This window comes from Flavobacterium sp. W21_SRS_FM6, from assembly GCF_052119645.1.
GTDB lineage: Bacteria > Pseudomonadota > Gammaproteobacteria > Enterobacterales > Alteromonadaceae > Paraglaciecola.
Genome location: NZ_JBGQOM010000008.1, coordinates 115,344 through 225,354, shown reverse-complemented (window position 1 = coordinate 225,354; position 110,011 = coordinate 115,344). Strand labels below are relative to the sequence as shown.

Here is a 110,011-nt window from a genome sequence, read left to right as displayed (position 1 = left end):
ACCTAACAAAGTGCATATAATGAAAAGCCAGCAAAAAATGCTGGCTTAAAACCGTCAACTTATTTTAGGACGGGACATCTACACCCCATTTTCTGTTATCAAAATTTAAGAAATCGTTTTTTTGTAAATTTTACTTATGAATTATGTTTTTAAGCAATGTGGCTCAATTGACGCTGTTTTAGCGTGAAGTACTGCAAGTAAATAAATACACAAAAAGAAGCGTAGTGTATTGAAAAAAATTGATAATATTTAGGTGTTTAGCTAGCTGAAAACGATTTACATGTTAAGCTTTAGCTACGTTAGTAAAATTAAGCGAATTATTTGTGGCAACTGTAGGTATTAAAGATATTGCAGCCCTTGCAAAAGTCTCTCCCGCAACCGTTTCTAGGGTACTTAGCTCGCCAGAGCTCGTATCAAAAAAAACCTTGAATAAGGTTAAAAAGATAGTAGATGAAATGGGCTATCGACCTAATCGCATTGGTGCCAGCTTGCGAACCCGTAAAAGCGGCAATATTGTGGCAATTATTCCTGATATTACTAATCCTGTGAATGCTGGGATTATACGGGCTATCGAGCAGGGCGCACAAAGTGCTGGTTATTCTATTTTGCTCGGTGATACCCAAGGTTTGATCGAGCGTGAACGCCACTACGCTGACCTCGTGAGCTCTGGACAAGCCGACGGAATTTTGCTTTTTGGTTCTCGCATGCCATTTAAGATTGATCCAAATTTGCCTTTGCTTGAGCAGATTCCGCCTATGGTCAACGCTAACGAAAGCATGAATAACGATGAAATTGTGCAAGTTGCAGTCGATAACGTTGCGGCGGCTAGTGCAGCGGTTAATTACCTAATCTCGCAAGGTCATCAACGGATTGCGGCAATAACTGGCCCTATGGATGTACCAAGTTCAAATGAACGTTTAGAAGGTTATATCCTTGCATTACAAAACGCTGGAATTGAGGTGGATAGTAACTTGCAAATTCGGGGTGATTATACGGTTGTATCTGGGGTGAGTAGTGCGGAGCAATTATTGTTACTACGTCAACGTCCTACCGCGATCTTTTGCTTCAATGATGAGATGGCAATTGGGGTAATGAAGTTATTAAAAAAACAAGGCTTTATGATCCCAGAAGATATCTCAGTGATGGGCTTTGACGACATTCATTATGCTGAGTTTGTCACGCCGGCGCTGACCACGGTGCACCAACCATTAAAGGAAATAGGCACGACGTGTATCAATTTATTGTTAGAGCAATTGCGCGGTAATAAAGTCAAGCCGGGTAAACAGTTTTTGCCTTTTGAACTTAAGGTGAGAGCCAGTACAGGGCCCGCACCTCGTCCTTAATAGAGTCAGGCGTGATTGTGCCGGCGTTATCAAGCAAGTGATGTGAGTTCAGCGATAATGTGATGACGGTTGGGATACCGATTAAAATCAACTACATTGCCCTCGATAGCATGATCATCAATCGTCAGCTTTATATGGCCTTTACTCAGCCCTAGCGGATTACGCAGCTCAATTTGATAGTGTGCACCGCGAAACTCACGGCTTATCGATACGGTTTTCCATGTAGGTAATATGCACGGGTCAATCAATAATCCATCGTAATCGGGCCTGATGCCCAGAATATATTGTGTGGCGGCGTAGTAGTTCCACGCTGCAGTTCCGGTTAACCACGAGTTTTTTGCCTCACCAGGGTGTGCTGAATCTTTACCTGCAATCATTTGGCTGTATACATAAGGCTCAGTCTTGTGCAGGTTTTGCACGTCTTGCAAATAAGCGGGAGTTATTTTGCTGAAATATTCATAAGCCTTTTCACCTCGACCTAACATGGCCTCAGCAATCGTGATCCAAGGATTGTTATGGCAAAAAATACCGGCGTTTTCTTTATAACCGGGCGGATAAGAGCTGATTTCACCCAAATATTTGCTGTAACGACTAAACGCGGGTTGGTTTAGCATGATGCCATAATCGGTAACCAGATGTTGTTCGACTGCTTGCATAGCCTGAAGCGGTTTACCTTGCGCTAGGCCGATACCTGCCATGGCACAAAAGCCTTGTGACTCAATAAATATTTTGCCCTCAGTGCATTCGTGACTGCCAATTTTATTGCCCAGCGCATCATAGGCACGCAGATACCATTGACCATCCCAACCATATTGCTCAACGCTAAGACGCATTTTCTCAACATGGCCTAAGCACTTGGCTGCCAGTTCGTCTTTACCGATGCGCTGACACAAATTAACAAACTCTTGGCCATACAGCACAAATTGGCCAGCAATCATCACAGATTCTGCCACATCTGACGCGCCGCGCTGAGTGGTTTGGAAAGACTCATTAGGATCCTCGGAAAAACAATTGAGATTAAGGCAGTCATTCCAATCTGCACGACCGATAAGTGGTAATCCATGCGGGCCCAGATTGTTGATCACATGATTAAAAGCGCGTTCTAGATGGTCAAAATGGTTATGGGTGGCAAGGGCTTGGCCGTCATAAATTACTAATTCATCCAGAATACTAAAGTCGCCAGTTTCCTTAATATAATTAGCCGTAGATAGCACCATCCACATAGGATCATCGTTAAAGTTACCGCCGATATTGGCATTACCTTTTTTGGTTAAGGGTTGGTACTGGTGGTAGGCAGAGCCATCTGTTTTTTGCGTGGCAGATAAATCTAAAATACGTTCTTTGACCTTTTCAGGCACCATGTGTGCAAAGCCTATAGTGTCTTGATTTGAATCCCTAAAGCCCATGCCTCGACCAATGCCAGACTCATAAAAAGACGCGCTGCGTGACAAGTTAAAAGTCACCATGTTTTGGTACTGGTTCCAAATATTTAACGAGCGATTAAAGCGTTCATCTGGTGAATTGACCGTCATTTTATTGAGTAGTGTGTGCCAATAATCGGCCAGTTTTTTTAATTCACTGGCGACTTTTTCAGCACTATCAAATTGACTTTGTAGTAACAAAGCGGGTGCTTTATTAATGACATTTGGCGCTTGCCATTTATGCGCCGACTCGACCTCACAATAGCCTAAAACAAAAATCAGCGTTTTACTTTCCCCTGCCGCAAGTTCACACTTTATATGGTGTGAGGCAATGGGTGACCAACCTCTTGCGAGGGAGTTTTGCATCTTGGCCTTTTCGACCGCTATTGGGCGTTCAAAGCCGCGATAGGGCCCTAAAAACGTTTCTCGATCAGTCTCATAGCCTGCAATCGGCTGATTGACCGAATAAAAGGCATAATGATCTCTGCGTTCACGGTATTCAGTTTTGTGATAAATCGTACTGCCTTCCACTTCCACTTCACCGGTTGACAGATTACGTTGAAAATTAGTTCCGTCGTCTTCGGCATTCCATAAACACCATTCGATAAAAGAAAACAAGTCGATATTTTTGCCGCTATCACTTTGATTCGTAAGGGTCAAACTGTGGACTTCAGCTTTGGTATTAAGGGGGATAAAAGTGGTCAACTCAGTAGCAATGTCATTTTTACGTGCGTAAAAACGGCTGTATCCCATGCCGTGATGACAGCGATATTCATCAAGCTCTGTATGCATAGGGCGGCCAGAGACCGACCATTGCTGTCCATCACAATTAATATAAAAATAACGTCCACCGTTGTCTATCGGCACACTGTTATAACGATAACGGGTTAGGCGACGAAACTTAGGGTCTCGATAAAAGCAGTAACCACCGGCAGTATTTGATATCAAGCCATAAAAACCATCATTGCCAAGGTAGTTGATCCAAGGTGTGGGGGTAAATGGACTGGTTATCACATATTCGAGATGTTGATCATCGAAGTAGCCAAAGTGTTGTTCGTTACTTTTATCTTGATTAAGCATTATTTGTAGTCTCTTGTGGAAGCTTGTCGTACCAATTGCGTTTTAATATCCAAGCACAAATGATGAATATGCTGAGTGTCCATAGGCTTGACCAGCCTTCTTTAATCACCGCAAAAATAGGTAAGGCAACCAAACACGTTTGTGCGACTACCCCTATGACGATATTGAACATGTCTCGCTTAAAATCCCCGTTTGCGGCAAAGTTAGGATCGTCTAACTTAACTGCTAGACGAATGGGCCCCCAAAATCCCCAAGGGTTTACGTTTTTATAAAAGCGTTTTAATAAGGCTTCATCCTCTGGCGGGGTCAGTAAACTGACCCCAATACAGACGGCGCCAGTTATCAGCAGGATCAGTGGGAAGGCATATAGCGCAACCATTTCTCGTGGGACACTAAAGGCAGAGTCGGGAATAAAAGCAATCACAATAAAGCACACTAAACCGGCCAGCATGCTAGTAAAATAGCCATAACCATTTAACCGCCACCAATGCCACTTCAGAACATTCGCAATAGCATAACCAGCCCAAAGACCAGACACTAAAAGTTGCAATATACTATTGATGCTTTCGATATACAGACCAATCACGGTGCTGAGTACCACTACTAGAATCGACACAAGGTAACTGGTATGGATCAACGTTTTGGTATTGGCTTTAGGGTTAATGTAACGCTTGTAAACATCGTTGACTAAATAAGCAGGTACCGCGTTAACAGTTGATGCAAAAGTAGACATAAAAGCGGCGATTAGGCCGGCTAAAACTAAGCCCATAATACCTACAGGGGCAAATTCTAAAATCGCACTCGGTAAAATGTTTTCGAAGTCTAATTGCCCACCTGACATTAAATCTAGTTTGTCGTAATAAACAACTGCCAGTACGGTAAAACCAGCAATCATAAAATATCGAATAGGCATTAAAATGATGGAGACAAAACCGCTCATGAGTGCGCCTTCTCGTGGAGACTTAGTGGCGAGAATCTTTTGCATATCGTAGTTAGGCATTGGACCTGCGGCACTTTTAAAAATACCGTTAAATAAGGTCATCATCACAAAAATACTAAAGAGCGAGAAACCGTCAGACAGAATTTTGTCATTAACTTCAGCGAAGATGCCTTGCCAATCTAAATTTAAGTTCCAAGCGAAGAAGGGATCCATCCAGCCTGCGGGTACGGCTGCTTGAAGGGTTTCTGGTGACACTTGTATCATGGCAACCACACCAATAAATAAGGCAGAGAAGGTCATGATGGAAAACTGCAAAACGTCGGCCCATACTATGCTCATCATGCCACCTAAAATGACGTATAGCGTGGCGATAGACGTAAAAACGATGCCATAGAAATGGGGTACATAGGCCGCTGAAATCGTAAAGGGGAGGTAGGGTGAGACGTTTTCCCACGGAATAAAAATTTCAATGAATTTACCAATACCGACGAAACCATAGGCTAGAAAGCCAAGTGCACCAATTACCGCAAAGGCGATCACCACCATGTGAGATAATTTGCCACTGCGGCCATCACCAAAGCGCGTTCGCATCCATTCCGCGCCAGTCAGCACGTTAGACCGACGTAACCACATCGAAAGATAGACGGCCAGAAATACTTGGTTAAAAACCGGCCATAACCAAGGGATCCATATACTCTTCATGCCGTACACAAAACACAAGGTCACCAACCACATTGTGCCTGAGATATCGAACATGCCTGAGGCATTAGACAAACCCAACAAGTACCACGGCAGCTTTTTACCGCCGACAAAATAGTCGTCCATACTTTGGGCTGCACGTTTTTTTAAATAAAAACCAATGCCTATAATTGCCGCTAAATAAGCCACAATAATAATAAGGTCAACTAAGGCTATCTTCATTTGCTCTTTCCAAGATTGTTAGATACGTCGTCATTACTCAAGGTGTGAATGCTGGCCAATTGCGCAAGCAATGCTTACTCCAGTTGCTCGCGCGCACTATCATAGTCGGTAATGACTTCATAACAACACTGACAAATTTTCTGCAGTAAAATAAAGTATTTTGAAAACGTTTTCAATTTTAATTGTAATTATTTTGTAAATTATCAGTAGTGAATGAGAAGTTTTAGTAAAGTATCAATGTTGTTAATCGAGCGCTATTTTCGTTGAGCATCCAATTAACTCTCTTTTGTCTCTTTAAGTTTCTGATTTATTTGGTTTAAATCTTTTCTTAATCTTTTTACAATAATAGGGCGAGTTGTTGATGTTCTTTATTATCAAAGAGAGAGGATTTACTCCCTAATAAGAATACAAACCAATAAATAGGAAACGTTTTCATTTTAGTGAGGCCTGAATAAGTGGGCTGTGAAGCGATAGTGGAACATCGGTTTTTGTCGTAGAAAGGTGAAGCACAACCTAAAGAAAAAAGGTCGCAGTAACACTGCGACCTTTAAGCTAAAAGTAACGAGGATAGTTAGAAGGTGTAACGTGCACCTAATTGATAACGGGCGCCTAAATCATATAAATCCCATACTTGACGTTCTGAACGGCCATGACTTCGACTGTTTTCTTCGCTTAAGTTCAGACCTTCAAATGACACCGAAAGCTGCTCATTAACTTGATAACTAATTGTAAAATCTAGCTGAGCGTAAGCCTCAACGTAACGGGGGTTTCTTGAGCCTCCACGAGAGGTTTCTGCCAAATATTCATCACGCCAGTTGTAAGCAAGGCGAGTTTGAATATTGTCATTTTCATACATCAGTACGATGTTAGCAGTGTCACTTAAGCCCGTTAAAGCAAATTGTGATACTGCTGGGCTGCCTGTATCGTCAAAACCGATATCACCGTTGACGGTAGTGTAGTTGGCTGCGATGCCAAAACCTGTGTCGGCAAAGAAGTGTTGAGCGGCTAACTCAAAACCGTAAATTTGTGCTTCTTTGTTGTTTACTGGCTTACTGGTTAAAAATACCATTTCTGGATCATCTGCATTGGGAACGACGTCGTAATCAGCAGCTATTTGCTCACCGAAGGTAATGCCTGGCTCATAGTCAGCAATTCCACCTGGAAAATCTTGCGGGTTATCGATGATCACGGTCATGACAAACAAGGAGGTTTCATCTACTGCATAACCTGCTGCTTCAAGTGCAGCCGCTGCTGCTTGGGCTCGAGGGCCTGCGGTTACATCTCTTAAACCAAAATGAGGCTCTTCAACTTGCTCGGTACCAATAAAGTTTTTAACCCGTTTTTCGTAAAAGCCCAGTGATACATAGCTGGTATCAGCAAAATAGTATTCAACTGATAAATCAAAGTTACTTGATTGCAAAGGCACGAGAGCAGGATTAGAAGCCGTAGCGACTGCAGAGCCACCGGTCGAGGCAGGCCCATTAGTGCTGATACCGGTTACGGCTGTTCTGAGCTGATCATAGTTAGCTCTTGCAATGGTTTGACTAAAAGAAGCTCTGGCTTTTAATTCATCAGTGATTGAAATATCAAAATCTAAACTCGGTAACAAATGATCGTAAGAAGTACCGCCTTTGATGGCTGTAATATTATCAGACAAGCGATAGAAATAATCGTTGTTGTCTAACCACTCTATTTGACTGACTTGTAATGAGAACGAGGTAGAGTCAACATCGGTTGTTTCATAGCGAACACCTGCTAAAAAGTGAGTTGGCATATCACCAAGTTCACCTTTTAAAGACACTTGCAAATAAAGGGCGGTAGTATCTTCTTTTACCCGATGGTTTTCACTAAAGTTAGGGTTATAGCTATAATCATGACCGTATTCCTGCGCGGCCCAATCAGCAAGCTCAACCACATTCGAGGTCCAGCCAAATTGGTTTGAACCCGATGTATCATAGTCATCAAATTCTGCCATGATGTTGTAGGGCTGCAATAAACCTTCAGGTACATCCATCGGGTTAGACACGCCCCAATCGCCTAAGGGCATATAGTTTTCTGAATACTTTTGATTGGTTTCCATGGTTCTGGTTTCGACACCAAAATCAAAGCGCCCATCATCAAACTCTAGACTACCGTCTAATTTAAATTGTTTGATATCAGTGGTTTGTGAGTTCCAAAAAGAGCGCATTATTTGACTCCCAATGTCACCCACATCATCTACACCATTGCCATTACCCTTGATACTGTCATTGTTTACTTGGGTTAAAATGGGTAAGTCGCCCTCAAAATTGTAGGTGTTGTACAAACCAATCGGCGTTGCTGTCGCAACGGTTAAGGTCCCCCCCCATTTGCCGCCATCAGGTAAACTTTCCATTGAAGAGTCATGTGCATCTAAGCTAAAAGACAGGTTATCTGTTGCTTGATATTCGAGATTAATACCCAACGACTTTAGCTCATTTGACTGTTTGTAAAGGGTCGCATCGCTGTTGTGATCTTTCGTGCCCCCTACTGCCTCTGATATTACCACCGCGGTCGCTACCGCTTGGTTTGTGTCGAAGGTGACATTGTCAGTGGTGCGGGTAAACCATGAATTTTTAGAGTGTTTTTCTTGGGTTATATCGTTTTTAGCATAGGTGTAATCTACCGTGGCTGTCATGTTGTCGCTAGGTGCCCATTGCAGGGTCAACTGAGCATTGTCGCGAGTACGCTGGGTGTCCCAAGTGTTATAAGAGACGTTATTGGGCATGCCAAACAATTGACCTTCAGCTGGTGCATTTGTCACTGTACCCGTATCACTCATGGCGATAGCACCTTCCTCTCCTAATGGGATCCAAGGGCTCACGCGCCAGTCGTTCATGAGTAAACCCGTTGAACCGCTATCACGTTGTTGGTGACTTACTGTCAAGCCCACACCCCAAGTGGATTCATCATTGGTGAAGCTGAATATACCGGATACCTCGGGCGTGACATCGTTGCCCGTGCGGTTAGTAGTATCAACAATCCCTTTGCCACCTACACTGGCTTGAAAGCCTTCTTTGTCTAGGGGTTTTGCCGTTAAAATATTGATGGTGGCGCCAATGCCGCCAGTGGCAATATTGGCTTTACTGGTTTTATACACTTCAACAGCGCGAACACTTTCTGAGGCTAAATTGGCAAAATCGAATGCACGGCCTGTTCCTTGAAAACCACCATCGCCATCACCGAAAGCACTCGCCGCTGGCATCATTCGGCCATTTAGGGTGATCATGTTTTTGTCTGCGCCGAAACCTCTGACAGTAACTTGTGATCCTTCACCATTGCTGCGGCTGATAGACACACCAGTAATACGTTGTAGAGATTCTGCAAGGTTTGTGTCAGGAAATTTACCAATGTCCTCGGCGGAAATGGCATCGACCACACCCGAAGACTCGCGTTTGGTAAACATTGATTCTTGCATACTTGAACGCATACCACGGACTTGGATTACTTCGGTATCTTCTGTGCTTACTTCTTGTGCCAAGGCAGGCATAACAGTCCCTGTGCCAAGTAATAATGCGATGCTTTGCGTAAGCAATGATTTGCTAAAACGGTTTGGTTTTTTCATATAAATGTGTCCCTGTTATTTTGTTTTACAGTTGATAAAACGAAGCAAATGGCATCTTAGAGCTGATGGGGGATGAAGCTATTTTTACCTTTCCCACTTCGTCAGCGAAAAAAACGGCCCATATAAAAGCTCACGATTTATTTGCGTCTACCTCAAGACGAATGACAGTTACATTTCCACAACATTAATTTCACATTTTCTAAGTTTATTTTTTAAGTGAGTCAGAAAGACGTTTTACGGGATGCTATTGAAAAGCAAGTGGGGGAGAGGGAATTTAAAAAGAATGCTAACTCGGGCTCAGCTTGCAGAAAAGCTTCCACGGAAGATGAATCAAATACAATCGATAAAGCTACTGATCGTTAATCTGCCATCGAGTAAATTAAGCGGCGGCTTAAAATCGCTAGGAATAGCACCAGAGTGTAAGGTGTTTCGACGATATACAACTATTCGATTATAGATTCCACGTTGTTGCTCAATGCACGTAAAAAGAGGGGTGTCACCATTAATATAACCGTCTTTCATTTTTGGCATGTTGGGGCCATCGTTCTCATTTTCTAAGGAGCTAAAATAGGCTGTTTTTCTGCTCTCATCGATGCTTTCAAAGCCTGTTTTACGATGACGATAAAAAGATGTACCGCCTTGCTCGCCATGAAATAAATAATGTACGGCGGCAAGACCGTGTTTATTCAGAGAATCAAAGTGAGGAATACGTTGTAACAACTTAAGTTGAGTGGGTGCAGTGGTAACAACCGAATAATGACAAACCGACAAACTAAGTATCTCACTGGGTAGTTGAAAAAAATCCACCAATGTGGGTGTCAAACAAGCAAGTAAGCACTGTTGATAGGCGAGGGGAGCTTCGGCTCTGTGGCCTGGATAATAGGGCGAGTTTTGGCTAAAGTCCCGAAAACCCGCCTCCTGAATCAAGACCTCAGGCTCAGCTATAAAATTGTCTACTACCAATAATGGTAAGGCCTCATCACCAATAGTATGTTTGGTGATGATCATATTGTCGCTCGGTGTAAGTTGTTGCATCACTTAGTTGCTCGCTTTGCAATAGCGTTCAATAAAGTCCTGATGCATAGGCAATGATTCAGCAACGCTTTTCATGCCGGTACGCATAGAGTTCAAAAATTGATTGAGCTCATTATCAGACATGGTTTTTACAATATGGTGATAAGAGTCAGGAATAAGTCCTTGGCCTAACATCACTTGAGTCCAAGAGTCGACTCTGAATAATTCGTTGGGTTCTTGGTAGGTGTAAGCATTACGCTTAAACAGCTCGATACGATGTTTAAGTGAGTCAGGTACTTCCATGTTTTTGCAATAACGCCAAAATGCACTGTCTTCTCGCTGAGTGACTTTGTAATGCAAAATAATAAAGTCGCGAATTTTCTCTAACTCTTCACTGGTTTCTCGATTGTATTCTTCCACTAGGACAGGGTTGATGCCTTCATATGGAAATAATTTCATCAAGCGTATGATGCCCATCATAACTAAATGAATTGAAGTAGACTCAAGAGGCTCGACAAATCCACTGGCAAGCCCTAAAGCAATACAGTTTTTGTTCCAATGTTTGCGGCGCTTTCCGGTTCTAAATTTTATTTGCAAAGGCTCTGTTAAGGTTTGTCCTTCAATATTGTCAAGTAGGCGCAGGCGTGCAGCATCATCAGATAGATACTTGCTACAATAAACAATGCCATTACCCACACGATGTTGCAGTGGTATACGCCATTGCCATCCACTGTCATGGGCGATGGCTCTGGTATAGGGCGGCGCGGGACTAACAGAAGCTGTTTGGACGGCCAACGCACTGTCGCACGGTAACCAGTGTGACCAATCTTCATAACCCGTGTTGAGGGTTTGTTCAATTAACAGGCCTCTAAAACCGCTGCAGTCAATAAATAGATCTCCTTCGATCAAGGCGCCACTATCTAATTGCAAGCCGGTGATAAATCCACTGCCGTTAGTCGCTTGATTGACTTGGACAATTTTACCTTCAACTCGTTTAACTTGGCGTGCTTCGCTAAATTCTCTTAAAAACGAGGCATAACGACTGGCCTCAAGATGGTAGGCAAAATTAATTTTTGATTTGTCGGAGGTCGCAAAACGGCCCATTTTAGCTGCTTGCAATTCAATACAATAATCACCGTACTCTGCATCGTGACCCTGTTGTTTACCATGCAGCCAAAAATGCACGAATTCAGCTAAATAACTGCTTTTGCCGGTTACCCCAAATGAATGGATATATTTCTGGTCGATATTCCCCCAGTTTTCAAATGAGATCCCTAATTTGAATGTCGAGGAGGTTGCGCGCATAAAGTCTTGTTCGTTAATACCTAATAACTTATGGAATGTGCGCATTGGCGGGATCGTGGCTTCGCCCACGCCTATCGTGCTAATTTGATCAGACTCAATCAAGGTAATGTCTACAGTGCCGGCAAGCTGTTTTGCCATAGCAGCAGCGGCAATCCAACCTGCGGTGCCGCCTCCTGCAATAATCACTCGTTTTTTTTGTGCTTGATTCAAGCTTAACTCCTGAAATATTTTGCTTATCGATTTAACTGGTTAAGCAGTTGTGCTCTTAAACGCCGGGCTGTTAATGGCTCAATCTTACCCAACACGCCTTGGGCAGCTTCGGGCAAATGACTGGCTGCATGATTGGCATCGGCAAAAATGTAATAATCAAAAATTGCTTTCCAAGCCTTTTTTTCATGGGCAGGGCAATCTCTAATACTCAGTAGTGCATGGGTAAGTGCATCGTTGGCTTGTCCGCGGTAAATGGGGCTGGTATTCCACCAATAATTAACGAGCACGTTAAAGGTGCTGAGTGCTTCGACTTGATGCCACCACATACTTGGTAGAAATAGGGCGTCGCCAGGTTCAAGCTCGGCAATTTGGCCCATTTCGATGGCCTCGGCAAACCGCGGGTATTTGTCAAAATCGGGCCGGTTAAAATCCACCATGCTGATCACTTGGCCACCGGGTGTGGGCTCAAGTGGGCCAGGGTACAAGTTATTAATTTGCTCTGGTGGAAATAAGGTGAAGCGGCGTTTTCCGGCCACGCAACACGCAATGTTACTTTGTGCATCAAAATGGCAGGAAACTAAGGTTTTATTACCAATCCAGATACTAGCGATTAAATCAGCGTCTTTTGCACTTAAAGATAAAAAGGCGTCTTCATGAAAGTCGAGGGTGTTTTCTGCTTTTAAGCTAGGAAAATGCCAATCAATGCGCTTAGAAGCCACGTATAATGAAGTGGGCTTATCTTGTGTTTTATTCATTAAAATGGCGTCTAACATCTCATCGAGTTGAGATTTCTTATTAGAAAAATTTAACTGAGTTACCGATTCATCATAGGCAAAGCGGCCGTTAATCTCTGGCTCGCCCACATAAACCCCCGTAGGTTTGCCATTGTAATGGGATTTCAAATACGCTATTACGGTCTCATCAGACTCAAGGCCTTTTTTCACTAAAGGCCAGTGTGTGACTAACCCTTTTAAAATAACAGGTTCAGTTCGACAGGTAAGTTCAGCCTTTATCTGGTTGAGATCGTGGGCATCAATAACTGGGGTCATTCGTGTGATAGTGTTCATTGGTCTCGATTACAAATAATAGCGTGCAAATCTTAAGGTTAAATTCATTTATTATTTTTGATGGCTATCAATTTTTTAACATTGTTAAGTGAGCTCGCAATAAAAAAAGCGGCCTTGAGATAGGAACTTTGGTTTAAAGCCTGCAATTGCTCGCCACTCAATGCAGCCAATTTTTCTGTGCTAATCGTATAATTACCATGCAGTTTATGCTGTTCACCGTTATTGAGGGTTATGTCTAGCTCAACAGGCTCAATCAAATCCATTTCAGTAAAGGCCGTAAGCATATTCTCAGTCTCTGTCATGCCATGGTAAATCGTCAGCAGTAAGGAATTAATGTGCTCTAGGTAAGGGCTGTTACCACCGTGCTCAAGAAATACCGGGATCCCCGCTTCTTTGTCAATTTTGGGGCTTTGCATATCAACGTGTACCACTGGTGCTTGATCTGAACCACCTCGATTAGATTGATCTTGAAAGCCAATCAAAAAGGGCCCCTTGGCCATTACCGCCGGGATAACTTCAGCCTGCCAAGTATGATTTGCTGAGTTCAAAAATAAATTTTCATCTTTATTAAACCCGAGCATGGCAACCAATTGAAAGCGATGAGTGGCCGGATCTTTTCTAAAAAATAAGGGATAAACTCGTTGCATGGCTTCTAATTCTGTCGAGAACGTCAGCGCAGTGTTCACATTATCGCCAAATTCTGCTTTAAATAATGGGCTGACTTTTAAGTCGTGATGGCTCACGTTATCAAGTAGTACATGTTGCGCCATGGTTGTTATCATTCCTTAACTATTTTTTGCTCGCTGTTATGCATTTTTAGCACTTCAAGCACAGAGAAGCTTAAATTAAAACGGATAAAAAAGCCGCTGACGTCAGCGGCTTCTACTATTTTTAACACATTGTTAAATTAGAGTTAAACACTAATTTTTAAAAGGTGTAACGGGCACCAACTTGATAACGCGCGCCTAAATCATACAAATCCCAGATTTGACGCTCTGAACGTGCATGGCTGCGGCTGTCTTCACCCGTTAAGTTCAAACCTTCGAATGATACCGTTAACTGCTCGCTTACTTCGTAGCTTACGTTGAAGTCAATTTGTGAATAGGCCTCAACAAAACGTGGGTTTCTTGAACTACCACGTGATGTTTCAGCGAGGTACTCATCACGCCAGTTATAAGCTAAACGTGCTTGGATACCATCTTTTTCATACATCAATACGACGTTGGCGGTATCACTTAAACCGGTTAACGCAAACTGTGACACACTTGGGCTACCAGTCACGTCAAAACCAATATCCCCATTTACGGTGGTGTAGTTAGCCGCTAAACCAAACCCTGTATCACCAAAGAAATGTTGGCCTGCAATTTCAAAACCATAAATATTTGCGTCTTTATTGTTCACCGGTTTGCTGGTTAAGAACAAGGTCTGTGGATCAGTAGAGTTAGGAATGACATCGTAATCAGCTGCGATTTGCTCACCAAAAGAAATGCCAGGTACATAGTCAGCTGCGCCACCCGGGAAAGCATCTGGGTTATCAATAATAACCGTCATAACAAAAAGAGATGTTTCGTCAACAGCGTAACCGCCTTCAACTAAAGCGTCTCTGGCTGCTAAGGCACGAGGACCATTAGTGACATCGCGTAAATCAAAGTGATTTTCGTCTACTTGCTCTGTGCCAATAAAGTTTTTAACTCGCTTATCGTAAAAACCTATAGATACGTAGCTAGTATCATCAAAGTAATACTCAGCCGAGAGGTCGAAGTTACTAGAGTGCAAAGGTACCAACAGCGGGTTAGAGGCATTACCTGTGGGAGAACCACCGGTTAACGTGGGTCCATTCGTACCAAGGCCTGTTACCGCTGTTCTAAGTTGGTCGTAGTTAGCGCGAGCAATAGTTTGGCTAAATGACGCACGGGCTTTTAATTCGTCAGTTAGCGTAATATCAAAATCTAAACTAGGAAGAAGATGATCATAACTGTTTTTCGCCGCTAAAGCTGTCGCTTCGTTAGAACGAGTGGTGTTAAAGTCGTTGTTATCCAACCAGTTAATTGCGGTTGGAACCAAAACAAACGAAGTGGATTTAGAATCAGTGGTTTCATAGCGAACACCGGCTAAAAAGTTCACAGGCATGCCACCGAGTTCAGATTGCAGCGCGATCTGTACATAAATGGCACTGGTGTCTTCTTCAACTTTGTGGTTCTCACTGAAATTAGGGTTGTAGCTGTAATCGTGACCGTATTCTTGTGCAGCCCAATCAGCTAAAGCATAGATATCGCCCGCTGTTTTTGCACGCCAGCCGAATTGATCAGAGCCAGAAGTGTCATAATCTTCGAACTCGGCCATGATATTAAATTCTTCGAGCAATCCGTCTGGTACATCACGCGGATTACTGACGCCCCAATCACCTAAGGCCATGTAGTTTTCTGACCAGTGCTGGTTCATCTCAGAGGAGCGAGTTTCGACACCAAAGTCAAAACGACCTTCATCAAACTCAATACTGCCGTCTAGTTTGATCTGGGTAATATCATTTGCTTGCGAGGAGTAATAGCTGCGCATAACTTGGCTACCCACATCGCCAACATCAGCAACACCGTTATTGTTTCCTTTTTCAGAGTCATTGATAATCAAATCAATGCCAGGCAATTTGGTGCTGAAATCGAGTGTTTGATAGAAACCAATTGGGGTTGCGGTCGCCATTTGTAAGCTACTACCACCGAAAGCCGCGTCAGGATTACTCTCCATAGACGAGTCGTGGGCATCCAATACTAATTTGAAGCTATCGTTAACATGATACTCAAGATTAATACCCAAAGATTTTAGGGTGTTGGTTTGCTCGTTGATTTGAGCATCGCTGTTGTTATCTTTCGTACCGATGCGCACTGGGTTGCCATTGGCGTCGAGTACTGGTTCACCGTTGGCATCAGTTTTGATACCACTGACATCTTCAGAAATTAGAATAGCCGTAGCAACCGACTGGTCAGTGTCAAAAACAACCTTGTCAGAGGTCCTGTTGAACCACATGTTTTTAGAATTGACAGTGTTTGCAATATTGTTTTTGGCGTAGGTGTAGTCAACAGTAGCAGTAAAGTCTTCGCTAGGCGCAAATTGCAGCGTCAGTTGAGCGTTGTCACGCACTCGTTGAGTATCAATAATGTTGTATGAAGCATTATTTGGCATCGCAAATAACTGACCTGCAGCAGGCGCGTTGGTTACCGTAGCGGTATCCGTCAATGCAATAGCGCCAGGCTGTCCAATAGGAATCCATTCACTCACACGCCAGTCGTTTTCTAAAAACGCGGTAGAGCCACTATCACGTTCTTGATGGCTAACCGTCAGGCCAACGCCCCACGTCGCATCGTCATTGGCATAACTGATGATACCAGATATTTCAGGGGTAATGTCTGAGCCAGTGCGGTTAGTAGTGTCACTGACTGCTTTTGCCCCAATACTTGCTTTAAAGCCTTCACCTTGAGAGAGGGGTTTGGCGGTAATGACGTTGATCGTTGCACCTATACCACCTGTGGCAATGTTAGCCTTACTGGTTTTGTATACTTCAACTGCGCGAATACTTTCAGAGGCTAAGTTGGCAAAATCAAAGGCCCTTGACGTCCCTTGGTTGCCAGCAAAAGCACTGGCCGCTGGCATTGTACGACCATTGAGGGTAATCATGTTTTTGTCAGCACCAAAACCGCGCACCGTAACTTGTGAGCCTTCGCCATTTTCACGGCTGATTGAAACACCCGTTATACGTTGTAAAGATTCTGCAAGGTTAGTATCAGGGAATTTACCGATATCTTCTGCTGAAATAGCATCAACTACCCCAGCTGATTCACGCTTAACGCTCATTGATTCTTGCATACTTGAGCGTAATCCACGTACTTGAATTACCTCTGTATCATCAGAGATGGGCGCTTCTTGTGCCAAAAGAGGCGTCATCACTGACGCACCGAGCATTAAACTGATGCTTTTGGCAAGTAGCGTTTTATTAAATTTATTATTTGAGTTCATAGTGTAGTGGCCTTTTGTGTTCCTGTTTATTGAATCAAAATAGAATCGCTTACAAAATAGTTCGTCAGTCCAATGAATATGTTTCTGTAAACGTTTTCATAAAATAAGGTTATGTTACGGAAGTGTCAATAGAAGTTTGTGCTTAAAATTAACAAAGTGTTAACGTTTTTTGTTTGAGAGGCTGTTTTCTGACTCATCATATTATTCTGCTGTGTCACTAGTAAAACAGTGAAATTAAGTAAATTGATGTGCTGACGTTAGCTGAAATTTGTTGGAATAACAGAGCATTAGAAAAAATCTGTTAACTAAAATTAAAAAACATAACTAAAAACGTTTTCATGGTTTAGCACACAGGAAAAATAAGTGCTTTTTACCTTGTTTAATGAACTAGGTTTATTGCCACTCGTAAAAATTGAATATAGGGCAGGAGTTTATTTAATTTACCTAATGTTCAGATATAAGTTGCTGGTAAGGTATTGGTTTGTAATACATAGTAGGGCGAAGGGTAAAGGTATTTATTAGGCTTTAGCCGTGAATACAACTATGGTTGAATTTGATTTTACAATGATACGAGGTGAATGAGTGGAAGATTCGTTTGAAGCCCTATTTAGAACTGACTATATGCCTCATGGCCACTGCTATTGGTGGTCTCCTGAAATTCTCTGGCTGAACGTCATTTCTGATGTATTTATTGCCCTAGCGTATTTTTCAATTCCTATCGCTATTTATTATTTTGTTAAAAAGCGTCCAGGTCTTGAATTTAAAGGAATTTTCATACTTTTTTCCTTATTTATTTTGTGTTGTGGAATTACCCATTTAATTAGTATCGTGGTGATATGGCACGGCACTTACGGCATTCACGGATTGGCAAAAGCCCTCACTGCAATTATTTCCTGTTTTACTGCGTATGCTGTCTATAAGTCGATACCAAAATTCCTGAAGATCCCCTCACCGAATGAATTGGTTGAAGCCCTTGAACAAGTTGGGAACGAAAAGCTCGCTCGTTTGCAACTCGAAAATCAAAAACAACAAGATGTGTTACTGCGCGAATCGACTGAAAATGCCCACATTGGTATTTTGGTAGTAGATAATAACGGTCTTATTTTGGTGGCAAACAGTGCGGTTTGCCAAATCTTTGAGTATGAAAAACAGGAGTTAGAAGGGCAAAACGTGAGTGTGTTGGTTGCGTCAGAAATGGCGCCAATTCACCCAAACCTGATTAAGAGCTTTTTTCAAAACCCTGAAATTAATAAAAACATGGCTTCTGGCCGGCGGGTTTATGGGGTAACTAAACTAGGGAAAAAAATTCCGATCGAAATCGTATTGCGCCATCGAGTACAGGATCGAGGACCAGTAGTGTATGCCAGTATTACCGATATTTCTGAGCGTTTAGCAGCGCAGGCAGCGCTGGAAAAAAGTGAAAAGATTACGCGGGATATTATCGATAGCTTACCCATTGGTTTACACATGTTTGAGCTGGAAAACGATGAATTTATCCTTAAAGGCTATAATCCTGCTGCTGACAAAATCTTGGGGATGGATAACAGTATTTTTATTGGAAAAACTTTAACTGAAGCGTTTCCTGATGTAGCCAATTCAGACATCGAAGCACGTTACCGAACCATACTCGAAACGGGAGAAGCCCAAGTCAATGATGTAATTAACTATGCTGATGATCAAGTAACAGGTACCTTTCTAAATCACACTTTCAAAAGCGGTCCCAATACCCTCATTGTGTTGTTTCAAGATGTCACCCAACAGAAAAAAGCCGAAAGGGATGTGATTGAAAAGGAGAATTTTATACGCCGAGCTTTTGATTCATCATTAACCGGGGTTTACGTTTTTGACCATCATAGTCACAGCACGACCTTTATCAATGAAAGTTATACCCGATTGACTGGCTTTACCTTAGATGAAATCAATGAGATGTCAGCTGAAGAATTTATGACACTTATTCATCCTTCTGATCATGAACAATTTATCGAATTTATGTGGCGTATTCCCAATAATATCGACGGTAATGATAGTTTGACCTTAGAGTATCGTTTTAAACACAAACAAGGGCATTGGGTCTGGTGTTTAGCGCAGAACACGGTATTTGAGCGAACTACTTCAGGCGAGGTTAGTCTTGTAATGGGCAGTTTTTTAGATATTAGCCCGATGAAGTTGATGCAACAAAATCTTATTGCACTTAAAGAGACCGCTGAAAAAGCCAACACCATTAAAAGTGAGTTTTTGGCAAATATGAGTCATGAAATTAGAACCCCAATGAATGCTATTTTGGGTTTGACATATTTGGTTATGGAGATGCCACTAGGAGAAAAACAGCATCAATATCTCTCAAAAGTAGTGACCTCCTCTAAATCCCTTCTCAACATTCTGAATGACATTCTTGACTATTCAAAAATGGAAGCAGGCAAGTTGATCATAGTGGATGACGTGTTTGATTTAACGGAGGTGGTGGATAACGTCGCTGGCTTATTTTCGTTATTAGCAGAAGAAAAGCATATTGAACTCTCTGTTGATATGTCTCCTACACAATCTCGTTATTTTATCGGTGATCAACTGCGTATTACCCAAATTTTAAACAACATAGTTGGTAATGCCGTTAAATTTACCGAAAAAGGGAAAGTTCACATTGCTATCTGGCAAGAGGCTACTGCGAGTGTTGACCAGCAACAAGAAACTTACAATCTTATATTTGAAGTGTCAGATACAGGGATTGGTATGTCGTCTGAACAGCTGACAAATCTGTTTGCGTCTTTCACCCAAGCTGATTCTTCGATAAGTCGAAACTATGGGGGAACAGGGCTCGGGTTGGCTATCAGCAAAGGGCTTGCGAAGGCGATGGGAGGAGAAATAGTCGTGCACAGTGAATTGGGCCGAGGCACAGTATTCACCTTCTCAATTACCCTACCTATAGCCGATAGCACATTAGCAGTTGATTCTAGTCATAAGCCCATGGACGCTGATTTTAATAAAACAACCAGTGAACTTAACTTAAAAGACAGGGATATTTTATTAGTTGAGGACAATGTCACCAATCAGTTGGTGGCGGTTGATATACTCACTGGTTTTGGCGCGCAGGTTTTTGTTGCTAACAATGGTAAACAAGCGCTTGAAATGACTCAGCAACAACAATTTGATTTAATTTTGATGGATTTACAGATGCCTGTAATGGACGGCTTTGCTGCCACACAAGCTATTCGACTACAGGATAAATTAACGCCCATATTGGCGATGTCGGCTGCCGTGATGAAAGCAGATATTACCCGAGTTGCCGAGTCTGGTATGAACGATCACATCGCCAAACCGATAGATGTAAATAGTCTTAAGATGACGATAAATAAGTGGTTAAAAAAATCAGCAGACCGCATTGAAATTAATGACAAAAATGTCGCTGATGCAAGGCAAGATAAGAGAGAGGCAGAGAACGATGCAAAAGAGTTGCGGCTCGTTTCTGCGCTTCAGGCGGCAGGTTTTGACACGCAACAAAGCCTGCATTTACTAGCGGGCAACAAGCGTTTGTATCTTAAATTTTTAAAAAGTTTCTATTTTGATCATCATCAAACTCCGCTGAAGCTCGAGCACTTAGAGGCGCAACAAGATCTTCGTCAAATTGGTTTGCTGTTGCATACCATTAAGGGCTTAGCGGCCAGTGCAGGTGCGCTGGAATTAATGCACGAGGCGAAAGAGTTAGAGCAAAGTCTGCAAGTACAACAAAGCATCGAATTGACGACATTGATTCAGCTTCTTAACCAAGTGTTAGACAATTTGAAACATACCATTGTTGATGAAGAATTTAGTGAAAAAGGGCGAGTCTTGACTCAGAGCGAGCAAGCTGAATTTACTTTAGGTTCTTTAAAAGCGTTGCTCAGTATAGGAAAAATTTTGTCGCAGGATACGCTGCAGGGTTTTAAATTTGTGCTGCGTAAACAGTTAACTACGGCCCAATTTAACACTTTGTTCAGCGCCATTGAGCAACTTAATTACAATGCGGCACTGGCGGTTTTGCATGAGCACGAACACAGTATGAACAATCAAACGTAACCAGTAGGCGTTAGCGCTACTGTCAGTAAGTCACACAATTAATAAAGCGTGTGTGACTTACCAATTTGTTTAAACGAGCTTAGTGCCTTGCCGCAAAGCTAAAGGCCATCAGCTAAGCCACGTTTTTAATTTTTCTGAGTCATCGATACTTAAGTACACGGTATCTAGCGGCGCAGGGCGAGTGATTAAGTTAAATTGAAGAAAACGTTTATCACGCAACAAAGACAAAGTACTGGGCTTTTGGGGCACTAAGCGGTCAATTAAGGTGCTTAAGTTGCTGCCGCTGACCTGCCACGAATCAACAGCAATAATCGTGTCACCCACTATTACGCCAGCCTCATATGCACTCGAGTGCTCTACAACTTGAGTAATTTCAACGCCAAGCTCTTTGATTTTATACGCCGCACCAAAGTCATGTTTGATGCCCTTTGTACTGGGCATTCCACCTTTATCGTTGTTATCGACTCGGGTACGGTAATGCAATCCGACGCCAAATTCAGCCAATAGTGATTCAACCGGAAGTTCATCAGTACCATAAACCGCCTTAGCTAAGAATTCACTGAGATTTAAGCCGAGTTGCTTGGCTAAAATATCATGGATGACGTGTTCTGGTGTGGGAGTTCCACAGCGACCAAATTGTTCCCATAATACGTGCATGACGTTGTCTAAAGAGTACTGATGTTTTGACTTTAGCCGTATCAGTAAGTCAAGGCACATGGCAAGCACGGCCCCTTTATTGTAATAGCTGACAATATGGTTAATGGCACTTTCATCTTGTTTATAAAACTTAGTCCATGCATCAAAGCTTGACGCGGCCACTGATTGTTTAAGTCGTCCTTTGTTACGTTGTAATCGAGTGAGGTTTTGCCCCACAACAAGTAGATAGTCTTCTACGGGTATGACCTTGCTACGCTGCAACAATAAATCATCGTAGTAACTTGTTATTCCCTCATAAATCCATAGTTGTTTGGAATAAACCTCAGTTGCAAGTCCGCCTTCGACTAGTTCACTAGGGCGGATCCGTTTGACATGCCATGTATGAAAAAACTCATGGCTACATAGGCTTAAAAAACTTCGATACGCTTCAGTGGGTACAGAAGGTTCAGTCTCGTCAGCAAGATCGTTACGTGCAAACATCAAGGCTGTTGATGCTCGGTGCTCTAAACCGCCAAAAGCCGCATCGGTTAGCAGGGTAATAAATAAATATTGTTGAATCGGGGCAGGTTTCCCAAACAAGGTGAGGTGTTGTTGGCATATATGGCTCAAATCAGCGGTAATTCGTGCCATATCGCTTTGATGACCGCCAGCAAAAACCAATGAAAAATCAACCCCATCAACAGAATATAACTGACTGTCAAACTTACCAATTAATACTGGATGGTCGATAAGCTCTGCATAGTCGTCAGCGTAATAACTTGATTTTTCAAGGCCGTTACTATTGCGTTTAGCGATTTCATTCGAGGTCAGCAGGCGCAAGGTGGTGGCGATGTTGGTGCTATCCAGTTCAGGATAATCGCAATGTTCAAGAGTGACTGAGCATGCTTGGGAAGTGTGCCCCTCGATTTGCAAAAATACATTAGAACCATTAAAAAAAGCGTATTGGTCATTGATGTAGGCGCCTCTAACAGATAAATCGTAAGCGTAAATTTGATAACTTACAATAATCGCCCCATCACTTGGAGGGAGTTGCCAAGTTTGCTTATCAATTTTATTTACCGCTACTTTTTCGCCATTTGCAGTGTGGGCAACAAGTGTGATTATGTGCTTGGCAAAATCCCTGATCATGTAACTTCCCGGGATCCACGCGGGTAGAGTTAATTTGTGGCCTTTTTTGCTAGAGGGTTGGAGGGTCAGGTCGACATCTATTAAATGCCCTGCGACGGACGACACTCTGAGGTCGTAATGAATAGAAAATGGGGGAGTAGTCAAAAGAATGTTTCCTTTACAGGTCAATTTATTCATACATGATCAAGGTTATTGTGACGGGATTCAAGTCTCGTTCTGATTCTTATGTTGTTGTTGTGCAAAACTTTAATTACCATCAAGTTATCTCTGCACATAATAAAAATAAGGATCGCATGAAGCATGTCTAATTTGCACGAACAGGTGGGTTTGAGTAATGAAGATTTACGCAAAATACGCTCTATGCGTCCTGGTACGCCAATTGATTTACAAATTACCTCTGCAAGCACCACTAAGCGAGTAAGAAGCGAATTTGTCGGAATGGATGGCACCCGCTGTGTCATTATTCGTTTTCCAGATGAAAGCAAATGGGGGAGTTTACGAGACTTTATTTATACCGATAATAGCCTTGTGGTGCGATACATCTTAGAGGATGAGACAGGCGAAATTATTGCTTTTAAAGTAAGAGTAACACTTATATTAAGTAAGCCAAGCCACCTTATCTTTACAACGTTTCCCTTGTCAATTCAAAGCCACGATTTACGCTCTGAGCCGCGGGCACAAACCAGAATGGCAGTAACGCTAATTGATACCCAGCACAACGCTGAGCTTTGTGTTTGTATCGTCCGCGATATTTCCTTGAAGGGGTGTCGGATTAGTATTGAGCGTTCAGTTAAATCCCGGCCAAGCATAAAACAAAATGTTGAGATGCAATTTAAAGATGCAAACGGGAATGCGTTTTTACTTAAAGGTTCAGTGATGAACGCAAAGTCAGACGAGGTATGGTTTTACTACGGTTTGAAATTTGACACCCCAGAAGAAGTGACTCAACTACTACAAAAATTGATGTTAAGTACAGATTAAAGGACTGCTTGATTTAATTAAGATGATGTAGCTATTGCTGCTTTGAGTTTGCCTTGTTAAATTAAAGTTAATAATAAAAAAAGAGGTGACTATGCGTCAAATTGAATTTCTCTTAAATGAGTATGGTGAAAGCCATAAAAACAAAACGAATATTCTCATTCATGCCATTGCTGTACCCGCCATTTACTTTGTGACCTTAGGTTTATTGTGGTCGCTCCCAGTACCGGTATTTTTAGCGCATTTTGACGTGACTTGGGCCCACGTCTTTGTTATCCCCGCGCTATATTATTATTTCAAGTTATCCGGGCCAATTGGTGCAGCAATGACCTTGCTATCCATTCTCTCGTTTTATGGCATAAAATTGCTTGAAACCCTGTCTACACCAGTGTGGCAGATTTGTTTAGGTATTTTTGTCGTTATGTGGATTTTACAGTTTGTGGGTCATCACATCGAAGGTAAAAAACCCAGTTTTTTAAAAGATCTGCAATTTTTACTTGTTGGCCCTGCGTGGTGGTGGGGACACTGGTTAAAACGATTGAATATCAATTATTAGCTAAGCTTCTCAAATCTGCGACCAAACCCATCTAATCTCAGACCAAGAGTCAGTATGCTTGGTCTTCTTTTTGTATAATTCAATCAAATAGTTCATTTCTGAAGGTAAGCTGTGTATCAGTGGGAAAAATGGGTGGATAGTCGAGAGCGCTTATTCTGGACCTTGCAAACCGCAGGATGGTGCGGTTTTGCCATTGTTTATTACATCGGGTCGTTTTTAGCTGAGATGCGCAGCATATGGCTGTTTATTATTATACTCAATGCCTATGCGGGCTGGTTACTCACCATACCTTTGCGTTACCTATATCGTTGGGCCATGACCTTAAAGCCAATAAAAATGGTCACTATCGTCACTGTTAGTATGTATGTTGTTGCTTTAGCTTGGGCGGTGGTTAAAAACTTTAACAATTGGACTATCTACAAAAAAGGGTTTCAACCTGACGAGTGGTATATGTATTTTTATAATACCGTTGATGCTCTGATTGTGATGGGATGCTGGACTGGTGCCTACTTTGGCATTAAGAGCTACCAAATGTTACTCAAAGAAAAACAAAATGTACTTAAAGCGTCATCTATGGCCCATCAAGCTCATATTAAAATGTTACGGTATCAGCTCAACCCTCATTTTTTGTTCAATACCCTGAACGCAATCTCGACCTTAATTTTAATGAAAGACAATCAAACGGCCGGTGCTATGGTGTCGCGCTTAAGTGATTTTTTGCGTTATTCTTTAGATAAAGACCCCATCAAACGGGTGCCTCTGAAACAGGAGATCCAAGCACTTGAATTGTACTTAGAAATTGAAAAAGTCCGTTTTGAAGATCGTTTACAAGTCAATTGGGATATACAAAACAAAGCCAGTGCGGCCTTGGTACCCAGTTTGATATTGCAACCGCTGATAGAAAACTCCATAAAATATGCGATTTCAAAACTTCAAGAAGGGGGGCAAATCAGTATTTCAGCCAGCACCTTTGGCAGTGATTTAATCTTGGAGGTCATCGATAATGGTCCTATTTGCAATATGCAAGAGGGGGAGCTATTCAGAACTAATGGCGTTGGTTTAACCAATATACGAGAAAGGCTGCAGTCTTTGTATGCAGATAACTTTTCCTTTGTGATTGCACAAAATAATCCAAGTGGTGTAAAAGTCACTATCCGTATTCCCCATGAATTAAGTGAGCCTTCTTTTGAAAATTAGTGCGTTAATTGTGGATGACGAGCCATTGGCCCGTAAAGGTTTGAGTCTGCGCCTAGCAGAGTTTGATAATGTTGAAGTAGTGGGTGAATGTAAAAATGGCGTAGAAGCGCTCAGCGTTATTCCGCAGTTGCGTCCTGATTTAGTATTTTTAGACATTCAAATGCCAGGTTTAAATGGCTTCCAAGTGATTAACCAGTTACAAGCCTTAGGTCAAGGGATGCCGCTAATTATATTTGTGACTGCGTTTGATTCATATGCGATCAAAGCTTTTGATGTGCACGCGCTTGATTACATACTAAAACCGGTAGACAGTCAGCGTTTAGCCTCTGCTATAGAGAAAGTTGCGACATATATTGGACTGAAAAGTGAAGGTGATCACACGCAAAAATTAGTGCGTTTAGTAGCAGATTTTACCGGGGATGATTGTGAAGATATTTTGCGAAAATTAGCTAATGGTGAATCGATTGAGCAGCATAGCTACCCAGATGTGTTAGCGATAAAAGATGGCTCAGAGATTACCCGCGTAAATATTAGTGATATTCAATGGATTGATGCCGCGGGTGATTATATGTGCGTGCACTCTACTGGGCAAACACACATCATGCGTAAAACCATGAAGGAGCTTGATCAACAACTTGATCCGCGTAAATTTGTTCGGGTTCATCGCTCAGCTATTGTTAATATCCACTATGTGCAGAAACTCATTAGTCATATTAGTGGCGAGTACCATTTAATTTTAGCCAACGGCAGTGAATTAAAAGTCAGCCGCAGCCATCGCGACAAAGTGAAAGAAATGATTAAACTCTAAAGTTGATGAGCCTTGTTGATATTAAAAAACGTTTGTTGAATCTTGACTAAATAAGGATCCAACATTTTTTGTTGTTGCCAGCTTTGTTCTATTGGGTAGGCAACAACACGGTTGTTTTGCTCACCCACCATAATTTTACTTTTACCGGCAATTGCTTGTTCAACTGCATATGCCCCTAATTTGCTGGCTAAAATGCGGTCTTGACTCACTGGCGAGCCACCTCGTTGCACATGCCCCAAAATAACGGGTCGGCACTCTACATGGGTTTTTTCATGTAGCTCTTGAGCAAGTGCTGTGACGCCTCCTGGCCATAAATTTTCGGCCACAATAATAATGTAACTACTGTGTCCTCTTTTGCTCATGGTGGCTTTGAGCCGCGTGACGATGTTGTCTAATTCGTCGTTGAGATCACCACACAGTTCAGGTACCAGAACGTGATCGGAAGCGGAAGCCAAACAGGCACTTAATCCAATAAATCCCGCATGCCGGCCCATTACCTCCACCAAAAATATTCGTTCGAAAGCGTCAGCGGTATCCCTGACTTTATCGATAGACTCTAATGCGGTTTCAATTGCCGTAAAATAACCAATAGTGGCATCCGTACCATATATATCGTTGTCTATGGTGCCAGGTAAACCAATAACTTGACCTTGCCAATGATCAGCTAAGTGACACCCTCCATGAAAAGATCCTTCACCACCAATAACAAGTAGGGCTTCAATACCTAAGGCATTCAGATTTTTAGCTGCTAGTGTTGCTGATTCGTCTGTTTTGAAGGTAAGGCAGCGTGCGCTGCGCAAAATGGTGCCACCACGCTGAATAATATTAGCGACATTTCTAGCGCTGAGCGCCTGATATTCTTGATCGAGCAAACCGTTAAATCCGTGTTTATAACCAAACACTTGGATACCAAAGTGTTCCGCAGTCAGTATAATTGCGCGAATACAAGCATTGATTCCAGGAGCATCACCACCAGAGGTTAACACGGCTATTTTTCGCATATATAGCAATTACCCACTTCGTTTTTATTGATAGAAGAGTAGAATGCGGTTCGCGAGTAAACAAGGACATTTGTGCTTAAATTATTCTTTTACATCGTAAATTCAGTAAGTAACAGCACTGAGCCACTTTAACTTTTTAATTTTAAGCAACAGGCATTAAATGGATCCGATTAGGCATTGGTATGGGTTTGGTTTGTCTCTAACAACCGCTATATTGTGGGGTATTTTACCCCTATTTTTAAAAATTTGTTTAGAAGCAATGGATGCTGTAACCATTACCCTTTATCGGTTTGTGGTCGCGGGGCTATTTGTGCTATTTGTTTTAATGCGTAAAAAATCAGTACCGCGTTTAAAATCCTTTGGTTTGAAAAAAGGGCTGTTGCTGGTGGTTGCTACCTTATGTTTAGTGCTTAACTACGTGGCTAACGTAAAAGGATTAGAGTACCTCTCACCTGAAACGTCACAAGTGGTGATGCAAGTTGCCCCATTTTTATTGATGTTAGGGGGAGTACTATTTTTTGGTGAGCGCCTTAAAAAAATAGAGATTGGCGGTGCCGTGCTAATTTTTACCGGCTTGATGTTGTTTTTTAATGATCGCTTAGGCGACCTATTCTTATCCTTAGATCATTTTACTTTGGGCGTGATTATTGTGATATTCGCTGCAACCTGTTGGGCGGCGTATGCACTCATGCAAAAGCCCTTGTTACGGGTGTTAACGGCTAAACAGCTTACCTTGCTTATCTACGCCCTAGGTGCCTTGATGTTATTGCCTTTTGCCAATCTGGAGCAGCTGTTTGACATGAATAATTTGCAGCTGTTTGCCTTATTATTTTGTTGTCTAAACACCATTGTTGCCTATGGGGCGTTTACTGAAGCGATGTTTGTTTGGCAAGCTTCAAAGGTCAGCGCAGTTATTTCTTTGGCACCTTTATTTACCTTTATCAGCATGTTTATCGCGGTGTCTTTTTTTCCTGAGCAAATTAAAGCCAGTGATCTTGATATGTGGGCCTACATTGGTGCTGGCGTGGTTATTTGTGGCTCGGCATTAACCTCTATGGGCAGAGCCAACAAGCCGAAGGTCTGAGACGGTTATTTTTTCGTTAAATAGGGATCAAGCTCTTGAACTAATAGATCAAATTTTTCTTGGTGTTTCTCGGCCATGTTGCTGTTTTGCAATTGTTTGAAAATGCGTTTAGTTGAGCTCAACAAGCTTAAATCCGGCTTCGTCGTTTTTTGCAACAAACGCAGGCTGCATTGCAGGAGGTTAAGGGTAATACCAATATTAAATGGAACCGCAGTTTGTGCTTCGCTAAAAGCGCTGTAGGCCTCCTCAAATTTACCTTCTGAATAAAGCGAGATCCCCAGCTGATTATATTTGTTGTAGTGGGCTTTTTTACTGTCATTCCGCAAGGCGGCACTTTTTAACGATGCCTTAGTATTATCATCAAGTGACTTTGAACATTGGTTAAATTGGCTTGTGAGTGCTTGTGCCTCCTCAAATTCACCTAAATCAAGCAAGGTAACGATTGCGTCAGGCATAAGCGGCGCCGGGTAGTCTGCGAATTTTTGCCCAATATTATGTTGGGCTTGTGCCAATAACTGTTTTGAGTTGAACAGCTTACCATTTTGGCCTTCTATTCTGGCTTTTACGATATCCTCAAAGATATCAAAATCAAAATTATCATCGGCACTTGAGATAGCTTCGTTATGTCGATAGCGTTTTAGCGTGTACAAAGCCTCTTGTTGAAAACGACCTCTGGCCCTAAAGTCTTCTAGTTGCTCAGCAACTTCTAAGTAACTTCTGACATGGTCACATAAAAAAGCGAGATCTCGGTGTACAGATTTTTTAGAGCAGTCCCATATTGATTGACTATGAGCAATGATCTTTTCGAAATTACCTGCTTTTCGTGCGATGGCACAGGCTTTCATATGCCGAGAAATAGAAAAAGGGGAGAGCTTCAAAGCGTGGTTGATGACCGCTTCAGCTTCATTTACATTGTCTAATTTAAGCCAACTTTGCGCCACGATATCATGAGCCTCAACCAATAAGCTGTTTTGGCGGATCGCTTTTTTTGCTATTTCAATGGCTAATTTATAATTTTTAAGCAGCAGTTCGGTATGGGCTTTTGATACGTTTAGCCATGTTTGATGATGATCGTCTGGATAGCTATTTAACCATGTTTGGGCTTCTTTAAATTGGCCTACTTGCCAATAGAGTTCCGCTAATAAGCGCCCAGCCATTTCTTTATAGCGGCTATCTGTCTTTACCACTTGCTTACACAGTTCAATGGCAGCAAGAGGCTCTTTGTTGTATAGCTGCTTATAAATCGGCGCCATAGCCAGTCGGCGCAAGTGGGCTTTTTCAAGACGTTTTACCAGTTGAGCCTGAGAAAAAGGCTTAACCACATATTCATCAGGTTGTTTTTCAATACTGCCAAGTACCATTGGGCGTTGGGCATCAGCACTTATGATGACAAACACTGCCTCAGGTTTTAAGTAATTTTTTTCTCGCAGTTCTTCAAGTAATTCAAAACCGTTTTTTTTATTATTGCCTAGGTGCAGGTCACAGATAATAAAATCAAACTTTTCTTTGCGACAACTGACCAAGGCCGCCTCACAGGTGCGATTAGCGACAATTGACTTAGCGCCTGCACTGACTAACACACCCTTGAGAAGTGTTAAAAAAGGTCTTTGGTCGTCCACAATTAACATGCGGTATTGTTCAAAATTAAGTTTTTTCACATCAGCGACTTTTTAATCCTTTTGGCCCATTCATTTTACCGATGATTCATGATCCCAGTGAGTAAAGCAACAGGCGTAAACAACGAGGGAAGTATTTATTTGTAAGCAGATAAACTAAAGCTCAATTGAGGCGTAAATAACAAGATAATAGCAAAGGGCTTAAAATGCTAATTGTGTGTATCTATCTGACTGGTTAGACTAGGTTTAATCGTGTTTAAGGGGCAATTAATTTTGTTTGATGTATGTATTGTTGGTGGTGGTATGGTGGGATCTGCGTGTGCCGTTGGCTTAGCCCAATTGGGTTTGTCGGTTGCGTTAGTTGAGCGTTATATGCCAAAGCCCTTCGCCGCAGAGCAAGCAGCCGACTTACGTGTTTCAGCCATCAGTTATAGCTCAGAGCGTTTTTTTCAGGAGCTGGGTATTTGGCCTCATGTAGAAAACATGCGATTGTGCCCCTACAAACGATTATCTGTGTGGGAAAAACCTGATGCACGAACTGATTTTAATTGTGCTGACATCGGTGTGAGTCATTTAGGTCATATTGTTGAAAACCGAGTTATACAACTTGCCTCTCATCAACGACTAGACTCCCTGGCTAATGTCAGTTGTTTTTGGCAGCAGGCTATCAAAACAATTGAGCTAGAGCCCTCAGTAAAAGTCACTTTAGACAATGATCAGCTTATTGAGGCTAAAGTATTAATCGGCGCAGATGGGGTGAATTCTTTGGTGCGTACCTGCGCCAATATCGGTGTACAAGGTTGGAACTACAGCCAACAAGCCTTGGGCATTAATATTAAAATTAACGCGCCGCAGCAAGACATAACGTGGCAGCAATTTACTCCTCAAGGCCCCGTGGCTTTTTTACCTCTATATGGCCAACATGGGGCGCTGGTGTGGTACAACCACCCAGCCAAAATTCAACAACTTAAAAACCTATCAAGGGCCCAGCTAAAACAGCAAATTGTGCAGCACTTTCCCGCTGAGTTAATGGATTTTGAGATCCTCGATTTTGCTAGCTTTCCTATTACACGAATGCACGCCAATCATTATGTTAAAGATAATGTTGTATTAGTGGGGGATGCTGCACATAGTATTAATCCCTTAGCGGGGCAGGGTGTTAACCTGGGCTTCAAGGACGTGCAAGCGTTGCTTGGGGTGTTTGCTAAAAACCTTAAGCAATTACAGAGTGTTACACAATTACACAGCAAGCACCTCACTTGGCTGGCAGAATATCAACAAAGTAGGCGTCGAGATAACCTACTGATGATGAGTGCAATGGATGCACTTTATCTTACCTTTGGCAATGAACTTGGACCACTGCAGGTACTGCGCAATACTGGTTTGTTTTTAGCCAATAGAGCAGGCCCAATCAAAGCAAAGGTAATGAAATACGCGATGGGACTTTAATGACAAAGTGACTTACCAGAGAACAAAATGAAAATAAAAAAACTGCTCGTCCCTTTTATGCTTTCGCTGTTAAGTGTGGCATGCTCAAATCAAACAGATGAACAAATTGCTAATAAGCACCTTAGTGCAGTAGTCGATAATGCAACCGTAACTTTCATCAGCCAGCAGCCAACCTTATCTACCATGTTAGCCATTGAGCCAGAAAAAGTGGGGGGCAATTATAATGATCGTTTACCTGACTATGCTATTGCCAGTATGCAAAACCTGCAAAATGAGATGAAATATAGCGCCAATGAATTAAAGGTCATAAACCGCACACTGTTGACGCCCGCTAACGCACAGCAACAAAAGGTGGTTGGCGAAATTTTGAATTACTATGCCGGTGATACTGATTTCAGCGGTGGATATATCGATACTTGGGGCGGCCATTTACCTTATATTATCAATCAAATCTCGGGTCCCCTCATTGATGTGCCCAAGGTCATGCAAGAGCAACAAGCAATAAAGTCCCTTAAAGAAGCAAGAGAATATTTAGCTCGTTTATCTAACTTCGATAGTTTTGTCGTCAATGTTTTGAACAAGTATGAGGATGACCAACGAATTGGCATCATCTTGCCCTCAAAACTGCATCCAAAAACCCTAGCATTTTTCGACGGATTTCTCGCCCCAGAGGCCATAAACCACGGCTTGGTAACAAGTTTTGCAAAAAAATTACTCAGTACTGAGATTGATAAACCCACACAAGAAAACATGATCAGCAAAGCGGCTGAATTAGTTGAAACGGTGGTTTATCCCGCCTACCAACGTGCTCGAGGCGCGGTGCTTGCCAGTGAAAAAAAGGCCAAGTCTAATGATGGCATTTGGTCACAACCAGGCGGTGAAGAACTGTATTTACACGCGATAAAATACCTAGGTGATTCAGCGATGAGCGCTGATCAAATCCACGAACTTGGTTTGAGTGAGGTCGACCGCATTAGCAACGAGATGGACACTATTTTGCAGGCAAATGGGTACAGTGATGGCTCGGTAGGCGAACGTATGGTTGCCTTGGCAAAGCAGCCGCAATTTTTGTATGAAGATTCAGATGAAGGTCGTCAACGTCTATTAGATGATTTAAATGTCCAAGTACAGGCAGTGATGAACAAAGCGGGTCAATACTTCAATACCATTCCGACACAAAGAGTATCGGTTAAACGTATCCCTGCTGTATCGGAAGCGGGCGAGGCAGGTGGCTTTTACACGCCACCTTCAATGGATGGAACGCGCGGTGGAATATATTGGATCAATTTGCGTGACATGAGCGCTGTGCCCACGTTTTCTCTTAAAACGCTGACTTATCATGAAGCAGTGCCAGGCCATCACTTCCAAATTGCGCTAAACATGGCGCAACAAGATATTGGCTTACTCAGACAAAATGCCCCTTTTAATGCCTATGTCGAGGGCTGGGCACTGTATTCTGAATTAGTCGCCAAAGAGATGGGTATGTATGAAAATGACCCCTTTGGTGATTTAGGGCGCTTGCAAGCAGAACTTTATCGTGCCGTGCGTTTGGTGGTTGATACTGGCTTACATCGTAAAAAATGGACCCGTGAACACGCGATTGACTATTTTCATACGACCACTGGTACCTCAATGACAGATGTGGTTGCCGAAGTTGAGCGTTACATGGCGTGGCCAGGTCAAGCATTGGGCTACAAACTGGGTATGTTGCAGTTCGTAGAATTGCGTAATATCGCCAGTAAAGCCTTAGGTGACAAGTTTGATATTAAAGCCTTTCATGATCTGATTTTGTTACCTGGGGCTCGACCAATGTCTGTGGTGCGTGAAGATGTATTGGCGTGGATAGCTACCCAAGCCTAGTGAAATAGGAAAGCGTAATGACGATAGTCATCATAATGGTTATTTTATTTGCGGCACTACTCATTGTAGTGCCCTTACTTGAACGTTCACGTTTTAGAATGTCTGCAGAGCAAATGAGCAAACTAAGCCGGTGGATTTTGCCACTGGCTATTGTGTTAATTCTAGCGCAGTTAATAAGACACTTAGTCGGATAAGCTGTCACTGATAAAGTGCTTAGAACTAATTCTGTTCTTGCCTTAACCTTGAGTCCCTTAATGCAGTACAATGCGCTTAATTATATAAAGTTAGGCGTTATTATGGCGGTTCATTGGTATCCTGGGCATATGCACAAAGCCCAAAAAGAAATAAAAGAAGCATTACCCCAAGTTGATCTTTTAATTGAAGTGCTTGATGCACGTATTCCGTATTCCAGTGAGAACCCTGCAATCGCACAAATGCGCGCAGACAAACCCTGCATAAAAGTCATGACTAAAACCGATCTTGCCGATCCTGAGGTGACGGCGCGCTGGCAAGCGCACTTTGAGCAGGAAAGAGGTGTAAAAACCTTTGCCACCACCACACAAGAACCTGCAAATATTAAACAGCTACTGACACTTGTCAGACAAATGTTACCGGCCAAAGACGCCAGTATTAAATCCATCCATACCATGATTGTTGGTATACCCAATGTAGGAAAATCGACGCTAATCAATATTTTGGCTGACCGTGTGATTGCTAAAACTGGTAATGAAGCCGCGGTCACTAAAAATCAACAACGCATTAGTTTAGGTAATGGTATTACCTTGTTTGATACCCCAGGCATATTGTGGCCAAAGCTGGAAAACCCTAACAGTGGGTATCGATTAGCTGCCTGTGGCTCAATAAAAGATACGGCCATGGAATATGATGATGTGGGTTTTTTTACAGCTGATTATTTAATTAAAGCCTACCCGAAATACCTTAAAGAACGTTATCAATTAGAGGAAATCCCAAATACCGAAGTTAAATTTTTAGAACTGGCTGCCGCGCGCCGAGGAGCATTAATGGCCGGAGGCAGAGTTAATCTGCATAAAATTTGCGAAGTATTAATTAACGAATTCCGTTCAGCTAAAATTGGTCGTATCAGCCTTGAAACGCCAGATATGATAGCGCAAGAAGAGATACTAATGGCCGAAGCCATTGCCAAAAAAGAAGCGGAAAAATTACAACGCAAAGAAAAGTTCAAAACCGGCTCTTTAACCCCAGATAAAAGAGATCGCAAAGAAAAGCGCGAGCAAGACCGGCGTGAGATATCCGCCAAGATGAAAGCGGATAACGCAAAAAAGAAACGATAGATAAGTTCCTAACATCCCATTGCGTCAAACCTACAGCCTCCACCAAACTAACGGATCATTACTTTTGATCCGTTTCTTATCATTTTATTGAATCTGCTAACCCAAAAATCAATGATTTGACCCTATCCATAGGGCTTGTTCCAATCATACGACTTGGCACCTTTAGAGTTGGGTGCTCTTTTGTGACTCTACAATATACGTAAGGGTAATTAGCTCCTATTTTCACAAAGGTAATACGATGACAAATAAAAATAGTGGTAGTGAAGAGATCCAAATGTTTCGCGACATGGTGTTACGATTTTTGCAACAAGAAATTTTGCCTCACTATGACAGTTGGGAAAAGAACCATCACACGCCAAGAGAAGTATGGAATACCATGGGGGATGCAGGCATGTTGCTGGTTGATATGCCCGAAAAGTATGGTGCTGCGGGTGCTAGTTTTGCCGTGTGCCAAATGATTCAAGAGGAAATGTGTCGTTTGGGACTGCATGGTCTGGCTACAGGTTATAACATTCACGCTAATATTGTTGCTCCTTATATTCTGAATATTGCGACTGAGGCACAAAAGGATCGTTGGTTGCCGCCTATGGTTAGCGGAGAAGTGGTAACCGCTCTCGCCATGACCGAACCAGGTGCTGGCAGTGATGTTGCAAACATGCGTACTAGCGCGGTTAAAGAAGGTGATGACTACATCCTAAACGGCTCTAAAACCTTTATCACGAATGGTAATATGGCTGACATGATCATTGTGTGTGCCAAAACCGACGCTAAGGCGGGGGCAAAGGGAATATCGTTATTTTTAGTTGATACCAGCTTAACGGGGTTTTCAAAAGGCAAGCCCATCGAAAAATTAGGCCAGCACAGTAGTGATACCGCCGAGTTATTTTTTGAAAATTTGCGAATACCCGGCGATGCCTTGTTAGGTGAAGAAGGCAAAGGTTTTGTTTACCTCATGCAGGAACTGCCAAGAGAGCGACTAGGTTGCGCTGTACAAGCCATCGGACACGCGCAAGGAGCACTAGATTTAACAATTGACTACGTGAGCCAGCGTAAAGCATTTGGACAATCTGTGGGACAATTTCAAAATACGCGTTTCAAACTTGCTCAGTGCCAAACTGAATTAGAACTATGCCGTGCCTTACTTGAAAAATACATGGCTAAATACAACGAACAAACAATGACTGTAAGCGATGCCGCCATGTTAAAACTGGCCGCCACCGAGATGCAGTTAACGATGGTCAATGAATGTTTGCAGCTCTTTGGAGGTTATGGCTATACCGAAGAATACCCTATTTCGAGATTTTATCGCGATGCCAGAGTGCAAACTATCTACGCGGGTAGCTCAGAAATCATGAAAGAAGTCATTGCCCGTGGAATATTGGGCAAGGTGTAATAACGCCAATTAGCTGTGATATGTTTTCATTCAGCGAAATTTTACCATCCTTCATTGAAGCATTTTAACGAAAAAATGGTGGGCTCTTGAGCCTGAGCGATGCTGGGTTAGGGGGGCTAAAACACAGCAACCGTTACGAACTAGAACGGAATGCCTAAGTGAACGTTGTCTCGTGCTCTCGCTTTTTGAAAGGTAGACGACATTGCTTCATCGCAACATCTTGTTCAAACGTGGCTGGATGCGGTCTAAGAGTAAGCACTACGACCAGTTTATCCGTTTCTTAAAACCAAAAAGGATGCAATGGCATCCTTTTTGGTATTTTACCCTAGAGTCGCGTAGCTAGTCCCAAATTCCTTTTTCGCTTTTACCCTGAATTTCACAGTCGCCTGTTTTATATTCCATGTTTTTGCCTAACTTACGTTTGTTAAAGTAATCTTGACTAATAGAGACAATAGTTGGCGTCATCCAAACAAGGGCAATAATATTGATGACGGTCATTAATCCCAGCGCCATATCCGCTGCTGCCCACACTTCGGGTAAATTTGCACTTGAGCCCCAATAAATCATGGCTAAATAACCGAGTGTGTAAGCGGATTTTCCAACTTTATTGTCTAGCTTAAAGATATGTAAATTACTCTCACCGTAAGCGTAATTAGCGACTACAGATGTAAACGCAAATAGGGTGATGGCTGCTGCCACAAAATCTGCTCCCCCCGCGCCTAAGTGAGAGCTCATGGCTGTTTGAGTAAGGCGTATGCCTTCCATTTGTTCACCCGAAGAACCGCCAGCTAACAAGATGACAATGGCACTACAGGTGCACAGCACCATAGTATCGATAAATACCCCCAGCATTTGCACATAGCCTTGAGAAACAGGGTGGTTGGGATTAGGCGTTGCGCTTGCTGCAGCGTGCGGCACACTTCCTGAGCCCGCTTCATTAGAATAAAGCCCACGCTGTACTCCGTTTTTGAAAGCCGCCCCCATGGCGCCTGCGCCTGCTTCTTGTAAACCAAAGGCCGAATAAACAATATTGAGCAACATATCAGGGACGACATCGATATTTATTATGGTGATCGCCACAGTGACAAGAACATAGCTCAGGGCCATAAAAGGCACTACCCATTCAGCAAATCGTGCGATAGCTCGTAAACCACCAATAACGATCAGTCCGGCTACGAGGATGATAGCCAAACCAGAATAGTGGGTGGGAATATCGTAAGCGTTATTTAATGCGTCAGTAATGGTGTTGGCCTGTACGGCACTGAAAATGAAGCCATATCCCAAAAATAAGCACAAAGAAAAAATTACCGCCAACCAGCGTTTATTCAGACCTTGTTGAATATAGTAAGCAGGCCCACCACGATACTCACCGTTAGTGTCTTTGACTTTATATAACTGACCTAACACACTTTCAGCAAAACCGGTTGCCATTCCGAGGATAGCGATAACCCACATCCAAAAAATGGCGCCTGGGCCACCTAGAGAGATGGCCACGGCAACACCCGCTAAATTGCCGGTACCAACTCGAGCTGACAAGCTGGTGCACAGGGCACCGAATGAGCTTATCCCTGACTTGTCGCTTTTGGTGCTGCCTTTCATAATAGAAAACATATGACCAAAGTGGCGTATTTGCACAAATCCTAAACGTGCTGTAAACCAAACGCCCGCTGCCAGTAGCATATAAATGAGTACCTGACCATTTCCCCATAACACGTTGTTGATGGCTGAGACGATATCGTTAATCAAAATTGAACCCACAAGTAGTTGAATTACTGATAGAAGTCTGCCGAAGTATGCCTTTTATGTCTAGGTACAATGTTTGATTGATTTAGATTTTATTGAATGAAATTGCATAAATAATGAATCGCAGGGCAGAAACAAAAAAAGCCAGACATTGTCTGGCTTTTTTTGCACTTTACTCAGTAAAATGGCAGGGGTAGATGGACTTGAACCACCGAATGGCGGGATCAAAACCCGCTGCCTTACCACTTGGCTATACCCCTAAAGAGTTGAATGACTAGCAGTCAATCACTTATAAAAATTGGCAGGGGTAGATGGACTTGAACCACCGAATGGCGGGATCAAAACCCGCTGCCTTACCACTTGGCTATACCCCTACATATTGGTGCGGAAGGAGAGACTCGAACTCTCACGCCGTGAAGCACTGGAACCTAAATCCAGCGTGTCTACCAATTCCACCACTCCCGCAAATTTGTTGTAACTTGGTAGTTGTTACAACCCAACTTTAAAAGTTGGTGGCTACAGCGGGATTCGAACCTGCGACCCCATCATTATGAGTGATGTGCTCTAACCAACTGAGCTATGTAGCCAACTATCTCACTCCGTTCCCGAAGTGGCGCGTATTATGCCATCTGAATTAGGGTCGTCAACCGTTTTTTTGGAAGATTGTTATTGATTGATTAGTTACTAAACAAAGTTGTTATTTTTTCTCCGATATTCAAGAATTTTTGTCCCAATGAGGAGAAATTATTTGATAACTATTTCCGAACGACTGTCTATGAAGCAGTAAACTGTTGCTCGTATTTTTCAGTTTTTATGGTATTTATATTCCTTCTTCTACTTTTACTACAATTAATTAGGAAAAAGACTATTTTGATTCGTCATTATTTAACGCTAGATAAAGGCGTATTTGTTGTATTTTGCTTTTTGTTTATCACTAAGGTATCCAGTGCCTGTGAATTAAGTCTTGGCCTCTCAAGCGACTTTCCGCCTTATCACAGCAAAAGGGAAGGGCAAAACTGGCAGGGTGTTACGGTTGATCTAGCAAAAGAATGGGTAAAAAGAGCTGGGTGTGAGCTAATTATTATAGAGCTTCCTTGGGCCAGATCCGTCAAATTACTGGAGTCGGGCGAAATACAATTGATCTCACATTTTACATACACCCCTGAACGGGCCAAATATGCTCAATTTATGGGCCCTCATCATATTGAAAAAATCGCTTTCATTGCCAACAATCAAGTGAGCAAAGAAGTCAAGGAGCCTGGTTCCTTGGCAAAATTTAATGGTGAAATAGGGTTAACCAGGGGCGACAAATACGGTGAAAAGTTCGATGAGTATGTGCTAAACAACGAATTAGTTAATATAAAATTAGTGGATATCAGAAATAATCGAGACAGAATTGCGATGCTACAACGTGGCCGTTTAGCGGGAATGTTTTTCGACGAAATGTCAGCTCAGCATTTATTGATGTCTAATACAGCGTTAAACAGCGACTATGGCATCAGATTTAGCTTACAAGGTAGTCCTGTCTATTGGGGAGTGAGTTATCGTTATGTTTCAAATGACATAAGACAGGCACTTAACCAAGCATGGTTATACATGCATGAACATAGTTTGATTGAACCCATTTATGCAAAATACGGTTTACATATGGATATAAAACAGTTGACGCACTTTCCGATGCGCTTATTTAATGACTAAGAGCCATAAAAAAGCCCGCTAACTGGGCGGGCTGTTTAAATACAATAATTAGACATTAAATCTAAAGTGGATCACATCACCGTCTTTGACAATATACTCTTTACCTTCTAAACGCCATTTACCTGCGTCTTTTGCTCCTTGCTCACCTTTAAATTCGACAAAGTTATCGTAACCAATGACTTCAGCTCGAATAAAACCTTTTTCAAAGTCAGAGTGAATCACACCAGCGGTTTGCGGTGCGGTTGAGCCCGCCGGGTAAGTCCAAGCACGGACTTCTTTTACCCCAGCAGTAAAATAGGTGTTTAAAGCTAATAATTCATAGCCACAACGGATAACACGATTTAGGCCAGGCTCTTCTAAACCCATGTCCGCCATAAATTCCGCGCGCTCCTCGTCGTCTAAACTGCCAATTTCAGACTCCATTTCGGCGCATACTGCGACGACTACGGCATTTTCTTTGGCAGCAATTTCTCGTACTTGGTCTAAAAATGGATTATTTTCAAAGCCATCATCATTCACGTTAGCAATATACATGGTGGGTTTAAGCGTTAGAAAGTTCATGTAAGCGATTGCTTTTAGTTCTTCTTTCTCAAGAGTAAGTGACCGCAACAAATGACCTTCATCTAAATGAGGTTTGATTTTTTCTAACACGGTTAATTCATATTTTGCATCTTGGTCACCGCTTTTAGCGCGTTTAGCAACACGAAAGATGGCTTTTTCAGCAGTTTCTAAATCGGCTAAAGCAAGTTCGGTATTAATGACATCGATATCATCTTTAGGGCTAACTTTTCCAGAAACGTGCACGATGTTGTCGTTTTCGAAACAACGCACAACATGACCAATGGCATCGGTTTCGCGAATATTAGCTAAAAATTTGTTGCCTAAACCTTCACCTTTAGAGGCACCTTCGACTAAACCGGCGATATCGACAAATTCCATTGTGGTAGGAATAACACGCTGTGGTTTGACTATTTCAGATAACTTATCTAAGCGTAAGTCAGGAACAGGTACCACGCCGGTATTAGGTTCAATTGTACAAAAAGGAAAATTGGCTGCTTCGATTCCTGCTTTGGTTAACGCATTAAATAAGGTTGATTTACCTACGTTAGGAAGGCCAACAATGCCGCACTTAAAACCCATGTGAAAATCCTCTTTGTTCAATTAAACGGTTGCTAAGTAGTGCAACAATCTTGTTATGTTGGAATAGTGTTATTCAGCCTTGAACGCGTGTAAGCGATTCATGGCTTTTTTTAAATCGTCTTTAATAAGTATTTCTGTGCAGCGTAAGGCTTCATCTAAGGCTGCATCTATAAGTGTTTGTTCTAAGGCTGGAGCCTTACCTAAAACGTGTCCGGTAACACGATTTTTATCGCCAGGGTGGCCAATGCCGATACGTAAGCGCAAAAAATCTTTTTGATTAGCGAATTTACTGACAATATCACGAATACCGTTTTGGCTTGAACTTCCACCTACTTTAAATTTTGCTACGCCAGGCGGGAGATCGAGCTCATCAAAAGCAACCAGCATATTTGCCAGTGGAACGCGATAGAAATTAGCCATGGCCGCAACGGCTTGTCCACTTTTGTTCATAAAGGTTGTGGGAATAAGCAACTTGATATCTTGGTCACCAATCGTAATACGACCCGTGTAACCGTAAAATTTATTTTCTAATTTGAGAGGGCAGTTGTAACTTTTGGCTAGTTGTTCGACAAACCAAGCGCCTGCATTGTGGCGAGTATGTTGATATTCGGGGCCTGGATTACCCAGGCCCACAATTAACTGAATATCAGTCAAGAAGATTAAGCCTCTGTAGCTTCTTCTTCAGCATCATCAGCCTTAGGACCTTTAGATGCTTTAACCGTAACAACGGCTAAATCATGTGATTCACCTTTGTTTAACTCAAGCAAAGTAACACCTTTTGGTAATACTAAGTCAGTTAAATGCAAAGTTTGACCTAATTCAACATTAGTTAAATCAACTTCAATGAACTCAGGTAAATCAGCTGGTAAACAGCTAATTTCAACATCAGCCATGTGGGTTTCAGCGTGACCGCCTAATACCTTGATAGCGTTACATTCTTTTTCATTAATGAAATGCAAAGGAATGTTAGTGTGAACCGCTTTCTTAGCATCAACACGTAAAAAGTCGATGTGAGTAACGATTTGTCTAAACGCGTGACGCTGCATGTCTTTAACTAATACTTCAACACTTTCACCAGCGATGTTTAAGGTCAACACATGTGAATAAAACGCTTCAAACTCTTGAGCCTGAAATACTTTGTTGTGAGAAAGGGTTAAAGAAACGGCTTTTTGGCCAGCTCCGTATAAAACAGCAGGTACTTTTCCAGCGTGACGTAGGCGGCGGCTCGCACCTTTCCCTAGATCGTTGCGGACTTCTGCGTCTAGTGTAAAAATTCCATCAGACATTGAGGTAACTCCAATTAAGTAAATGAGTGTAGATTTTTGCGACCAAAATCTACTATTAAACCACTTTTTATCAAGCAAAAGCCTTTAAATAAGCGGCGACCCCTAAAAAGGGCGGCGAATGTTACCACCACGTGGGCAGAGGTACAAGCTAGCTAGGGCTAGAATACTGATTTTGTCTGGGATTTTTGCGGTGCGTGATGAACAAACGCGACTAAAGGGAGTAGCGCTGGCATTCAAATACTGAAAAGCAAGAAATAACCTGCGTCGATGGGCTCACGCAGGTTAAAATTTAAAACATACTTTGCTTAGTATTCGAACATTGCAGAAATTGATTCTTCGTTACTTACACGACGAATCGCTTCAGCCAACATATTTGACAAGGTAAGTAGTTTTACTTTACCAACGGTTTTCATTTCCTCACTTAAAGGAATACTGTCAGTAACGATAATTTCGTCAATCACTGAGTCGCGCAAGTTTTGCGCAGCATTACCTGAAAATATAGCGTGGGTGGCGTAGGCATAAACATTTTTTGCACCATGAGCTTTTAACGCTTCAGCCGCTTTAGCTAAGGTACCGCCTGTGTCGATCATATCGTCAACAATGATGCAGTCACGATCTTGTACGTCCCCGATAATGTGCATAACTTGAGCAACGTTTGCTTTTGGACGACGTTTGTCGATAATCGCTAAGTCAGAATCGTTCAGCAATTTAGCTACCGCACGAGCTCGCACTACACCTCCAATATCCGGTGATACAACAACGGGGTTTTCCATTTTACGCTGACGCATATGCTCTAATAAAATGGGAGTTCCAAAGGCGTTATCAACAGGTACATCGAAGAAGCCTTGGATTTGTTCCGCATGCAGGTCGATAGTTAAAACGCGGTCAACGCCTACGTTAGATAAAAAGTCGGCGACAACTTTAGCGGTAATGGGAACACGAGCAGAACGTACACGACGATCCTGACGGGCATAACCAAAATACGGGATTACCGCAGTAATACGACCAGCCGATGCACGCCTAAATGCATCAATCATGACGATCAATTCCATTAGGTTATCATTAGTTGGTGCGCAAGTTGACTGGATAATAAATACGTCAGCACCACGAACATTCTCATGGATTTCTACGCTTATTTCACCATCGCTGAAACGTCCCACGCTAGCGTGGCCTAACTTGGTATAGAGTCTATTTGCAACTTTTTGAGCAAGATCTGGAACGGCGTTTCCGGCGAAAAGCTTCATATCGGGCACGATAAAATCCTCAGTGCATTACGTTTGAAGGTGGCTGGGGTAGATGGACTTGAACCACCGAATGGCGGGATCAAAACCCGCTGCCTTACCACTTGGCTATACCCCAATTTACTGAATTGTAACTTTTAAATTTTGTTCTACCGCTTATTAATTTGAAAAAGTAGTTAACTGTTGGTGCAAAGGAGACCGGTTAACGCCTTTAGCAATAAAACTAATCGAACCTGTAGGCAACAACTTTTGTACTCTTTCGGCTTCAGATGGGTTATGAAACGTTGAAAAAACACAAGAGCCTGTTCCCGTCATTCTCGACGGCGCGTATTCTAACAACCAGCGTAATGTATTTGCAACATTCGGGTAGAGTTCACTGACCAATTGTTGGCAATCATTGTGAGTATTGTTGAAATGATAATCAGCTGCTGCAATTTTTGGGGTATTCCGAGGCAAATTGGGATGGGTGAATATCTGTTGAGTAGAGACATGGCAATCAGGGAAAACCACCAAATACGTGGTCGGTTCGATATAAAAGGGCTCGAGCACTTCGCCTACACCTTCGGCAAATGCGGTAAAACCATGCACAAAAATGGGGACATCTGCCCCAAGGCTTAAACCAAGACCTGCTAGTTCAGTAAGACTCAAATTCCCTTGCCACAATTGATTTAATACCACTAAGGCTGTCGCTGCATTAGATGAGCCTCCGCCAATACCGCCGCCCATTGGTAGGCGTTTTTTTAAAGAGATATTGCAGCCTAATGGTGAAGAGGTTTGTGGTCTTTGCCTTGTTATGATTTCTTTACGTAACAGCATGGCTGCCTTTACAATTAAATTATCATCATGGGCAACACCGTCAATGGGCGTACCAAGATGAATGCTACCTTCAGGGTTTAGCTCGAAGGCCAGTTCATCGCCAAAATCCAGTAATTGAAAGACGCTTTGCAATTGGTGATAACCATTGGGATAGCGGCCATTTATGTGTAAAAACAAATTAAGTTTGGCTGGACTTGGCCACCAAACATTGCGGTCAAAACTCAGTGTATTGTCCATGAATTAACCTTAATGGTGACTTGAACCTTGTTTACTTTATGTTCTAAGCGGATTTTATGGGGCAACCAAATCCCCTTTACTTGTTCATAATCTGAATAGCTCAGTTGCCAGCCTCGGCATGTTGTGCATCGGGGCTGCAATTCTGCTATCCAGCCTTGTTCGCTCAATATTACCTTATCAGTCTTGACACTTTGTCCTTTTATCCATGTGGGGAGCTGTTCAATTGGTAGAGTCCAACCGGTAATTTGCTGGATCAGTTCACTGGCACTGCTGCCTTGATAGGTTGTGTCATCAGCTACTAAGGTAACCCAAGATGAGTTACCTTGCAGCGACAAAATAGACGTGCCCAAGATGGTGTTGAGCGACAATTGGTAGTCTTGTTGTTTTTGTAACCAGGATAAACTGGCACTTTGTTTTTCATCTGGACTCTTAAAGCCAAATTTGCCTTTTATTTGCCAATGTTGCAGTTGTGCGAGTTGCATCTGATGTTGATTACTGTTCAGCTCCACATTTGAAGGGGGAGGCGAGGCACAACTCACCACAGTGAAACTGAGGATCAATAACACGATGTTACGAAAACGAACAATAAATAGACGAGAATTACGAGCCACAGGAATATTCTGCTGGAAATTAAGTAAGTCTATGGGAACATAAAACGCAGTTTACTTTCAATAGTTTTACCTTTTGCGTACAATGCCGCCCTCAATCAGTTTAACCCAATGTTGTAAGCGCACTATACTCTGCATGACCTTAATTGCCTTCGGAATAAATCACAAAACAGCGCCAGTAGAGTTGCGAGAAAAAATTGCGTTTTCTCCCGATGCTATCGTCAGTGCACTGGCCTCTTTGAGTACCACTACTGGTGCCCAAGAAGCGGTGATTGTCTCAACCTGCAATCGGACTGAAATATACGCAAAGATAGAAAATGGCGAGAAACAAGGCTTAATTAACTGGTTAGCGGATTTCCACAAGGTGGACGCAGCATTTTTAACTAAAAATAGTTATTTTCATGAACACCAAGACGCCGTGATACATATTATGCGGGTGGCAAGCGGCTTAGATTCGTTGATGTTAGGTGAACCACAAATTTTAGGGCAAATTAAACAAGCCTATATTGATGCCAAAAACTCCGGTGTCATCAGCAGTAATTTTGAACGTTTGTTTCAGCATACATTTGCGGTTGCAAAAAAAGTTCGCACTGAAACCGATATTGGTGCTAACGCTGTCTCGGTGGCTTATGCTTCAGTGCAACTGGCAAAACATATTTTTTCTTCATTAGAAAACAGTCGTGTATTACTCATCGGTGCCGGAGAAACCATTGAATTGGTGGCCAAACATTTAGCAGAGCAAAACGTAAAGTCTTTGACTGTTGCCAACCGTACTTTGGCCCGTGCAGAGAGTATTGCCAAACCTTTAGGGGCAAGAGTACTTACCTTGGCGCAAATACCTCAGCATCTTAAAGAAGCCGATATTGTTATTAGTTCAACAGCCAGCCAGCTGCCCATTTTGGGCAAGGGTTTGGTCGAAAGTGCTTTAAAAGAGCGCAGACATAAACCGATGTTTTTGGTGGATTTGGCCGTCCCGCGAGATATAGAAGCTGAAGTTGGGCAGTTGGATGATGCCTATTTGTATACAGTGGATGATTTGCAGCAAATAGTCGAAAAAAACTTGGCAAATCGTCATGACGCGGCGCTGCAAGCTGATGGAATGATCCTGTTACAAGCCCAGCAATATTTGCAGTGGAAACAAAGTCAGCGCTCAATTGATGTACTTAAAAATTTCAGAGATCAAAGCATCGCTCAAAAAGATCAGCTAGTAGGGCGAGCGCTAAATCAACTGGCTGATGGTAAAGACGCCTCAATGGTATTGGTTGAGCTAGCGAACAAACTCACTAATAGTCTTATTCATGCCCCGACCAAAGCCTTAAAAAAAGCTGCAAACGAGCAAGATGACGGCATGATAGAAATTCTGAAAGACGCCCTCGGGCTCGAAACCAACAATCAATCTTAACCTCTATTTGTGTAACGGGTTAATTAGACATATAAATAGCAGCATCACGAGCCCATATGGCGCGTATATAGGAACAACATGAAAGTATCGGTACAACGCAAATTAGAAACCTTAACTGAGCGATTTGAAGAAGTTCAAGCGTTATTGAGCGAAGCTTCGGTTACCTCGGATCAAGAAAAATATCGCGCCCTAACGAAAGAATATGCTCAGTTAGAAGACGTGGTGAAATGTTTCCGTGAATTTCAAGTTGCTCAACAAGATCTGGTTTCGGCCCAAGAAATGATGGAAGAAAACGACGCGGAAATGCGTGAAATGGCGCAAGAAGAGTACAAAGACTCTAAGAAACGTATCGAGGAATTCACTCAAACCTTACAAATACTGCTTTTGCCAAAAGATCCTAATGATGACAATAACTGTTTTTTAGAAATCCGTGCCGGAGCAGGTGGTGATGAAGCGGCAATATTTGCCGGTGATTTGTTCAGAATGTATTCTCGTTATGCTGAATCTCAGCGTTGGAAGGTTGAGCTGGTAACCTGCAATGAAGGTGAACATGGCGGATACAAAGAGATCATTGTGAACGTAATGGGTGAGGGTGTTTACGGGATCTTGAAATTTGAATCGGGCGGTCATCGCGTACAACGAGTGCCAGAAACAGAGTCGCAAGGCCGTATACATACATCAGCCTGTACAGTGGTCGTGATGCCAGAAGTGCCAGAGTCTGAAGCGATTGAAATCAACAAAGCTGATTTGAAAGTCGATACTTTTCGTGCCTCGGGCGCCGGTGGACAGCACGTTAACAAGACCGATTCGGCGATTCGTATTACTCACATTCCTAGTGGCTTAATCGTTGAGTGTCAGGATGAGCGTTCACAGCATAAAAACCGAGCAAAGGCCATGGCGGTACTGCAGTCCCGCTTGAATCAGCTGGAAGAAGAGAAACGTAAAGCGGAAGAAACCTCGACCCGTCGTAGTCTGGTTGCCAGTGGCGACCGGTCTGAACGGATACGAACCTATAATTTTCCTCAGGGCAGAGTATCAGACCACCGAATTAACTTAACCTTGTACCGCTTAGATGAAGTCATAGCGGGTGAATTAGACTTACTTATTGAGCCTATTCGCCAAGAGTACCAAGCTGATTTACTTGCCTCTTTGTCGGATGAATAAAGCCCTATCTTCAACATCTGAAGACACGTCGATTGCCGCTCAACTCAAGTGGGCGGCAAGCTTGATTTTATCCGCGGAAGCAGCAAATGATACGGCACTGCTTGACGCTAAAATTCTACTCTGCCATTGCTTACAGCGCGACACGAGTTATTTGCATACTTGGCCAGAAAAAACACTGGAACCTGAACAAGTTATTCAATTTACTGAGCTCATTCAGCAGCGCTGCCAAGGTCACCCCATTGCCTATTTAATTGGTTATCGTGATTTTTGGACCTTGCGTTTGAGGGTATCTGAAGCCACATTGATCCCGCGCCCGGAAACCGAATTACTGGTTGAATCTGCCCTTGAGCTTGGCTTGCCAGATAAGGCTAAGGTACTTGATTTAGGTACAGGAACGGGCGCAATCGCTTTAGCCTTAGCGAGTGAAAAATCACACTGGCAAGTCATCGGTATCGATAAAAGTCATGACGCTGTTAAACTAGCAAAACAGAATGCCACAGAAAACCAACTTGATTCAGTTCGTTTTATGCAAAGCGACTGGTTTAGTAAGCTAGACAAACAACGTTTCGATTTGATCGTAACCAACCCTCCTTATGTAGAAGATAACAGTCCCTATTTACAACAAGGCGATGTTCGCTTTGAACCTCTAAGTGCCCTGATATCTGGCGCTGATGGATTGGATGATATTCGATTTATTGTTGGACAAGCGAAAGGCTTTCTGGCTGGAGCTGGATGGTTAGTCATTGAGCATGGTTTTGAGCAAGATGAAAAAATAAGAAATATTTTTGAATCAAATGCTTACGTCGAAATACGGTCGGTGAGTGATTTTAATGGTTTGCCCAGAGTGACCATGGGAAAGTTTTATGAAAATGACTTGTAGCTCGTTTAAATTCGTTTTATTTTACCCATGAAGTAACAATTTGCTAAATGCTTAAACGTTAAAAAGCAGCCTTTGCATAAAAACGGGAACAGATAGATGTCTGATGAAATATTGTTTGCTGAAGATATTGAAGAAGAAATTGGCGAAGATCATGGAACATGGAAAGTACTGATAGTTGATGATGAGCCTGAGGTGCATGCGGTAACAAAATTGGCCTTAAGTGATTTTGTTTTTCAAGAAAAAAGGCTCGAATTCATTAGTGCCTATAACGGTAAACAGGCCAAACAACTTTTTTTAGAGCACAATGATATTGCAGTTGTGTTGCTCGATGTTGTGATGGAAACTGACGATGCAGGCTTGAAAGTTGCAGATTTTGTTCGCAACGAAGCGATGAATAATTTTACACGGATCATTTTACGAACCGGTCAACCCGGCCAAGCGCCAGAGCGTGATGTCATTATCAATTACGATATCAACGACTACAAATCTAAAACAGAATTAACCGCACAAAAGCTTTTTACCGTGGTTATTGCGGCGCTACGTTCTTATCGTGATATCACCGTTATTGAAGAAAACCGTATTGGTCTAGAAAAAATAATATCCGCATCCGCAGACTTGTTTAGCATTCATTCTTTAGAGCATTTTATTGATGGTATTGTGCAACAACTTGCTTCTCTTTTAGGTGGAAGCAAAGACTGCGCCTATCTTACCTCTGCCGTTGCATGCCCAAGGCCCATCGAAAATATCGATTCTTCCCAACTGTTTGTTTTTACTGGCAAGGGGGAATATCAGCATCGTGAAGGCGAACGTTTAGAAGAAGTTATCTCGGGCAAGCAGTTAGAATCATGCCAAAAAGCCCTGCAAAATAAATCCTTAGTATACGAAGATGAGTACCTAGTTGCATATTGTAAAAGCAAATCCATGCGGGGCTCGTTATTGTATATGTCTGGTCTACCCCGAAAACTGACAAAAATTGACAAACGCTTAGTGGAGATTTTTGCACAAAATGTTCAAATCGCGTTTGATAACGTTTTACTTAATAAAGACATTGAAGACACGCAACGTGAAATTATCGAACGTATTGGTCAAGCCTTAGAGTACCATTTTGGGGAAGGCAAACATATTTTACGAGTGGTTAAAATGTGTGAGTTGCTGGGCAGCAAGATTGGTCTATCGGAAGATGAAATTAAGATGTTGGGTTTAGCAGTACCGCTGCATGATATTGGTAAATTTAAAATACCAGAGGTGATTCTTAACAAAGCAGATAAATTAAGCGATTCAGAGCGAAAGGTGGTGCAAAATCACGCTGAATTTGGTTATTTGGTGTTAAAAAATTCAAAACGCCCACTTATTCGAACGGCCGCATTAATTGCCCGTGATCATCATGAATATTGGAATGGGAAGGGATATCCACGGGGGAAGTATGGAGAAGAAATCCATATTTTCTGCAGGATCACCGCGCTAGTTGATGCCTATGATGCCTTGCGACACAGTCGAAATTACAAAGAAGCTTGGCCTCTAGAAAAAGTGGTTGAAAACATTAAACAACAAAAAGGTTTGCAGTTTGATCCTAGCTTGGTTGATGTTTTACTCGAGAACATCGATGCTATAGAACAAATCATTGCGGACAACCCCGATCCATTGGTTGAATAACACGTTTAAAGAACGTAAGCAGACAACATTACTACGGCCTTGCAATCAGTAACGTCGTTTTTACTATTTTCAATTAAAGAGTCAATAACCATGTATGAAATAACAAAACACCTGCATTTAACGATAATGCTTGTTAGCGTTCTGCTTTTTTTAAGCCGCTTTGTATTAACCATTAGAGGCTCAAACTTGCTGAATAAAAAAGCCCTCAAAATAGCGCCACATATTATTGATACAATTTGGATTATTACTGCTGTTGCCTTGTGTGTGATGCTTCAACAATATCCCTTCGTTAATGGCTGGGTCACTGAAAAATTGTTGGCTTTTGTGATGTATATATTCATGGTGTTATTTGCTTTGAAGCTGGCTAAAACCAATCTAATGCGTTTTATTGGGCTGGTTGGCGCTATAAGTTGGTTGGCTTTTGCTGGAATGGTAGCGGTTACCAAACAAGCGTATTTATTCGGTTAGTCGATAAATACTGTGAAGTAGATATCAAGAATACTGGTTAAGACCCGATACAAGATTGAAGTTATCCATTTATCAGGGAAATGTTTTGCAGGAATTAAAACAACGTATCGCTAATCAAGAGTGTTTCAAAGCGAGCTTGTTATTAGCGCAGTATTTTCAGTCTTCTAATGACAGTTTAGCCCTGTACGAAGAGCAACTTGCTCAGTGGGTCAATCAAGCTAAGTCTCACTTAGCAATGGTGAGCTCTAAGGCGTTAAAACTTGAAAAGTTGATTCAGTTTTTTTATCTAGAACTGGCATTCAGTGTGGATGAAAAACAATATTTTGCTAAGCAATACAGTATGCTCGATAAGGTGATGGAATTTCGCACGGGTATTCCTATTAGTTTAGCGATTATCTTTCGTGAATTGGCGCAGCAGCTAGAGTTTGACGTGCACGGCGTCAATTTTCCTGGGCATTTTTTACTCAGTATCGAAGTGGCAGACCAGGAGCTTATTTATCTCGATCCTGCTAATGGCAACACCTTAACTAAAACCGATATCGAGCAACTCTATTTCAATATTATCGGTGAAATTGAACAAGAAAAAATGCCACCTGAGGCGCTCTTTGCTGCCAGTTGCGAAGAGATTGTAGTGCGCTTATTGCACAATCTAAAAGCCAGCTTTATTAACAATCAGCAATACTCGTATGCGTTGACTGCGGTTAATTTACTGGTTCATCTTTGTCCGAATGATCCTTATGAGCGAAGAGACAGAGGATTTTTACTGCATCAACTCGATTGTCCACAAGTCGCTATTGCCGACTATCAATATTTTATCCAACAATGTCCCAAAGACCCTGCCAGTGTTTTATTGGCCGCTCAAGTTAAGCAACTGGGCAATGTACCGCCAACAACCTTCCATTAATAAAGTTGCATCTGGTTCAACTTTATTAATGGGTAGAAATGGAAAGCAAATAATTAAACGAGTACCGAATATATCGCCTTGGTGAGTTTACTCAATTGAGCTGGGCTGATGATGTAAGGTGGCATGATATAAATCAGTTTACCAAAAGGGCGGATCCATACACCTTGGGCTACAAACTTCTTCTGTATTTCAGCAACATTCACTGGATTTTTGCATTCCACAACACCAATTGCACCGAGTACCCTCACATCCAGCACACTGTTTAATGGTTTACAAACTCCGAGTTCTTCATGTAACTGATGTTCTATCTGGGCCACTTGCCTTTGCCAATCACCTTTGAGTAACAAATCTAAACTGGCATTAGCCACCGAGCATGCCAGGGCATTACCCATAAAGGTTGGTCCATGCATAAACACTCCGGGCTCACCTTGACAGACACCCTGTGCGACATCTTCTGTACACAGGGTTGCGGCAAGCGTCAAATAACCACCCGTTAGGGCTTTGCCTAAACACAAGATATCTGGACTGATGTCTGCATGTTCGCAAGCAAACAGTTTACCTGTACGGCCAAAACCAGTCGCAATCTCATCACATATAAGCAAAACGTTGTAGTCATCACACAGCTGTCGACAGCGCTTTAAATATTCGGGATGGTAAATGCGCATGCCCCCTGCATTTTGCACAATGGGCTCGATCACTAACGCCGCCAATTCATGGTGGTGACGCTCAAATAGTTCCTGCAGAGGCTGGATATCATCTTCGTTCCAAGGTTTGTCGAAACGGGTTTGCGGGGCAGGGGCAAAGATTTGTTGATTAAGTGAATGGCTAAACAAATTATGCATGCCGTTAACAGGATCGCACACTGACATGGCGGCAAAAGTATCGCCATGGTAGCCATAACGCGGCGTTATGAAGCGGTGTTTAGCGCCATTACCTTGGCACACCCAATATTGCAGCGCCATTTTCATCGCCACTTCCACCGATACAGAGCCGGAGTCAGCCAAAAATACTCGGTTGAGACCTTTTGGCACGATTTCCAGTAAGGTTTTACATAAATCAATCGCAGGCTGATGGGTCAAGCCACCAAACATAACATGTGAAAATTGACTGACTTGCTTATTAATAGCTTCATTCAGCACAGGGTGATTGTAGCCGTGTATTGCAGTCCACCAAGACGCGACACCATCCACTAGTTTTTCACCAGACGCTAACTCAATTTCTACCCCTTGTGCGCCGACCACTTGGTAACAGGGAAGGGGATTGAGTGCTGAAGTATACGGATGCCAGATATGATTTTGGTCAAAGTGCAGATTTTCAGAAAACTTGTTCAAATTATGCTCACATGTAAAGTTTGAATTTGATTATTAGTTGACAATATGTCGTTGCTACATAGACTAAGCGCGCAAGATAATTAAGTAAAGATTGCTCTCACTAAAGGCTCCCTCATGACCCCATCTGCTGTTCAACCTAATACCACATCTGATCTTTCAACCTCGATACGTCATGATTGGACGGTAGATGAAGTTAATGCATTATTTACCATGGCGTTTAACGATTTATTATTTCAAGCGCAAACCATTCATCGTCAATATTTCGACCCTAATAAAGTGCAAGTCAGCACTTTGCTGTCTATTAAAACAGGCGCTTGCCCAGAAGATTGTAAATATTGCCCTCAAAGTGCGCGGTATGACACTGGTTTGGAAAAAGAGCGTTTAATGGAGATTGAAAAAGTTATCCAACGGGCGAAAGAGGCAAAACAAGCTGGTTCAACGCGTTTTTGCATGGGCGCAGCGTGGCGTAATCCCAAAGAAAAAGATATGCCCTATGTAACGGCCATGGTCAAGGAAGTGAAAAAGTTAGGCATGGAAACCTGCATGACCTTGGGTATGTTAACTCGTGAGCAAGCCATTGCCTTGCAACAATCTGGCTTAGATTATTACAATCATAACCTTGATACTTCTCCCGAATTTTATGGTGACATTATCACTACTCGTACCTATCAAGACCGCTTAGATACTCTGACTAATGTTCGAGCTGCGGGTATGAATGTCTGTTCAGGTGGGATAGTCGGCATGGGCGAAAGTGCTTCTGATCGTTCGAGTTTATTAGTACAACTCGCTAATTTAGAACATCACCCTGAGAGCGTGCCAATTAATATGTTAGTTAAAGTGAAGGGGACACCGCTGGAAAAAGTCGACGATTTAGACAGCTTTGAGTTTATTCGTACTATTGCCATTGCGCGGATTATGATGCCTAAGTCTTATGTCCGTTTGTCGGCAGGTCGTGAGGCTATGAATGAGCAAATGCAGGCATTGTGCTTTATGGCAGGTGCGAATTCTATTTTTTATGGCTGTAAATTGTTAACCACTTCTAATCCTGAAACCCATGAAGACGTGATGTTATTTAAAAAGCTAGGTATCAATTCTGCGCAATCCCGAGAGTACTCGGATGAAGCTTACCAAGCGGCTTTACTCGATGAAATTAAGCAAAAGGACCAAGTAGAACTGTTTTATGATGCTACGCAAGTTTCGACTGCCGTTCAAAATTCTTAATGGCTTTTGAGTTTATAGTCGAGGCATTGCTCGCGCGAAAACAGGATAAGCTGTGGCGCAAACGTCACAGCTTATCCCCCGGTGTTGGCCCTTTAATTGAGGTCGATGGGCAACATTTTTTAAATTTTTCGAGTAATGATTATTTAGGCTTTGCTTCGTCACAAACCGTGGCCCAAGCGTGGGTTGATGGTTTAAGTGAATACGGTAGCGGTAGCGGCGCATCACCTTTAGTGACGGGCTTTACTCAAGCGCATCTCGAGCTTGAAGCGCATTTAGCAAAAGCGTTAAAACGCGATAGGGTCTTGTTGTTTAATTCAGGCTTTGCCGCCAATCAAGCCATTTGCCAAGCATTGTTTGCCCGCAATAATAACTGTGGTGCAGATTTAATTATTGCGGACAAACTTATTCATGCCTCTTTTGTCGACGGTGCGCAAAGCTGCCAAGCCACTTTTAAACGTTTTAAGCACAACGACACTCACCATTTAAACGATATTATGGCGCGAGCTTCTGCTTCATCTAACATCCTAATTGCAACTGAAGGGGTGTTTAGCATGGACGGTGATCAAGCGCCCGTCGCTGAATTGGCGCACATTGCACAAGATCATAACGCATGGTTAATGGTCGATGATGCCCATGGTTTTGGGGTTTTAGGTAATAGCGGCCTTGGAGTGGTTGAACAGCACAACCTAAGTCAAAATCAAGTACCGGTATTGATGGCCACCTTTGGAAAGGCGATTGGTACCGCCGGTGCTTTTGTTGCCGGTAGCGAGCAACTGATTGATTATCTAATTAATTTTGGCAGGCATTATATCTACAGTACGTCAATGCCCGCCGCTCAGGCTCATGCAACGCTAAGCAGTATTAAAGCCAATGAAAATCCACAAAAACGCCGATTATTGCAAACCCGTATTGCCCAATTTAAACACTTAGCAGATAAAGCTAATATTCCTCTTATGGCATCTGATACGGCTATTCAACCCGTCATAGTGGGCAATGCTGAGCGAGCATTAAGTATTAGCGAAAAATTAAAGCAGCTTGGTATCTGGGCTACGGCAATTCGTTATCCTACCGTACCGAAAGGAACCGACAGACTGCGCGTTACCTTGAGCGCTATGCACGAAGAGCAAGATATTTCTGCTTTAGTTGATGCTTTGCAGATTGCTATTAGTCAAACACCCAAATAAAGAATCATGTCGCAATCAATTCTCGTAAATCACAATAAAGCACGTATCGCTAAGCAGTTTAGTCGCGCAGCAGTAACATACGATAAACTAGCCAAGGTGCAACTTGATATTGCCCTTGATGCAAAGGCCATGCTGCCTGAACATAGCCATTGTTTATTAGACATAGGCTGTGGCACGGGGCGAATTACCCAAGCGTTACGCCAGCAAAGTCAGCAGCTACTGGCAATGGATTTAGCGTTTGGCATGTTACGCCACGCGTCTTTTCAGACAATGGAACCGTCTGAGGCGCCGATCTTGTGGTTACAAGGTGACGCTGAGCAACTGCCCTTGCAGACTTGTTCGGTTGATACGATATTTTCGTCCATGGCCCTGCAATGGTGTGCACACCCAGAGCAAGTCTTGAGTGAAATACATCGCGTATTAGTGCCAACGGGACATGCTGTGATAGCGCTAATGACAGCCGGTTCGTTTAGCGAATTGAGTCAAAGCTGGCAATATGTAGATTCGCAACGCCATATAAATGAATTTTATCCCACTGACACATGGGTACAAGCGGCGCTTAAAAGTGGCTTAAAAGTAGATATTAAAAAGCAGTGCTATCAATCATGGCACCCTGATATTCGTCATCTACTTGCCTCCATTAAAGGGGTAGGCGCCAACATTTTATTGAATACCAGCGATAAGCAAAGCCAGAACCCAGCAATCAATCGACATAAATTTAATACACTTGAACATTTTTATTTTTCGCATTTTGGCGCAGAACAACAATTACCGTTGTCGTATCAAATACTCTTTCTAAAGTGTGAAAAATAGTAAGGAACAATAATGGGACAATTAGCGGCCACTAGCCGAGCTTATTTTATTACCGGAACCGATACCGAAGTAGGAAAAACCTTTTTTTCAGTGGCTTTGCTTCAGGCCTTCAATCAACTCGATTTAAAAACTGCCGCTTATAAACCAATTGCTGCGGGTTGTGAAACCACTACCGATGGCTTAAGAAATGAAGACGCATTGGCTTTACAGCAATCGAGTAGCTTAGAACTTGATTACGCAGAGGTTAACCCAATTGCGCTAGCCGAACCTATCGCACCTCATTTAGCCGCGCAAATTGCATTGGGTAAGGGGCAGTCAATCGACTTATCGTTAGACCGGATTAAACAAGGATTTGTAAGTCTATTGCACAAAGAGCCAGATGTGTTGATAGTAGAAGGGGCGGGGGGCTGGCGTTTACCGCTTGGCAATAACGAACAAGGTCATCCGACATTTTTGTCTGATTTTGTGGCTAATCAAAACCTCGCTGTTATTTTGGTGGTAGGTATGCGATTAGGGTGTTTAAATCATGCCATGCTAACTGCGGATAGCGTGCGTCAACACGGTTTAAAAATAGTGGGTTGGGTTGCTAATACTTTGGATCCTGATATGCCATTTTTAAACGAAAACATTGAATCCTTAAAGCTTTTGTTGCGTGCGCCCCTAATCGCTACTCTGCCTCGATTAAGTGACCCAAGCGAAGCTGCCACTCGGCTTAATTTGTCTTGCTTGGTTTAAGTACGGTCTAGCGCTTGCCAAATCGAGCCATACAATGGTAAAACACAATGAAATCAATTTAATAACGTATGGGAGTTGCTGATATGGCAAATAGTGATACCTCGGTGTTATTTGTGTGTTTAGGTAACATTTGCCGCTCTCCAACCGCAGAAGCGGTGTTTAAGGAAAAAATAAAAAACAGCCAACTCAGGATTGATATCGATTCTGCCGGAACAATGGGCTATCACATTGGTGTGACCCCAGACGAACGAGCAAAGGCGGTTGCACAAGAGCGTGGCTATAATTTTAAAGGCATAAAAAGTCGCAAAGTGGTGCTTGAAGACTTTGAAAAATTTGAATATATCCTTGCGATGGATAAAGAAAATCTTCGCCATTTATTAGAAATGTGCCCGGCTGAATATCAGCATAAAGTGGTGTTATTTATGCAATACGCAGACTCCGATGTTGAAGAAGTGCCAGACCCCTATTATGGCGGTAAGCGGGGATTTGAGTATGTACTTGACCTTATCGAGTTGGCATCTGATGGTTTACTTATTTCGATAGCATCACGATTTGCAGTCCGTTAAAACAAACACAGACAAGCATAAAACCTACTTAAGTGGTTTTTTGCTGGTGCTAATGTGTAGTGTGCTTTTAGTGCTATTTGATGGCTTGAGTGCGCCTTGGCAAAACGAATTAGACCAACAAATTATCATTAAACTGCGTTTGCCTTTGGTTATCACGGCTTGTTTGGTTGGCGCTGCGTTATCGATTAGTTCGGCCAGTTTACAAGTTTTACTGCACAATCCTTTGGCTGACCCCGGTATTATCGGTATTACCAGTGGTGCCAGTTTGTGTGCCGCTTTATTTTTATTATTGGGTGGGGGGCTTGCGCCTAATATTCTTCAATATCTCCTTCCTCTTAGTTGTTTTATTGGCGCAATCATCTCTACCATTTTAATTTTTTCCGTTGCGCGCAGATTAGCCGCTAATCATGCCTCTGTCATTTTGGCTGGTATTGCGATATCGACTATCAGCGGGGCAGTAGTTGCATGGTTACACTTTTTTTCAGATGCCCAGTCAATGCGAAACTTAACGTTTTGGTTGATGGGAAGTCTGCATCAGGCTGATTGGCCTATTTTATTTTTCGCCGCCCCCTTACTGGGGGGATTGATTGCGTACTTGATGAAGCAAGGGCGAGCGTTAAATTGGTACTATTTTGGTCAAAATAGCGCGCAGTTGGCGGGCTTAGATGTGCATAAATTTCAAAACAAGATGTTGTTGGTATGCGCGCTGAGTGTTGGAGCTGCAGTGTCGCTCGCAGGTTCAATTGCCTTTGTGGGGTTATTAGTGCCTCATTTACTGCGGAATTTTTTTGGTTATGACAATCGTTTCATCCTGCCAGCTTCCGCTATCTTGGGCGCATGTTTATTGTTATGGGTAGAGCTCGCTACGCGTTGGTTCATGGGGATTAGTTTACCGGTATCGATGATTACCGCTAGTTTAGGCGGCCCCATTTTTCTCTATTCTGTTGCACGTTTAGGTAAGAAGCGTCACTAACATGGTAAAGTTTGACAAATTGAGCGTAACAGGGCGGTTAAATGCGGTTTCTGGCCATGTTGATAAGGGCGACTTTGTACACGTACTTGGGACTAATGGCGCGGGGAAATCGTCTTTACTAAGTGCTATCGCAGGTTTGCTGGAACTGGATAGCGGCCTTGTCCTGTTAAATGGTCTCAGCATTGTCGATTACAGCTTGCCGCAACTGGCTAGCTTTCGCTGTTTTCAAGAACAGCAGCAAAGTAGTGCGTTTGCTTTAACAGTCTCAGAAGTGTTGTACTTCTTTAGCGAGTGCTATGACTTACCTGCCGACTTGGAAAATGCCCTTGAATTAACAAACCTGATGCATAAACCCCTTAATCAACTCTCGGGTGGTGAAGCAAGGCGGGTACATATTGCTCGGACACTGCTTCAAGTATGGCCCGCTATTAAACAGGGGCAGGCAATTATTTTATTAGACGAGCCGACTCAGGGCTTGGATTTTAAGCATCAACATTTACTGTTTAGCTTATTGGCTCGCCTAAGTGACTCAGGTAGTGCGGTGGTGGTGAATCACCACGATTTAAATTTGTGCCAGCAATATGCCAATAAAATATGGTTGCTCCAACAAGGACAAATTGTGAAAACAATGGGGTCTCTACAGAGTATTAGTAATGATGATTTATCTCACATCTTTAGCTGCTGTATTCGATTTGCAATTGATGAAGCTGGCAATAAGATATTTCAAACTTATCTAGAATAGTGCATGTTCTGATTGCTTTCGTTTATCATACCCTCTAACGTCTGATGCAGCCCTTTTACTGTAAATGTTTAGGCTAATTATTATTGAAAACCGAATAAGGAAACATTGTGAGCCAGTGGCAACCCGATAGTTGGCGTGCAAAGCCAATTTTGCAACAACCAACGTATGAAGATAAACAACAATTAAGCGCAGTTGAACAAAAGTTAAAGAGTTATCCACCTTTAGTCTTTGCCGCCGAAACTCGCCAATTATTTAAGCAGCTAGGCGCAGTAGCCGAGGGCAATGGATTTTTATTGCAAGGTGGCGATTGCGCTGAGTCGTTTAATGAATTTAATGCGCCTAAAATTCGCGATACCTTTAAGGTTATCTTGCAAATGGCCATTGTTTTGACCTTTGCAGGCCGTTGTCCGGTTACTAAAGTCGCGCGTATGGCAGGCCAATATGCCAAGCCTCGCTCTGGTGACTTTGAAACGATCGATGGCATAGCCTTACCCAGTTATCGTGGCGATATTATTAACAGTTTTGAGTTTACAGAAGCGGCTCGTCGACCCGATCCACAAAGAATGTTAGAAGCCTATAATCAGTCTGCTGCGACCTTGAACTTGTTGCGCGCTTTTGCTCAAGGCGGTTTAGCTGATTTAAACGAGGTGAACCGTTGGAATATGGCGTTTGTGGATAACAATCCATTAAAAGAACGCTATCAGGATATTGCCCAGCGTATTCAAGAGTCACTAGAGTTTATGAGTGTGATGGGGATCAATCCCACCAATACGCCAACCTTGCATGAAACGTCTTTGTTTACTTCTCATGAAGCTCTATTGCTTAATTACGAGCAAGCCTTAACCCGTATCGACACCCTAAGCGGCAACTGGTACAACTGTTCGGCGCACATGCTGTGGATTGGTGAACGTACGCGTCAACTTGATCATGCGCATTTGGAATTCTTCCGTGGTATCCATAACCCAATAGGGGTCAAAGTGGGTCCAAGCATGGGCGATGACGAATTAATTCAATTAATTGACGCGCTTAACCCACAGAATACTGCGGGGCGTTTAACGCTAATCACCCGCATGGGTGCAGATAATCTCGAGAAGAATCTCCCACGATTGTTACGCCGTGTTAAACAAGAAGGCCGCAAAGTGGTGTGGAGTTCTGATCCGATGCACGGTAACACTATTAAAGCTTCTAGTGGTTTTAAAACGCGAAATTTTGATGCTATCTTGCGTGAAATTCAGCAATTTTTTGCCGCACACAAAGCAGAAGGAACTCATGCTGGAGGTATTCATCTTGAAATGACTGGACAGCATGTGACTGAGTGCACAGGTGGGGCATATCAAATCAGTGATGATGACTTAGCCCAAGCATATAAAACCCAGTGCGACCCACGATTGAACGCCGACCAAGTGTTAGAAATGGCATTTTTGGTAGCCGATCATTTACGCGTAAAATAATAAGTCCGCTTTACGTGCAGGAGTGCAGCACATTGATTGCACTCTTACCCCCTTTAATGGTATAAATGCGAATTGTTTGCATTTGTAGCTTTTATTAAGGTGCTTGTATGACGCTTTGGGAAATTAAAAATAAACAATCAGCAATGATTGATAGTCTTGATGCCACTTTAGTACCTGCAATTGGGCAGCGCCTAAACGAAATGGGGTTTGCCAGTGGGCAGTTAATTCAATGTTTACGCCGTAGCCCGCTAAAAGGCCCTTTGGTTTTGCAACTAGGTGATTGTGTGTATTCTTTGGAGCAAAGCATCGCCACACGCATCAATATCACCGCTGCGTAATACATATCATCGTTTTATTTTTTCAAACGAAAGACGCAGTAATACCACAGCAAATTTCTCAGTGTTGATACGTTAAGTATTGCAATTAAACACAGGTTTTAAGGCAGTTAATGAAAAATATCATCTTGGTTGGTAAACCCAACTCAGGCAAGAGCTTATTATTCAATCAATTAACCGGAATGCGTCAAAAAGTAGCTAATTTCCCAGGCGTAACGGTAGAGCTCAAAAGTGGAAAGTTTGATCAGTATCAACTAGTTGATTTTCCTGGTACCTATTCTTTACAAAGCCTTTCTCGCGATGAAGAGCTAGCTATTGCTAAGTTGCATGAAGCGATGCATAGCGATGACACCTCGTTGATTGTATGTAACTTGGATGCTACTCGTTTAGAACGTAGTTTGGTGTTTGGCTTGCAGGTCAGAGATCTTGCCTTTCAACATAACAAAGGCCTTATATTTGCCTTAAATATGATCGATGAAGTCTCTCGTTTTGGCCATCATATTGATACCGAACAACTCGCACAAGACTTAGGTTGTAAGGTGCATGCTCTTTCGGCCAAAACCTTAATTGGCTTACATGAGTTTAGACTTGCCTTGCTCGATGCGGCTCAACATCCGCAAGATTTCATCCCGCTAAAAACAGAAGAGGCAAGCCAACCCGTATTGGAAATCAGTCGAAAATTATCTCAGCAATATGGCATAAAAGCGGATGTAGTACTGAAAAGACAAAACAAAATAGATGACTTTTTGCTGAATAATGTATTTGGTGGTTTAATCTTTTTAGTCATTATGTTCCTGTTATTTCAGAGTATTTTTACTTGGGCAAGTCCTTTAATGGATGGTGTTGAAGCCATCGTTGGCCAGTTAGCTGCACTGTCTAGTAGTGTGTTACCGCCTGGGGTTGTTAATGATTTTGTTACTGATGCGCTCTTTGGCGGAGTAGGATCATTTTTAGTCTTTGTGCCACAAATTATGGTACTGACCTTGGTCATTGGCCTATTAGAGGATACTGGTTACTTAGCTCGTGCAGCGTTAATTTGCCATAAACCGCTAAGCTTTTTTGGTTTATCTGGCAGAAGCTTTATTCCTTACTTATCAGGCCACGCATGCGCTATCCCTGCGATATTTGCCGCGAGAACCATCGAATCACCGCGCAAACGCCTAATTACCATGATGACTATCCCTTTGATGTCATGTTCTGCTCGTTTGCCAGTTTATGCGCTATTAATAGCGGTGCTGGTCCCTGAAACGCAATACTTAGGTGGTTTACTTAACTTACAGGGGATTACGTTTTTCATTTTGTATTTCATCGGGATTTTAACCGCCTTATTAGTGAGTACTTTGCTTAATAAACTCACTGACATGAATACAGATCAGGCTGAAATGCCCTTTATTCTAGAATTGCCCACTTACCGATTACCGCACTGGAAACCCCTTATTCACCGCGTATTAACCAGTGCTAAGCAGTTCATTAAACGAGCTGCGCCAGTCATTTTTGTGGTTTCTGTGGTTATTTGGTTTTTGGGCTATTTTCCGCAAAACGGTGACTTACAGTCTTCGTATTTGGCAATGCTAGGCCATTGGATTGATCCGATATTTACGCCTTTGGGTTTGGATTGGCGTTATGGCGTGGCTATTTTAGTCTCGTTTTTAGCCAGAGAAGTTTTCGTGGGTGCACTGGGTACTTTGTTTGGTATCGAAGGAGCGGATGAAAATATTGCTGGACTGGCTGCAAACATTCAAAGCGATGGTTTGGCTTTAGGGGCTGGAATTGGTCTGATGCTGTTTTACGTCGTAGCGTTGCAGTGTGTTGCTACAGTAGCGACAATTAAAGGCGAAACAGGCAGTAAAAAGATCGCTTGGGGCTTATTTGTTGGTTACGGCCTTCTTGCCTATTTCTTGGCATTCTTGGCCGCAACGTTTATTTAAACCTACAGTAGCAGGCTGTCGTCGATTTTAATAAACTCGTCGGCAGCATTCACTAAAGAGTTTGCTGTGAGTTGGGGAACGCCATAGACCACCGTTCTGCATTGATGTTTATGCTTTAAAGTAGCGAGCAGTAAATCAAAGTCTCCATCACCAGAGAGCAAAACCAAACAATCAATATCTTTTGCTGCCTCAAGGGCGTCGATAGTAATGCCTACGTCCCAATCTCCTTTCGCCGAGCCATCACTACGTTGGATAAAGGGTTTTAATTTTACGTTGAAACCGATGTGCTTCAAGGCATTTTGAAACTTACCTTGTTGCATATCTCCTTTGTCTATTGCGTAAGCATTGGCGATAACTATCTCTCCTCGTTGACTAAGTTGCTGCCAAAACTCTCGGTAATTAAATTGTTTGGCGAAAGCGTCGCGAGTGGTGTAGTAAATATTTTGCACATCGACAAGTACTGCAATTTTGAGCATAAGGATTAGTGGATCAGTAAACTACGGAAGGCGATGATAACACGCTAAACAAGATAACTTAGTTTTATCATTAATAAGGCTTGCTAATAACCACCATTCATCATAGACTCCTTACGACTTGTTTATCCTCTCACCAAACAAGTCTTCAATGTATTGTCTTTCTCTGATCCAGTCGACCAACATTAAAAAAATAACAAAGCTGAATTATTGTACGGCGAGCTCGTGAGCGTAAAACAGGATACTTTTTCCTTGTAGCTCATACAGATAAAACCTTAATAGCGTTATCGTCAACACTATAGTGAAGCTTCTTTTTAGTTTTTGATAAACCTTGTTTGTATTGATTAATACGAGACAGTGGCTTATCTGTAAAATAGAGTTTTATTATGTCATTTACTACCTATCACGGTACTGATATCCGTGTAGCGTGCCCAGTGCATGCAATATCTGTTAACAAACACAAAGTGGCGTTTGCTGACCAATTTGGTCAAAAGTTGAATGTTTTTACTTCAACCCAAGAGGCGAAAGCGTTTGTATCTTGGTTACTGACGATTCATTAATCGTTGTGAATACCAAGCAATAAGAAACCGGATTAATTCCGGTTTTTTATTGCCTATTTAATCCTAGTAAAATATTTAGGCTTGGCTGGCTAAATAGCTCTCGTAATCACCTTTAAAATCAATGACCTTACTTGGTGTTATTTCGATAATACGCGTGGCGAGAGACGATACAAACTCTCGATCGTGACTAACAAAAATCAAGGTGCCTGGGTAGTTTTCCAAGGCCAAGTTAAGTGACTCAATAGATTCCATATCTAAGTGGTTAGTAGGTTCATCCATGACTAAAATATTGGGTTTTTGCAACATAAGCTTGCCAAAAAGCATCCGTCCTTGCTCACCACCAGAGATAACCTTCACAGACTTATTGATTTCGCTTTGCGAAAATAATAAACGCCCCAGTGTGCCTCTGATAACCTGTTCATCATCTCCTTCTTGTGCCCATTGATACATCCATTCAACCAGAGACAAGTCTTTTTCAAAGTCTGATGCATGATCCTGCGCATAATAGCCTATGTTTGAATTTTCCGACCATTTGACTTCCCCAGTGGATGGCACAACCTTTGACATTAAACAATTCAATAAAGTGGTTTTACCTACACCGTTAGCACCGATCACGGCGACACGCTCACCAACTTCTACCATTAGATTTAGATTTTTAAACAATTGCTCATCAAATGATTTTGATAATTCAGTCACTTCTAGCGCTTGACGATGCAGCTTTTTACTTTCTTCAAACCGAATAAAAGGGTTTTGACGACTAGAGGGTTTAACGTCATCCAATTTTATTTTATCTATCTGTTTAGCGCGACTGGTTGCTTGTTTCGACTTAGACGCATTGGCAGAAAAGCGACTAACAAAGGTGCGTAACTCGGCTATTTGAGCTTTTTTCTTCGCATTATCGGCCAATAAACGTTCGCGCGCTTGAGTAGACGCGGTCATATATTCATCGTAATTACCAGCAAACAAACGGATCTCGCCGTAATCTAAATCGGCCATATGCGTGCAGACTGAGTTTAAGAAATGTCGATCGTGCGAAATGATGATCATGGTGCAGTTACGTTCGTTCAATATGGTCTCTAACCAACGGATCGTATTAATGTCCAAGTTGTTAGTGGGTTCATCTAACAACATGATGTCAGGATCTGAAAACAACACTTGAGCAAGTAATACCCTTAATTTCCAACCTGGGGCTATTTCACTCATTAAGCCATAATGTTGTTCTACCGGAATACCTACTGCGATAAGTAATTCACCTGCTCTCGCTTCTGCCGTATAACCATCCATTTCGGCAAACTCAGACTCAAGTTCAGCAACACGAATACCATCTTCCTCGGTCATCTCTGGATTAGCGTATATCGCGTCTCTTTCGGCTTTTACCGTCCAAAGTTCAGTGTGACCCATAACAACGGCATCAATAACGCTATATTCCTCATAAGCGAACTGATCTTGTTTTAACTTACCAATACGTTCACCCGGATCGGTAGACACATTGCCTGCTGAAGGCTCTAAGTCACCGCCTAAAATTTTCATAAAGGTGGATTTACCACTGCCATTGGCACCAATTAAACCATAACGATTATTGTTGCCAAATTTAACGGATACATTTTCAAATAGTGGCTTTTCGCCAAATTGCATGGTGATGTTTGCGGTGCTTAGCAAGGTAATAATTCCAAGGTTAGATAGTGAGAAAGTGCGTTAACTGCGCGATGTTTACAAAGCAGCAGAAAATTTGGCGCATATTATGCCACAAAATTAACCGGCCTGCTAAAAATTAGGCCGGTTTATTGGGAAGAGGAAAGGGAGTTAGTTGCTGCTTAAACAGCTACCTGAGCTTCTGCTTGGATAAATTGAATTTATCAATGCTGTTAAAGTATCCCATTGGTGGGCCATCTCATCAGCTTGATTTTGACTCAGTATTGCACCATTTGTTTTCATGCGGTCTTCTTCTACCTTGTTGTAGTGAAAAATCGTCATGTCTATACTGCCATTGCCCTTATACGCTTCGTATAAGTTATCGATATTTTTTTGCGAATCGTCGACAAACACGATCGCTTTGAACTGTCGCTGCATTTTACTTAGTAGGTAATCAAGCATTGCGCCTTTATTCATACCAGAGGTCATCATGATACCTTGCATATACGTCATTTCTCTTGGGATAAACTCTCGTAGAAGTGGCGCGTCTTGGCCTACTGGGCTCAATGCCGTAACACTGAGATCAATGCCTGCACGAGACAATTCACGTTCAGTTGCGGAGCGCGTTTTAGGCGAGCGAGAGGTTAAGGCAAATACGGTAATACCTTGCTGTTGCCAGTCGTTAATCATCGCAGGTAAGGCAGATTCAGTCAGCACCATCGGACTAAGTTCGTATAATAAACTAATGCTGTCTTCAAACAAACATTGTACTTTTTGCTCTTCACGGGGTTTTACCGCTAAGCTACCGCGTTGCCATTGATACCAAATATCGCCACCCAAATCACTTTCACTGGTCAATAGGGTATTGTCAATATCAACGACCACTAAGACATTATCACTGTTATACCGAGTGGTTTTTTGCTTTATGGTTTTTACCACATCCTTAAATGCATGGGTTTCTTGTACAACTACGCCAGATTGTTCTGGCTGAGGAGAGTTAGCACAGGCACTAACACTTAAGAGGAGTAAAATAAGTAAAAGGGATTGTTTCATTCGTAGCTCAATATCTTCTTCTAGTTTAATGATTTAAGGCGTGTTTGTAGTGTGCTATAGAAAGAGCATTGTAACCATTAAAAGCTTGCAGTTGTATGACAATAAGCCCATGAATTGATTCGATAATTGCCTTGTCATACAAGCAATTCGTTAACCAGTGCTGCGATGTTGCACCAGCCACGTACTTGCTGTTTAAGATGGTTAAGCCGCCGAACTCCGTCTACACATTTAAGGTACTTTTTAATAGGGGGTAGGGCAGTGATGAACTAAAATGCCAGCTTGATAACCAAGGGCCTCAAACTGGCTAGGCCGACACCTTATTGATCTAGTGGAGTATTAAAATCTTCGGATAACTCGAAGTCCCCAACTACTGAATTGACTTTATCATCAACAAAGGTAATGGTAAGTTCTTTACGGAAGTCCTCTCCACGCTTTTTCATCCCTCTTTTCATTTGATACAAATAGTACCAAGTGTCGTGGTTGAACGAGTCTTCAACTACAGGTTTACCTAATACATAGATAACCTGTTCTTTAGTCATATCAATGCGTAATTTTTTAACGTCTTTGTCGTCTAAAAAATTACCTTGTGGTACATCAATACGGAAAATCCAATCAGCACAAGCTGACAACATAAACGTGGCGCTTAACACGACCAATAAATTTCTGAACTTCATTATTATTTAGTATCTCGGCGTTTAAAAAATGACCTATCGGCGACACCTATTTAAAATAAGCGTCGCATCCTAACCCAGCCGAGTTCAAGCAATCAATGCTTAATTACTATGAATTACTGATTTGCAGTAATTCTTTTGCATTAGCAATTGCTGACTCAGTCAAAGTATCCCCAGCTAATAGACGTGCTAATTCGTCAATTCGTTCATTTTCTTCTAAACAAATCATGTGAGTTTCTGTTGTTTGTTCATCACTGAATTTCGCGACAAACATTTGATTGTGTGCTCTGGCAGCCACTTGAGGTAAGTGAGTCACACAAATAACTTGAGTCTGTTCGCCTAATTTACGCAATAACTGCCCCACGATAGAAGCGGTTGCACCACTTATTCCACTGTCAACTTCGTCAAAAATCATGGTGGCTACTTGACTATTACCGGAGCCAATAACTTGGATCGCCAATCCAATACGGGATAACTCGCCGCCTGACACAACTTTTTCAAGATCATCCATCGCTTGACCTTTGTTAGTCGACACTTTAAAGCGTACTGCGTCTAAACCAAGTTTATGGGGAACATTGTCAGTAATATGCTGAACATCAATAGCAAATTCAGCGTCTTTCATGTTCATTTTTTGAATATGTTGTTGTACTTGCTTGGCAAAATTAAGCGCAGCTTTTTGTCGAGAATCACTGAGTTTTTTAGCGGCTAAATAATAGGCTTGTTCGCCCTGTCTTAATTGCAGCTCTAATTCTTCTAATAAATCATCCTCTTTCATTAGCCCTTGGTATTCATTGCTTAGTTGTTGATGAAAGTCATAAAGCTCTTCTGCAGGGACATGGTGTTTCCTTGCTAAATCAAGCGCCTGTGAAAAACGCGCCTCGACGGTTTGCATTCGCATCGGATCAATTTCAAGTTGGTCGGTATAAGCACGCAGTTCTTGAGCCGCTTCTTCAATTTGAATTGCCGCTTCGTTTAGCATATTTACAATGGGCCCTAAACTTTGATCATGCTCTTGCAACTCTGCCAAGCGTTCTAAACTGTTTTGCACCGCGGACAAGGCGTTGAATTCGTCTGCCTCATATAACTGATGAAAACTAATTTGCGTTTGCTCAAGCAGGGTTTGACTGTGGCTTAATTTTTTATGATCAATCTCAAGTTCGTTAAATTCACCATCGGCTAGGGCAAACTCATCAAGCTCTTGAATTTGATAAGCCAATAATTGACAGCGGTCAGCTCGCTGTTGCTGGCCTTCTTCAAGTTGCTGATAGCGTTTTTGCTGCTCTCGCAATTTTTGATATGTTTGAGCTACCACTTGGAGTAAGTTTTGGTGATCCGCTACTCCATCAAGCAAATTGCGTTGTTGCTCACTTTTCAGAATAAGCTGATGGGCATGTTGACCATGAATGCTCAGCAGATTACTGCCTAACTCTTTTAATTGCTGCAAGGAAACGGGTATACCGTTTACAAAGGCTTTTGAACGACCTTCAGCAGATATCACTCGCCTGATTAAACATTCATCTTCGTCAGCCAATTCATTTTTTTGCAGCCAGGCCTGTGCCGCTTGCAATTTAGTAATATCAAAAAAGGCACTGACTTCAGCTTTATCTGCACCCGTTCGCACCATGCCGCTATCAGCCCTTTCACCGAGGCATAGGCCGAGTGCATCAACAGAAATAGACTTACCTGCACCAGTTTCACCAGTGATGGCGGTCATACCGTTTGAAAAATCAACGTCTAAGGTTTTTACGACTGCAAAATTTCGGATCGATAAGTGAGTGAGCATAATTCTTAGTAGTGGTTATATATACAGTAACTGTAAATATAACCATGAGTATGCATACTGTCCAGTACTAACAAAAAATATCCTTGCTTTTTTGTTGGCCCGTCATTTAATACAGTTTGGTGCCCCAATTGAGCTTAGTGCGTAAGACGTTAAAATAGTTATAGTCTTTGGGGTGGATAAGAGATAAGCGGTTTGGATTTTTTCGAATAATAACTTCGTCGCCGGGTAGCACTGTCAACACAATATGGCTGTCGCAACTAACCTGCAGATTATCGCGATTTTCAGGTGATATCTTCATTTTTACCGTACTGTTGGCGTCAATCACAATGGGACGGCTGCTTAGGGTGTGCGGAAACATTGGGACTAGGGTTAAGGCGTCGAGGTTGGGCGTGAGTATGGGGCCACCGCCAGATAACGAATAAGCAGTTGAGCCTGTTGGTGTGGCAACGATCAAACCATCTGAACGTTGACTATAAACAAAGATATCATCTAAATACACTTCAAACTCAAGCATGTGCGCTACTTTGCCGTGGTGAAGTACCACTTCGTTGACGGCCGAATCTTTACTTTGCATTTTGCCGTGTCTAAACACCTCGACTTCAAGTAAAAACCGCTGCTCGGTGATGCATTCACCATTGAAAATACTGTCAAGTTGTTGTTCAAAGTCTTCGGGGTTAATGTCGGTTAAAAAACCTAAGTTACCCCGGTTAATACCCACAACTGCAACGTTGAATTCGGCAAGTACCCTTGCAGCACCCAGCATATTGCCGTCACCACCGACTACAATAGCAAGATCAGCTTGTTTGCCAATTTCTTTAATGCTGGCTGATTCAAAGCCATTTGAATCAAGTTTATTAGCTGTGTTTTCTTCAACGAGAATGCGGCATCCGCGCTTTTTTAAATAAACAATGATGGCCTTAAAGCTAAGATTAGCGCCTTGGTGCGCTTGTTTGCCAATTAAGCCTACTGTTGAGAATTCCATATATAAACATCAAAAATAACCATTCGGTAGTATAATCATGGCTGTTAAGGAATGTCATAACTTTATGTTAACTAAACTTAAAAAAACGGTTTAGTTGCATTGGCGTAGGATTCGATTGACTCGCTGATAGTGATGTTTTTATAGTGTCTCAAACGAAATTTAATATAAGAAGTAAACATGGGTCCATTAATGATTGATGTGTCGGGTTATGAACTGACGCATGAAGAAATTGAGATGTTGGATCATCCTCTGATTGGCGGTTTGATTTTATTTAGTCGTAATTTTTATGATCAGGCTCAGCTCAGTGATCTCATTAAACACATTAGACAATCGTGCCGCAACGACATCATTATTGCTGTCGATCACGAAGGGGGCAGGGTACAGCGCTTTAGGCAAGGTTTTAGCTTAATTCCCGCTATGGGTAAACTCTTCCCCTTAAATAGCGACCGCGAGCCCGTTAGTATCGAACAAAGTAATCGCTGGGCTGAACAATTTGGCTGGTTAATGGCCGCTGAATTATTGGCGTTTGACATCGATATTAGTTTTGCACCCGTGCTAGACATCAATGGTAACTCACAAGTCATTGGCGACCGAAGTTTTCATCAGCAGCCTCAACATATTGTCAGGTTGGCCAGTGAATTTATTCGGGGGATGCACCGAGCAGGAATGAAAGCCACAGGTAAACATTTTCCTGGTCACGGGAATGTGTTGGAGGACTCTCACATTGCGATGCCTGTTGACAGGCGCAGCCGTGAAGAAATAATGCGCATTGATATGCAAATATTCAAAGATATTCATCAACAAGGTTTGTTGTCTGCAGTCATGCCTGCTCATGTTATTTACCCAGAGGTAGATGCGTTACCGGCAGGTTTTTCGAAGACTTGGATTGGCCAAATTTTACGTCAAGAGTTGGCGTTTAACGGCGTGGTATTTTCCGATGATTTATCCATGCAGGGGGCTAAACAAGTGGGTGATATAATCACTCGTGTTGAGTCTGCATTAGCAGCGGGGTGTGACATGGCGCTGGTATGCAATGATCCCGCTAGTGCCATGGCTGCGATTGATGGCTTACCCAGTAATTTAGTGGTCAGTGAGCGTCCAGCCTCCTTGAAAAAAAGCCTTAGCATGAGTTTTAAACAATTAAAACAAACTGATGCCTTTCAAAATGCACAGCGCAGTCTTGAGCAGTTTAATGCGTTAATGACTCGATAAAATGTCTACGTTGCAAAAGCATTTTCTCTATGCTGCGGCTTCTCATTTAGGCTATTGAAATAATCGCTAGCCTACAATGCTTGGCACTCTTGTTGCTTCAACGCTTCGTCAGTAAATGACAAGACAACAATAACAATACGTAACAATATTGAGGACAAAGGCAGATGAAAATATTTATGTGGGCAAGTGCAGGTTTATTATTTGCTTCAAGCGTACTCGCAGATAGTTTTAGTTGGGGAGAATTAAAGCGAGAAAGAATAGATTTAAAACTGCCCTTGTTAACGATCCAAGGAGAGAAAGGTCTTTTAGCCTGTGGTTACATTAATGCCGCTACCTGTGACAAAACTGGTGAAGCTTGCGCTATCGTGTCAGGGGTAAACGACCATACTGAAATGTTAAACAAACCGGTTGTGGCTCTATCGTCTGCGGCTAAAGCCTTAGGTGTAGAATTAGGAATGTCAGGCGCACAGGCTTTAGATTTACTGCGTTAATTCAACCTGCGGCTAAGGTTTCAAGCTGCATTCTCGATGGCCGAGCGTATTTTTTATCAAGTAAACTACCGCGCCAAAACTGTTGATTATGCATGCTTGCAGTCACTTCTCGAATTAGTTCAAATACCGAAATGACCGCAACATCCTGGGATTTTTTTTCAATCATTTGTAAATAAACATCTCGCTGCAAGGCGGGTTGTACAATATTGATGGCGCGGATTTGATTGCTCGTTTCCAGGTGAAAAGCACCAGAAGAGGGCAGGACCGCTAAACCAAAACCTTGAGTAACGTAGTGCAAAGTGGTCATAAGTTGGCCAAAGGCGTTTTTAGGTTTCAGTTTGATACCACTTTTTTGCGCTTGTTCTGTGAGTAGGCGATACATGGCATCTTGCTCAACGGGCATAAAAATATCGTAATGTTGTAAATCTCTAAAATGAATAGAGCCGTACAGGGCTAGTTCACTGTAAGCAGGATTTTTAGGATGATGTGAGATATACAGGTAGAGATTTTCTCTTATTAGCGGTATTGAACGCTGTGTTGCGTTTATTCCGGCAGGATTAAAACTCAGGGCGATATCAACTTCTTCATCATTAAACCATTGCTCTACTGCCATAGAGGGCCCTATCCTAAAGCTCAATTCAACATTGGCAAAACGATGCTCTAATTCGGTTAGCAATTCAATCGACAATACGTTGCAACAGGATTGGCTTAGCCCCACCACCACCTTACCTTTGCAATCCTTTTTACTGCCCATCAGATCAGCTTTGGCTGCATTGATTTGAGTTAAAATAATGCGTGCATGCTCTTCAAAGCAGCGACCTGCTTCAGTAAGCTCTACGCCGCGAAAATCCCTTTCAAACAACTTAATTTTTAACTCATGCTCTAAATTTGCCAACTGTAAACTTATCGCCGGTTGCGCAACATCCAACTCTCTGGCTGCTGCGGTAATACTGCCTTGTTCGGCTGTCGCTAAAAAATACTGCAACTGTTTAGTATTCATTACTTACCTAGTTAAAGTGAATCGCTCGTCAATGTTTGATAGCACGATTAACTGCCCTGTAAGTAATCGTTAATCCTAAACTGTTGGTGCGTTAGCTAACAAACAATACAAAAATAGTGCCAAAAAAATAAATGCTGTGGCTGCAGGACGATGGTGCGCCTGTTAGATCCATTTTAACTCCCCTTAATTCAACAGATTATTGACGACTATTTTACGAGATTTTAAAGGGTATAAAAAAAATATAGAGCCCTACCACATTAAACTGCGTTCTGTCCTAGGGCGAGTCTGGTTAGCATAAAGCTCTGTTTTGCAGCGTGTTTTTTATAACCACCAAATATTAGGATGTAGTTTTAAGACCTATGCTAAATATAACTCGTAGACAATTTCTCACTTATGTTGGTGCGGCAGGTGGCTCTTCTGCCTTACTCAAAGCCAACCTAGCACTGGGTTTGATGCATGACGACCCCTACGCCGGACCGGTTACTGTTAAGCCTGCCTCTAGTACTAATAAGCCTAGCGCGTTGATACTGGGTGCGGGTATAGCAGGGCTTGCTACCGCAATTGAATTAGAACGAGCTGGCTATCAGGTCACAATCCTTGAAGCGTCGCATCGGGCCGGTGGACGAAATTTAACGGTGCGTCACGGTGATAAAATTGATGAGATGGGTCAGCCGCAAATTTGTCAGTTTGATAAAGCCGAAAACCTGTATTTTAACTGCGGTCCTGCACGAATTCCGGGGCATCATCGCCGCTTATTGCACTATTGTAGAGCTTTGGGTGTGCCATTACAGATCAAAGCCAATAGTTGTAAATTAGCCTATTTTCACGACGATAAGGCATTTGGTGGTAAGCCCGTTAGACAAATTGACTATCACGCCGATGTGAGAGGCCTGATGGCTGAGTTGTTGTGGAAGTCGGCCGATGCTCATCAATACGATCAGTTGCTTAGTGAAGATGATGTCGCAAAGCTAATGAAGTTTGCGCGTCTTCATGGGGATTTAACCGAAGCGGGCAAATATGTCGGTACTGAGCGTGCAGGCTCGACCACTGATCGTATGTTGGAGTTTCCAAAACCCCATGCCCCCATTGAATTAAAAGCGATGTTAGATAGCAGCTTTTGGTATGGCGGTTTATTAGGGGCTGAGCTGTATGACTGGTGTGAGCCATTAATGGAACCAACCGGTGGTATGGATGGCGTAGTAAAGGGCTTTGTGCGTCATTTAAAAGCTAAGCCTGTATTACATGCGCAAGTTAAAAAAATCTACAATCAAGAAAATGGCGTAGAGGTTACGTACGAACAAAACGGCCAATTTCATACGATTCAAGCCGATTACTGCTTTAACAATATTCCTGCCTACTTTATGGCTGGCATTGAAAACAACTTCTCTTCAGTTTATCAAGCTGGGCTAGACAGCATCAAACGGGGCCATCTGTTTAAGATTGCTTATCAAATGAAAGAACGCTTTTGGGAAAAAGAAGGAATCTACGGTGGTATTTCTTATACCTCTGATCCGGTTGCCCAGTTGTGGTACCCCTCCCACGATATTCATGCACCAAAGGGCATCTTGTTAGGTGCCTACACGTGGGATCCTAAAGTCAGTGCTGTATTTGAAGCCATGACACCCGCTGAACGTTTACTTGCCGGTGCTAAATCGGGTGAAAAAATCCACCCTGGTTACAGCAAATACATCGAAAACGGCATCAGTATTCCTTGGGCACGAATGAATCACCAAATGGGCTGTGGCATGCGCATGAGCCCAGAAGATTGGGACAAGTACTTTCACGTATTGCAAAAACCTGAAGGCCGTCATTTTATGATTGGTGATCAAATCAGTCATCACAGTGGCTGGCAAGAGGGTGCTCTCGCATCAAGTGAACAAGCCCTTAATCAGCTTAATAAACTTCTCAGTGTAAATATCGACCATGGAGTTAACAGCCATGTTAGTTAAATCATTTTTAGTGTTACTCACCCTAGCAGCTATGTCTCAGTTAGCCGTCGCTGAAGAGACGCCAACCCCCGAGGGCCTTGAGTATTGTACCGTGTGTCATGGTAGTCAGTTAAAAGGCAATGCCAATATTGGAGCCCCGCGCCTCAGCGGTTTGCCGCAGTGGTATATCGAACGCCAACTACTCAATTTTAAACAAGGGATCCGTGGTGCCCATAGCGACGATGATCGTGGTATGGAAATGCGTCCCATGGTCAGTGGCTTAAGTGTGGATGAGCTAAAAGCCATTGCCGCTTGGGTGGCCAAAACCGAATCAGATAAACCTGAAGCAACCCTGACGGCAGACAGTTCAGCGGGCAAAGCGCTTTATCAAAGCTGCGCCGCCTGTCATGGCGCACAGGGGGAAGGTAACAAAGCCATTGGAGCGCCGAGTTTAACCGGACTCAATGATTGGTATTTGGTCACTCAACTCAATCATTTTCGTCTCAATGTCAGAGGCGCGCAAAGCGCTGACACTTATGGTCAGCAGATGAAGGCCGCCAGTGTCATGGTGACTTCCGAGCAAGATGCGGCCAATTTAGCCGCCTATATTACCCAACTTAATTAGTTTACTAGGAGCTGTATATTCATGAAAAAATCTTTATCCCTTGTTACATCTGCCTTAGTCGCCGCTAGCACCTTGTTTAGTGTGTCGACTCTTGCTGATGTGACTCGTCATGCCTTACCTAACAATAATCCTTTTCCCATTTCTCGAGCGGTCGAAGTTAGTCCGGCAACCACATTGATCTTTCATAGTGGCATGGTACCAGGGCCGGTTAATCCAGAAGCAGAGCGCGGCAGCCGCGAATATTACGGCGACACTGAAACACAAGCTTTAAACGTATTTAAACGATTTGAAGAGTCGTTTAAAGAGCTTGGTGTCGGTTTTGGTGACGTCATTAAGATGCAAGTCTTCATGGTAGGCGACCCCACCATGGACGGCAAAATGGATTTTGGCGGGTTTATGAAAGCCTACACCTTGTACTTCGGCACTAAGGAACAACCCAACAAACCGGCCCGTTCTGCCTTTCAGATCGCTGGATTAGCCGGTGGGCCAAACATGCTTATCGAAATTGAAATGGTCATTGCCAAACCTAAATGAGAGATGAGCTCTAACGTTGACTAGGCGCTAGAGCATCCATTTAACCAGTAATTCTAGTCACACACTACCAAGCGCTACTATAAAAATAAGGGGAACACTATGCTTCAGCAATCTAAGCTAAATAAAGCAATAAAAACCAGCTTAATGACGTGGGCACTTAGCACAGTCGCCCTGTCGTCGGCCATGGCACAAGAAACACCAGATGCAGCCGCCGATGCTGAATCGTATGAAAAGGTGGTTATCACCGGTTCACGTGGTGCTCCGCGCTCTTTAGCAGATTCACCTGTACCCGTTGATGTACTCAGTGAAGATGATTTAGCGGGTGTACCATTTACTGATACTAACGATGTATTAAAAACCTTAGTACCGTCGTATTCATTGCAACGTCAACCTATTTCAGATGGTGCATCGTTTATTCGTCCGGCAACACTCCGTGGCATGCCGACTGACAAAACCCTCGTATTAGTGAACTCTAAACGTCGCCACCGTTCTGCATTAGTACAAATTGGTGGTTCAGGTACCCAAGGGCCAGATATCGCGACTATTCCTTCATCAGCTTTAAAAGGTGTTGAAGTGCTGCGTGACGGCGCTGCCGCACAATATGGTTCTGACGCTATCGCTGGGGTAATTAACTTTGTTTTAAAAGACAACGATGAAGGCGGTTCATTTTCACTTGAAACAGGCCAATACTACGAAGGGGATGGTGAGCAAATCACCATGACTGGTAACGTTGGTTTTGCCCTTGGCGACAAAGGATTTGTTAGCATATCAGCTGAATATGCTGATTCAAATTCCACCTCTCGTTCCGAGCAGTACTGTGAGTCATGGGCATGTGTTGATGCCACAAGTCCTGATTTCTTGGGTGGTGGCTCGTTCGATTCGAGCCTCGCAGGTTACACTGAAGAGGGTTTTATCGCTGGTTTGGACGCTGCCAACTTAGGCGGAGAAGGAGTGGTACAGCCTTGGGGACAACCGAATACCTCGGGTACGCGTTTATTTTTTAACAGTGGTTACGAAATCAGTGACAGCATGAAGTTTTATGCTTTTGGTAACTACTCTGAAAGTGAAGGTGATGGCTCCTTCTACTATCGCTATCCTGGTAACGGCACAATTGAAAATATACGTGAACAAGATGGCTCGTTATACAGCCCACTGGAAAAATTCCCGGGCGGTTTCACACCACGTTTCTTTGGTGACATTACTGACTATTCTTTAGTAACTGGCCTTGAAGGTGAATTTGCTAACGGTATGACTTATGATTTCAGTGGTCGTTATGGCTCAAATGAAATCTCTTATACCCTTAAAAATACGATCAACCCTTCTATGGGCCCTGACTCGCCCACTTCTTTTACACCAGGGGATTTAATCAACGAAGAATTACAATTTTCGGCTGACTTTACCAAGTACTTTGATGCTGATTTGTACTCTGATGTCTTGGTTGCCTTCGGTTTAACTTACATGGAAGAAAGCTATGAGTTGGTTGGCGGTGATGAAGCTTCGTATTCTGCTGGTCCTTATGCTTTGCCCGATCCTTGGGATTTTTGTAATGCTGATTATACTGCAACAGCCGCAGGAGCCGCAATTTCCGGATTAAATTGTGCAAATTATACGGCGAATACAAATGAAGACGGTACTCCAGTAGATGGATTTGCTGGAATGGATCCTGTATACCAAGTGGTTGGTGTGGGTTCAAACGGCTTCCCGGGTTATTCGCCTGAGTATTCAGGCAAATACGAGCGCGATATGGCTGGCGTATACGTTGATGTAAGTTCTGACGTGTCAGAATCACTGTTTTTACAAGGCGCGATGCGTTATGAAGACTACTCGGATTTTGGTTCAGAGTTAGTGGGTAAAGTGGCTTTTAGATACACACTAAATGACGACTTTAATCTGCGTGGCTCTGTGGGTACGGGTTTTAGAGCACCAACACCAGGTCAGCAAGGTACTACTAACGTGTCTACACGTTTACCTAATGGTTTACCTGTTGCAACAGGTTTGTTTCCTGCAATCAGCCCCGTTGGTCAAGCCTTAGGTGCAGAGCCGCTGTCACCTGAAAAGTCTTTAAACTACGCCATAGGTGTTACAGGTAATGTCGATGCCTTGAATATCACCTTAGACTTTTATCGAATTGAGTTAGAGGATCGTTTTTACGCCGTATCAACTTTGGAAGTATCGACAGATCCAACGAAAGTCGATGCTTACCAAAACTACTTAAAACTTGATGCAGCAGGCGTTGCTGGCGCAAACTCAATTGGTGGCGTTAACTACTTTCAAAATGCCTTCGATACGGTTACTCAGGGTATGGACTTAGTGGCAACTTACACCTTTGATGATACGGTTTTCACCACGTCATTAAACTATAACAAAACAGAAATTGACTCTGATGCTTCTGACTACTTAAATGCAGAAGATCAATTTGATGTAGAAAATGCCACGCCCGACTGGCGCGCGGTTATCTCTGCAAAACACAATTTCGATATGTTGAGTATTTTAGTGCGAGCCAATATTTATGGTTCTTACGAGAATGCGATTAACTCAGCGGCCACCACCATTCAAGAATATGGTTCAACGGTATTCTTTGATGTCGAGGCTAAGTATCAACTTACTGAAGACTTGAGTATCGCGGCGGGTGCGCGCAACATCTTTGATGAATACCCAGACAAAGATACCGGCGGTGATGACTGCTGTGGTAACGTTTACTGGTCAAGCAACATTGTTGACTGGCAAGGTGGTTATTACTATGCACGTTTAAACTACACGTTCTAATTTTTATTCAGACGCTGTCTAAATAAATATAAAAAGCCTGCCACGTTAAACTTGGCAGGCTTTTTCCGTTTTAGGGGCTGGCTTATTTAATTTCAGATGCTGAATATTACGTAAACGCTAAAAAGAGGGCTCACACTTTAACATCAGATAAGCCAAGTTCATGATTCAGACTGCGCGCAACCACAAAAAAGTAGTCAGATAAACGATTAATAAACTGCAAACACACTTCAGGTACAGGGTGCTCTACCAGTAAGGCAACCAAGGTACGTTCCGCTCTACGCGCGACGGTACGACAGACATGGGCTTGAGATGCAGCCATACAACCACCCGGTAAAATAAACGATACTTGAGCAGGTAAAACCAATTGCAGTTGGTCAATGTGGTGCTCAAGGCTTGCTACATCCTGTTGATTTAATTTACTTGTAGCAGAAACCGCAAAGCCAATTTGAAATAAACTCTGTTGAATGGCGGGTAACTGACTTGCCACAATGGAGTGAGGATGTGATTGCGTAATGTAACTTGTTAATAAACCCACGTGAGCGTTCAACTCATCAAGGGTGCCATAACATTCGAGTACTTGATCATCTTTGCTCAGTCTAACAACTTTATCCGCGTAGATTTGGGTTTGGCCTTTGTCGCCGCCCTTAGTGTAAATTTTCATATTATTCCTTGCTGCGAAACAGACTTATAACTGCTAATTAGGATTAATTACTGTTTTCAGGCTGATGTGGATCGTCCGGCCATTGATAGCGAGTGATATAGACCACCATGCCAAAAAGAGGATGATCGAAATAATGCAGTTGTTTGCTGATCACTCGCTTGAAATGTTTGACGTTGATGCTTTCGAGCTTATTGGCTTGGGTGTTTTGTTCTCCTAGCAATATCGTATTCTGTGTATTGGCTTTGTGTTGTAATGCGGCGTCAAATACGGGCTGTCGATAATCAAAACGACTGTCGATGTGCAAATACGGAGTGCGCCCTACGTTTTGCAAGTAGACCTTTAGCTCACCATCAAGCTGCCAAATCTCATTATCTCGCTGGTACACATAGTTAAGGGGCTTGTCGTTAGAAGATTCTGTTTTAGACGTGACAAAAAAGGTTTCGAGATCTAAGGGCTCGTCTGACTGCTCTAATTGGGCATAAATATCGGCAAATAAGGCTTGATTGGCCATCAATGCCGCCCCCGTATTGTGCTCAGCCAACTCTTGTTCACTCAGCGACGACAGCTCATCAGTAGGTTGATAAGGACTGTCTTGTTCTCTAAGGGCGTTATCGGCTTTTAAACGGCCCTCGATGGTAAAGGTTTTGCCGTAGTTTTGCCCCGCAAATAAACGTAGCGCTTTGGCCTTATTGCGGCCAAATTTCACCTCTTGTCGCCAACCAGCATAAAGTAAAGGCTGAAGGTCCCGTTGACGATTGATGCTGTTATATAAATTGCTTAAATTGAGCTCGCTTTGTGGAAGTAAAAAAGCCTGACCTTTGTGCTGCACGCTACGACCATTGATTTTAACTGGTACCTTGGCAATATTTTGCAGGGAATTGGGATTGTCTGGTGGCGCTTTAAAGGGGTTTGCCAGTAAGGTCAGTTGCTCTTTAAACACACATGGAAGCTGCTTGGGTATTTGCCACTCCAGCCAATTTATCGATAAATCTTGTGCAACATATTCCCCCTCGTTGCTTGCACGATTATCTGCAACAGGCAGCGTTTTGTTAAGAGCAACTTGCTGCGGAGTATTTACTACATTTGTTGCTTGTGTGGCAGCTAAGCTCGTGCTGTCATTGGCGCTCGCTTGCCCCGCTTTTATCTCTGTATCTTTAGGTGCAGGAAATATAAATCCTGTGTCGATTTGCTTTTGTTTTTCAGCACGACTTGATGCTAAGCAAAACGGCAAACCTGCTCGCAGATAGCTTAAGTCTGGACGTAAATACGGCGTCAGTAAATCCAAAGCGTTAGTCGGCTCTGCACTTATCGCTTGATGAGCAAACTTTTCTGATAAGGCGCTTAAATTTGAATCATGTTTGAAGATGATCACTTCAACATCAAACCACCAATCTTGCTCAGCAGCTAAGACATGATGATGGCATAAGCCGAAAGAGAGCCCTAGCAACAGCATCTTTGCCGCCTGTTTTAAGGGCGAAACCGGCACATATAAGGGAGATTGTTTGACTGAAGACATTAAGCGACTCTTGTTTGTTGGCTAAATTGCGTAAGCATATCTGAAACTAACTTAAGTCTATCTGCCCCTGATTGAGTAGGCACGTTAAATTTCAATTTTTGCGGGCCGTCTAATTTATAAATACGAGGTTGTGACTGAATAAGCCGTATAATAAAACCCGGATCAATCTTGGTTTGCTGTGAAAATTCAACCACACCACCAGTAGGGTATGCCTCTACTTTATTGATACCAATGACTTTGGCTTGCAGTTTTAAATGGGCAATAGTTAACAGGTTTTTAGCCGCCTCTGGTAATAGTCCAAACCGGTCGATTAGCTCTATTTGCAACTCGTTAATAGAGCGCTCGTCTTTGCAGCCAGCTAGTTTTTTATACAAGGAGAGGCGCGTATTCACATCACCAATATAATCATCAGGAAAAAGCGCCGGTATACGTAAATCAATATCGGTTTGGGTAGATAAGGCGTAATCAAGAGAAGGTTCGCGCCCTTCTTTTAAGGCTTCTACCGCTTGCTCTAGCATTTCCATATACAAGGTAAAACCAATACTGGATATTTGGCCTGACTGGTCATCCCCCAATAATTCACCGGCACCACGGATTTCTAAGTCGTGGGTTGCTAAGGCAAAACCTGCTCCTAAGGTCTCTAAAGACGAAATGGCATCGAGGCGTTTTCCTGCGTCTTTGGTAATCCGTTTGGGATGAGGAGTAAGTAAATAAGCGTAAGCTTGATGGTGTGACCGTCCAACACGACCGCGTAATTGATGCAATTGCGCCAAGCCCAGATGATCAGCCCTGTCCATGACAATGGTATTAGCTGATGGCACATCAATACCCGTCTCAATGATAGTGGTACATAGCAATACGTTAGACCGCTGGTGGTAAAAGTCAGTCATGACTTTTTCTAATTCCCGTTCTCGCATTTGCCCATGGCCAATGGCGATACGCGCTTCGGGCACAATTTGGGCGATTTCTTCAGCTACTTTTTCAATGGTGTCTACCTCATTGTGTAAGAAGTACACCTGACCACCACGTAAAATTTCACGCATGATGGCTTCACGAATTATGTCATCGCTGCGCTGTTGCACAAAGGTTTTAATGGCTAAACGTTTGGCTGGTGGCGTGGCAATAATGGATAAATCGCGCATGCCACTTAACGCCATATTTAAGGTTCGTGGTATCGGTGTGGCTGTGAGGGTAAGAATATCGACATCGGCTCGCAGTGCCTTAAACTTTTCTTTTTGACGTACACCAAAGCGGTGTTCTTCGTCGATGATCACCAAACCTAAATCTTTAAATTTAATGTCGTCTTGCAGTAATTTGTGGGTTCCCACCACAATATCCACTTGACCGGCTTTTATCGCTTCTACAGTTTGTTTACTGTCTTTACTACTGACAAAGCGTGACAGTACTTCAATTCTAAACGGCCAATTAACAAAGCGGTCTTTAAAGTTTTCATAGTGTTGCTGAGCAAGTAGGGTAGTCGGCACTAAAATAGCGACTTGTTTGCCTTGATTTGCCGCTAAAAAAGCGGCGCGCATGGCCACTTCCGTTTTACCAAAGCCCACATCGCCACACACCAATCGGTCCATGGCATTAGTAGAGCCCATATCTTGGATAACGGCATTAATGGCTTTTTGTTGGTCGAGGGTTTCTTCAAAGGGAAAACTGTCACTGAAAGCCTGATATTCATCCCATGCTATTTTGTAAGCGAAACCAGGTTTAGCGGCGCGCTGGGCATACACGTCGAGTAATTGCGCTGCGACATCACGGACTTTTTCAGCGGCTTTTTTCTTGGCTTTACTCCAAGTATCATTACCTAAGTGGTGCAGCGGTGCGTGCTCGAGGTCGCCGCCACTATATCGACTGATGAGGTGTAAAGAAGCAACCGGCACATATAGCTTGGCTTCTTTGGCATATTCAATGGTTAGATATTCCGTGGTAACACCACCGGCATCAAGTGTCTGCAAACCTAAATAGCGGCCCACACCATGATCAAGGTGCACCACAGGTTGGCCGATGGCTAATTCTGCCAAATTACGAATAATGGCATTTTCATCAGTGGCTTGGCGTTTATCACGTAAGCGGCGTTGGCTGATTTTATGGCCGAGCAGTTCAGTTTCGGTAATAAATACCACGGACTGTTTGCCGTCTTGTAAGATGAAGCTGTGCTCTATTGAACCAACAGTAATCCCAAGAGGGGCGTTGTCAGTAATAAAGTCGTTAAAGTGGCTAAAGTTCTTAGGTTTAATATTGGCCTTGGCCAGAATTTCGAGTAAACCCTCTCGCCGACCTGCTGATTCGGCACTGAATAACACCCGCAGTTTTTGATTCTTCCATTGCACCATTTTTTCTTTTAACGATGACCAAGGCTCTTTTAACTGTGGTTTCAGTCCAATGTCGCCAATCGCACTGGTACTAAAATGAAAATGGCCACTTTTGCTATCCGCATCCACTGGTGATTTACTGCTGCTTTGCTCGATGGTGACACGGGGCCATGTTTTAAAGGCGGCAAATAGCTCTTCATTACGCATAAACAAGTCAGCAGGCGGCAATAATGGCCGAGCTAAATTAAAGCGTAACTGCTCATAACGTTTATTTACATCGGCCCAATATACATCGCACGCAGCGCTTAAATCGCCCAACATCATCACCAGCGTATCGTTATGCAGATAATCAAATAAGGTCGCGGTTTGTTTGAAAAATAAGGGCAGGTAGTATTCGATTCCGCCGGGCATTAAGTTTTTGCCTACCTGATAATAAATCGACTCTTTGCTGTTATTGGCGTCAAATTTTTCAAGGTATTGTTGCCTGAATAACAGGCTCGAGTCTTTGTCTGTAGGGAATTCACGTGCGGGCAATAAACGAATCTCTGCCACTTTGTCACCCGAACGCTGAGTTTCCGGATCAAAGTAGCGAATGCTATCTACTTCGTTGTCAAATAAGTCTATCCGATAGGGCTGGCGACTACCCATCGGATAAAGATCGATAATACTGCCTCGAATTGAAAACTCACTGTGACTCATTACTTGATTAACATGCAAATATCCGGCGCGCTCTAAGCCAGAGCGAAATTGATTAATATCTAGGGTCTGACCGTTTTTAAGCAGTAATAGATATTTACCAATGTAGTCGACTGGCGCCATGCGCATCATCAAAGTATTGATGGGCACAATAAAAATACAACGTTCGTTTTGGGTGAGTCGATATAGGGTTTCAAGACGCTGTGAAACAATATCTTGATGGGGCGAAAAACTGTCATAAGGCAGGGTTTCCCAATCAGGAAAAAGCTGCACCTCAATCTCAGATTGGAGTAAAAAGTAATCTAACTCTTTTTCGAGCTTAATGGCGCTGGGCGTATCCGCGGTCACCAATAACAAGGGGCCACTAATTTGTTCGGCGGCACTGGCAATAGACAAAGCCAAACTGCTGCCGTGCAAATTACGCCAGTGAATAATGTCGTTTTTTTGTTTTAGTTTATTGGCCGGTAGTGGTGGAGTAAATATACTTAAAGTCATTAATGTTGTTCGTTCTTTTGTTGCTTGAGTTTACGCAAATTAGCGGCTTGTAAATGCAAACTGGCGCGAACCAGTAAATCTTGGTCTTCTTCTCGAATACAGCTGTAAATCATCGAAACATGATGCTCTTCATCAATCAGTTCATTCGCGATAACTTCAGCAAAACAAAAAATGGCCGCTGATTCTTCAGGAATAAAGATTTTCAGTTCAACCTGCAGACCCACATCTAAGGCTTGTTTACTTTTGATAATGATCCCACCGCCCCCAAACTTATCGCTGCTGTAATTTAGCGCAGGGTCATCTTCGTGCTTCAGGATCAAAGACATCATCAAATCAATTTTACGGCTTTGATGATTTAAGTACTCTACCAATTCGCTCGCATGATCAGATAAGCCCCGCAGGTGGCGTAAACTTTTGTTATCAATGGCTGCCAATTCGCTGGCAATTTTAAACGCATAGGGCATGTGTTGCGGCAAATCAATGGGCTCAGGTAGGGTAAAATGACTGTCTAATACTCGCATGTTCACGTGAAGATCATGTTTAATCATGAAAAACTCTTCAAACTGCTGATGTTTCTGCGCCAAGGTCAAATTTCGCATTAATGCTCCTAGTCACTGCTCGTCATAGACAAGCAATTGGTTTAGTTGCTTGTGGGAGTCAAAACAAGCACGTATTATTCATTAACATTTACTCTATACCAACAGTAAACCACTAATTATGTTTTATTTTTTGTTAAATCGAGTTTCACACTAAATGTATTACCCTTTATCAGCCTTCATTGGTTTACGATACGCAAAAGCCGCCAAAGGTAGTCACTTTATTGCCTTTATTAATTTATTTTCAGTGATAGGCATTGCTTTAGGGTTGATGGCCTTACTGACCGTATTAGCGGTAATGAACGGTTTTGAAGCTGAATTGAAACTACGAAACTTAGGGATCACTCCGCATATCTTGGTGCAACATGAGGATACTCAACGAGACACCCCTCAAGATTATACGGCAATTGCAGAAGTAAGGGCTCAAGCCGAACAAATAGATTATGAGGGTTTAGTGCAATCACCCTCAGCCTTACAAGGTGTTATGGTGCAGGGCATTGACCCGGCCGTCATGAATCAAAACTCAGTCATCGCCAATAACCTATTAGTGGGCAGTTTAAATAACCTTGTTGCAGGTCAATATGGTGTAGTTATTGGGCATGCTTTAGCCCGTAAATTAAATTTAACCATCGGTGAAAAAACTCGTCTGTTTGCCGCTAAAAATAGTTTTTTTGGTCCTTTCGGCCGCTCATATAACCAGCGTTTATTTACGGTGGTAGGGGTGTTTGATATGGCTTCTGCTTTAGATGACAAAGTGGTGTTACTCAATATCGAAGATGCCGCTAAATTAATTCGTAGTAATGTGCAAGATGTCAGTGCAACCCGTTTATTTTTGCATGACGCGTTTACTTATTTACCCATCGTGCAGCAATTAAATGCAAAGGGGCTGCGCACCACAGATTGGCGCACGCAGCAAGGGGCTTTGTTTGATGCGGTCAAGATGGAAAAGAATATGATGTCCCTGATGTTACTGCTTATTATCGCGGTAGCGGCTTTTAATATTGTATCGGCGCTGGTCATGGTCGTCACTGAAAAACAGGGGGATATTGCCATATTGCTCACGCAAGGAATGACGCGCAGTAAGGTCATGCAAATCTTCCTGTTTAATGGCGTTTACAACGGTATTAAAGGCACCGTATGGGGCTTGGCGGGGGGATTGTTACTGGTATTTCAATTAAATAATATTATCGAGCTATTTAACCTGCCGATTTATCTTGGCCCTGATGGTCAAGGGCTACCCATTCAACTTGAATGGCAGCAAGTGTTAGTGCTGGTTGCTACGTCTTTGGGCTTGTGCTTTGTGGCCAGTCTTTATCCGGCATTTCGTGCAGTAAGAGTCGAGCCAGCCTTAGCCCTTAAATACGAATAAACGCTGATTCAGCAGCCTAGCGTGTTTTTTTCATAATTGCGTCACAAAGTACGCTTACTTAGGGTTATAATGCGCGATTAATTATTGTTTTATGCTTGGTAATGAGCGAAGCAATCCGTCTCAGCAGGCACATTTAAAGGTTAGATTTCATGGAAAAAACGTTTATCACCGCACAACAATTACTTGAAGACTCTTTTCGTGTTGCAGCCCAAGTATATGAAGATGGCTTCAGACCCACCTTTATTATAGGCATTTGGCGTGGTGGTGCACCTATTGGTATTGCGGTACAAGAATATTTTGATTTTAAAAAAGTAGTCACTGATCACATCGCAGTTCGTACTTCTTCGTATTACGGCATCGACCAGCAATCTAAAACCATTAAAGTGCATGGCCTGCATTATTTGATTGAAAACGCCAATGCCGACGATACCTTATTAATTGTTGATGACGTGTTTGATTCTGGCCGCAGTGTTGATGCGTTAATTAAGCAGATAAAAAAATTATCTCGCGCTAACATGCCTCACGATGTGCGCGTGGCGACACCCTATTACAAACCACAAAATAACAAAACCGATATCGTGCCTGACTACTACGTGCATACGTCTGATGAGTGGTTAGTGTTCCCTCATGAAATCGACGGTCTAACACCAGATGAAATACTTAACGGTAAAAAAGACTTAGTTAACGTGATGCATTTGTTAAAGCAGTAATCGTTTATTATTGCAAAATAATCGTTAAAAAATAGGGCAGGTGACTGCCCTTTTTTATGGATGGACATGATGGAATCGATAAAAAGCTATTTACTCAACAAACCTAAGACGAGTGAAAACTTTCCCTTTGGCGCAGGTGTTAGTGTATTTAAAGTGAATCATAAAATGTTTGCCTTGTTATCCTTGGGTAATATCGATAAACAGCATCCTGAAAAACCACCGAGTTGGTGGTTAAACTTAAAATGTGAGCCACAAGAAGCGTTGATGTTACGGGATATTTTTCCGGCAGTGCGCCCTGGCTATCACATGAATAAGTTACACTGGAATACCCTCATCCTCGATGGTTCAATTCCGCAAGGCGAGATTGAACGCATGATCGATAATTCATTTATGTTGGTGGTAAACAACATGAGCAAAAAAGATCAACAAGCTATATTGCTGCATCTATAAGGCTAAGGTGGCAGTGTGTGCAGTTTGGCACAGCAAGCTCAGTTGTGCATAAACGCTATCTTGAGGCATTAATCCTATGTTGATTCTGATGCAATCGTGATACAAGGAGGTAGTTGAAAAAAGATTTCCGTATTTAATAGCTATACCTTGATTATTCAGCCACTTAAGCAATTGTTCAGAATTGATGTGAGGGATCCTTATTTACAATGAGTAGAATTTTGATATTCAATCTTTGTTTGCGACTTTGAAAATGATTGTAATTTGAATTAAAAATGGCTATTTGCATTCTAAGGTTGGAAAAAGCTTATTTTATCTACATTCAAAAACGAATGGAGGTGGTTGGATTTAGGCAATTCAATTACTTCTTCGTGCCAAAAGCGGCTTTTCAAGCGCTACCCGATGGACGATCCCTTCTAATAATAACCGGACTGTCAAAGTGAGTAAGAAAATCCTTAATAGAGGCTAAGTCTAATGATTTTGACTTTCTAATTGGCATACTTTACCGTCACTTGGCTATTGCCTTAAACTACCAGCCGATATCAATCAACTGTTCATAATATAAAATGGAATGAATATGCGTCATCTACAAATAACTAGTTTAATACTTTTTACTTTGCTCGCTCCATATTTTGCATTGGCGAATGAGCCAGTCGAACAGTATGAAGTTTTACAGTCCAAACAGCTTGACGAAGAACGCCGAATATTAGTGATATTGCCGGACGACTATTTAACTAATACAAACAAAAAGTATCCGGTTATCTATTTACTCGGTGCATATGGCGACTTACCTATGCTTACTGGCATGTTAGAAAGACTACAAGAACAAGATGCTGCACCACACGCAATAGTTGCGATGATTGAAAATACTGACAGAACCAGAGATTTAACCCCAACGGTCAACCAAGATCCTAGAGGACCCGTTGGCCAAGGTGGCGGCGGCGATAAGTATCTCGACTTCATCGAATTTGAGCTTATTCCACACATGAATAAAACCTTTCGCACGCATGATTTTAAAATAGTCATGGGTTCGTCAATTGGCGGATTACTGGTTATCCACTCTCTGCAAAGTAGACCCCATTTGTTCCAAGCCCATATGGCATTTAGCCCAGCGGTATGGTGGGCTGACAGAACCACAGTTAAAGAAACCAAAGCTTTTATCACCAAAACCCAAAAACTTGATAACTACTTGTACATGAATATTGGTGAAGAAGGTGGCGATATGCGTTTGGTGTATGACGACTTGCATGCTTTTCTACAAAACAACTCACCCGAAAACTTTACCCTAGTTACAGATGCATTTAATAGCGTACCTCATGGGTTGACTGCGCCGGCTGGTATGTTTAACGCATTTCATCATTTATTTTTACCTATGAATATGCCAATGACAGCGTACACAGGTAACCCTGAGTCAATTGAACACTACTACCAACGTCTTTCTTTGCAGCGCGGAATTGAGACTAAACCGCCCGAAGGAAGTGTGCGTCAAATAGGCTACAACCTTGTTAATCAGCAAAAAACTGCCGCAGCTATAAGTGTGTTCAAATACAATATTAAACTCCATCCTGACTCTCCTGACGCACAGTACGGTCTTGCTTATGGTTATGAGGTAAGTGGCGATTTACAAGCTGCTTTAACTCAAGCTAATAAAGCGTTAGCAGTAGTCGATGAAAGTCATGAATACTATGATTTTTTTGTTAATGCACAGAAAACATTGAGTTTGAAAGCTACTAAATAAGCAAACTAAGAGGTAGTTTTTGAGGGTAGTTACCGTGGATTTAATCAATCTGCGCTTTCTGACTATGAATCTAAGTATGCCATTAGCCAAGTATTGTTTGAAGTTTTATGTGTATTAGGACTAGATAGCCGTCGAAGCCCCATGTTTATGAAGGGCAAGTGCACGGCAATTGCGGACGTACGCAATTCAAATTTGTACGGGGAGAATGTGCCAATTGCGGTCATTTGCTGTTGCATCCTTATTCAATTATTCAAACCACAAAACCGCCACTCGACAGGCAAATGAACGTGTCCTTAGTAAGGAAGTAAAGCCCAATAATACGCGTACTTCATGGTAGAAAATGCATACAAAAACCTTTCTAAATCCTAGCTTGTATGACAGATTACTATAATTAAATTTGATGATGTTTGGGTGTAACAGAGACTTCTACAAAATGACTGTTAATCACTAGGAAAATTATGAGCACTGAGCTAAAAAGTAGATTGATATTTCTTGATACGTCAGCATATGAAAGTAAAAATTTTCAATTTAGTGACCATGCGTTAGGAACGCTTTGTGACTTTTTAGAATCAGAGAGACTTCATTTACTCATCACCCAAATCACCATTAACGAAATTAAGGCTCACTTATTATCAAAATCAGAAGAATCAGCTAAAGCAATTAAAAAAGTACAAAAGGAGGCGATGTTCCTAAGAAATACTCCAAATCTAGCTTGTCATGGTATTTTCGATAAAGTTAACGTCGAAGAAATTTATAAAATAGTTTTGCAAAGTTTTGAAGAGTTTCTTGATAAAAGTTCAGCAGAAATTGTTGATATTAATAATGTAGATGTTTCCATTGTTTTTGATAAATATTTTAAATCAGAGCCTCCATTTGGTGGAGCCAACAAAAAATCAGAGTTCCCTGATGCATTTGTTCTTGAAGCTTTATGTAAGGTGAGTAAAGACAGAGGGCATACTTTATATGTGATTAGTAATGATGGAGATATGGAAAAATATGCCAGCACTTTAGACAACATGATTCATTTAAATAAGGTTGATGACCTATTAGATTTGGTTGTAAGAAAAGAAGAAGAATTAACAAAACCTGTAAAATTTGCGGACAGTATTTTTGAGCAACTCGAAATTAGCTTGATTAATAGTGCTAAAAAGATAATCAGTGAATCTGAATTTTATTCAGATGAAGCTAACGAATTAGATGACGAAATATATCAAATAGATATCGAGTCTGTTTGTATAAGCAACAAGAAAATGATCTCAGTATCAGACGAACATGTTGAATATGAAATTGATTTCGAAGTTACTCTAATAGCCCATTATTCAATTGCTGATTATGACCGTTCACCGTGGGATCCAGAAGACAAAGTTTATATGTTTGTGCTCCATAATCTTATTGTAAAGAAACATAGAGAAGTGTTTTCGGCTTATGTAAACATAGATTATATAGACGGAATAAGAGCTAATGCTCAGGTAACTGAGTTTGACTTTAGTGAATCTGCATTTGAATTAAATGAAAATAGTAGTGAATTAATAAGTATGAAGAGCCTAGATATAAATGGCGAGTAGCTATCGATTTGTAGTCGTATGTCCGCTGACCGCTCGGTGCCGAATATCGGCCATGTGCCAAAAGCGGACATCGGATTCATTATGGAGTGACTGACCCATACGGCCAAACCACATTATTAATCTGAAATTAGCCAAAAAATAATTCTAATTTAATGATCTGTTTTCAGATCTATAAGAATATGCCGCCTCCACTTACTATAAGAATCCATCGCTTCAGAAAATAAACGTTGTGCATTACGATCTTAAGGGGCAATTTTTAGTTGACGGCAAACAGCAAAGGCAATTAACTATGATTTCAACTTTAGCTACTCAAGCTTTACTACTAACATCTTTACTTTATCTATTTTCATCATCTGTAAGCGCCAACATCTCCAACGTAGACTCATCGTGGTTAGCCTCTTGGAATGCGGCGGTTGCGAATCGGCCTTCGGAGTTAAAGTCATTCGCAGAAATGGTTAGTAGCGATGAAGCTGGTACAAGGCTGGCGATTAAAGGTCTTGTGGTTGATCCATACGAAAACCCAGCTGAAGGTGTCATCGTTCATGCTTACCATCGAGACAATCAAGGATTTGATTTTGGTCATAATGATAAAGAGCTAACAACGTGGCGCATACAAGGTTGGGCAATTACTGATCGGCAAGGACGTTTTACATTTGACACAATCAAGGCTGCTCCTGATCACTTGGGGCGCGAAGGAGGGCATGTTCATTTCACGACAATATCCGAAGAATATGGCCGTCAATGGGCATTGAAAGCTTATTTCTCTGACGATGAATCGCTTACAGAGCGACAGAAGGCAATATCGCAAAAAGCAGGCAGGTTTGGGGCTGTACGTGAAGTTGTGCCAACTGAGGGGGGAGAGCTTATAAATGTTGCAATTAAGTTAAAGCCTGAGCCTGACTTCTAATGGTCTTTTTATTGTTATAGTATCAATGACTTCGCTAACTTAACAGTCCGGTCTGAAAATCTAACTAGGTGCTTATAGTGATAACTGGATCAGCACAAAGAAAATTACAACCAACTTTCCGAAGCGAGCCAGTTTATCTTGTCTATGCAGTCATTTTATCTGGAATAATACTGGCCATAATTCAGGACTATTTATTCACAGTAAGGCATAACACACCTTTTGTATTTTATGAGTCACTGCTTTTTAAATGCGTTTGGGTGGTGTTTGCCCTAGCTTACATTTGTTCGTATAAATCTTTTTATAAGATTAGAAAAATGTCTTATCAGAAGCTAATACTTCTATATGGGATGCTGATTATCAGTCACATTTGCATGACGACGTTTATGGTATGGGTGTTATCTTGGATTTTCAAAGAGCAAGGGTATGGGCTTGCAAAAATTTTAACTTTCACATTCTCAAACGACAGCACCAAGATCTTATTGATTTATTTCCTCTCAATTATTTACGTAAAGAAGTTATACACACCGACAATGAATAGAGAGGATGCAAAAGAGATTAGAATGACAAGTAAACCTCAGCCTAAAAGTCTCCAGATTAATAATGGAAAGCTCCATTTTCTTGTTAGTTTTGAATCTATCTATTACATTAAGGCAGATTCGCCGTATGTAGTCGTTCAGACAGAAGGAGACAGGTATTTGCACACGTCATCTTTGAAGAAAGTGGCCGAAGAACTGGATACTCGTTTTGTAAAGATTCACCGCTCATGCATTGTAAATATGAAAAAAGTAATTTCTTATAAATCCAGATTAAACGGTGACTATGATGTTAACCTTTCTGGAGACGTGCAAGTTCGCTTAAGTAGAAATTACGCCAAGAAATTTAAGGCGGTTATAGGGGATACATTGACGGTGTAATACGTCCGCTTTTCGCTCATAGCCGACCTACCACAAAATGCACAAAACAGCTGTTTTTCCAAATTAGCAGAAATTGTGACTTCCAACCTTAGAATGCAAATAGCCTTAAAAATCTATCTAAATTCATTATTAAATTATTATCTGAATTTTTGTTTTTACTGCGTTACTAAGGCGTGAGTAGTTTTCGAAATTCAGTAATGACTAATTCAGGCTCTTCGACGTGGATAAAATGGCCGCTTTTTGTGGTAGAGACAAACCTTCCGCGTGGGAACTCATTAACCCATGCCTCAAGCATGTTGGCTCTAATTTGCATCGCCTGAAGGCTGCCTATTACTAAATCATCTCCCATATCCTGAATACTAGCCAACACTGTAACTTTAACATCACCAATATCGGTAAAATCAGGTAAGGGATACTTAAGCCAGAAATCACGCAATTCATTTAAAGTACCATCTGGCCTAGGACGTTTTTTTGCAAAGCTATACCCAAAATTCTTTAGTAGTGTGATTTCCTTCTCAACTACACTAGGATCGATCTTTGCTATTATTTTACTTTCCCAATTTGTACCAGGGTCAATCAGTAATAGTGCCTTTGTTTGAACGGGATACAATTCAGCGAAATATCTAGCTATCATGCCTCCATATGAATGACCTACAAAAATCACAGGTTGGTCTATGTGTAAATGATCCAATAATTGTTTGGCTATTTTAGCGTAGTTTTTTGCACTAAGTTCGGTACTAAGATAAGAGGATTTTCCTTGACCTACTCTTGAGTAACGAATGGTTGTGCAACCATGAGATAGTTGCTCAAAAATGGGATCGAATGTATCAAGGTCAAAACTCATACCCGCTTCGAATAAAGCAAAACATGTTTTACTGTTTCCTAAAATTTGGTACTCCAAAGAGTAAGAATCAATGTTAGTAAATTGATACGGTTCTCTCGTACAGCCAAAAACAACAAAACTTATAATAAAAATATAGCGGCGCATAAAGTTCCCTTTCAATCATCAGCTGTATGTTACCCAAACATAGTTGCTGTCTTATTGACGTTTAATTTATTTCGTTAAATATTGAATAATCCGACTGGGAAATGGCGCATGGTAAGCGTTAAAAATTACTCGACGTCCACAGATTATTAGTAAACAATAAATCTCTATTTAAAGCATTTAATGAAAGCGTTGGTATCATTTAATATACAAGGATTGGGGCGTGAAAAACATCATTCAGTTAGGTCTCTTATTAACGTCGACATTTTCATTATTTACTGAAGGAACTGAAAATCTCAAACAAGGAATGGTTCATCTCAACGATGTATCTACGTATTATCAATGCGTTGGAGTAGGTGGTCCTACGATAGTGATAGAAACTGGATTGGGTGTAGCAATTTCAGATGAGTCGGAGACATCGTGGAATGCTTTTATAGAATCGGTAAGTAAAAAAAACGAAGTGTGTTTTTATGATAGGGCGGGCATCGGAAAAAGTAGTAAAACTTCAATGCCACAAACGAGTAAGGAGATTGCTGTACAATTAAATCAACTCGTATCAGCAGCAAAATTAAATGCGCCTTTCATTTTAGTTGCGCACTCAATGGGTGGGATTCACGCTAGAGTGTTTAATGACATGTTTCCAGAACGCGTGTTAGGTATTTTATTGGTTGATGCAACTCCCTATGGGTCAGATGCGTGGGCATACGCAGAAATGTCAAAACTACAACCGGAGGATACGGAAGACTACCTTTCTTTTAAAAAGCAATTTGTTCACCGACTGGAAGAACCCACTACAAACGCTGAAATGTTGAACGTTTTGGCGTCGGTTAATCAAGCAGATAACTCTCAAGACTTTGGAAATAAACCTTTAGCTATCATACAAAGAACGATGCAATATGGAACCGAATATGCTCCACCTTTTATTCCCAAAGAGTTCGAGAATAGGTGGGATAATGTTTATCGAGATTCAGAGCAGGTATTTACTTCATTATCAACCAATAGTCATTTTATTCGTTCGTCTTCTAAATCGCATTTTTTACAACTACCAACAGAAGATCTCGAGGTCACTCTGAAAGCTTTGGATTGGGTTTTTGAACAACTAAAAGAGACAGATTAATTCAAGAACTTACCATATGGCAGGCTACTATTTGGGTTAGTTAATCGCTATATCATCAATAAGTAAGCTAAAGGGCGCTAGGTTTTTATCAGCGATTAAAAAGCCTAGTTGACTCACATTAGCAAATTGCAGTTTTGGGGCATTAGCAACGGCTCTGCCTCGGTAACTTGCGGTAAAATCTAAGGGGCTAAAACTAAATGTTTGCCACTTTTTACTGCCTTTGGTTTCAAACTCTACTTTATAGGCAATACCATCCATATTGTCGTTAGTGCGTAAACGAAACTGGTAGGTACGAGGCTCTCCTTTAACTTTAATTGCAATACGTTGTGCCTCTCCCATGCCGAGCAATAACTGTGCGCGAATCGATGCAAATCCCCCATTATTGGCCAGTGACAATTGACCAGTAAAGTAGATATCATCTTCGATTAGGCTAAGTTTACTATTGGATTGGCCGCCCATTACCGAGTCGTTTATGACATACCAGCGTAGTTGGGGGAGCAGACTTTTAGCCATCGCCGATTCAGTGATTAACATCAGTAATAAGCCGAGTAGGACACGTTTCAAACCTCAATTTCCTCTCCATCAAGATCTAATTTTTTAGGCTGAGTGCCCGGTTTAGCATAGCTTAAACGACCGAGCCTTTGGTTGGTGTGGTAGCTATCTAAGCTCGTTATACTAAGGGTGTTTAGGCATGATAAATCGATAAAGCCGTCTTTGCGTAAGGCCTGTTCATCTACAATAATATCGCTGACTTCACCAATCACCAATTCGGTATTGTTGATAGCGAGTGTCACAACTTCACGAAGTTCAAGGGCATATTTTAGTTTGCTTTGTTGCACAAAGGGGGCAATACATGGTGCGAGATATTCTTCTTGTAAACCTACCGCACTAAATTCAGATACTGTTTGTTCATAACGGGCAGAGGTTTGATGGGCTTGTTGCCAAAACTCAGCAGATACCTGATTGATAGTGTAGTGCTTTGTTTGCAGAATATTCTCAAGGGTGTGCCTTGGCACAGAGTGCGGACGCATCAGCATACCGACTAATGCGGGATCTGCGCCGATATGAAATACCGAACTCACAATCGACAAATTAGTTTGCCCTTGGTCACTTATGGTTCCGATTAAATTTGCGCTCTTATAACCTGAAAGACTATTGATTAGCCTTGCTCGGAATTGGCTTTCGAAATTTTTAATGTCTTGCTGAGTTATATGCATAAATAAGTTCGGGTTGCTTGGGCTTCTAGCCATAGTAACAGTATTAAAATTTAAACGTAGTAAAGCGACGATGAGATCGCTTAGCCAACGTAAATATATCTATGGCTTGATATCTTCACGTAAATAGCCCCTTGGTTAATTAGGTTTATTACTACTGTGGCAATCTCAAGAGGCTAGGGGAAGGCCCTCAGATTTGAGCCACGAGATCTCTTGCTTGAGTAAAGAGCTAAAACCAATAATTCAAGGCTCATTCTACCCCTTAATCTAAAGTTCGTTTGTAGCGGGCCATTGCAATTACGCCCACCACTAAGGTAAAGGCCAATATAGCGGCTAGCTCGTATTTGATGCTGTTGAAATCTGCCGTTTTAAGCATTACCCCGCGCACAATCCGCAAAAAATGAGTAAGTGGGAGGACTTCGCCAATCCACTGTGCCCACTGTGGCATGCCTCGAAACGGAAACATAAAGCCAGACAGTAACAAAGAGGGTAGAAAGAAAAAGAAGGTTAATTGCATCGCTTGCATTTGTGATTTAGCCAGGGTTGAAAAGGTAAACCCTAGGGCCAAATTAGCAATAATGAATAAAGCCACTGCGGCCAATAATAACCATAATGATCCCGTAAAAGGCACATCAAACAGATAACGAGCGGCCAATAAAATTATAAGGGTTTGCACCGCCCCCACACCGACATAAGGCATGATTTTGCCAATCATTACCTCGAGTGGTTTAGCGGGCATAGCCAGTAAATTTTCTATCGTGCCTTGCTCTACTTCGCGGGTCATGGCCATGCCTGTTATCATCACCATAGTCATCGTAATAATCACCCCAAGTAGCCCTGGCACAATGTTGTATTGCGTGAGACCTTGTGGGTTATAACGCCGTTGAATAACCAAATCCACAGGTGAAAGCCCGGCATTGAGCTCACTTAAACTGCCTTTTAGCTCGTGGCGTAGTGCTGAATCAATGATAGTTTGCGCACGACTAATAGCATTTGAAGATGCGGCTGGATCAGAGGCATCCGCTTCAATTAGCAATTGTGGCCTCTCGCCCTTTATCAATTTGCGAGTAAAGCCACTGGGAATGGTAATAACAAACGACACCTCTCCTTTGGCAAGCAGGGCATCTGCTTGCGCATAATCAGCCACATTATGCTCAAGTTTGTAATAGCCTGAATTTTGTAGCCCTTGTAAAATAGTACGAACTAGCGGGCTTTGCTCGTGTGCGACAACGGCGGTGGGAAGCTGTTTAGGATCGGTATTAATAGCATAACCAAAGAGCATCAGTTGCATCAGTGGTACACCAATCATCATGGCAAATGTCATGCGGTCACGGCGCATTTGGATCAGTTCTTTATTTGAAATTGCGAGTAATCGACTTAGGCTTGCAGAACAAGAGGCAATAAACGAGCTCATTGATAACTCCGTTTATCTTCGCCTGCGCTATCCATCAAGGCAATAAATACGTCTTCCAAGCTCGGATCAACTTGTTGCCAATGAATCGTTGGGGTAATGGTTTGAATGGTATGTAATAACGCTGCTTGATGGTAACCACTGACGTGCAGTGCGGCGCCAAAATACGCAGCATGAGCCACTCCTGGTTGCGCCCGTAATTTCTCAGCCGCTAATCTCACTCCTTCTCCTATTGCCTTGTAAGTAAATAATTTAGCGTCCTTGATAATTTCGTGCACGGTGCCTTGCGTAATAAGTTGCCCATGGGCTAAATAGACTATTTTGTCGCAGCGCTCGGCTTCATCCATGTAGTGGGTAGACACCAAAACAGTTAAGCCGCTGGCCGTTAGATGGTGGATTTCGTCCCAAAAATCTCTTCTAGCTTGCGGATCTACCCCTGCGGTAGGTTCGTCTAGTAGTAATAATTGGGGGTGATGCATTGTGACCGCAGCTAAGGCTAAGCGCTGTTTCCAACCGCCAGACAGCTCGCCAGCTAACTGTTTTTGTCGATGCTGTAGTTGCAATTTTTCTAAGGTGTCATTGACTAGGCTTTTGCGTTGGGGCAACTGATATAAACGAGCGACAAAATCGAGATTTTCTCGAATAGTGAGATCGTTCCAAAAGGAAAACTTTTGCGTCATATAACCCGTTAAGCGCCGTATTTGGGTGGCTTGTTTGAGGATATCAAAGCCTAAACATTGACCACTGCCTTCATCACAGCTGAGCAAACCACAAATCATGCGTATGGTGGTGGTTTTACCTGAGCCATTAGGGCCTAAAAAGCCCCACACCTCACCTTTAGGTAATTGGATACTGACGTCATTTACCGCGACTTTATCACCAAAGCGTTTGACGAGACCCTGTACATCTACCGCTAATTCTCTTGATGCCATTAGGGGGTCACTTCAACAGGTAAACCGGGTCTCAATAAGTGGTCACCAGCATCTTGAGCGGAGAGGCGGGCTTCGAGCAAAAACATCAGTTTTTGCCGTGATTGTTCATCGTAAATAACCGGCGGGGTAAACTCGGCTGAACGGGCAATATGGAATATATGTGCGTCTATTGGTGCAGTAATGCCGTCGGCATGGATGTTGACAGATTGACCTACATCAAACTGACTCAGTGCAGCTTGAGGTACAAAAAAACGAATAATGAGGGCATCCTTTGGCAATATAGCAAGTACGGGTTTACCTGCAGTAATAAATTCGCCTTGGCGATAAAAAATCTCCTCAATTTTACCGCTTATCTGCGAGATCACTTGACGTTGTGATAACTGCCACTGGGCTTGTTCTAGGTTGGCTTGCGCTGCTTGCTCTGCGGCAATTGCGCTATTAGTTAGTTCTTGCCTGACGCCAAGTCTCGCGACTTCAATACCGGCTGTTATGATCTTGAGTTTGGCAATACTGCTTGCATAGTCGGCATTCACTTGGCTTGATTTGGAAGCAGGCGCTAAACCTTCTTCAACCAGCTTATTCCAGCGTGTTTTTTCAGAAGCGGCAAAATCCACCGCCACTTGCGCTTGTTGGCGCTGTGCGTTTAGCTCAGCTATTTCTTGCTCTCTGGCGCCAGTGAGGCCATTACGCTCTTGTGCTTTCGCTTGGGCTAAACGAGCCTGTGCTTCTTTTATCGCGGCTAACTGTTGTTCATTATCCAAGCTAAATACCAGAGTATTGCTGGAAAGCGTATCACCCGCTTGCCATGGCATATTACTCAACCATCCGGCTTGCGGTGCGGCCAGATAAACTAATTCGGCTTCTACGTAACCTGTAAACGAGGGTTGCTCTGACTCAGTATCACAAGACATGAGTATAAATACACCAAGGACAGAACAACTGATATGTCGCCAAATACGGGTATTATGACTTATCATTTTTTGTCTCCCAATTAACCTTTAATATCACGAGTAGATGCTTGGTGTGTAAGGCAAATAAGGCATCCAGGTCGAGCATGTTTTGTTGTTCATCGCTGCTTTCAAATACCATGCGCCACACCACTGAAAAAATGACCGGTGCAATGATCAAACGCGCAGTCATTGGAATATCACTACATTGCCATTCTTTCGCTTCAACCGCTTTGGTGATAATGGTTTCAAGTAAGCTAAACATACGGTTTAGCACTTGTTCGCGGTAGTAAATCACCAATTCAGGAAAGGCTTTGCCATCGGCAATAATGACTTTTACTAGTTTAGGAAGGGGCGTGTTTCGAACAATATGGGCGATACTTTGCAGTAAAAATTGCAGAGCTTGTTCGCCGGTTTTCGTCGCTAAGACCTCCTGACTGGTGAGGTTGATGGTCGGTACGGCAATTTCTTCGATCAAGGCTCTGAATACATCTTGTTTATTGGCAAAATAAAGATAAAGGGTGCCTTTGCTGACATGGGCTTGTTTGGCAATATCCTCCATCCGCGCTGCAGTAAAACCCTTATCAAAAAATTCATTTAGGGCGGCATGCAATAAGGTATTACGACGTTTATCTTTGGCTTGCTCTGTTCTGGCTCGTTGCATAGCTACTACTTTAAATAACTGACTGGTCAGTTATTTAAAGTAGTCCTACTCGGAAGGTAAAACAAGTAGCGGGGTAAAAAATTAGTTTTTTGAGTCTAAATAATGTTTATCGTAGAAGGTAAAGACCCAATGGGGTTTATAAATAATTAACAAGGTAATGGTCATGCCATTAAACATGCCTTCAGGGAACAGCAACAAGGTGGTGATCATTAAATAATTGTCTACGATGACTGGCCACGTGTAGACGCCGTCAAGATAATAATAGCCGCTTAACAACAGCATTTTTACACCTATGGTTAAGGCACCTGGTATAAATGCGCACAGAAAGATATACACAAATATATTTTTTGGCAGTTTGTGAAAACTCAAACTGTATATGCCATAGGTGAGAGCAATCGGAGCCAGGCAGCCAGTCAGAAAGTTTACCCCTAACATGCTGATAGGTTCGATACCAAAGAGCGTTAAACTCAATAAGGCTAATGCACTACTCACTATTGCCCACCTAAACCCTAATACTAAGGGCAAGGCCGCCAGCCATAAAAAATGCACTTGTGGGTGGCCAGGTATACCTGTTTGAATACTCCATAAAAGGGTTAAGCAGACAGCGCTACCAAACACTAAGTGTTGGCATTGTTTGTCGTTTACCAAACGTTCAAAAGGCAAACGCCTGACAATAAAGTAAGCCGCAATGACCGTTAAGAATAAGGCAATACTCTGGATATCACTGAAATACGGCATCGTTATTTTTCGGTCTCAAAAACAGCCCAAATGGGCGCGTGATCAGAAGGCTTTTCAATTGCCCTGAGTTCGTAATCAATATCGGCTTTTACCAACGTATTATGCAAACGCTGTGTGGCTAAAATCAGATCAATGCGTAACCCTCGATTATCAGCAAAACCGTTGGAGCGATAATCAAACCAGCTAAATTTTTCTGTTTGCTCAGGGTTTAGGTGCCTAAAACCATCTCTTAACCCCCAGCTTAGCAGTGAATTAAGCCAGTCTCGCTCTTCAGGTAAAAAGCTGCATTTACCCTGTTGTAGCCAGCGCTTATGACTCGCTTCACCAATACCAATATCGCCGTCGGTGTGCGAAACATTGACATCGCCCATCACTATCACTGCATCATCAGGCGAATGGCTGCTTGTCAAATACGCCATCAAATCTTGATAGTATTTACGTTTGGCCGGATATTTAGTTTCATGGGCTTGATTTTCGCCTTGCGGGAAGTAACCGTTTAATACTCTCACGGTCTCACCATGGGGCAAAGGGTAGTCCAGCATAATCATGCGCCGCTGCGCATCCTCTTTGTCTGTGGGAAACCCATATTGCACATTACTAGCAGGCTGTTTACACAGCATCGCTACGCCGTAATGCCCCTTTTGACCATGAAAATAAACGTGGTAGCCCATGGCTTCAATTTCTGCGCTGGGAAACTGCAGATTATCAACTTTTATTTCTTGCAAGCCGATGATATCTGGCTGATGTTTATCGATAAGGGCTTGAAGTTGGTGTAAGCGGGCGCGGATCCCGTTGATATTAAAAGAAACGACTTTCATTGCCTTACCTAATTAACGTTAACTGACCAACGCACGAGGCGTGAATGGCCAGCATGATAGCAAAATCTCAAGGTGAGCTGAAATAATTTAAGTGCTTAGCGGCATTTTATACACGCCTGTTTATGCATAAAATGAAAGAAAATTGATTTCAAAATCAGTAACTTTGTTACACTAAGCAAAACAATAAAAGACCTAATACGCTTATGTTGCACCTTGTTCAGTCAAATAAAATGGAAATGCTGGCTGACAGTTTGATTGACTGTTTGAGTCAACAACACCGTTCCCCTGAATCGCTATTTGTACCTGACACAATCTTGGTACAAAGCCCGGGTATGTCGCAGTGGTTAAAAATACAAATTGCACAAAAGCGCGGTATTGCCGCCAATGTTGAGTTTCCTTTGCCCTCGAGTTTTATTTGGGAATTGTATCGCCAAAACATTAAACACTTACCCGAGCAAAGTGCTTTTACCAAGCCCAACATGACTTGGAAGCTGATGAGCTTGTTGCCCTCGATGTTGCACCATACTGAATTTAGTTCGATTGCCAATTATTTAGCGAATGCGCCGCTGCTAAAGCAATATCAATTAGCCCATAAAATTGCCGATATTTACGATCAGTACTTAGTCTATCGCCCGGAATGGATATTGGCGTGGGAGGCGGCGGATACAGTTGACGGCTTAGGGCAAACTGAGCATCCCAAGCAAGAATATGCGGGGCCTGATGAAACTTTGCACCCCTGGCAAGGCATATTATGGCGCGCGATGTGTCGATACAGTGTGGCGCTAGGTGAGTCTCGTTATCATCGAGCCAACTTGCACCAACAACTACTCAGCACATTGTCTGCACAAGCACCTGATGGTGATCAGCAAAAGCCCTTGTTTGTCTTTGGTTTGTCGGCCATGCCGCAGCAACAGCTTGAAGTATTAGATGCCTTAGCGGTCAACCGAGATGTGTTTGTCTTTTGGTTTAATCCCAGCCAGCACTATTGGGGCGATATCGTGGATGGTAAAACCATGGCACGGGCACACTTACAACAGTTAATTAAAAGCCAAGGGCAGCAAAGCGAAGCGGATTATTTGCAATCGGGCAATCCGCTTTTGGCTTCTTGGGGAAAATTGGGCCGCGATTACCAAGATATGTTGCTGAGCTTTGATTTTGTGCAACATGATTATTTTGTCGAAACACAGCCGCGCTGCATGTTAGAACATATTCAAGCAGAGATTTTTGAGCTGCAATTTAGACACAGTTTCGACAGTTTAAGCCCCATTGAACTCTTAGGAAATGGCGAAGCCTTTCCCAAAACCCAGATTACAACTTGTGATCGCTCAGTGCAGTTTCATGCGTGTCATTCTCGGGTGAGAGAGCTTGAGGTATTACATGACCAACTTTTAGATTGGTTTGCCCAAGATGAGCGCAATCAGCCTGGCGAAGTAATTGTAATGATGCCTGATGTGGGCGCTTATGCGCCATTTATTGAAGGCATATTTGGCTCAGCGCCAAGTCAACGCTACATCCCCTTTGGTATTTCTGATCGCAATATCAGTGAAGAATCCCCCTTGTTAACGAGTTTTGTGCAGTTAATGAAACTGCAACAAAGCCGTTTGACCTTAAGCGAAGTTATGACGTGGTTAGCTGTACCGGCCGTGATGCGTCAATTTGATCTCAACGAACAAGAATATACTTTATTACAGCATTGGTTAGCCGATGCCGGAGTGCGCTGGGGCTGGGATGACGCCGATAAAAAGCGATGGGAGTTGCCCGAGCAAGGGCAAAATACCTGGTTGTTTGGTCTGCAACGTCTGTTAGCCGGTTATGCCATGGACGCCAGCCAATTATTGCATTATCAACAGCAACTGTTGTCACCCTATGCTGATATTGAAGGTCAGCAAGCCGTGGCACTGGGCAAGTTTTATGTGTTCGCCCAGCAATTGCTCAAGGTGCTGGACTTTTGCCAGCGCCACGCCAGCCTTGCTGATAAAGTCACTGAATCTTTAGCCATTATCGATGCCTTGTACGAGTGTGACGAGCGAGAGCTAGTCGAGCTTAGTCAGCTTCGTAAGGTGCTTGAGCACATTTCAAAACATCAAAGTCAATGCGAAGGCGAAATTGACCAAGCGGTTTTTGTGGCAGAAGTTGAGCAGCAACTCAGCGAAAAAGGCGTGGGTCAGCGTTTTTTAGCGGGTTACGTGAATTTTTGTACCTTGATGCCCATGCGCAGTATTCCCTTTAAAAAAGTGTGTTTACTGGGCATGAATGATGCCGATTATCCGCGCCAAACCGTGCCAGTTGGCTTTGATCTTATGCGGGTATCACAAGCAAAACGAGGTGATCGTTCTCGCCGCTTAGACGATCGTTATTTATTTTTAGAGGCCTTATTGTCGGCCCGAGAGCAACTTTATATCAGTTATCTGGGCACTAGCCAAAAAGATAACACCGAGTTGAGTCCCTCTATTTTAGTCAGTGAATTACTTGAATATTGTGAACAAGGCTATGCGCTTGATGGCGAGCTACACTTAGTACCTGCCCAGACTGCCAAAAATTTGCGTCAGCACTTAATCACCAAGCACAGCTTACAGCCCTTTGCAGATGACTATTTTATTGGCAATACTCGATTGCCAAGTTACAACGAACAAGCCGCTCAAGTCGCCATCACTCGCCAGCAAAAACCACTGCTACACCAATTTAATGCCCATCCTTTACCTGCTTTTTATAGCGTGCAAGCGCAGCGTTTGTGTTTTGATGGCATACCTGTGGATATTAACCTAGAAGAACTCATACAGTTTTTTATGAACCCTACTAAGGCCTTTTTTTTACAGCGCTGGCAGTGTCGTTTTAGTGGATTAGGTGATGAACTACTGGATGACGAGCCCTTTAGTTTTGATGGTTTAGACAAATACCAGCTCAACGAGCGTTTAATGGCTGAATTAATTCAACAGCAGCAAAATCAACACCTAGACAGGCGGGATATCTCTGAGCATTTTGCTCAGCAGTTGCGCGCAGAAGGGCGTCTACCGGTCGGATATTCTGGTCTTATCGCCTTAGAAACCATAGTTAACAGTAGCCAAGCCTTAGCCACCGAAATGGCAAAGCAAAGTGGCGGGCAAAAAGCCCGGTTATTGCCCATCGATTTAGTGCTTAATTGTGAGTATCAACATCAAGCGGTACACATCAATCTGCAAGGGCAGGTGACTCAAATATTTGGGCCTCAGTTAATTTTATGGCGCAGCGGTAAACTGCGCGCTAAAGACCGTTTACGCACCTATCTCAGCTGGTTATGTATCTGCGCCCAAGCGGGTAATGATGGGATTGAACGTGCAGTATTTATTGAACTAGAGGGGCAAAAAGTAAAAAGCTGGGAGCTGCAAAAACTGAGTCAGGCGGAGGCGCACACATGTTTAAGCGAGCTTGTAGGCTTATTTATTAAAGGCCAGCAAACCTTGATACCGTTTTTTCCTGAATCGGCGTGGCAGTGGGTAGCCAGTGAAGATAAACAAAAAGTATTTGATACCTTTAACGGTCAAGACGGTGGCTTTATTGCAGGCGAGGGGGCCGAGCCACACATTGCCCGTGTTTATCCCGACCTTAAGCATGTGTTTGAAGACTTTTGCCAACTCAGCGAGCAAATATTATTACCCCTGCAAAAATTGAGTGATATCTAATGCAGCCACTTAACACCCTAACATTTCCCTTATATGGTGCATCACTTATTGAGGCCAGTGCTGGTACGGGCAAAACCTACACGATAGTTAACTTATATTTGCGTCAGTTATTAGGCCATCATTGTCAGGCCTTAAATGTCGATCAAATTTTAGTGGTTACCTTTACCAATGCAGCCACAGCAGAGCTAAAAGAGCGGATTCGGCAACGTTTGCAACGTGCCTATTTAGATTTTTATCGCGGCGAAAGTAACGACAGTTTTATTCAAGCCCTGTATGAACAAATCGATAATTCCGCGCTGGCTACGCAACGTTTAGCTCTAGCCAGTAAGCAAATGGATGAAGCAGCGATTTTTACCATCCATGGTTTTTGCCAACGGGCGTTAACCGAACATGCTTTTGAAAGTGGTGCCATGTATGAGCAGCAATTCATACTGGACGAAAGTGAATGGTTAAAACTGGCGGTGGCCGATTATTGGCGCACTCATATAGTTACTCAACCAGCAGACATTCAATCTTTGTTGTTAGAAATTTGGTCGCAGCCCGATAAATTACTTATGACCTTGCAGCCATTATTAAATCGAAAGGCTGCCCCTCAATCGAATATCGCTATCGGTGAGGTAGTGGCTCTGAAGCAAGACTACAGTCAACAAGTGGCAGATATAAAACGCTGGTGGCTTGACAATAATATTGCCAGTCTGTTGCAGCAAGGCCAGTTAAAAGCCAATGTTGTGGTGGGTAAACCTGCAACCTTTGAAGCCATGCAACGCTTTTGTGAAAGTAGCCAATTGTACCCGACATTTTGTAAAGAAGGCTGGTTGTTGTATGGCCCAGCTAATTTAGCAAAAGCCCTTAAAAAGGGCGCATCTTTGCCTGATATTGATTTTAGCCGTTTTGAACACCTAGCTGCATTAGCGCAACAAGTTCTCGATGGCATCAAACTCGCATTTTGCCAAGACGCCTTGGTAAAAGTAGCGCACAATCTTGCGACTCAGAAAAACCGATTGCAGTTAATTTCACCCGATGATTTATTAACCCATCTTGGCCATGCTTTGGTTCCACAAAATGGCGAAGAGGACAAAAACAATGAATTAGCCACTGCCTTACGTGCGCGATACCCAGCGGTGTTGATTGACGAATTTCAAGATACCGACCCGGTGCAATACCGTATTTTTCAGCAAATATACGCGCAAGCTGCGGCGCCACTCGCGACTGAATTGGCGCAAAATGACAGTAACAGCCCCAAGTCCCCGTGCTGGATCATGATTGGCGATCCTAAGCAGGCTATTTATGGTTTTCGAGGTGCGGATATTGTTACTTACCTGCACGCTAAAAAACAGGTTAGCGTGCAACAACAATTTACTCTTGATACCAATTGGCGCTCAACCCCTCAGCTAATCGCTGCGGTTAATACACTGTTTATGCACAATCAGCAGCCAGAAAGCCAAAAAAGTGCATTGTCATTTTATCCAGTAAAAGCCGGAAAAGATGAAACGGGTTTACTCATTAATGGTCAAGCTCAGGCCAGTTTAGACCTGTGGCACTTGTGTTCTGACAACGACAAACCCATTGCAAAAGGGCAAGCGCAGCAAAGCTTGGCGCACTATTGTGCTAGGCAGATTGCCACCATTTTGCAGGAAAACAGCACGGTTGCAGGCAAGGCGGTGCGAGCCGGTGACTGTTGCGTATTGGTGCGTAATCGCAATGAAGCGCAATTGGTTAAACTTGCTCTACAAGAACTCGATATTGCCAGCGTGTTTTTAGCCCGTAAAAGTGTCTTTGCCAGTCAAACGGCACTTGATTGTTATAGGCTGTTGAGCGCGCTTAGCCAACCTGGTGATGACAGAGCAGTAAAAACAGCACTTTTGACGGAACTTTTTGCTATTAGCGCTTTTGAATTAGATAGCTTATTTAATGATGACAACGAGTGGCAGAATATCATTGCGTTGTTTCATCACTGGCATCAGGACTGGCAAAAATACGGCTTGATGATGGCCATGAATAAAGTCATTAGTCATTTTAGAATTGAGCAAAAAGCACTAAGACATTTTAGCGATGGTTTGCGCCGCGTGACCGATTTACGGCATGTGCTAGAGCTTTTGCAACAACGTAGTTTAGAAGTGCAAGGGCATGGACAGTTAATGCATTGGTTCAGCCAATGTTTGCAAGACCCCGATCACTCAAACGACAAACAGCAGTTACGTTTAGAAACGGATGCCAATTTGGTGCAAATCTCTACCTTACACGCCTCCAAAGGTTTGCAATATCCCTTGGTGTTTATCCCTTTCGGTAACAGTTACAAATCCGCGCAATCGGCCGTTTTTCACGCTGACGAGGGGCAACTGCTGGTGGATTTTTTGGGGCAAGAAAAAGCCATGAAGGTGGCAGAACAAGAGCGCTTAGAAGAAGATGTTCGTTTGTTGTATGTCGCGCTTACCCGCGCAGAATATTATTGTGCTCTGGGTGTATGGCATAACATCAGTGATGATAGACGCCGTCGTTCGGCCTTTTTAGAAACTGCTCTAGGTGCGATTTTATTGCCACAAGGAGTAGAGGTAACCGACCAGCTCATTGCAAGGTATATTCAGCAGCTAAGCCATCACGCAAGCCAACAAGGCAGTATCACTTATTCGAGTTTTTATGCCGCTGATTTACCAGACCTAAGGTTAATCACGCAAACAGACAATTCGCCTCCCACTTTTGATGCAGAGCCTGTTGTTGCTGATCTTGTTGCGCTGCAATTAACTAAGCCCATTGAACGGCAATGGCGTTTAACCAGTTACTCGGCTATCAGCCAACAACAGTCTCATCTTGAGGTACTCATACCGGGCATGGATGAAGGGCGTGATGCCGTGCAAGAAGAGCAAATTATGACAGCCACTGAGCGAGAACTAAACGCCTTCACCTTTGAAAAGGGGGCGAATGCGGGATCGTTTTTACATGGCGTTTTAGAGAATATTGACTTTACTCAAGCCAACTCCTTAGCTGAGGTGATTAAAGAGCAAAGCCTGAAATTTGCCATTGGGAAAGATTGGCAAGAGCCCTTATATAATTGGCTTAGCGACCTGCTAATGGCCAATATTGCCACCAGTCAAAGTGGTGCAGTATTGAGTTTATCGCAACTTGCACCCACACAGATTAAAGTAGAAATGGAATTTTACATGCCGCTTAAACAGGTGCAAGTGGCGGCGTTTAATCAACTGATTAATCATTTTATGCCCCATTCAATTAGGCAGTACGAGTTTGCTCAGCTCAATGGCATGTTAAAAGGTTTTATCGATTTAACCTTTGCTTTTGAGGGTAAATACTACGTTGCTGATTATAAATCTAATCATTTGGGCCTCGACTACGACCATTACCAACTCGCCTCATTAGAGCGGGCAATGCAAGAACACGATTATCACCTACAAGCTATTTTATACACCTTGGCCTTGCATCGCTGGTTAAAACAACAGCTGCCACATTACCGTTATCAAGACCATATGGGTGGGGCGTACTATTTGTTTTTGCGTGGCATGCACAGCGAATTGCCGCAAAGAGGGGTGTATTACTACCGTGCAGATGAAGCCTTTATTTGCGCCTTAGATACGTTGTTTAATGGTGAGCCCTTACCCGATTTTGTGCCCACACATTCAACAAAATCTGAGCCACCTAAGCCGCCAGGTGATCAAATAGACCAAGGACAGCTTGACTTATGGTAGAGCAATCTATTGAACAGTGCGATTCGCCTAGTAGCCAACTTTTAAGCGTACTAGACAAGCTACAAACTCAAGGTATTTTGCGGCCGCTCGATAAGGCCTTTGCACTTTTTATTGCCGAAGGACTCGACGCGCAACACCCCGAGCAATACCTCAATGTGAGTTTATTAAGCGCTTATTTAAGTGCGAGTTTAGGTGAGCAGCACAGCTGCATTGAACTAAGCCAAATACAAGGCGTGTTTGCGCCTGATTTTTATTTTGCCGAGCAAGCAGAGTTAACACGCTATTTGCAGCAGTGCTCGATGGTTGAAGTGATCACCTTGCCTTTTAGTATTGCTAAACTCAGTTGTAATAAACCTATTGTGCTAGATGGTAACAGCCTGTATCTGCAGCGCTATTGGCTGTATGAAGGTGAATTGGCTGAGCAAATATTGGCCCGAGCCAGTCAGCAAAAAGGGGTAGATGAGCTAGGCTCGCTCCAACTATTAAAACAATTGTTTAGTACAGCAAGCCAACAAGAGTTGGATTGGCAACAGGTAGCAGTTTGCCTTGCCGCCCGTCAGATGATCAGTTTTATCACGGGTGGCCCGGGAACAGGCAAAACCACTACGGTGACCAAATTATTGGCATTATTACAAGGTTTAGCGCGAGCCAAAGACAAGGTCTTGTCGATTAAGTTAGTGGCACCAACCGGCAAGGCTGCAGCGCGTTTAACCGAATCTATCGCCGTAGCTAAACTAAAATTACCCGCCGAGTTGCAGCAAAACCTGCCTGAGCAATGCCAAACCATACATCGTTTACTGGGCGCTAGACCGCTTAGTCCTTACTTTAAAGCCAACGTCACACAACCATTACACCTTGATGTGCTGGTAGTGGACGAGGCCTCAATGGTTGATTTACCACTAATGAGTAAGCTATTTTCCGCTTTGCCCAGTAAGGCACAAGTTATATTGTTGGGTGATAAAGACCAGCTAGCCTCAGTTGAAGCAGGCAGTGTGTTGTCAGATATTTGTGCTGCGGTCACCAGTCAAGCCCAACACTCAGGATTAGCTGCATATAGCCCAGCCATGCAACAGCAGTTACAGCAGGACCTGCAACTGCCAATAAGCAAACAGCAAGTCAGTGCGCAGCCAACGAGTCACATTCAAGATAATTTGGTGATGTTACAAAAAAGCCATCGATTTAGTGCAAGCAGTGGCATAGGCCAATTGGCCACACACATTAATCAAGGTGAAATACAACCCAGTATTACACTGCTTAAAGCGTCTACCATGGCCGATGTGAGTTGGATTGAACCTAAGGCGACTTTTTCTAAGGCCATCTATGATGAGCAATTACAAACCTTAGTATTAAATTTAATGCCGATTTACCGCAGCTATTTTAGTGCAATTAAACAAGGGAATTTGCAAATGGCCTTTGCGTGTTTGGCGCGCCAACAAGTGCTTTGTGCTCAGCGCAATGGCCCTTGGGGGGTAGTGGAACTTAATCGTGTCATCCAACAAGAATTGAGCGCCCAGGGCTTAATTACCACCAGCCAAGATTTTTATGCCGGACGGCCCGTGATTTTGACCCGCAACGACCATAATTTAAAACTGTTTAATGGTGATATTGGTATTGTCATGCCAGATCCCGCTAACCCTAGTCTCACTAAAGTATGGTTTAACATGGCAGAGGGCCACTTATCC

General features: G+C 42.6%; 86 protein-coding genes and 5 tRNA genes (1 of these 91 running past the window's edge). 47 read left to right on the top strand and 44 right to left on the bottom strand.

Translation table 11 applies throughout. The features are described 5' to 3' along the window. The first annotated feature begins 323 nt into the window (after window positions 1–323). Window positions 324–1,343: a LacI family DNA-binding transcriptional regulator gene (locus ACEN2L_RS14845; RefSeq protein ID WP_441744804.1), complete on the top strand. Its 1,020-nt coding sequence runs from the start codon at window positions 324–326 to the stop codon at window positions 1,341–1,343. Window positions 1,344–1,372: 29 nt separating this feature from the next. Here the strand turns inward: ACEN2L_RS14845 and ACEN2L_RS14840 are convergent, their stop codons facing one another. The 8 genes from ACEN2L_RS14840 to ACEN2L_RS14805 all read right to left on the bottom strand — a co-directional run bounded on the left by ACEN2L_RS14840 (window position 1,373) and on the right by ACEN2L_RS14805 (window position 16,892). Continuing rightward, window positions 1,373–3,844, bottom strand: a complete 2,472-nt coding sequence (locus tag ACEN2L_RS14840) for a GH36-type glycosyl hydrolase domain-containing protein (RefSeq protein WP_441744802.1) — start codon at window positions 3,842–3,844, stop codon at window positions 1,373–1,375. Next, a complete protein-coding gene (locus ACEN2L_RS14835) occupies window positions 3,837–5,705 on the bottom strand; it encodes a sodium:solute symporter family protein (RefSeq protein ID WP_441744801.1) in 1,869 nt (622 codons plus the stop codon). Before ACEN2L_RS14835 ends, ACEN2L_RS14840 begins: the two co-directional genes overlap by 8 nt. Before the next feature lie 571 nt (window positions 5,706–6,276). After that, on the bottom strand, window positions 6,277–9,288 hold the full coding sequence (locus tag ACEN2L_RS14830; protein ID WP_441744799.1) for a TonB-dependent receptor: 3,012 nt from the start codon (window positions 9,286–9,288) through the stop codon (window positions 6,277–6,279). A 330-nt stretch (window positions 9,289–9,618) separates the two neighbouring features. After that, complete coding sequence (locus ACEN2L_RS14825) at window positions 9,619–10,323, bottom strand: DUF6445 family protein (RefSeq protein ID WP_441744797.1); 705 nt, start codon at window positions 10,321–10,323, stop codon at window positions 9,619–9,621. Between the two features lie 3 nt (window positions 10,324–10,326). Further along, window positions 10,327–11,817 carry a tryptophan halogenase family protein gene (locus ACEN2L_RS14820; protein ID WP_306023016.1) on the bottom strand — a complete coding sequence of 497 codons (1,491 nt, stop codon included), beginning with the start codon at window positions 11,815–11,817 and terminating at the stop codon, window positions 10,327–10,329. Window positions 11,818–11,840: 23 nt separating this feature from the next. Then, a complete protein-coding gene (locus tag ACEN2L_RS14815) occupies window positions 11,841–12,884 on the bottom strand; it encodes a cupin-like domain-containing protein (RefSeq protein ID WP_441744794.1) in 1,044 nt (347 codons plus the stop codon). Between the two features lie 44 nt (window positions 12,885–12,928). Beyond that, the gene (locus tag ACEN2L_RS14810; protein ID WP_306023014.1) at window positions 12,929–13,654 is read right to left on the bottom strand and encodes a SapC family protein; all 726 of its coding nucleotides are present in this window, start codon (window positions 13,652–13,654) and stop codon (window positions 12,929–12,931) included. Window positions 13,655–13,811: 157 nt separating this feature from the next. Beyond that, window positions 13,812–16,892: a TonB-dependent receptor gene (locus ACEN2L_RS14805; protein ID WP_441744792.1), complete on the bottom strand. Its 3,081-nt coding sequence runs from the start codon at window positions 16,890–16,892 to the stop codon at window positions 13,812–13,814. 582 nt (window positions 16,893–17,474) lie between these two features. On the opposite strand from ACEN2L_RS14805, the gene ACEN2L_RS14800 reads away from it, so the two are divergent. Further along, complete coding sequence (locus ACEN2L_RS14800) at window positions 17,475–20,942, top strand: PAS domain S-box protein (protein ID WP_441744790.1); 3,468 nt, start codon at window positions 17,475–17,477, stop codon at window positions 20,940–20,942. 108 nt (window positions 20,943–21,050) lie between these two features. Here the strand turns inward: ACEN2L_RS14800 and ACEN2L_RS14795 are convergent, their stop codons facing one another. After that, a complete protein-coding gene (locus tag ACEN2L_RS14795; protein ID WP_441744788.1) occupies window positions 21,051–22,871 on the bottom strand; it encodes a M61 family metallopeptidase in 1,821 nt (606 codons plus the stop codon). Between the two features lie 156 nt (window positions 22,872–23,027). Between ACEN2L_RS14795 and ACEN2L_RS14790 the strand changes: the two genes are divergently transcribed. From ACEN2L_RS14790 to ACEN2L_RS14775, 4 genes are all read left to right on the top strand, one after another. Continuing rightward, window positions 23,028–23,708 (top strand): flagellar brake domain-containing protein, encoded by a 681-nt coding sequence (locus ACEN2L_RS14790; RefSeq protein ID WP_441744786.1) that lies wholly within the window; start codon window positions 23,028–23,030, stop codon window positions 23,706–23,708. 91 nt (window positions 23,709–23,799) lie between these two features. Further along, a complete protein-coding gene (locus ACEN2L_RS14785) occupies window positions 23,800–24,261 on the top strand; it encodes an Mpo1 family 2-hydroxy fatty acid dioxygenase (protein WP_306023009.1) in 462 nt (153 codons plus the stop codon). A 111-nt stretch (window positions 24,262–24,372) separates the two neighbouring features. Beyond that, window positions 24,373–25,458 carry a sensor histidine kinase gene (locus tag ACEN2L_RS14780; protein WP_441744784.1) on the top strand — a complete coding sequence of 362 codons (1,086 nt, stop codon included), beginning with the start codon at window positions 24,373–24,375 and terminating at the stop codon, window positions 25,456–25,458. Further along, entirely contained in the window at window positions 25,448–26,266 is an 819-nt protein-coding gene (locus tag ACEN2L_RS14775; RefSeq protein ID WP_306023007.1) for a LytR/AlgR family response regulator transcription factor, read from the top strand. The genes ACEN2L_RS14780 and ACEN2L_RS14775 overlap by 11 nt, the downstream gene beginning before the upstream one ends. On the opposite strand, the gene ACEN2L_RS14770 is transcribed toward ACEN2L_RS14775, so the two are convergent. Beyond that, window positions 26,263–27,267 (bottom strand): ATP-dependent 6-phosphofructokinase, encoded by a 1,005-nt coding sequence (locus ACEN2L_RS14770; protein WP_441744782.1) that lies wholly within the window; start codon window positions 27,265–27,267, stop codon window positions 26,263–26,265. The two genes, ACEN2L_RS14775 and ACEN2L_RS14770, sit on opposite strands and share 4 nt — an antisense overlap. Window positions 27,268–27,427: 160 nt before the next feature. On the opposite strand from ACEN2L_RS14770, the gene ACEN2L_RS14765 reads away from it, so the two are divergent. Then, window positions 27,428–28,351, top strand: coding sequence for a DMT family transporter (locus tag ACEN2L_RS14765; RefSeq protein ID WP_441744780.1), 924 nt, complete (start codon window positions 27,428–27,430; stop codon window positions 28,349–28,351). Between the two features lie 5 nt (window positions 28,352–28,356). Here the strand turns inward: ACEN2L_RS14765 and ACEN2L_RS14760 are convergent, their stop codons facing one another. Beyond that, window positions 28,357–30,009 carry a response regulator gene (locus tag ACEN2L_RS14760; RefSeq protein WP_441744778.1) on the bottom strand — a complete coding sequence of 551 codons (1,653 nt, stop codon included), beginning with the start codon at window positions 30,007–30,009 and terminating at the stop codon, window positions 28,357–28,359. A 210-nt stretch (window positions 30,010–30,219) separates the two neighbouring features. Between ACEN2L_RS14760 and ACEN2L_RS14755 the strand changes: the two genes are divergently transcribed. From ACEN2L_RS14755 to ACEN2L_RS14735, 5 genes are all read left to right on the top strand, one after another. Then, complete coding sequence (locus ACEN2L_RS14755; RefSeq protein ID WP_441744776.1) at window positions 30,220–31,416, top strand: FAD-dependent oxidoreductase; 1,197 nt, start codon at window positions 30,220–30,222, stop codon at window positions 31,414–31,416. A gap of 27 nt (window positions 31,417–31,443) precedes the next feature. Further along, window positions 31,444–33,276, top strand: coding sequence for a DUF885 domain-containing protein (locus tag ACEN2L_RS14750; RefSeq protein WP_441744775.1), 1,833 nt, complete (start codon window positions 31,444–31,446; stop codon window positions 33,274–33,276). Between the two features lie 17 nt (window positions 33,277–33,293). After that, the gene (locus tag ACEN2L_RS14745; protein ID WP_441744773.1) at window positions 33,294–33,470 is read left to right on the top strand and encodes a hypothetical protein; all 177 of its coding nucleotides are present in this window, start codon (window positions 33,294–33,296) and stop codon (window positions 33,468–33,470) included. Window positions 33,471–33,572: 102 nt separating this feature from the next. Further along, window positions 33,573–34,589, top strand: a complete 1,017-nt coding sequence (ylqF, locus tag ACEN2L_RS14740) for a ribosome biogenesis GTPase YlqF (protein WP_306023001.1) — start codon at window positions 33,573–33,575, stop codon at window positions 34,587–34,589. A gap of 238 nt (window positions 34,590–34,827) precedes the next feature. Beyond that, a complete protein-coding gene (locus tag ACEN2L_RS14735; protein WP_441744771.1) occupies window positions 34,828–35,982 on the top strand; it encodes an acyl-CoA dehydrogenase family protein in 1,155 nt (384 codons plus the stop codon). Window positions 35,983–36,321: 339 nt separating this feature from the next. Here the strand turns inward: ACEN2L_RS14735 and ACEN2L_RS14730 are convergent, their stop codons facing one another. From ACEN2L_RS14730 to ACEN2L_RS14710, 5 genes are all read right to left on the bottom strand, one after another. Further along, the gene (locus ACEN2L_RS14730; RefSeq protein ID WP_306022999.1) at window positions 36,322–37,728 is read right to left on the bottom strand and encodes an alanine/glycine:cation symporter family protein; all 1,407 of its coding nucleotides are present in this window, start codon (window positions 37,726–37,728) and stop codon (window positions 36,322–36,324) included. A 182-nt stretch (window positions 37,729–37,910) separates the two neighbouring features. Beyond that, window positions 37,911–37,985: transfer RNA gene (locus ACEN2L_RS14725), tRNA-Gln, on the bottom strand. Between the two features lie 39 nt (window positions 37,986–38,024). Further along, window positions 38,025–38,099 (bottom strand) — tRNA-Gln (locus ACEN2L_RS14720). Window positions 38,100–38,105: 6 nt separating this feature from the next. Beyond that, window positions 38,106–38,190 (bottom strand) — tRNA-Leu (locus ACEN2L_RS14715). Window positions 38,191–38,235: 45 nt separating this feature from the next. Then, window positions 38,236–38,312 (bottom strand) — tRNA-Met (locus ACEN2L_RS14710). A 283-nt stretch (window positions 38,313–38,595) separates the two neighbouring features. Between ACEN2L_RS14710 and ACEN2L_RS14705 the strand changes: the two genes are divergently transcribed. Next, window positions 38,596–39,423, top strand: coding sequence for a substrate-binding periplasmic protein (locus tag ACEN2L_RS14705; protein ID WP_441744769.1), 828 nt, complete (start codon window positions 38,596–38,598; stop codon window positions 39,421–39,423). A gap of 48 nt (window positions 39,424–39,471) precedes the next feature. On the opposite strand, the gene ychF is transcribed toward ACEN2L_RS14705, so the two are convergent. From ychF to lolB, 7 genes are all read right to left on the bottom strand, one after another. After that, window positions 39,472–40,563: a redox-regulated ATPase YchF gene (gene ychF, locus ACEN2L_RS14700; RefSeq protein WP_306022043.1), complete on the bottom strand. Its 1,092-nt coding sequence runs from the start codon at window positions 40,561–40,563 to the stop codon at window positions 39,472–39,474. Between the two features lie 69 nt (window positions 40,564–40,632). After that, the gene (pth, locus tag ACEN2L_RS14695) at window positions 40,633–41,217 is read right to left on the bottom strand and encodes an aminoacyl-tRNA hydrolase (RefSeq protein WP_441744767.1); all 585 of its coding nucleotides are present in this window, start codon (window positions 41,215–41,217) and stop codon (window positions 40,633–40,635) included. A 5-nt stretch (window positions 41,218–41,222) separates the two neighbouring features. Then, on the bottom strand, window positions 41,223–41,849 hold the full coding sequence (locus ACEN2L_RS14690) for a 50S ribosomal protein L25/general stress protein Ctc (RefSeq protein ID WP_441744765.1): 627 nt from the start codon (window positions 41,847–41,849) through the stop codon (window positions 41,223–41,225). A 305-nt stretch (window positions 41,850–42,154) separates the two neighbouring features. Beyond that, window positions 42,155–43,093: a ribose-phosphate pyrophosphokinase gene (locus ACEN2L_RS14685; RefSeq protein ID WP_441744808.1), complete on the bottom strand. Its 939-nt coding sequence runs from the start codon at window positions 43,091–43,093 to the stop codon at window positions 42,155–42,157. Window positions 43,094–43,133: 40 nt separating this feature from the next. Next, window positions 43,134–43,208: transfer RNA gene (locus tag ACEN2L_RS14680), tRNA-Gln, on the bottom strand. A 41-nt stretch (window positions 43,209–43,249) separates the two neighbouring features. Continuing rightward, a complete protein-coding gene (gene ispE, locus ACEN2L_RS14675) occupies window positions 43,250–44,143 on the bottom strand; it encodes a 4-(cytidine 5'-diphospho)-2-C-methyl-D-erythritol kinase (RefSeq protein ID WP_441744763.1) in 894 nt (297 codons plus the stop codon). Further along, window positions 44,128–44,754, bottom strand: a complete 627-nt coding sequence (lolB, locus tag ACEN2L_RS14670) for a lipoprotein insertase outer membrane protein LolB (RefSeq protein WP_441744761.1) — start codon at window positions 44,752–44,754, stop codon at window positions 44,128–44,130. Before lolB ends, ispE begins: the two co-directional genes overlap by 16 nt. A 133-nt stretch (window positions 44,755–44,887) precedes the next feature. On the opposite strand from lolB, the gene hemA reads away from it, so the two are divergent. From hemA to ACEN2L_RS14640, 6 genes are all read left to right on the top strand, one after another. Then, window positions 44,888–46,153, top strand: a complete 1,266-nt coding sequence (hemA, locus tag ACEN2L_RS14665; protein ID WP_441744759.1) for a glutamyl-tRNA reductase — start codon at window positions 44,888–44,890, stop codon at window positions 46,151–46,153. A gap of 78 nt (window positions 46,154–46,231) precedes the next feature. After that, a complete protein-coding gene (gene prfA / locus ACEN2L_RS14660) occupies window positions 46,232–47,317 on the top strand; it encodes a peptide chain release factor 1 (RefSeq protein WP_306022036.1) in 1,086 nt (361 codons plus the stop codon). Continuing rightward, window positions 47,310–48,197: a peptide chain release factor N(5)-glutamine methyltransferase gene (gene prmC, locus ACEN2L_RS14655; RefSeq protein ID WP_441744757.1), complete on the top strand. Its 888-nt coding sequence runs from the start codon at window positions 47,310–47,312 to the stop codon at window positions 48,195–48,197. The genes prfA and prmC overlap by 8 nt, the downstream gene beginning before the upstream one ends. A gap of 96 nt (window positions 48,198–48,293) precedes the next feature. After that, on the top strand, window positions 48,294–49,850 hold the full coding sequence (locus tag ACEN2L_RS14650; RefSeq protein ID WP_441744755.1) for a DUF3369 domain-containing protein: 1,557 nt from the start codon (window positions 48,294–48,296) through the stop codon (window positions 49,848–49,850). Window positions 49,851–49,940: 90 nt separating this feature from the next. Beyond that, window positions 49,941–50,318, top strand: a complete 378-nt coding sequence (locus ACEN2L_RS14645) for a SirB2 family protein (RefSeq protein WP_441744753.1) — start codon at window positions 49,941–49,943, stop codon at window positions 50,316–50,318. Between the two features lie 85 nt (window positions 50,319–50,403). Beyond that, complete coding sequence (locus ACEN2L_RS14640) at window positions 50,404–51,222, top strand: SirB1 family protein (protein WP_441744751.1); 819 nt, start codon at window positions 50,404–50,406, stop codon at window positions 51,220–51,222. A gap of 53 nt (window positions 51,223–51,275) precedes the next feature. Here ACEN2L_RS14640 and bioA read toward each other — a convergent pair whose 3' ends face one another. Further along, window positions 51,276–52,553, bottom strand: a complete 1,278-nt coding sequence (bioA, locus tag ACEN2L_RS14635; RefSeq protein WP_441744749.1) for an adenosylmethionine--8-amino-7-oxononanoate transaminase — start codon at window positions 52,551–52,553, stop codon at window positions 51,276–51,278. Window positions 52,554–52,667: 114 nt separating this feature from the next. On the opposite strand from bioA, the gene bioB reads away from it, so the two are divergent. The 10 genes from bioB to feoB all read left to right on the top strand — a co-directional run bounded on the left by bioB (window position 52,668) and on the right by feoB (window position 62,501). Beyond that, window positions 52,668–53,774 (top strand): biotin synthase BioB, encoded by a 1,107-nt coding sequence (bioB, locus tag ACEN2L_RS14630; RefSeq protein ID WP_306022030.1) that lies wholly within the window; start codon window positions 52,668–52,670, stop codon window positions 53,772–53,774. Beyond that, a complete protein-coding gene (gene bioF, locus ACEN2L_RS14625) occupies window positions 53,774–54,958 on the top strand; it encodes an 8-amino-7-oxononanoate synthase (RefSeq protein WP_441744747.1) in 1,185 nt (394 codons plus the stop codon). Before bioB ends, bioF begins: the two co-directional genes overlap by 1 nt. A gap of 6 nt (window positions 54,959–54,964) precedes the next feature. Beyond that, complete coding sequence (locus ACEN2L_RS14620; protein ID WP_441744745.1) at window positions 54,965–55,771, top strand: methyltransferase domain-containing protein; 807 nt, start codon at window positions 54,965–54,967, stop codon at window positions 55,769–55,771. A 12-nt stretch (window positions 55,772–55,783) separates the two neighbouring features. Beyond that, complete coding sequence (bioD, locus tag ACEN2L_RS14615; RefSeq protein WP_441744743.1) at window positions 55,784–56,506, top strand: dethiobiotin synthase; 723 nt, start codon at window positions 55,784–55,786, stop codon at window positions 56,504–56,506. Between the two features lie 83 nt (window positions 56,507–56,589). Then, a complete protein-coding gene (locus ACEN2L_RS14610) occupies window positions 56,590–57,072 on the top strand; it encodes a low molecular weight protein-tyrosine-phosphatase (protein ID WP_306022026.1) in 483 nt (160 codons plus the stop codon). Window positions 57,073–57,124: 52 nt separating this feature from the next. Further along, on the top strand, window positions 57,125–58,045 hold the full coding sequence (locus ACEN2L_RS14605; protein ID WP_441744742.1) for a FecCD family ABC transporter permease: 921 nt from the start codon (window positions 57,125–57,127) through the stop codon (window positions 58,043–58,045). A gap of 1 nt (window position 58,046) precedes the next feature. Next, entirely contained in the window at window positions 58,047–58,787 is a 741-nt protein-coding gene (locus ACEN2L_RS14600; protein WP_441744740.1) for an ATP-binding cassette domain-containing protein, read from the top strand. Between the two features lie 107 nt (window positions 58,788–58,894). Beyond that, window positions 58,895–60,238 carry a class II 3-deoxy-7-phosphoheptulonate synthase gene (locus ACEN2L_RS14595; protein ID WP_306022023.1) on the top strand — a complete coding sequence of 448 codons (1,344 nt, stop codon included), beginning with the start codon at window positions 58,895–58,897 and terminating at the stop codon, window positions 60,236–60,238. 107 nt (window positions 60,239–60,345) lie between these two features. Then, window positions 60,346–60,576 (top strand): FeoA family protein, encoded by a 231-nt coding sequence (locus tag ACEN2L_RS14590; protein WP_306022022.1) that lies wholly within the window; start codon window positions 60,346–60,348, stop codon window positions 60,574–60,576. Window positions 60,577–60,686: 110 nt separating this feature from the next. Then, window positions 60,687–62,501, top strand: a complete 1,815-nt coding sequence (gene feoB, locus ACEN2L_RS14585) for a ferrous iron transporter B (RefSeq protein WP_441744737.1) — start codon at window positions 60,687–60,689, stop codon at window positions 62,499–62,501. Between the two features lie 2 nt (window positions 62,502–62,503). On the opposite strand, the gene ACEN2L_RS14580 is transcribed toward feoB, so the two are convergent. Then, entirely contained in the window at window positions 62,504–62,977 is a 474-nt protein-coding gene (locus ACEN2L_RS14580) for an NYN domain-containing protein (RefSeq protein WP_306022020.1), read from the bottom strand. A 383-nt stretch (window positions 62,978–63,360) separates the two neighbouring features. Between ACEN2L_RS14580 and ACEN2L_RS14575 the strand changes: the two genes are divergently transcribed. Continuing rightward, window positions 63,361–63,534, top strand: coding sequence for a hypothetical protein (locus ACEN2L_RS14575; RefSeq protein ID WP_306022019.1), 174 nt, complete (start codon window positions 63,361–63,363; stop codon window positions 63,532–63,534). A 75-nt stretch (window positions 63,535–63,609) separates the two neighbouring features. On the opposite strand, the gene ACEN2L_RS14570 is transcribed toward ACEN2L_RS14575, so the two are convergent. The 5 genes from ACEN2L_RS14570 to nadK all read right to left on the bottom strand — a co-directional run bounded on the left by ACEN2L_RS14570 (window position 63,610) and on the right by nadK (window position 69,655). After that, entirely contained in the window at window positions 63,610–65,193 is a 1,584-nt protein-coding gene (locus tag ACEN2L_RS14570; RefSeq protein ID WP_441744735.1) for an ABC-F family ATPase, read from the bottom strand. 144 nt (window positions 65,194–65,337) lie between these two features. Next, window positions 65,338–66,219, bottom strand: a complete 882-nt coding sequence (locus ACEN2L_RS14565; RefSeq protein WP_441744733.1) for a DUF2608 domain-containing protein — start codon at window positions 66,217–66,219, stop codon at window positions 65,338–65,340. 317 nt (window positions 66,220–66,536) lie between these two features. Then, a complete protein-coding gene (locus tag ACEN2L_RS14560; protein ID WP_306022016.1) occupies window positions 66,537–66,893 on the bottom strand; it encodes an outer membrane protein assembly factor BamE in 357 nt (118 codons plus the stop codon). Window positions 66,894–66,999: 106 nt separating this feature from the next. Continuing rightward, window positions 67,000–68,673, bottom strand: coding sequence for a DNA repair protein RecN (recN, locus tag ACEN2L_RS14555; protein ID WP_441744731.1), 1,674 nt, complete (start codon window positions 68,671–68,673; stop codon window positions 67,000–67,002). A 106-nt stretch (window positions 68,674–68,779) separates the two neighbouring features. Continuing rightward, entirely contained in the window at window positions 68,780–69,655 is an 876-nt protein-coding gene (gene nadK, locus ACEN2L_RS14550) for an NAD(+) kinase (RefSeq protein WP_306022014.1), read from the bottom strand. A 177-nt stretch (window positions 69,656–69,832) separates the two neighbouring features. Between nadK and nagZ the strand changes: the two genes are divergently transcribed. Both nagZ and ACEN2L_RS14540 read left to right on the top strand, forming a co-directional pair. Continuing rightward, window positions 69,833–70,867, top strand: a complete 1,035-nt coding sequence (gene nagZ / locus ACEN2L_RS14545; protein ID WP_441744728.1) for a beta-N-acetylhexosaminidase — start codon at window positions 69,833–69,835, stop codon at window positions 70,865–70,867. 164 nt (window positions 70,868–71,031) lie between these two features. Further along, window positions 71,032–71,358: a YunC family protein gene (locus ACEN2L_RS14540; RefSeq protein WP_441744726.1), complete on the top strand. Its 327-nt coding sequence runs from the start codon at window positions 71,032–71,034 to the stop codon at window positions 71,356–71,358. A gap of 1 nt (window position 71,359) precedes the next feature. Here the strand turns inward: ACEN2L_RS14540 and ACEN2L_RS14535 are convergent, their stop codons facing one another. Further along, a complete protein-coding gene (locus ACEN2L_RS14535) occupies window positions 71,360–72,358 on the bottom strand; it encodes a LysR family transcriptional regulator (RefSeq protein WP_441744724.1) in 999 nt (332 codons plus the stop codon). Window positions 72,359–72,717: 359 nt separating this feature from the next. Here ACEN2L_RS14535 and ACEN2L_RS14530 point away from each other — a divergent pair, with 359 nt between their 5' ends. The 4 genes from ACEN2L_RS14530 to ACEN2L_RS14515 all read left to right on the top strand — a co-directional run bounded on the left by ACEN2L_RS14530 (window position 72,718) and on the right by ACEN2L_RS14515 (window position 78,211). Beyond that, window positions 72,718–74,307, top strand: a complete 1,590-nt coding sequence (locus ACEN2L_RS14530; protein ID WP_441744722.1) for a flavin monoamine oxidase family protein — start codon at window positions 72,718–72,720, stop codon at window positions 74,305–74,307. Next, window positions 74,297–74,911 (top strand): c-type cytochrome, encoded by a 615-nt coding sequence (locus ACEN2L_RS14525; RefSeq protein WP_441744720.1) that lies wholly within the window; start codon window positions 74,297–74,299, stop codon window positions 74,909–74,911. The genes ACEN2L_RS14530 and ACEN2L_RS14525 overlap by 11 nt, the downstream gene beginning before the upstream one ends. Before the next feature lie 21 nt (window positions 74,912–74,932). Then, window positions 74,933–75,445: a RidA family protein gene (locus ACEN2L_RS14520; RefSeq protein WP_441744719.1), complete on the top strand. Its 513-nt coding sequence runs from the start codon at window positions 74,933–74,935 to the stop codon at window positions 75,443–75,445. 99 nt (window positions 75,446–75,544) lie between these two features. Beyond that, the gene (locus ACEN2L_RS14515) at window positions 75,545–78,211 is read left to right on the top strand and encodes a TonB-dependent receptor plug domain-containing protein (protein WP_441744717.1); all 2,667 of its coding nucleotides are present in this window, start codon (window positions 75,545–75,547) and stop codon (window positions 78,209–78,211) included. Between the two features lie 130 nt (window positions 78,212–78,341). On the opposite strand, the gene ACEN2L_RS14510 is transcribed toward ACEN2L_RS14515, so the two are convergent. From ACEN2L_RS14510 to ACEN2L_RS14495, 4 genes are read right to left on the bottom strand one after another with little or no spacing between them, the layout of a single operon-like run. After that, on the bottom strand, window positions 78,342–78,872 hold the full coding sequence (locus ACEN2L_RS14510) for a cob(I)yrinic acid a,c-diamide adenosyltransferase (RefSeq protein WP_306022005.1): 531 nt from the start codon (window positions 78,870–78,872) through the stop codon (window positions 78,342–78,344). 43 nt (window positions 78,873–78,915) lie between these two features. Further along, the gene (locus ACEN2L_RS14505) at window positions 78,916–80,388 is read right to left on the bottom strand and encodes a CsiV family protein (RefSeq protein ID WP_441744715.1); all 1,473 of its coding nucleotides are present in this window, start codon (window positions 80,386–80,388) and stop codon (window positions 78,916–78,918) included. Continuing rightward, window positions 80,388–83,900, bottom strand: a complete 3,513-nt coding sequence (gene mfd / locus ACEN2L_RS14500) for a transcription-repair coupling factor (protein ID WP_441744713.1) — start codon at window positions 83,898–83,900, stop codon at window positions 80,388–80,390. Before mfd ends, ACEN2L_RS14505 begins: the two co-directional genes overlap by 1 nt. Continuing rightward, window positions 83,900–84,499, bottom strand: a complete 600-nt coding sequence (locus ACEN2L_RS14495; RefSeq protein ID WP_441744711.1) for a hypothetical protein — start codon at window positions 84,497–84,499, stop codon at window positions 83,900–83,902. The genes mfd and ACEN2L_RS14495 overlap by 1 nt, the downstream gene beginning before the upstream one ends. 154 nt (window positions 84,500–84,653) lie before the next feature. Here ACEN2L_RS14495 and ACEN2L_RS14490 point away from each other — a divergent pair, with 154 nt between their 5' ends. From ACEN2L_RS14490 to ACEN2L_RS14460, 7 genes are all read left to right on the top strand, one after another. Then, on the top strand, window positions 84,654–85,865 hold the full coding sequence (locus ACEN2L_RS14490; protein WP_441744709.1) for a lipoprotein-releasing ABC transporter permease subunit: 1,212 nt from the start codon (window positions 84,654–84,656) through the stop codon (window positions 85,863–85,865). Window positions 85,866–86,014: 149 nt separating this feature from the next. Beyond that, window positions 86,015–86,575 (top strand): phosphoribosyltransferase, encoded by a 561-nt coding sequence (locus ACEN2L_RS14485; RefSeq protein WP_306022000.1) that lies wholly within the window; start codon window positions 86,015–86,017, stop codon window positions 86,573–86,575. A gap of 66 nt (window positions 86,576–86,641) precedes the next feature. Continuing rightward, window positions 86,642–87,025 carry an MmcQ/YjbR family DNA-binding protein gene (locus ACEN2L_RS14480; RefSeq protein WP_441744707.1) on the top strand — a complete coding sequence of 128 codons (384 nt, stop codon included), beginning with the start codon at window positions 86,642–86,644 and terminating at the stop codon, window positions 87,023–87,025. A gap of 574 nt (window positions 87,026–87,599) precedes the next feature. Next, complete coding sequence (locus tag ACEN2L_RS14475) at window positions 87,600–88,760, top strand: alpha/beta hydrolase-fold protein (RefSeq protein ID WP_441744705.1); 1,161 nt, start codon at window positions 87,600–87,602, stop codon at window positions 88,758–88,760. Between the two features lie 458 nt (window positions 88,761–89,218). Further along, complete coding sequence (locus ACEN2L_RS14470; protein ID WP_441744704.1) at window positions 89,219–90,325, top strand: PIN domain-containing protein; 1,107 nt, start codon at window positions 89,219–89,221, stop codon at window positions 90,323–90,325. A gap of 289 nt (window positions 90,326–90,614) precedes the next feature. Continuing rightward, the gene (locus ACEN2L_RS14465) at window positions 90,615–91,232 is read left to right on the top strand and encodes a dioxygenase family protein (protein ID WP_441744702.1); all 618 of its coding nucleotides are present in this window, start codon (window positions 90,615–90,617) and stop codon (window positions 91,230–91,232) included. A 77-nt stretch (window positions 91,233–91,309) separates the two neighbouring features. After that, a complete protein-coding gene (locus tag ACEN2L_RS14460; RefSeq protein ID WP_441744701.1) occupies window positions 91,310–92,146 on the top strand; it encodes a LytTR family DNA-binding domain-containing protein in 837 nt (278 codons plus the stop codon). A gap of 166 nt (window positions 92,147–92,312) precedes the next feature. Here ACEN2L_RS14460 and ACEN2L_RS14455 read toward each other — a convergent pair whose 3' ends face one another. Continuing rightward, complete coding sequence (locus tag ACEN2L_RS14455; RefSeq protein ID WP_441744699.1) at window positions 92,313–93,134, bottom strand: alpha/beta fold hydrolase; 822 nt, start codon at window positions 93,132–93,134, stop codon at window positions 92,313–92,315. A 220-nt stretch (window positions 93,135–93,354) separates the two neighbouring features. Here ACEN2L_RS14455 and ACEN2L_RS14450 point away from each other — a divergent pair, with 220 nt between their 5' ends. Continuing rightward, window positions 93,355–94,248 carry an alpha/beta fold hydrolase gene (locus ACEN2L_RS14450; protein ID WP_441744697.1) on the top strand — a complete coding sequence of 298 codons (894 nt, stop codon included), beginning with the start codon at window positions 93,355–93,357 and terminating at the stop codon, window positions 94,246–94,248. 36 nt (window positions 94,249–94,284) lie between these two features. Here the strand turns inward: ACEN2L_RS14450 and ACEN2L_RS14445 are convergent, their stop codons facing one another. The 8 genes from ACEN2L_RS14445 to xthA all read right to left on the bottom strand — a co-directional run bounded on the left by ACEN2L_RS14445 (window position 94,285) and on the right by xthA (window position 100,972). Further along, window positions 94,285–94,812, bottom strand: a complete 528-nt coding sequence (locus tag ACEN2L_RS14445) for a CIA30 family protein (protein ID WP_441744696.1) — start codon at window positions 94,810–94,812, stop codon at window positions 94,285–94,287. Then, the gene (locus tag ACEN2L_RS14440) at window positions 94,809–95,465 is read right to left on the bottom strand and encodes a flavin reductase family protein (protein WP_441744694.1); all 657 of its coding nucleotides are present in this window, start codon (window positions 95,463–95,465) and stop codon (window positions 94,809–94,811) included. The genes ACEN2L_RS14445 and ACEN2L_RS14440 overlap by 4 nt, the downstream gene beginning before the upstream one ends. A gap of 259 nt (window positions 95,466–95,724) precedes the next feature. Next, window positions 95,725–96,876 (bottom strand): ABC transporter permease, encoded by a 1,152-nt coding sequence (locus ACEN2L_RS14435; RefSeq protein WP_441744692.1) that lies wholly within the window; start codon window positions 96,874–96,876, stop codon window positions 95,725–95,727. After that, the gene (locus ACEN2L_RS14430; protein WP_441744690.1) at window positions 96,873–97,805 is read right to left on the bottom strand and encodes an ATP-binding cassette domain-containing protein; all 933 of its coding nucleotides are present in this window, start codon (window positions 97,803–97,805) and stop codon (window positions 96,873–96,875) included. The genes ACEN2L_RS14435 and ACEN2L_RS14430 overlap by 4 nt, the downstream gene beginning before the upstream one ends. Beyond that, window positions 97,805–98,782: an HlyD family secretion protein gene (locus ACEN2L_RS14425; RefSeq protein ID WP_441744688.1), complete on the bottom strand. Its 978-nt coding sequence runs from the start codon at window positions 98,780–98,782 to the stop codon at window positions 97,805–97,807. The genes ACEN2L_RS14430 and ACEN2L_RS14425 overlap by 1 nt, the downstream gene beginning before the upstream one ends. Next, window positions 98,769–99,416 carry a TetR/AcrR family transcriptional regulator gene (locus ACEN2L_RS14420; protein WP_441744686.1) on the bottom strand — a complete coding sequence of 216 codons (648 nt, stop codon included), beginning with the start codon at window positions 99,414–99,416 and terminating at the stop codon, window positions 98,769–98,771. Before ACEN2L_RS14420 ends, ACEN2L_RS14425 begins: the two co-directional genes overlap by 14 nt. Before the next feature lie 81 nt (window positions 99,417–99,497). Then, complete coding sequence (locus tag ACEN2L_RS14415; protein WP_441744684.1) at window positions 99,498–100,154, bottom strand: energy-coupling factor ABC transporter permease; 657 nt, start codon at window positions 100,152–100,154, stop codon at window positions 99,498–99,500. Between the two features lie 2 nt (window positions 100,155–100,156). Continuing rightward, the gene (gene xthA, locus ACEN2L_RS14410) at window positions 100,157–100,972 is read right to left on the bottom strand and encodes an exodeoxyribonuclease III (RefSeq protein WP_441744682.1); all 816 of its coding nucleotides are present in this window, start codon (window positions 100,970–100,972) and stop codon (window positions 100,157–100,159) included. A gap of 203 nt (window positions 100,973–101,175) precedes the next feature. On the opposite strand from xthA, the gene recC reads away from it, so the two are divergent. The 3 genes in view from recC to recD are tightly spaced (each overlapping or abutting the next) and all read left to right on the top strand, a layout consistent with a single transcriptional unit that may run on beyond the window. Continuing rightward, entirely contained in the window at window positions 101,176–104,631 is a 3,456-nt protein-coding gene (gene recC / locus ACEN2L_RS14405; RefSeq protein ID WP_441744680.1) for an exodeoxyribonuclease V subunit gamma, read from the top strand. Further along, the gene (gene recB, locus ACEN2L_RS14400; RefSeq protein WP_441744679.1) at window positions 104,631–108,329 is read left to right on the top strand and encodes an exodeoxyribonuclease V subunit beta; all 3,699 of its coding nucleotides are present in this window, start codon (window positions 104,631–104,633) and stop codon (window positions 108,327–108,329) included. The genes recC and recB overlap by 1 nt, the downstream gene beginning before the upstream one ends. After that, window positions 108,323–110,011, top strand: the 5' portion of a protein-coding gene (gene recD / locus ACEN2L_RS14395) for an exodeoxyribonuclease V subunit alpha (RefSeq protein ID WP_441744677.1). Its footprint extends 270 nt past the window's final position; only the first 1,689 of its 1,959 coding nucleotides appear in the window; the start codon lies at window positions 108,323–108,325; the stop codon falls past the right edge of the window. Before recB ends, recD begins: the two co-directional genes overlap by 7 nt.

What these genes read in the sequence shown, in the direction of transcription:
- ACEN2L_RS14515 (WP_441744717.1), top strand. Translation starts at nt 75,545, where the DNA reads ATGCTTCAGCAATCTAAGCTAAATAAAGCAATAAAAACCAGCTTAATG.
- ACEN2L_RS14590 (WP_306022022.1), top strand. Translation starts at nt 60,346, where the DNA reads ATGACGCTTTGGGAAATTAAAAATAAACAATCAGCAATGATTGATAGT.
- ylqF (WP_306023001.1), top strand. Translation starts at nt 33,573, where the DNA reads ATGGCGGTTCATTGGTATCCTGGGCATATGCACAAAGCCCAAAAAGAA.
- feoB (WP_441744737.1), top strand. Translation starts at nt 60,687, where the DNA reads ATGAAAAATATCATCTTGGTTGGTAAACCCAACTCAGGCAAGAGCTTA.
- ACEN2L_RS14610 (WP_306022026.1), top strand. Translation starts at nt 56,590, where the DNA reads ATGGCAAATAGTGATACCTCGGTGTTATTTGTGTGTTTAGGTAACATT.
- ACEN2L_RS14485 (WP_306022000.1), top strand. Translation starts at nt 86,015, where the DNA reads ATGGAAAAAACGTTTATCACCGCACAACAATTACTTGAAGACTCTTTT.
- ACEN2L_RS14790 (WP_441744786.1), top strand. Translation starts at nt 23,028, where the DNA reads ATGTCTAATTTGCACGAACAGGTGGGTTTGAGTAATGAAGATTTACGC.
- prfA (WP_306022036.1), top strand. Translation starts at nt 46,232, where the DNA reads ATGAAAGTATCGGTACAACGCAAATTAGAAACCTTAACTGAGCGATTT.
- ACEN2L_RS14530 (WP_441744722.1), top strand. Translation starts at nt 72,718, where the DNA reads ATGCTAAATATAACTCGTAGACAATTTCTCACTTATGTTGGTGCGGCA.
- ACEN2L_RS14580 (WP_306022020.1), bottom strand. Translation starts at nt 62,977, where the DNA reads ATGCTCAAAATTGCAGTACTTGTCGATGTGCAAAATATTTACTACACC.
- nadK (WP_306022014.1), bottom strand. Translation starts at nt 69,655, where the DNA reads ATGGAATTCTCAACAGTAGGCTTAATTGGCAAACAAGCGCACCAAGGC.
- ispE (WP_441744763.1), bottom strand. Translation starts at nt 44,143, where the DNA reads ATGGACAATACACTGAGTTTTGACCGCAATGTTTGGTGGCCAAGTCCA.
- prmC (WP_441744757.1), top strand. Translation starts at nt 47,310, where the DNA reads ATGAATAAAGCCCTATCTTCAACATCTGAAGACACGTCGATTGCCGCT.
- ACEN2L_RS14785 (WP_306023009.1), top strand. Translation starts at nt 23,800, where the DNA reads ATGCGTCAAATTGAATTTCTCTTAAATGAGTATGGTGAAAGCCATAAA.
- ACEN2L_RS14620 (WP_441744745.1), top strand. Translation starts at nt 54,965, where the DNA reads ATGTCGCAATCAATTCTCGTAAATCACAATAAAGCACGTATCGCTAAG.
- ACEN2L_RS14735 (WP_441744771.1), top strand. Translation starts at nt 34,828, where the DNA reads ATGACAAATAAAAATAGTGGTAGTGAAGAGATCCAAATGTTTCGCGAC.
- ACEN2L_RS14560 (WP_306022016.1), bottom strand. Translation starts at nt 66,893, where the DNA reads ATGAAGTTCAGAAATTTATTGGTCGTGTTAAGCGCCACGTTTATGTTG.
- ACEN2L_RS14835 (WP_441744801.1), bottom strand. Translation starts at nt 5,705, where the DNA reads ATGAAGATAGCCTTAGTTGACCTTATTATTATTGTGGCTTATTTAGCG.
- ACEN2L_RS14605 (WP_441744742.1), top strand. Translation starts at nt 57,125, where the DNA reads ATGTGTAGTGTGCTTTTAGTGCTATTTGATGGCTTGAGTGCGCCTTGG.
- ACEN2L_RS14745 (WP_441744773.1), top strand. Translation starts at nt 33,294, where the DNA reads ATGACGATAGTCATCATAATGGTTATTTTATTTGCGGCACTACTCATT.
- ACEN2L_RS14520 (WP_441744719.1), top strand. Translation starts at nt 74,933, where the DNA reads ATGAAAAAATCTTTATCCCTTGTTACATCTGCCTTAGTCGCCGCTAGC.
- ychF (WP_306022043.1), bottom strand. Translation starts at nt 40,563, where the DNA reads ATGGGTTTTAAGTGCGGCATTGTTGGCCTTCCTAACGTAGGTAAATCA.
- xthA (WP_441744682.1), bottom strand. Translation starts at nt 100,972, where the DNA reads ATGAAAGTCGTTTCTTTTAATATCAACGGGATCCGCGCCCGCTTACAC.
- ACEN2L_RS14825 (WP_441744797.1), bottom strand. Translation starts at nt 10,323, where the DNA reads ATGCAACAACTTACACCGAGCGACAATATGATCATCACCAAACATACT.
- recN (WP_441744731.1), bottom strand. Translation starts at nt 68,673, where the DNA reads ATGCTCACTCACTTATCGATCCGAAATTTTGCAGTCGTAAAAACCTTA.
- ACEN2L_RS14505 (WP_441744715.1), bottom strand. Translation starts at nt 80,388, where the DNA reads ATGTCTTCAGTCAAACAATCTCCCTTATATGTGCCGGTTTCGCCCTTA.
- hemA (WP_441744759.1), top strand. Translation starts at nt 44,888, where the DNA reads ATGACCTTAATTGCCTTCGGAATAAATCACAAAACAGCGCCAGTAGAG.
- ACEN2L_RS14475 (WP_441744705.1), top strand. Translation starts at nt 87,600, where the DNA reads ATGCGTCATCTACAAATAACTAGTTTAATACTTTTTACTTTGCTCGCT.
- mfd (WP_441744713.1), bottom strand. Translation starts at nt 83,900, where the DNA reads ATGACTTTAAGTATATTTACTCCACCACTACCGGCCAATAAACTAAAA.
- ACEN2L_RS14470 (WP_441744704.1), top strand. Translation starts at nt 89,219, where the DNA reads ATGAGCACTGAGCTAAAAAGTAGATTGATATTTCTTGATACGTCAGCA.
- bioB (WP_306022030.1), top strand. Translation starts at nt 52,668, where the DNA reads ATGACCCCATCTGCTGTTCAACCTAATACCACATCTGATCTTTCAACC.
- ACEN2L_RS14465 (WP_441744702.1), top strand. Translation starts at nt 90,615, where the DNA reads ATGATTTCAACTTTAGCTACTCAAGCTTTACTACTAACATCTTTACTT.
- ACEN2L_RS14690 (WP_441744765.1), bottom strand. Translation starts at nt 41,849, where the DNA reads ATGTCTGATGGAATTTTTACACTAGACGCAGAAGTCCGCAACGATCTA.
- ACEN2L_RS14840 (WP_441744802.1), bottom strand. Translation starts at nt 3,844, where the DNA reads ATGCTTAATCAAGATAAAAGTAACGAACAACACTTTGGCTACTTCGAT.
- ACEN2L_RS14420 (WP_441744686.1), bottom strand. Translation starts at nt 99,416, where the DNA reads ATGCAACGAGCCAGAACAGAGCAAGCCAAAGATAAACGTCGTAATACC.
- bioD (WP_441744743.1), top strand. Translation starts at nt 55,784, where the DNA reads ATGGGACAATTAGCGGCCACTAGCCGAGCTTATTTTATTACCGGAACC.
- ACEN2L_RS14425 (WP_441744688.1), bottom strand. Translation starts at nt 98,782, where the DNA reads ATGATAAGTCATAATACCCGTATTTGGCGACATATCAGTTGTTCTGTC.
- ACEN2L_RS14565 (WP_441744733.1), bottom strand. Translation starts at nt 66,219, where the DNA reads ATGAAACAATCCCTTTTACTTATTTTACTCCTCTTAAGTGTTAGTGCC.
- ACEN2L_RS14440 (WP_441744694.1), bottom strand. Translation starts at nt 95,465, where the DNA reads ATGCATATAACTCAGCAAGACATTAAAAATTTCGAAAGCCAATTCCGA.
- recB (WP_441744679.1), top strand. Translation starts at nt 104,631, where the DNA reads ATGCAGCCACTTAACACCCTAACATTTCCCTTATATGGTGCATCACTT.
- ACEN2L_RS14645 (WP_441744753.1), top strand. Translation starts at nt 49,941, where the DNA reads ATGTATGAAATAACAAAACACCTGCATTTAACGATAATGCTTGTTAGC.
- bioF (WP_441744747.1), top strand. Translation starts at nt 53,774, where the DNA reads ATGGCTTTTGAGTTTATAGTCGAGGCATTGCTCGCGCGAAAACAGGAT.
- ACEN2L_RS14510 (WP_306022005.1), bottom strand. Translation starts at nt 78,872, where the DNA reads ATGAAAATTTACACTAAGGGCGGCGACAAAGGCCAAACCCAAATCTAC.
- ACEN2L_RS14480 (WP_441744707.1), top strand. Translation starts at nt 86,642, where the DNA reads ATGATGGAATCGATAAAAAGCTATTTACTCAACAAACCTAAGACGAGT.
- ACEN2L_RS14810 (WP_306023014.1), bottom strand. Translation starts at nt 13,654, where the DNA reads ATGGCGCAACATGTACTACTTGATAACGTGAGCCATCACGACTTAAAA.
- ACEN2L_RS14455 (WP_441744699.1), bottom strand. Translation starts at nt 93,134, where the DNA reads ATGCGCCGCTATATTTTTATTATAAGTTTTGTTGTTTTTGGCTGTACG.
- ACEN2L_RS14525 (WP_441744720.1), top strand. Translation starts at nt 74,297, where the DNA reads ATGTTAGTTAAATCATTTTTAGTGTTACTCACCCTAGCAGCTATGTCT.
- ACEN2L_RS14600 (WP_441744740.1), top strand. Translation starts at nt 58,047, where the DNA reads ATGGTAAAGTTTGACAAATTGAGCGTAACAGGGCGGTTAAATGCGGTT.
- nagZ (WP_441744728.1), top strand. Translation starts at nt 69,833, where the DNA reads ATGGGTCCATTAATGATTGATGTGTCGGGTTATGAACTGACGCATGAA.
- ACEN2L_RS14535 (WP_441744724.1), bottom strand. Translation starts at nt 72,358, where the DNA reads ATGAATACTAAACAGTTGCAGTATTTTTTAGCGACAGCCGAACAAGGC.
- ACEN2L_RS14495 (WP_441744711.1), bottom strand. Translation starts at nt 84,499, where the DNA reads ATGCGAAATTTGACCTTGGCGCAGAAACATCAGCAGTTTGAAGAGTTT.
- ACEN2L_RS14765 (WP_441744780.1), top strand. Translation starts at nt 27,428, where the DNA reads ATGGATCCGATTAGGCATTGGTATGGGTTTGGTTTGTCTCTAACAACC.
- ACEN2L_RS14685 (WP_441744808.1), bottom strand. Translation starts at nt 43,093, where the DNA reads ATGAAGCTTTTCGCCGGAAACGCCGTTCCAGATCTTGCTCAAAAAGTT.
- ACEN2L_RS14750 (WP_441744775.1), top strand. Translation starts at nt 31,444, where the DNA reads ATGAAAATAAAAAAACTGCTCGTCCCTTTTATGCTTTCGCTGTTAAGT.
- ACEN2L_RS14430 (WP_441744690.1), bottom strand. Translation starts at nt 97,805, where the DNA reads ATGGCATCAAGAGAATTAGCGGTAGATGTACAGGGTCTCGTCAAACGC.
- ACEN2L_RS14575 (WP_306022019.1), top strand. Translation starts at nt 63,361, where the DNA reads ATGTCATTTACTACCTATCACGGTACTGATATCCGTGTAGCGTGCCCA.
- recC (WP_441744680.1), top strand. Translation starts at nt 101,176, where the DNA reads ATGTTGCACCTTGTTCAGTCAAATAAAATGGAAATGCTGGCTGACAGT.
- ACEN2L_RS14770 (WP_441744782.1), bottom strand. Translation starts at nt 27,267, where the DNA reads ATGCGAAAAATAGCCGTGTTAACCTCTGGTGGTGATGCTCCTGGAATC.
- ACEN2L_RS14650 (WP_441744755.1), top strand. Translation starts at nt 48,294, where the DNA reads ATGTCTGATGAAATATTGTTTGCTGAAGATATTGAAGAAGAAATTGGC.
- ACEN2L_RS14830 (WP_441744799.1), bottom strand. Translation starts at nt 9,288, where the DNA reads ATGAAAAAACCAAACCGTTTTAGCAAATCATTGCTTACGCAAAGCATC.
- ACEN2L_RS14805 (WP_441744792.1), bottom strand. Translation starts at nt 16,892, where the DNA reads ATGAACTCAAATAATAAATTTAATAAAACGCTACTTGCCAAAAGCATC.
- ACEN2L_RS14490 (WP_441744709.1), top strand. Translation starts at nt 84,654, where the DNA reads ATGTATTACCCTTTATCAGCCTTCATTGGTTTACGATACGCAAAAGCC.
- ACEN2L_RS14540 (WP_441744726.1), top strand. Translation starts at nt 71,032, where the DNA reads ATGAAAATATTTATGTGGGCAAGTGCAGGTTTATTATTTGCTTCAAGC.
- ACEN2L_RS14415 (WP_441744684.1), bottom strand. Translation starts at nt 100,154, where the DNA reads ATGCCGTATTTCAGTGATATCCAGAGTATTGCCTTATTCTTAACGGTC.
- ACEN2L_RS14815 (WP_441744794.1), bottom strand. Translation starts at nt 12,884, where the DNA reads ATGAACACTATCACACGAATGACCCCAGTTATTGATGCCCACGATCTC.
- ACEN2L_RS14435 (WP_441744692.1), bottom strand. Translation starts at nt 96,876, where the DNA reads ATGAGCTCGTTTATTGCCTCTTGTTCTGCAAGCCTAAGTCGATTACTC.